The organism is Pseudochrobactrum albidum, from assembly GCF_051851455.1.
In the GTDB taxonomy this organism is placed as follows: Bacteria; Pseudomonadota; Alphaproteobacteria; order Rhizobiales; family Rhizobiaceae; genus Pseudochrobactrum.
In genome coordinates this window covers 57,672-173,014 of the sequence record NZ_JBPVTR010000021.1, presented here as the reverse complement: position 1 = coordinate 173,014, position 115,343 = coordinate 57,672, and the positions used below count along the sequence as shown (strand labels likewise).

The 115,343-nt window shown below is 49.8% G+C and carries 97 protein-coding genes, 3 tRNA genes, 1 pseudogene and 1 riboswitch (2 of these 102 cut by a window edge); of the genes and pseudogenes, 52 read left to right on the top strand and 49 right to left on the bottom strand.

The genetic code is table 11. The features are described from left to right. The 5 genes from ACSTTO_RS06570 to ACSTTO_RS06550 form a co-directional block, all read right to left on the bottom strand. Positions 1-630: the 5' portion of an isoaspartyl peptidase/L-asparaginase family protein gene (locus tag ACSTTO_RS06570; RefSeq protein WP_439272357.1), read on the bottom strand. It extends 315 nt beyond the left edge of the window; only the first 630 of its 945 coding nucleotides appear in the window; the start codon lies at positions 628-630; its stop codon lies off the left edge, out of view. A gap of 358 nt (positions 631-988) precedes the next feature. Then, positions 989-1,840 (bottom strand): mechanosensitive ion channel family protein, encoded by an 852-nt coding sequence (locus tag ACSTTO_RS06565; RefSeq protein ID WP_439272356.1) that lies wholly within the window; start codon positions 1,838-1,840, stop codon positions 989-991. 234 nt (positions 1,841-2,074) lie between these two features. Continuing rightward, positions 2,075-4,303, bottom strand: coding sequence for a glycosyltransferase (locus ACSTTO_RS06560; protein ID WP_439272355.1), 2,229 nt, complete (start codon positions 4,301-4,303; stop codon positions 2,075-2,077). Positions 4,304-4,808: 505 nt separating this feature from the next. Further along, on the bottom strand, positions 4,809-5,483 hold the full coding sequence (locus ACSTTO_RS06555; protein WP_439272354.1) for a DsbA family oxidoreductase: 675 nt from the start codon (positions 5,481-5,483) through the stop codon (positions 4,809-4,811). 11 nt (positions 5,484-5,494) lie between these two features. Further along, positions 5,495-7,330, bottom strand: a complete 1,836-nt coding sequence (locus ACSTTO_RS06550; protein WP_439272496.1) for an extracellular solute-binding protein — start codon at positions 7,328-7,330, stop codon at positions 5,495-5,497. Positions 7,331-7,850: 520 nt separating this feature from the next. Here ACSTTO_RS06550 and ACSTTO_RS06545 point away from each other — a divergent pair. Then, positions 7,851-8,468, top strand: a complete 618-nt coding sequence (locus ACSTTO_RS06545; RefSeq protein WP_439272353.1) for an invasion associated locus B family protein — start codon at positions 7,851-7,853, stop codon at positions 8,466-8,468. Between the two features lie 146 nt (positions 8,469-8,614). On the opposite strand, the gene ACSTTO_RS06540 is transcribed toward ACSTTO_RS06545, so the two are convergent. Together ACSTTO_RS06540 and ACSTTO_RS06535 are read right to left on the bottom strand one after the other, a co-directional pair. Next, positions 8,615-9,826 carry a YbfB/YjiJ family MFS transporter gene (locus tag ACSTTO_RS06540; protein ID WP_439272352.1) on the bottom strand — a complete coding sequence of 404 codons (1,212 nt, stop codon included), beginning with the start codon at positions 9,824-9,826 and terminating at the stop codon, positions 8,615-8,617. 165 nt (positions 9,827-9,991) lie between these two features. Beyond that, on the bottom strand, positions 9,992-11,206 hold the full coding sequence (locus tag ACSTTO_RS06535; protein WP_439272351.1) for an NADP-dependent isocitrate dehydrogenase: 1,215 nt from the start codon (positions 11,204-11,206) through the stop codon (positions 9,992-9,994). Positions 11,207-11,520: 314 nt separating this feature from the next. Here ACSTTO_RS06535 and ACSTTO_RS06530 point away from each other — a divergent pair, with 314 nt between their 5' ends. Both ACSTTO_RS06530 and murI read left to right on the top strand, forming a co-directional pair. After that, positions 11,521-12,477, top strand: a complete 957-nt coding sequence (locus ACSTTO_RS06530; protein WP_439272350.1) for an RNA methyltransferase — start codon at positions 11,521-11,523, stop codon at positions 12,475-12,477. A gap of 11 nt (positions 12,478-12,488) precedes the next feature. Further along, a complete protein-coding gene (gene murI, locus ACSTTO_RS06525) occupies positions 12,489-13,316 on the top strand; it encodes a glutamate racemase (protein ID WP_439272349.1) in 828 nt (275 codons plus the stop codon). Positions 13,317-13,421: 105 nt separating this feature from the next. Here the strand turns inward: murI and ACSTTO_RS06520 are convergent, their stop codons facing one another. The 3 genes from ACSTTO_RS06520 to ACSTTO_RS06510 all read right to left on the bottom strand — a co-directional run bounded on the left by ACSTTO_RS06520 (position 13,422) and on the right by ACSTTO_RS06510 (position 17,522). Next, positions 13,422-15,635 carry an esterase-like activity of phytase family protein gene (locus tag ACSTTO_RS06520; RefSeq protein ID WP_439272348.1) on the bottom strand — a complete coding sequence of 738 codons (2,214 nt, stop codon included), beginning with the start codon at positions 15,633-15,635 and terminating at the stop codon, positions 13,422-13,424. Between the two features lie 129 nt (positions 15,636-15,764). After that, the gene (locus ACSTTO_RS06515) at positions 15,765-17,108 is read right to left on the bottom strand and encodes a DNA polymerase IV (protein WP_439272495.1); all 1,344 of its coding nucleotides are present in this window, start codon (positions 17,106-17,108) and stop codon (positions 15,765-15,767) included. A gap of 108 nt (positions 17,109-17,216) precedes the next feature. Next, positions 17,217-17,522: a DUF3572 domain-containing protein gene (locus ACSTTO_RS06510; protein ID WP_439272347.1), complete on the bottom strand. Its 306-nt coding sequence runs from the start codon at positions 17,520-17,522 to the stop codon at positions 17,217-17,219. A gap of 260 nt (positions 17,523-17,782) precedes the next feature. Here ACSTTO_RS06510 and ACSTTO_RS06505 point away from each other — a divergent pair, with 260 nt between their 5' ends. Beyond that, positions 17,783-18,154, top strand: coding sequence for a response regulator (locus ACSTTO_RS06505; protein ID WP_113943017.1), 372 nt, complete (start codon positions 17,783-17,785; stop codon positions 18,152-18,154). A 137-nt stretch (positions 18,155-18,291) separates the two neighbouring features. On the opposite strand, the gene rpmG is transcribed toward ACSTTO_RS06505, so the two are convergent. The 6 genes from rpmG to topA all read right to left on the bottom strand — a co-directional run bounded on the left by rpmG (position 18,292) and on the right by topA (position 26,330). Then, on the bottom strand, positions 18,292-18,459 hold the full coding sequence (rpmG, locus tag ACSTTO_RS06500) for a 50S ribosomal protein L33 (RefSeq protein WP_439272346.1): 168 nt from the start codon (positions 18,457-18,459) through the stop codon (positions 18,292-18,294). A gap of 101 nt (positions 18,460-18,560) precedes the next feature. Next, a complete protein-coding gene (locus ACSTTO_RS06495; RefSeq protein ID WP_439272494.1) occupies positions 18,561-19,715 on the bottom strand; it encodes an MFS transporter in 1,155 nt (384 codons plus the stop codon). Positions 19,716-19,763: 48 nt separating this feature from the next. Then, positions 19,764-20,567, bottom strand: a complete 804-nt coding sequence (locus tag ACSTTO_RS06490; protein ID WP_439272345.1) for an NUDIX hydrolase — start codon at positions 20,565-20,567, stop codon at positions 19,764-19,766. Positions 20,568-20,595: 28 nt separating this feature from the next. Next, positions 20,596-21,048, bottom strand: coding sequence for a DUF983 domain-containing protein (locus ACSTTO_RS06485; protein ID WP_439272344.1), 453 nt, complete (start codon positions 21,046-21,048; stop codon positions 20,596-20,598). Positions 21,049-21,104: 56 nt separating this feature from the next. Then, on the bottom strand, positions 21,105-23,420 hold the full coding sequence (gene rnr / locus ACSTTO_RS06480; RefSeq protein ID WP_439272493.1) for a ribonuclease R: 2,316 nt from the start codon (positions 23,418-23,420) through the stop codon (positions 21,105-21,107). A gap of 291 nt (positions 23,421-23,711) precedes the next feature. Continuing rightward, on the bottom strand, positions 23,712-26,330 hold the full coding sequence (topA, locus tag ACSTTO_RS06475) for a type I DNA topoisomerase (protein ID WP_439272343.1): 2,619 nt from the start codon (positions 26,328-26,330) through the stop codon (positions 23,712-23,714). 287 nt (positions 26,331-26,617) lie between these two features. On the opposite strand from topA, the gene ACSTTO_RS06470 reads away from it, so the two are divergent. Then, a complete protein-coding gene (locus ACSTTO_RS06470; protein WP_439272342.1) occupies positions 26,618-26,797 on the top strand; it encodes a hypothetical protein in 180 nt (59 codons plus the stop codon). 7 nt (positions 26,798-26,804) lie between these two features. Here ACSTTO_RS06470 and dprA read toward each other — a convergent pair whose 3' ends face one another. The 4 genes from dprA to ACSTTO_RS06450 form a co-directional block, all read right to left on the bottom strand. Beyond that, complete coding sequence (gene dprA, locus ACSTTO_RS06465) at positions 26,805-28,034, bottom strand: DNA-processing protein DprA (RefSeq protein WP_439272341.1); 1,230 nt, start codon at positions 28,032-28,034, stop codon at positions 26,805-26,807. Next, positions 28,035-28,646 (bottom strand): glycerol-3-phosphate 1-O-acyltransferase PlsY, encoded by a 612-nt coding sequence (plsY, locus tag ACSTTO_RS06460; RefSeq protein ID WP_439272340.1) that lies wholly within the window; start codon positions 28,644-28,646, stop codon positions 28,035-28,037. A gap of 84 nt (positions 28,647-28,730) precedes the next feature. Beyond that, positions 28,731-30,014 carry a dihydroorotase gene (locus ACSTTO_RS06455; RefSeq protein ID WP_439272338.1) on the bottom strand — a complete coding sequence of 428 codons (1,284 nt, stop codon included), beginning with the start codon at positions 30,012-30,014 and terminating at the stop codon, positions 28,731-28,733. A gap of 4 nt (positions 30,015-30,018) precedes the next feature. Next, positions 30,019-30,993, bottom strand: a complete 975-nt coding sequence (locus tag ACSTTO_RS06450; RefSeq protein WP_439272336.1) for an aspartate carbamoyltransferase catalytic subunit — start codon at positions 30,991-30,993, stop codon at positions 30,019-30,021. A 259-nt stretch (positions 30,994-31,252) separates the two neighbouring features. Here ACSTTO_RS06450 and ACSTTO_RS06445 point away from each other — a divergent pair, with 259 nt between their 5' ends. After that, positions 31,253-32,995, top strand: a complete 1,743-nt coding sequence (locus tag ACSTTO_RS06445; protein ID WP_439272335.1) for an acyl-CoA dehydrogenase family protein — start codon at positions 31,253-31,255, stop codon at positions 32,993-32,995. An 82-nt stretch (positions 32,996-33,077) separates the two neighbouring features. Here the strand turns inward: ACSTTO_RS06445 and ruvX are convergent, their stop codons facing one another. Continuing rightward, a complete protein-coding gene (gene ruvX, locus ACSTTO_RS06440; RefSeq protein ID WP_439272333.1) occupies positions 33,078-33,557 on the bottom strand; it encodes a Holliday junction resolvase RuvX in 480 nt (159 codons plus the stop codon). Between the two features lie 203 nt (positions 33,558-33,760). Here ruvX and ACSTTO_RS06435 point away from each other — a divergent pair, with 203 nt between their 5' ends. Next, a complete protein-coding gene (locus tag ACSTTO_RS06435; protein WP_439272332.1) occupies positions 33,761-34,474 on the top strand; it encodes a metal-dependent hydrolase in 714 nt (237 codons plus the stop codon). A gap of 82 nt (positions 34,475-34,556) precedes the next feature. Here ACSTTO_RS06435 and ACSTTO_RS06430 read toward each other — a convergent pair whose 3' ends face one another. Next, on the bottom strand, positions 34,557-34,793 hold the full coding sequence (locus ACSTTO_RS06430; RefSeq protein WP_439272330.1) for a hypothetical protein: 237 nt from the start codon (positions 34,791-34,793) through the stop codon (positions 34,557-34,559). A gap of 331 nt (positions 34,794-35,124) precedes the next feature. Between ACSTTO_RS06430 and gatC the strand changes: the two genes are divergently transcribed. The 4 genes from gatC to ACSTTO_RS06410 all read left to right on the top strand — a co-directional run bounded on the left by gatC (position 35,125) and on the right by ACSTTO_RS06410 (position 38,817). Beyond that, entirely contained in the window at positions 35,125-35,412 is a 288-nt protein-coding gene (gatC, locus tag ACSTTO_RS06425; RefSeq protein WP_439272328.1) for an Asp-tRNA(Asn)/Glu-tRNA(Gln) amidotransferase subunit GatC, read from the top strand. A 115-nt stretch (positions 35,413-35,527) separates the two neighbouring features. Further along, the gene (gene gatA / locus ACSTTO_RS06420; protein ID WP_439272327.1) at positions 35,528-37,009 is read left to right on the top strand and encodes an Asp-tRNA(Asn)/Glu-tRNA(Gln) amidotransferase subunit GatA; all 1,482 of its coding nucleotides are present in this window, start codon (positions 35,528-35,530) and stop codon (positions 37,007-37,009) included. A gap of 6 nt (positions 37,010-37,015) precedes the next feature. Further along, positions 37,016-37,489 carry a GNAT family N-acetyltransferase gene (locus ACSTTO_RS06415; RefSeq protein ID WP_439272326.1) on the top strand — a complete coding sequence of 158 codons (474 nt, stop codon included), beginning with the start codon at positions 37,016-37,018 and terminating at the stop codon, positions 37,487-37,489. Between the two features lie 62 nt (positions 37,490-37,551). Next, a complete protein-coding gene (locus ACSTTO_RS06410; protein ID WP_439272324.1) occupies positions 37,552-38,817 on the top strand; it encodes a Y-family DNA polymerase in 1,266 nt (421 codons plus the stop codon). Between the two features lie 155 nt (positions 38,818-38,972). Here ACSTTO_RS06410 and parE read toward each other — a convergent pair whose 3' ends face one another. Next, the gene (gene parE, locus ACSTTO_RS06405; RefSeq protein WP_439272492.1) at positions 38,973-40,955 is read right to left on the bottom strand and encodes a DNA topoisomerase IV subunit B; all 1,983 of its coding nucleotides are present in this window, start codon (positions 40,953-40,955) and stop codon (positions 38,973-38,975) included. A 603-nt stretch (positions 40,956-41,558) separates the two neighbouring features. Here parE and ACSTTO_RS06400 point away from each other — a divergent pair. After that, positions 41,559-42,500 carry a DMT family transporter gene (locus ACSTTO_RS06400; protein WP_439272323.1) on the top strand — a complete coding sequence of 314 codons (942 nt, stop codon included), beginning with the start codon at positions 41,559-41,561 and terminating at the stop codon, positions 42,498-42,500. Between the two features lie 67 nt (positions 42,501-42,567). Here the strand turns inward: ACSTTO_RS06400 and lipB are convergent, their stop codons facing one another. From lipB to ACSTTO_RS06385, 3 genes and pseudogenes are all read right to left on the bottom strand, one after another. Further along, the gene (gene lipB, locus ACSTTO_RS06395; RefSeq protein WP_439272322.1) at positions 42,568-43,308 is read right to left on the bottom strand and encodes a lipoyl(octanoyl) transferase LipB; all 741 of its coding nucleotides are present in this window, start codon (positions 43,306-43,308) and stop codon (positions 42,568-42,570) included. Positions 43,309-43,681: 373 nt separating this feature from the next. Continuing rightward, positions 43,682-43,766: transfer RNA gene (locus tag ACSTTO_RS06390), tRNA-Leu, on the bottom strand. Positions 43,767-44,323: 557 nt separating this feature from the next. After that, positions 44,324-44,986: pseudogene (locus ACSTTO_RS06385) on the bottom strand (patatin-like phospholipase family protein); the annotation flags it as partial. A 333-nt stretch (positions 44,987-45,319) separates the two neighbouring features. On the opposite strand from ACSTTO_RS06385, the gene ACSTTO_RS06380 reads away from it, so the two are divergent. Next, a complete protein-coding gene (locus ACSTTO_RS06380) occupies positions 45,320-45,991 on the top strand; it encodes an outer membrane protein (RefSeq protein WP_439272320.1) in 672 nt (223 codons plus the stop codon). 173 nt (positions 45,992-46,164) lie between these two features. On the opposite strand, the gene hisI is transcribed toward ACSTTO_RS06380, so the two are convergent. Both hisI and folE read right to left on the bottom strand, forming a co-directional pair. Continuing rightward, the gene (gene hisI, locus ACSTTO_RS06375; protein ID WP_439272318.1) at positions 46,165-46,575 is read right to left on the bottom strand and encodes a phosphoribosyl-AMP cyclohydrolase; all 411 of its coding nucleotides are present in this window, start codon (positions 46,573-46,575) and stop codon (positions 46,165-46,167) included. Continuing rightward, the gene (folE, locus tag ACSTTO_RS06370; protein WP_439272317.1) at positions 46,572-47,189 is read right to left on the bottom strand and encodes a GTP cyclohydrolase I FolE; all 618 of its coding nucleotides are present in this window, start codon (positions 47,187-47,189) and stop codon (positions 46,572-46,574) included. Before folE ends, hisI begins: the two co-directional genes overlap by 4 nt. Before the next feature lie 394 nt (positions 47,190-47,583). Between folE and ACSTTO_RS06365 the strand changes: the two genes are divergently transcribed. The 3 genes from ACSTTO_RS06365 to thrS all read left to right on the top strand — a co-directional run bounded on the left by ACSTTO_RS06365 (position 47,584) and on the right by thrS (position 50,615). Next, positions 47,584-48,033 (top strand): iron-sulfur cluster assembly scaffold protein, encoded by a 450-nt coding sequence (locus ACSTTO_RS06365; RefSeq protein ID WP_439272316.1) that lies wholly within the window; start codon positions 47,584-47,586, stop codon positions 48,031-48,033. A gap of 2 nt (positions 48,034-48,035) precedes the next feature. After that, positions 48,036-48,404, top strand: a complete 369-nt coding sequence (gene yidD, locus ACSTTO_RS06360; protein ID WP_439272314.1) for a membrane protein insertion efficiency factor YidD — start codon at positions 48,036-48,038, stop codon at positions 48,402-48,404. 243 nt (positions 48,405-48,647) lie between these two features. Next, positions 48,648-50,615 (top strand): threonine--tRNA ligase, encoded by a 1,968-nt coding sequence (thrS, locus tag ACSTTO_RS06355; protein WP_439272312.1) that lies wholly within the window; start codon positions 48,648-48,650, stop codon positions 50,613-50,615. 54 nt (positions 50,616-50,669) lie between these two features. Here the strand turns inward: thrS and ACSTTO_RS06350 are convergent, their stop codons facing one another. Beyond that, positions 50,670-51,950 (bottom strand): UbiH/UbiF family hydroxylase, encoded by a 1,281-nt coding sequence (locus ACSTTO_RS06350; RefSeq protein WP_439272311.1) that lies wholly within the window; start codon positions 51,948-51,950, stop codon positions 50,670-50,672. A 277-nt stretch (positions 51,951-52,227) separates the two neighbouring features. On the opposite strand from ACSTTO_RS06350, the gene pcsA reads away from it, so the two are divergent. The 6 genes from pcsA to ACSTTO_RS06320 all read left to right on the top strand — a co-directional run bounded on the left by pcsA (position 52,228) and on the right by ACSTTO_RS06320 (position 58,884). Continuing rightward, entirely contained in the window at positions 52,228-52,980 is a 753-nt protein-coding gene (gene pcsA, locus ACSTTO_RS06345; protein ID WP_439272310.1) for a phosphatidylcholine synthase, read from the top strand. A 16-nt stretch (positions 52,981-52,996) separates the two neighbouring features. Next, positions 52,997-53,971, top strand: a complete 975-nt coding sequence (locus tag ACSTTO_RS06340) for a quinone oxidoreductase family protein (protein ID WP_439272309.1) — start codon at positions 52,997-52,999, stop codon at positions 53,969-53,971. A 187-nt stretch (positions 53,972-54,158) separates the two neighbouring features. After that, positions 54,159-55,712 (top strand): ABC transporter ATP-binding protein, encoded by a 1,554-nt coding sequence (locus ACSTTO_RS06335; protein ID WP_439272308.1) that lies wholly within the window; start codon positions 54,159-54,161, stop codon positions 55,710-55,712. Beyond that, on the top strand, positions 55,712-56,800 hold the full coding sequence (locus tag ACSTTO_RS06330) for an ABC transporter permease (RefSeq protein ID WP_439272491.1): 1,089 nt from the start codon (positions 55,712-55,714) through the stop codon (positions 56,798-56,800). The genes ACSTTO_RS06335 and ACSTTO_RS06330 overlap by 1 nt, the downstream gene beginning before the upstream one ends. Before the next feature lie 3 nt (positions 56,801-56,803). Further along, the gene (locus ACSTTO_RS06325) at positions 56,804-57,724 is read left to right on the top strand and encodes an ABC transporter permease (RefSeq protein WP_439272307.1); all 921 of its coding nucleotides are present in this window, start codon (positions 56,804-56,806) and stop codon (positions 57,722-57,724) included. Positions 57,725-57,816: 92 nt separating this feature from the next. Further along, positions 57,817-58,884: a BMP family ABC transporter substrate-binding protein gene (locus ACSTTO_RS06320; protein ID WP_439272306.1), complete on the top strand. Its 1,068-nt coding sequence runs from the start codon at positions 57,817-57,819 to the stop codon at positions 58,882-58,884. A gap of 72 nt (positions 58,885-58,956) precedes the next feature. Here ACSTTO_RS06320 and bfr read toward each other — a convergent pair whose 3' ends face one another. The 3 genes from bfr to ACSTTO_RS06305 all read right to left on the bottom strand — a co-directional run bounded on the left by bfr (position 58,957) and on the right by ACSTTO_RS06305 (position 62,224). Then, on the bottom strand, positions 58,957-59,442 hold the full coding sequence (gene bfr, locus ACSTTO_RS06315; protein ID WP_439272304.1) for a bacterioferritin: 486 nt from the start codon (positions 59,440-59,442) through the stop codon (positions 58,957-58,959). Continuing rightward, on the bottom strand, positions 59,408-59,719 hold the full coding sequence (locus tag ACSTTO_RS06310; RefSeq protein WP_439272303.1) for a (2Fe-2S)-binding protein: 312 nt from the start codon (positions 59,717-59,719) through the stop codon (positions 59,408-59,410). The genes bfr and ACSTTO_RS06310 overlap by 35 nt, the downstream gene beginning before the upstream one ends. A gap of 489 nt (positions 59,720-60,208) precedes the next feature. Continuing rightward, positions 60,209-62,224 carry a TonB-dependent receptor domain-containing protein gene (locus ACSTTO_RS06305; protein WP_439272302.1) on the bottom strand — a complete coding sequence of 672 codons (2,016 nt, stop codon included), beginning with the start codon at positions 62,222-62,224 and terminating at the stop codon, positions 60,209-60,211. 342 nt (positions 62,225-62,566) lie between these two features. Between ACSTTO_RS06305 and ACSTTO_RS06300 the strand changes: the two genes are divergently transcribed. The 4 genes from ACSTTO_RS06300 to ACSTTO_RS06285 all read left to right on the top strand — a co-directional run bounded on the left by ACSTTO_RS06300 (position 62,567) and on the right by ACSTTO_RS06285 (position 66,853). Further along, on the top strand, positions 62,567-63,628 hold the full coding sequence (locus tag ACSTTO_RS06300) for a hemin-degrading factor (protein WP_439272301.1): 1,062 nt from the start codon (positions 62,567-62,569) through the stop codon (positions 63,626-63,628). 181 nt (positions 63,629-63,809) lie between these two features. Next, on the top strand, positions 63,810-64,724 hold the full coding sequence (locus ACSTTO_RS06295; protein WP_439272300.1) for a heme/hemin ABC transporter substrate-binding protein: 915 nt from the start codon (positions 63,810-63,812) through the stop codon (positions 64,722-64,724). 252 nt (positions 64,725-64,976) lie between these two features. Continuing rightward, entirely contained in the window at positions 64,977-66,062 is a 1,086-nt protein-coding gene (locus ACSTTO_RS06290; RefSeq protein ID WP_439272490.1) for a FecCD family ABC transporter permease, read from the top strand. A gap of 2 nt (positions 66,063-66,064) precedes the next feature. Continuing rightward, positions 66,065-66,853 (top strand): heme ABC transporter ATP-binding protein, encoded by a 789-nt coding sequence (locus ACSTTO_RS06285; RefSeq protein WP_439272298.1) that lies wholly within the window; start codon positions 66,065-66,067, stop codon positions 66,851-66,853. Between the two features lie 111 nt (positions 66,854-66,964). Here the strand turns inward: ACSTTO_RS06285 and rirA are convergent, their stop codons facing one another. Continuing rightward, positions 66,965-67,432, bottom strand: a complete 468-nt coding sequence (gene rirA, locus ACSTTO_RS06280) for an iron-responsive transcriptional regulator RirA (RefSeq protein WP_439272296.1) — start codon at positions 67,430-67,432, stop codon at positions 66,965-66,967. A 249-nt stretch (positions 67,433-67,681) separates the two neighbouring features. Beyond that, positions 67,682-68,140: a YbaK/EbsC family protein gene (locus tag ACSTTO_RS06275; protein WP_439272295.1), complete on the bottom strand. Its 459-nt coding sequence runs from the start codon at positions 68,138-68,140 to the stop codon at positions 67,682-67,684. A gap of 206 nt (positions 68,141-68,346) precedes the next feature. Between ACSTTO_RS06275 and ACSTTO_RS06270 the strand changes: the two genes are divergently transcribed. Then, positions 68,347-68,436 (top strand) — tRNA-Ser (locus ACSTTO_RS06270). Between the two features lie 272 nt (positions 68,437-68,708). Here the strand turns inward: ACSTTO_RS06270 and ACSTTO_RS06265 are convergent. Both ACSTTO_RS06265 and ACSTTO_RS06260 read right to left on the bottom strand, forming a co-directional pair. Next, entirely contained in the window at positions 68,709-68,987 is a 279-nt protein-coding gene (locus tag ACSTTO_RS06265; protein WP_439272294.1) for a DUF4282 domain-containing protein, read from the bottom strand. Between the two features lie 222 nt (positions 68,988-69,209). Further along, positions 69,210-69,295 (bottom strand) — tRNA-Leu (locus ACSTTO_RS06260). A gap of 486 nt (positions 69,296-69,781) precedes the next feature. Between ACSTTO_RS06260 and ade the strand changes: the two genes are divergently transcribed. The 6 genes from ade to ACSTTO_RS06230 all read left to right on the top strand — a co-directional run bounded on the left by ade (position 69,782) and on the right by ACSTTO_RS06230 (position 77,250). Further along, positions 69,782-71,521, top strand: coding sequence for an adenine deaminase (ade, locus tag ACSTTO_RS06255; RefSeq protein ID WP_439272489.1), 1,740 nt, complete (start codon positions 69,782-69,784; stop codon positions 71,519-71,521). Continuing rightward, complete coding sequence (gene ilvA, locus ACSTTO_RS06250) at positions 71,518-72,774, top strand: threonine ammonia-lyase IlvA (protein WP_439272292.1); 1,257 nt, start codon at positions 71,518-71,520, stop codon at positions 72,772-72,774. Before ade ends, ilvA begins: the two co-directional genes overlap by 4 nt. Before the next feature lie 427 nt (positions 72,775-73,201). After that, complete coding sequence (locus tag ACSTTO_RS06245) at positions 73,202-74,632, top strand: DEAD/DEAH box helicase (RefSeq protein ID WP_439272488.1); 1,431 nt, start codon at positions 73,202-73,204, stop codon at positions 74,630-74,632. A gap of 178 nt (positions 74,633-74,810) precedes the next feature. Beyond that, positions 74,811-75,857: a cysteine synthase A gene (locus ACSTTO_RS06240; RefSeq protein WP_439272291.1), complete on the top strand. Its 1,047-nt coding sequence runs from the start codon at positions 74,811-74,813 to the stop codon at positions 75,855-75,857. A gap of 31 nt (positions 75,858-75,888) precedes the next feature. Then, a complete protein-coding gene (locus ACSTTO_RS06235) occupies positions 75,889-76,635 on the top strand; it encodes an alanyl-tRNA editing protein (protein ID WP_439272290.1) in 747 nt (248 codons plus the stop codon). A gap of 63 nt (positions 76,636-76,698) precedes the next feature. Continuing rightward, positions 76,699-77,250, top strand: coding sequence for a GNAT family N-acetyltransferase (locus ACSTTO_RS06230; RefSeq protein ID WP_439272289.1), 552 nt, complete (start codon positions 76,699-76,701; stop codon positions 77,248-77,250). 33 nt (positions 77,251-77,283) lie between these two features. Here ACSTTO_RS06230 and ACSTTO_RS06225 read toward each other — a convergent pair whose 3' ends face one another. Together ACSTTO_RS06225 and ACSTTO_RS06220 are read right to left on the bottom strand one after the other, a co-directional pair. Then, positions 77,284-78,084 carry a GGDEF domain-containing protein gene (locus ACSTTO_RS06225; RefSeq protein ID WP_439272287.1) on the bottom strand — a complete coding sequence of 267 codons (801 nt, stop codon included), beginning with the start codon at positions 78,082-78,084 and terminating at the stop codon, positions 77,284-77,286. 190 nt (positions 78,085-78,274) lie between these two features. Next, complete coding sequence (locus ACSTTO_RS06220) at positions 78,275-78,670, bottom strand: MAPEG family protein (RefSeq protein WP_439272285.1); 396 nt, start codon at positions 78,668-78,670, stop codon at positions 78,275-78,277. Between the two features lie 677 nt (positions 78,671-79,347). Here ACSTTO_RS06220 and ACSTTO_RS06215 point away from each other — a divergent pair. The 8 genes from ACSTTO_RS06215 (at position 79,348) to ACSTTO_RS06180 (ending at position 88,422) form a co-directional block, all read left to right on the top strand. Further along, the gene (locus ACSTTO_RS06215) at positions 79,348-80,517 is read left to right on the top strand and encodes a septal ring lytic transglycosylase RlpA family protein (protein ID WP_439272487.1); all 1,170 of its coding nucleotides are present in this window, start codon (positions 79,348-79,350) and stop codon (positions 80,515-80,517) included. A 182-nt stretch (positions 80,518-80,699) separates the two neighbouring features. After that, the gene (locus ACSTTO_RS06210; protein ID WP_439272283.1) at positions 80,700-81,911 is read left to right on the top strand and encodes a D-alanyl-D-alanine carboxypeptidase family protein; all 1,212 of its coding nucleotides are present in this window, start codon (positions 80,700-80,702) and stop codon (positions 81,909-81,911) included. A gap of 125 nt (positions 81,912-82,036) precedes the next feature. Further along, a complete protein-coding gene (tmk, locus tag ACSTTO_RS06205) occupies positions 82,037-82,690 on the top strand; it encodes a dTMP kinase (RefSeq protein ID WP_439272281.1) in 654 nt (217 codons plus the stop codon). Next, positions 82,683-83,774 carry a DNA polymerase III subunit delta' gene (locus ACSTTO_RS06200; protein WP_439272280.1) on the top strand — a complete coding sequence of 364 codons (1,092 nt, stop codon included), beginning with the start codon at positions 82,683-82,685 and terminating at the stop codon, positions 83,772-83,774. The genes tmk and ACSTTO_RS06200 overlap by 8 nt, the downstream gene beginning before the upstream one ends. Positions 83,775-83,971: 197 nt before the next feature. Beyond that, the gene (gene metG / locus ACSTTO_RS06195) at positions 83,972-85,510 is read left to right on the top strand and encodes a methionine--tRNA ligase (RefSeq protein ID WP_439272278.1); all 1,539 of its coding nucleotides are present in this window, start codon (positions 83,972-83,974) and stop codon (positions 85,508-85,510) included. Between the two features lie 81 nt (positions 85,511-85,591). Further along, on the top strand, positions 85,592-86,368 hold the full coding sequence (locus ACSTTO_RS06190) for a TatD family hydrolase (RefSeq protein ID WP_439272277.1): 777 nt from the start codon (positions 85,592-85,594) through the stop codon (positions 86,366-86,368). Between the two features lie 92 nt (positions 86,369-86,460). Further along, positions 86,461-87,288 carry an MBL fold metallo-hydrolase gene (locus tag ACSTTO_RS06185; RefSeq protein ID WP_439272276.1) on the top strand — a complete coding sequence of 276 codons (828 nt, stop codon included), beginning with the start codon at positions 86,461-86,463 and terminating at the stop codon, positions 87,286-87,288. A 114-nt stretch (positions 87,289-87,402) separates the two neighbouring features. Further along, positions 87,403-88,422: a histone deacetylase family protein gene (locus tag ACSTTO_RS06180; protein ID WP_439272275.1), complete on the top strand. Its 1,020-nt coding sequence runs from the start codon at positions 87,403-87,405 to the stop codon at positions 88,420-88,422. Between the two features lie 98 nt (positions 88,423-88,520). Here ACSTTO_RS06180 and ACSTTO_RS06175 read toward each other — a convergent pair whose 3' ends face one another. The 4 genes from ACSTTO_RS06175 to cckA form a co-directional block, all read right to left on the bottom strand. Then, positions 88,521-88,865 (bottom strand): hypothetical protein, encoded by a 345-nt coding sequence (locus ACSTTO_RS06175; RefSeq protein ID WP_439272273.1) that lies wholly within the window; start codon positions 88,863-88,865, stop codon positions 88,521-88,523. A 144-nt stretch (positions 88,866-89,009) separates the two neighbouring features. Next, the gene (locus ACSTTO_RS06170) at positions 89,010-89,225 is read right to left on the bottom strand and encodes a hypothetical protein (RefSeq protein WP_439272271.1); all 216 of its coding nucleotides are present in this window, start codon (positions 89,223-89,225) and stop codon (positions 89,010-89,012) included. A 466-nt stretch (positions 89,226-89,691) separates the two neighbouring features. Next, entirely contained in the window at positions 89,692-90,795 is a 1,104-nt protein-coding gene (locus tag ACSTTO_RS06165) for a branched-chain amino acid ABC transporter substrate-binding protein (RefSeq protein WP_439272269.1), read from the bottom strand. A gap of 114 nt (positions 90,796-90,909) precedes the next feature. Continuing rightward, entirely contained in the window at positions 90,910-93,534 is a 2,625-nt protein-coding gene (cckA, locus tag ACSTTO_RS06160) for a cell cycle histidine kinase CckA (RefSeq protein WP_439272267.1), read from the bottom strand. A gap of 811 nt (positions 93,535-94,345) precedes the next feature. Here cckA and ACSTTO_RS06155 point away from each other — a divergent pair. Continuing rightward, entirely contained in the window at positions 94,346-95,509 is a 1,164-nt protein-coding gene (locus ACSTTO_RS06155; protein ID WP_439272266.1) for a hypothetical protein, read from the top strand. A gap of 353 nt (positions 95,510-95,862) precedes the next feature. Here the strand turns inward: ACSTTO_RS06155 and ACSTTO_RS06150 are convergent, their stop codons facing one another. Together ACSTTO_RS06150 and ACSTTO_RS06145 are read right to left on the bottom strand one after the other, a co-directional pair. After that, on the bottom strand, positions 95,863-97,101 hold the full coding sequence (locus tag ACSTTO_RS06150; protein WP_439272264.1) for an MFS transporter: 1,239 nt from the start codon (positions 97,099-97,101) through the stop codon (positions 95,863-95,865). Between the two features lie 267 nt (positions 97,102-97,368). Continuing rightward, on the bottom strand, positions 97,369-98,217 hold the full coding sequence (locus ACSTTO_RS06145) for a MurR/RpiR family transcriptional regulator (RefSeq protein WP_439272263.1): 849 nt from the start codon (positions 98,215-98,217) through the stop codon (positions 97,369-97,371). Between the two features lie 183 nt (positions 98,218-98,400). On the opposite strand from ACSTTO_RS06145, the gene ACSTTO_RS06140 reads away from it, so the two are divergent. The 7 genes from ACSTTO_RS06140 (at position 98,401) to ACSTTO_RS06110 (ending at position 106,413) form a co-directional block, all read left to right on the top strand. After that, positions 98,401-99,216 carry an N-formylglutamate amidohydrolase gene (locus ACSTTO_RS06140; RefSeq protein ID WP_439272261.1) on the top strand — a complete coding sequence of 272 codons (816 nt, stop codon included), beginning with the start codon at positions 98,401-98,403 and terminating at the stop codon, positions 99,214-99,216. 106 nt (positions 99,217-99,322) lie between these two features. Continuing rightward, a complete protein-coding gene (locus tag ACSTTO_RS06135) occupies positions 99,323-99,883 on the top strand; it encodes a TRAP transporter small permease subunit (RefSeq protein WP_439272260.1) in 561 nt (186 codons plus the stop codon). Continuing rightward, the gene (locus ACSTTO_RS06130) at positions 99,880-101,205 is read left to right on the top strand and encodes a TRAP transporter large permease (RefSeq protein WP_439272259.1); all 1,326 of its coding nucleotides are present in this window, start codon (positions 99,880-99,882) and stop codon (positions 101,203-101,205) included. The genes ACSTTO_RS06135 and ACSTTO_RS06130 overlap by 4 nt, the downstream gene beginning before the upstream one ends. A gap of 85 nt (positions 101,206-101,290) precedes the next feature. Then, positions 101,291-102,358, top strand: a complete 1,068-nt coding sequence (locus tag ACSTTO_RS06125) for a TRAP transporter substrate-binding protein (RefSeq protein ID WP_439272258.1) — start codon at positions 101,291-101,293, stop codon at positions 102,356-102,358. An 85-nt stretch (positions 102,359-102,443) separates the two neighbouring features. Further along, positions 102,444-103,814 (top strand): glutamine synthetase family protein, encoded by a 1,371-nt coding sequence (locus ACSTTO_RS06120; RefSeq protein WP_439272257.1) that lies wholly within the window; start codon positions 102,444-102,446, stop codon positions 103,812-103,814. Positions 103,815-103,837: 23 nt separating this feature from the next. Beyond that, positions 103,838-105,223, top strand: coding sequence for an aldehyde dehydrogenase family protein (locus ACSTTO_RS06115; RefSeq protein ID WP_439272256.1), 1,386 nt, complete (start codon positions 103,838-103,840; stop codon positions 105,221-105,223). Positions 105,224-105,240: 17 nt separating this feature from the next. Then, entirely contained in the window at positions 105,241-106,413 is a 1,173-nt protein-coding gene (locus ACSTTO_RS06110; protein WP_439272255.1) for an iron-containing alcohol dehydrogenase, read from the top strand. Between the two features lie 85 nt (positions 106,414-106,498). Here ACSTTO_RS06110 and ACSTTO_RS06105 read toward each other — a convergent pair whose 3' ends face one another. Together ACSTTO_RS06105 and metE are read right to left on the bottom strand one after the other, a co-directional pair. Then, on the bottom strand, positions 106,499-107,353 hold the full coding sequence (locus ACSTTO_RS06105; protein WP_439272254.1) for an acyl-CoA thioesterase: 855 nt from the start codon (positions 107,351-107,353) through the stop codon (positions 106,499-106,501). Between the two features lie 268 nt (positions 107,354-107,621). After that, a complete protein-coding gene (gene metE, locus ACSTTO_RS06100; protein ID WP_439272253.1) occupies positions 107,622-109,952 on the bottom strand; it encodes a 5-methyltetrahydropteroyltriglutamate--homocysteine S-methyltransferase in 2,331 nt (776 codons plus the stop codon). A 64-nt stretch (positions 109,953-110,016) separates the two neighbouring features. Then, positions 110,017-110,305, bottom strand: a riboswitch (cobalamin riboswitch). Between the two features lie 497 nt (positions 110,306-110,802). Between metE and ACSTTO_RS06095 the strand changes: the two genes are divergently transcribed. Beyond that, the gene (locus tag ACSTTO_RS06095; protein WP_439272252.1) at positions 110,803-112,068 is read left to right on the top strand and encodes a Glu/Leu/Phe/Val family dehydrogenase; all 1,266 of its coding nucleotides are present in this window, start codon (positions 110,803-110,805) and stop codon (positions 112,066-112,068) included. A 113-nt stretch (positions 112,069-112,181) separates the two neighbouring features. On the opposite strand, the gene ACSTTO_RS06090 is transcribed toward ACSTTO_RS06095, so the two are convergent. The 3 genes from ACSTTO_RS06090 to ACSTTO_RS06080 are packed head-to-tail and all read right to left on the bottom strand — an operon-like array spanning position 112,182 to position 113,262. Continuing rightward, entirely contained in the window at positions 112,182-112,529 is a 348-nt protein-coding gene (locus ACSTTO_RS06090) for a VanZ family protein (RefSeq protein ID WP_439272251.1), read from the bottom strand. Continuing rightward, complete coding sequence (locus tag ACSTTO_RS06085; RefSeq protein ID WP_439272250.1) at positions 112,529-112,903, bottom strand: hypothetical protein; 375 nt, start codon at positions 112,901-112,903, stop codon at positions 112,529-112,531. Before ACSTTO_RS06085 ends, ACSTTO_RS06090 begins: the two co-directional genes overlap by 1 nt. Continuing rightward, a complete protein-coding gene (locus ACSTTO_RS06080) occupies positions 112,900-113,262 on the bottom strand; it encodes a hypothetical protein (protein WP_439272249.1) in 363 nt (120 codons plus the stop codon). Before ACSTTO_RS06080 ends, ACSTTO_RS06085 begins: the two co-directional genes overlap by 4 nt. On the opposite strand from ACSTTO_RS06080, the gene mgtE reads away from it, so the two are divergent. Beyond that, positions 113,257-114,678 (top strand): magnesium transporter, encoded by a 1,422-nt coding sequence (gene mgtE, locus ACSTTO_RS06075; RefSeq protein ID WP_439272248.1) that lies wholly within the window; start codon positions 113,257-113,259, stop codon positions 114,676-114,678. The two genes, ACSTTO_RS06080 and mgtE, sit on opposite strands and share 6 nt — an antisense overlap. 330 nt (positions 114,679-115,008) lie before the next feature. After that, positions 115,009-115,343, top strand: partial view of a MerR family transcriptional regulator gene (locus ACSTTO_RS06070; protein WP_439272247.1) — the 5' portion only. 52 nt of this gene lie beyond the right edge of the window; 335 of the gene's 387 nt are visible here — the first part of the coding sequence; its start codon is at positions 115,009-115,011; the stop codon falls past the right edge of the window.

Below are 115,343 nucleotides of genomic sequence, written 5' to 3'. Positions count from 1 at the left end.
GCTGTCACCAACGCGGCCGGGTGTTTTGGCGGTCATGCCGCCTGTGGAGGTGGCGGCTGCAATATGGCCGTGGCAGTCCAGTGCAACAGCACCGACCGTGCCGTGTTTGCGTGCCGGATCACCATCATCGGCAAGGCCAAGGCGGCGGCGCTCCATTTCAGCTTTCAAGGCATTAAGACGCGCATCGGTGGAAAACCATTCCGGCGGCATTATTTCCAGATCCGCATTTTCACAAAAGCGGCGGGCGCCATCGCCGGCAAGAAAAACATGCTCTGTCTTTTCCATAACCGCCCGTGCAGCAAGAATGGGGTGACGAGGCCCGCAAATGCCTGAAATTGCACCACATCTACGCGTTGCACCATCCATGACAGCGGCATCCATCTCATGGGTTGCATCTGTGGTGAATACTGCGCCACGGCCTGCGTTAAATAGCGGATTATCTTCCAGAGCCATTACGGAAGCCGTTACGGCTTCAATTGCATTACCGCCTTGACGCAGGATTTTAAGCCCGGCTTCAAGGCAGGCGCGTAAACCGGCATGATATTCCGCTTCCCGCTCAGGGGTCATATTGGATTTAAGGATTGTGCCGGCGCCGCCATGAAGCGCAATGACAGGTGTGGAGACAGACATTTTATTCCTCAATTTCTCATATTATGCGATGCGGCCTCAGAACAGTCAGATCCTTCTGCGGATTAAAGCATTCTTTCGGAATATTTAGCTCATCGCATTGTCATTTTGCTCAGTCTGATTCAACAAGGCATACACGGCCTCCGGCAAAAGAGGGACTTGCCGGCGGCAGCGCGTGCCGAACCAAATTGCAATATGTGTTTTATAATGTTTTTCACGTGTTGCACGAAATTCCTGCATCGAGACTGCAGAATAATGTGTATGACTGGTCTTGATATGATTATGTCAGGTATTTGGCCGGATTTTTGATTGAAAACGGAGCCGGCAGGAGGGTTGCCGGCTTGAAGCGATATTTTAAAAATCAGATTTTATCTGTTTTATTAATATGTGTTGTAACCTGCGGGTAAGGAATATTAATACCAGCTTTATCAAAGGCTGTTTTGGCCTGTGCGGTTGTATGGCGAACCACAGACCAGTAATCATCAATTCCGATCCAGTAGCGGCAGCAGATGATAACGGCACTTTCTGCCAGTTCTGCTACAAATAAGACCGGTTCCGGCTCGCTTAGCACTTCTTTTTGTTCGGTTACAATAGTTTTCAGAATGCGCATTGCCTCCTGAATATTGTCTTCATAACCAATACCGATTTTAAAATCATGCATGCGCATTTTAAGGCGGCTGAAATTTATAACAGGCGTATTCCAGAGAGAGGAATTGGGTGCCATAATATAGAGACCATCATAGGTTTTCATTTCTGTGGCGAAGAGGCCAATCTCTTCAATTGTGCCGGTTATGCTGCCGGCGGTGATAAATTCGCCAACCTTAAATGGTCGTAACAGCAGTAACATAATACCTGCTGCAATATTTTGCAGTGTACCCTGCAGGGCCAGACCGATTGCCAGACCAATAGCACCAAGTGCGGCCAGTATGGAGGCGGTTTGAATGCCGAATTGACCAAGCACCATGACGAGTACAATGATCAGGATAGCATAACGCACAGCTGCGCTTAAAAAGCCGATAAGTGTTTTATCGAAGCGTTTAAAACTGGTAAGGGAGCGGCGCGTCCATCTATATGCAATACCGGCAATGAGCCAGCCAATACATAAAATGATAATTGCACCGATGGTTGATATAGCATAGCTGACAATCAAATTAGAGATTTGAAGGGCAAATTTATGAGAGTTGGCAATTAATTCTGCAGTTTGTGCTTGCATCGTTTAACTTCTTTTTTTGTTAAAATTATAATTGCAATTTTTTTCTATGCTAAAAATAAAAACATTGCAGATTGTAAAAGGATTTCAGAGTAAAATAAATTTAAGTTATCGAGGGTCGATAGATATCTTTAAAATTATCTATCAACTCCCGATATTTAAATAAGAAAAAAGTTATGCTTATTTTATTATTGTAATTATTTTTGTCTTACTTTCAAGTGTGTAACTTAATAGTATTTATTGGAGTATTCTTTTTCCAAATTTTGCTATCATAAATAGTGTTTGAGCTGTAAAGTTTATAATAAAATTGCCGTGTTTGCGCAGCTTTTTGCCGAAAGGGTGATGCAAGACAAATTGATAATATCCGCGTGTCATCTTATCAAGGCGGCCTCCAAAGCCGATAGGCGGGGCTATATGCGGCTGTTCAGAGGCAGAGGGAAATGTCGGATTGCTGTACATTTTATTGGAGCCATTTGCGTTAAGAAAGGCGATAATTTCCCGACTGTATTTCTCAAATGTTTTGTGATGTTTATTAATTATGAAGTTATAGTTTTTTTCCCACAAGTGAGCTTTATCCTGAAAAAGAGAGCCTGGCCGAACGCGATAATTAAATAAAGCATGTGGTATCATGACGCCGCGTATACCTGCGCAAACAAGGCCAATTGTACTATCCCAGTCATCAAGAAACATGCCCAGCTCAGGGTCATGTTGCGCATGCGCTAGATATGCCTCTTTCCGAACAATTATTCCGGCGCAATTGGTTGAGTTGAAAATTAATTGTCTTGGCATCTCAGGGTTAAACGTCGTCCAGATTTTTAAGGTACCTGTATCGTCAAAATCATTATTCCAGCATCCGACAAATCCAACATTGTTGTAATGTTCAAGGATGCTGACTGCTCGCTCGTAATAAGTTGGTTCAATTGTGTCATCAGCATCAAGTAGAGCGATATATTTTGCTCGTGCAGCAGCAACACCTATATTTCTTGTATCAGCAACACCTGAATTTTTCTTTTTGATCAGCTTTATTCGTTGATCAAGTGATGGAAGTTCTTCTATAATTTTTTTGCTTTTTTCATCAGTAGAACCGTCATCAACAATAATTATTTCTATATTGGTTAGAGTAGAAATGATGACAGATCTGACTGTTTCTTTGACAAGATCCCCAAGGTTATAATGTGGTATAACGACACTTAATATAGGGTCTTTAATATTCGTATATGAATTTTCGAATACTCTTTGTTCTCCGGTCACAAACGGGAATATTTTAGGGTGTTTGGGGGGTAAAGAAAGTACTTTTTCTCTTTTAGTCATATAGATTTGGTAATTGCAAATATTTTTGACTTTTTCAGCTGCTAACCTGCCCATATGCTTGACTTGCTTGATTGAAAGATCATCAATGCGATGTATAATTTGTTCAGTTTCTATTGGGTTTTCGGCATCAAATATGAAGCCTGTTACCTCATGCTCCAATATTTCTGCGTGTCCGCCGTTCTGAGAGGCGGCGACAAGCCCGTTGTCTGCCATATGTTCAATGACAGAATAGGCAAAGGTCTCGTATTTCGAAGGATGAAAAAGTGCTTTTATCTGGCGCAATTCTTTTCGAAGACTTGCATGGTCAATGTTACCCCTAAAAATCAGTTTTTCATTAATAATCCATTTTTGATACTTTGTTTTTAAAAACTCAATATTCGATTGGCCGTTATTAATTGTTACATCCGCGCCAAATATATGTAGTGGTGACTGTCCTCCGTTTTGCCAATAATTATCAAATACCGCGATTAGTTGCGGTATTCCTTTTTGAGGTGATACCCTTGAAACGGTCGCATATCCCTGAAGTGATACCTTTTCGTTTGGTGGCAGATCGGATAGTGGCTCGTATAAATTGTGAATAACGGTAATCTTTCCGTAATCTATTCCCCAATTTTTTATTAAAAAATCAGCATGAAATTGACTGGGTGATATAATTGCGTCAGCTCCGAGTAAGCAAAATTTTTCCATTTCTTTTATAAAGTATTTTTGAATTTGGAAAAGATTTTTACCTTCCAACTCTTCGATATATGAGACAGGGCAGTGACTTGTTACTAAGATTTTTAGATCTTTAAAATTTTTTTCAAGCGTCAGTTTTCTTTGAATAGTAAAATATCCAATACCAAAACCATCCGGAAATTCTATCCAGTCAGCACTATATCCGCTTTCCATTAAGGATTTTATTTTGTTTGAAATTGCGTAGCTAATTGATGGCCAATATCCCATCCATTTAAATATAGTATCGTATGACGGGTTCCATTCAATAATATTGACGACCCCGTCAATATATTTACGCTCATTTTTTAAGTCATGATTGATTGCAAGAACAGTGGCTCGTTTTCCAACAGCGTTATGTGCACGGATTAGGTTTCTGATATAAGTGGATAATCCGCCACCACTGGAACGAATTGGTTCAAATGTTACAATCATGTCAACCATGTCTACTCCTGGGATAAGCTGGCAAATAATTGCTATATGATTCTTATTTTCTAATTTAGTTATATAGTATATAAATATAAGAATGTATGCTGCACATAGCCTGTGCCATAGAGATGATCCGTTATGGAATTCTCTTTAATCCCGCAAAGAAATTTAAATTGTTTTTTGGCGAAATAAATTATCAGGATAATGAGGGAAGATGCGGGTAGTCAGGCATCTGAGACTTGTCGCAAGCGCGATGTTAAAAATGCCGCAATTACTAGTAGAAAGCCAGATTGGTTGATACTAAAGTGTTTTGCGGTCTTCCCGTTTTTGCAAATGACGAGTAATGCAAGATAGTTACATAATCTTGTGTTGCAAAATATATTTTAATATTTGTATGGAATATTCAGAATATGATTTTTGGCGTTTCGTGTCCGCGTGATATTAGTCTTCGTCGTTTCTGAATTCTGAAAATACCGATAAATGAAAACGCCCTGCAATACAGGGCGTTTTTGTTGGCTAATTACCGGTCTTCGCTCAGGCCCGGTTCATAGCCTTGCGCAATCTGGCGGATTGCATCGGCCAGAGCCTGCGGGGTTTGTGCGCCCATAACCGCATATTTTTGATCAAGAATGAAGCAAGGCACACCGGTTACGCCCATTTGGCCGGCAATGGCAATTTCCCCGCGCACATTGTCTTTGTCCGTATCTTCTTCCAGCAGGGTTTGCACAATAGTATATTCCATGCCGGCATCTTCTGCCGCCTCGGTCAGAATTTCATGATTGCCGATATTTTCGCCTTGCTCAAAATAAAGGGAGAATAATTCACCAACAACACGATCCTGCATCTCTGCACTCACTTCCCCCGCCCAGCGGATCAGGCGGTGTGCGTCCAGCGTATTGGGTGATACTTCAATCGCTTCAAAGTCAAACTCAATGCCTTCTTCCTTGCCAAGGTTTGTCAACTGATCGTGCATTTCATTAATCCGGCTTTGCGAGCCAAATTTTTCAATCAGATAGCGTTTGCGCTCTTTGCCTTGTTGGGGAATGGCCGGATCAAGCTGAAAGGGACGCCAGCGCACCTCAATATTCAGATCAGGAAGCATTTTGATTGCTGCTTTCAGGCGTTGACGGCCAAGAAAACACCACGGGCAGACGACATCGGAAATGACATCGATTGTGATTTGTTTATTTGTCATGAATTTACCGGTCATCCTTTGTTGTTAGGGGTGGTCTCAGCCCACCATGTAGGGAACTGATAGCCATAAAGCGAGGTTGTTTGCGGAATTTTTATATGTGACCACCGCGCAACCTGTTGTTTGGGCAAATAATATAGCGGCAGATAATAACTGCCGGAGATCAAAAGCCTGTCAAAAGCCCGCACCGCATCGGTAAAGTTTGCACGATCCCTTGCCGCCAGCATTGCCTCAATCATAGCATCGAGAGCCTGGTCCTGTGCGCCTGGATAGTTGAAACTGCCCTGTGCATCACGTGAGGCTGAGCCCCAGCGCATCCATTGCTCATTGCCGGGGGAGAGTGAGGCAGAAAGGGCGCCAATAATCATATCATAATCAAAGTTTTGCAGCCGCTGCTGATATTGCGCATCATCGGCGCTGCGAATTTCGGCAATAATGCCAAGGCGCGCAAGATTGCGCTTATAGGCCAAGGCAAGCTTTTCCTCATCAACCGAACGGGTCATAATTTCAAAGCTCAGACGCGTGCCTTCCGGTGTGAGCGCCACACCGTTTTCAAACTGAAACCCTGCTTCAACTAGCAAATTATAGGCTTTTTTGGCAGGCCTGCGATCATGGCCGCTGCCATCGGTTGTGGCGGGTTGCCAAGTGCCGTCCATCACTTCCGGCAACAGCCTGTCCTGATAGGCTGCAAGGAGCTGTTTTTCGCCCTCACTTGCCGGCCGGCCGGCCGATGACAGAACCGAGCCCTGCCAGAAGCTGGTTATACGCTCATACTGATCAGAAAACAGCGAGCGGTTTGCCCATTCAAAATCAAATAATTCCGAGAGGGCACGGCGCACTTTAACATTGGCAAATTTCTCGCGCCTTGTATTGAAAACAAAACCAAGCATATTGGCCGGCGTGCCTTTGGTGAAGGTCTCTTTAATGACTTTTCCCTGCGAGTGCGCCGGAAAATCATAGGCCTTGTTCCAGTGATTGGGCGAACCATCCACATAAACATCAACGATGCCTTTTTTAAAAGCCTCAAAATAGGCAGTTTCATTGCGAAAATATTCAATAATAACAGTGTCGAAATTGCTAAAACCCCGCCGGCTTGGCAGGTTTTTACCCCAATAATCAGGGTTGCGCCGATAGGTGATGCGCTCGCCCGGTTTGACATTTTCTACCAGATAGGGCCCGCTTGCCACCGGCGGCCTGAGTGAAGCCTTGCCAAAACTTTCCCGATCAACGGCATGTCGGGGCAGAACCGGCATGGTGGCTGCCAGCAAAAGCGGAAATTCCCTGTCAGCCTTATCATTGAAGGTAAAACGAATGCCGCGTTCTCCGGTTTTTTCTATTTTTGCAATACGGCTCATGCGGGCATTATAGGGCGGGCGGCCTTTTTGGGTTAAAATATCATAGGTGAAAATCACATCTTCAGGTGTTACCGGCAGCCCGTCAGACCATTTGGCTGCAGGATTCAGGCTGAATTCAATGAAGCTGCGCGCATCATCAGTTTTAACACTTTCAGCCAGAAGACCATATAATGTGAAAGGCTCATCGGCAGAACGCTGCATCAGTGTTTCATAGACCAGATTGCCGAAATCCCCGTCATTGAACATGCCCCGCGCTGTGGTGCGCATGCTTTGCAGCACAAATGGATTGAGACTGTCAAAAGTACCGACCACGCCATAGGTAATAGTGCCGCCCTTGGGCGCATCTGCATTGGCATAGGGAAAATGCGTAAAATCTGCTTTCAGGGCAATATCGCCATGCATGGAGAGGGCATAAGCCGGCTGATCGTGCGGGGCGGTCTTTTCCTGTGCCTGTGCTTTTGCGGAAGCTATAAAAGATGCAGGCACAGCTGCCATCAACGCCGATGTTCCCAGCATTGCAAGTGCATGGCGCCGGTTGATGATGAGCGGGAAGGGCGATGGCTTTTTGAGCATAGGTAAACCAAAAGTCTGACAGGGCGATATTTTTCGTTTGCGGCAAAATTGATTCGCACTATAAGCCGATAATGGCGCATTGTTTTAGCGCAAATGTGCCGGATTTTTCCGGATTATTGTTTTGTAATTGGTTGTAACTGTTTGATTGTCCGGTAATTCTGCTGTGATTTTCCTGAGTTTTATAGCGCAATATGACGTTAAAAAACTATGGTTAACAAAACTGCACTGGATAAAGCATCTCAGGCAGTGTAACACCACAAATAAAGCAGGATCATGCTCTTGCCGCATTTTATGCGCAGTCATGGTGCGGAATGCGGTTTATCACTGATCCGCAGAGGAAGACGATCCGCAAGATAATTATGGCGCTTTTGCCTGACACCGCTGATCAGGCACGGCCACAAGATTGATTAGAGATCAGAGTGTTGAAAGGAACCTGTTGATCATGACCAGCACGAAGACATTCGCTGCCGCATCCGCATTTGCCGGCGCTGTTGCCCTTATTGCAACCGCGACCCTTCCGACCACAGCTCAACAGCTGCCGCCGCAGGGATGGTTCAAGGTCTGCTCAAAGCAGGAAGATAACGATATCTGCAACACACAGAATATTGTTACGGCAGATTCCGGCCAGCTTTTAACAGCGATCAATCTTATCGAGATCAAAGGCAAGATTAACCGCAAAATTTTTCAGGTTTCTGTTCCAACCGGCCGTCTTATTCCGGCAGGTATCGGTATGCAGATTGATTCCAACAAAACCACCAAGATTGAATATGGCATCTGCTTTCCAGATCGCTGCATTGCAGAGGCGCCATTGACCGATGAAATGATCAATGGCCTGAAAAAGGGCGGCAAGCTGACCCTTACTTCTGTGAATTTCCAGAACAAGCCGAATCCGATCACAGTTGCGCTGACCGGTTTCTCCGATGCGCTGAATGGCAAGGGCTTGCAGCAGAATGAACTTGAACAGCGCCAGAAAGAACTTCAGGAAGCTGTTCAGAAGCGTCAGAAAGAATTTGAAGCCAAGATGAAGGCAGAACAGGAAAAGGCAAAAGCCGGTAACTGATCCTGATTATCAGGCAAAAAATTTTAAAGGGCGCCTCCGGCGTCCTTTTTTATTGGAGAAATGATGAAAATGCAGCTTGCCCCAATGGCGACAACGCCGGAATATATGGCGGTGACCTATTACATTCCTGCATGAAGATTAGTGCATTAAATGATAGCCGGATTGCGGGGGAGATCCCGTTGCAGGGCTGCACAAATCACCGCCAGCAATAACAAGGCGGCAGATGCCCATAAGCCGCTGGAGAGATTATGGGTAAGGTCATTAATCAGGCCGATCAGCACCGGGCCTGCAATCTGGCCGGCAGAAAACATCACCGTCATCATGCCAATAGCTGCCGCCCAGCCCTGTGGCGGAAAATTGCGGCGCACAAAAACCGTGGTTGAGGCAACAACCGCAAAAAACGCACAGCCAAAACAGGCAGCAGAGATCATCAGTATTATCGGAGCGGAAGACAGGATCGGCAAAAGAGAGGCGATCATGGTGATCAGCGATAACAGCGCAAATGCATAGCCATGCAGCAGTTGTTTCTGAATAGCCGCGCACACCCATGGCGAGCAAATGGCGCCAAGGCCAATCACAAACCAGAAGGCCGATTGCAGCAAGGCTGTGCCGCCGGAATTCTGCACCCATGCAATCATAAAGGTCATATAGGCAATATAACCGGCGCCGACAAACAGATAGCCGGCAAGGATTCCGCTCATTTTGCGATAATTAACCTGATAAAGGGCGGATTTTTGCGCAGGTTTATGAATATGCACATTTTGCCCGCGGGCACCATATAGCAGCAGGGCAAGCGGTGTTGCCAAGGCGGCCAGTGCTGCCCAGGCCAAAGGCCACGAGCCTGCACCGCGCCAAGCAATCAAAAAAGGCAGCAGCAGGCCGGATAGCAAAATGCCGATACCAGGGCCTGCCGCATAGAAAATGCCGAGAATGACAGAACTTTGCTGCGGATGGCGCTGGGCAAGTGCTGTGGTCAGCAAGCCGCCGGCAACAAAAGCCAGCCCCGCGCTGAAACCTGCCAGAAAACGCGCCAGATTAAGCAGGATTATATTGCGGAAAATCGCACAAAGTGCCAGTGAAACGACAATGAGACAGATATTGATGACCATCATCTTATAGGCGCTTATCATGCGCAAAAGCCGCGCTGCCAGCATGGCGCCAAACAGATAGCCAATGCCGTTGCTGGTGTTCATCCATCCGGCATCCGCATAAGACCAATGCAGATCAGCACGCATATCCGGCAAAACCAGCGCATAGGCAAAACGGGCAAAGCCAAGCCCTAAAGCCGGCACCATGGCAAGCGACAGCACAATGGCAAGGGCATTTTCGTGGCTGTGTGGATGGAGCTGGTCTGTCATCAGTTCATTCCGGTCTGGCGTTTATTCCGTTTTGGCCAAAATAGTCTGTACACTCAATATTCGTGTTTATACAAGCAAGTAGCCTTGCTGCATCTGCGATCTGTTATTTGCGATAAAAAAATCCCCGTCTGAAGATCAGACGGGGATTTTATAAGCCTTGAATATTCAGGCGGCCATTGCTTTTTTCAGGTTCTCATCGATCTTGTCGAGGAAACCAGTGGTGGAAAGCCAAGGCTGATCCGGACCGATCAGCAAAGCCAGATCCTTGGTCATGAAGCCTGATTCAACAGTGTCGATGCACACTTTTTCCAGCGTATCGGCAAAGCGTTTCAGCTCGGCATTATTATCGAGCTTGGCGCGATGGGCGAGGCCGCGTGTCCATGCAAAGATCGAAGCGATCGAGTTGGTTGAGGTTTCCTCACCTTTCTGGTGCTGGCGATAATGGCGGGTAACGGTGCCGTGAGCAGCTTCAGCTTCCACAGTCTTGCCATCCGGTGTCATCAGCACCGAGGTCATCAGGCCGAGCGAGCCAAAGCCCTGTGCAACGATATCCGACTGCACATCGCCGTCATAGTTCTTACATGCCCAGACATAACCGCCAGACCATTTGAGGGCAGAGGCCACCATATCGTCGATCAGGCGGTGCTCATACCAGATTTTGGCTTGCTTGAACTGATCGGCAAATTCAGCGTCGAACACTTCCTGGAAAATATCTTTGAAACGGCCATCATAGGCCTTGAGGATGGTGTTCTTGGTGGACAGATAAACCGGATAGCCGCGCTGCAAACCATAATTGAACGAGGCGCGGGCGAATTCACGGATTGATTCGTCAAGATTGTACATAGCCATGGCCACACCGGAGGATGGTGCGTCATAGACTTCATGTTCAATCACTTCACCGTCTTCACCAACGAATTTGATCGACAATTTACCCTTGCCGGGGAATTTGAAATCGGTTGCGCGATACTGGTCACCGAAAGCATGACGGCCAACGATGATTGGCTGGGTCCAGCCCGGCACCAGACGCGGCACGTTTTTGCAGATGATTGGTTCGCGGAAAATCACGCCGCCGAGAATGTTGCGGATGGTGCCGTTTGGCGATTTCCACATTTTCTTGAGCTTGAATTCTTCCACGCGGGCTTCATCAGGGGTGATGGTTGCGCATTTTACACCAACACCATGTTCTTTAATGGCATTAGCGGCATCAATGGTCACCTGATCATTGGTCGCATCGCGGTTTTCTACCGACAGATCATAATATTTCAGATCAATATCGAGATAGGGATGGATAAGTTTGTCTTTGATAAATTGCCAGATGATGCGGGTCATCTCGTCGCCGTCAAGCTCAACGACGGGATTTGCAACTTTGATCTTTGCCATAAAAACCTCTCCTTCATGAAGTTGTGTCCCTATAGCATTGCTTGTTACGCTCGCAAAGTCCTAACGGGCTTGTACGGGCAGGAATGATGAAATTCTCAAATAAATATGATTTTTTCAGATGCCGGATAACAATTTCTGTTTTTCTGTAAGAGCTCTGTCACGCGATTTTTTATCAAAGGGGCTGTGGATTTTTTAAAACCGCGCTTTTGTGCCAATTGCGGATTTGAATTTGCATCCGCCAATCTGTAAGGAAACACGCAGCAAGCGTGCAGCGCCGGTGAGATGTTGCGCGCAAAAAATTTTTTGAGAAAAATATGGCCGGTACAGACAAACAGCGCCTGATGATTTCAGAAGGCCCAGCAATCATTCTTGTAGAACCGCAATTGCCGGAAAATATCGGCATGGTGGCGCGCGCTATGGCCAATTTCGGCTTAAGCGAATTGCGCCTTGTTAATCCGCGGGAAGAATTTCCTAATGACAAAGCACGCTCTGCCGCCAGCAAGGCTGATCATATTATTGATGGTGCGGTGCTTTATGATGATTTACCGTCAGCACTGGCTGATCTTAATTTTGTTTATGCCACAACAGCACGGGAGCGAGATGGCTTCAAGGCTGTGCGGGGGCCGGTGGAAGCCGGTAAAATCCTGCGTCAAAAATTTCGTGATGGTGAAAAGATCGGCATCATGTTTGGCCGTGAGCGCGTGGGGCTGAAAAATGACGAAGTGAGCCTGGCCGATGAGTTGGTGACATTTCCGGTTAATCCGGCTTTTGCCTCGCTCAATATTGCGCAAGCCGTGTTGCTGATGTCTTATGAGTGGATGAAATCCGGCCTTGAACAAGAGACGGATACCGTATTTCGCGCTCCCGAGCTGAAGCCGGCAACAAAGGAATATTTACACGGTTTCTTTAAACATTTGGAGGATGCTTTGGAGGCGAGGGGCTATTTTCGCCCTGAAGAGCGCAAGGAAATTATGGTGAATAATCTGCGTGGGGTGCTGACACGTCCTGCTTTTGCAGAATCTGAAATCCGGCTGTTGCGCGGAGTGTTGACTTCACTGGATTATTTTTCGCCGAAAAGCCCGCGGGGTTCCGGCGCGCCTGAAGGGCGCGCCAGAAAATCAGGTAATGATGCGCCTGAAGGGCGCGCCAGAAAATCAGGTAATGCTGCGCCTGAAGGGTGCGCCAGAAAATCAGGCAGTGCTGCGCCTGAAGGGCTGCTTGATAACACTATACAGACCAAAAATACCGGTGATAAGCCACGGCAAAACTGAAAGCTGGCACCATGCACACGATTGAACATTATACGGATAGTCGTCTTTTCAGCCAACTTGACGCACCGGTCATTGTGTTTGATAGCGGTATTGGCGGGCTGACAGTGCTGCGCGAGGCGCGGGTGCTGATGCCTGACCGGCATTTTATATATGTGGCGGATGATGCGGGCTTTCCCTATGGTTCATGGGAAGAGGCCGCCTTGCGGGAGCACATTATTGGTCTGTTTGCCGGATTGATCGGGCGTTTTCATCCGCAGCTTTGTGTCATTGCCTGCAACACAGCATCCACGCTTGTTCTGGATGATTTGCGGCAGGCTTTCCCCGATACGCCTTTTGTCGGCACGGTTCCGGCCATCAAGCCGGCGGCAGAGCGCACGCGCTCCGGCCTTGTTTCGGTGCTGGCAACGCCGGGCACGGTTAAGCGTGCCTATACACGTGATCTTATCCAGTCTTTTGCCACGCAATGCCATGTGCGCCTTGTTGGCGCAGAGCGGCTTGCAACATTGGCTGAAGCGCATATTCGCGGCGAAAAAATTGATGAAGAGCAGGTGCTGGAGCAGATTATGCCCTGCTTTATTGAGCAGGATGGCAGGCGCACGGATATTGTGGTGCTGGCCTGCACACATTATCCGTTTCTTGTTAATGTATTTCGCCGTTTGGCACCCTGGCCGGTAGACTGGCTTGATCCGGCAGAGGCCATAGCGCGGCGGATGCTCTCATTGTTACCTGAAAATAAAGACAAGACCTTGCATTATCATGCTGATCTGGCTGTCTTTACCTCTGCCAAACCGGATTACGCGATCCGCCGGCTTTTACAAGGGTTTGGGCTGCATATCTAGCGCGGTTCAGATCAGGCAACAATGCGCAAACTGCACTAAAACAGCAAGGCCGCGTATCAAACGCGGCCTTGTCTGCGCCTTGGGAGGGCGGTTTAAGATTTCAGTTCACTTGATCTTGCCGATGCTGAAGAACTGGGTTTCACCGGTGGAATCATCCATGCCGTCATTATCGGTCACAGCATAGCCAATGCCGTTTTTATCAATGGCAAAGCCTTCAATCTTATCGGGCACAATGCCATTAAGCTTTTTGAGATCCGGAATAAAATCATGCGCCAGTGTTTTTTCAACAAGCGGCAGCTTTTCGCCGATTTTAACCGGTTTCAGCCCCTCAAGTGCCACTTTATAAAGGCGCTTGATCGCAGCATTTTCGCCAATCTGATTATCACGCTCGATAATATAAAGCGCGCCATTATGGGCGGTAATCTCTGAAAGGCCGACCCAGCCTTTTTCTGCTTTATCAAGCGGATAGGCAATGGCAGTCCATTCATCATTTTTAATATTGTAGTGCAGCAGTTTAACCTGCCCCTTTTCATCATCTGCCCATTCACGCTGCATGGCAATCCACAGCGCCTCATCATCCCCTTCACCGGTGCGGGTAATGCCTTCAGCTCCGAAACGGATCTGGCCTTTAAGCAGCTCTTCCGGCAGGGCGATTTCTTTCTTGATCTCGCCTTTTTCATTCACATGGAGAATGGCATGCGGCACCAGTTTTTTCTGGTTGCCCTCATTGGCCAGCCAGAAACCGCCTTTGCCATCGGTGGCAATCCCTTCCAGATCAAGTTTTTGGGCTGCATCCGCACCGCGCTTTACCAATAAGGCAGAGGTGATTTTTGCCGGTTTTTGCGAAGCATCAATTGTGTAAATGGTTGGCGCTGCATAATAGAATGAGTCCGACACCGCATAAAAAATGTCGTCTTTATTATCATCAGCCACAAGGCCGGATAATGCGCCCCAGCCGATTGGCGTGCCATCTTCATTCATGGCTGAAACCAGTTGCGGATAGGCGGCCGGCTTATCCTGCAATTCATAAATCATCACATGGGAGCGTGCGCCACCTTCCTTGCCAAAATCTTTTTCATTGGCAGTGATCAGCAAATTGCGGGACGGGATAGCCAAGACACCTTCAGGCGCAATGCCCGATGGCAGCAATTGCACAAATTCCGGCTCCTTGCCGGTATCTTTATAAACGCCGACCATTGAGCCGCGCTCACTGGCAATGAACAAATAATCTGTTTGCCCAAAACGCGCTGTTTCCGCGCCTTCCAGCTCTACGCCCTTTTTGTTACGTTTTTCAGGATAATGGCCGTGGGCTGCAATTTTATATTCCAGACTATTGCCGGATTCATAAAGAACCCTGCCGGTTTTGTCGAAAATGCTGAAACCACGTGAGCCGCCTTTATAGTCGCCCTCATTGGCGGTGAGCAGGCGATCATCGCCAATCCATTTAATCGTATCAGGCTCACGCGCAACATTTTTCATGGCACCGTCAAAGCTGATCCTGCCGTCTTTTTTAGTGTCAATCTTGTCGAGATCAACCGTACCGGCAGAAAAATGCCCGCTGATCTTGCCGCTTGCCGCATCAACAATGACAATATGGTTATTTTCCTGCAAGGTAAGGGCAATTTCATTCTTACTGTTAATGCTTACAAATTCCGGTTCCGGATCTTCAGGAGCAATTTCCGCAAGGCCGGTCACATCAACCACTTTCATGGTTTTGCAATCCGGTTTACCGTCTTTCAAATCAAGAATAACCAGATTTCCGGCTGGCATTTGCGGCAGTTCGCCATCATTGAGCTCTTCATCGCGTTCATTTTCAATGGCTATAGCGAGAAATTTCTTATCCGGTGAAACAGCAACAGAATCCGGCTGGCCACCAAGATCACAGCTCATTTCAACCTTGCGCGCGGCAATATCAACCACATCAAGACGGCCTGAAGGCTTGGTATAGCTTTCTGATGTGTTGACGCCGGCCAGCACATATTTGCCGGCAACGGCAACGGATGTCGGTTCGCCTTCAACTTTGAGATAACCGCCGGCCTGCGGGGCGGATGGATTGGTAATATCCACAAAGCCAAGGCCGCCAAAAGGGCTGTCGGAATAAATCAGCATATTGCCATCTTCAGAAACGGTAATGATTTCAGAAGAGGTTTCCGACAAGGCATCAGCGCCCTCAGGCAGGTTTTTGCTGACAGCAAAGCTGGCAATCCGGTTGTAAACCGGTTCAGCAGAGGCTGAAATTGCAGCCGAACAGGCCAGCACAGAAGCAAAAGCCGTGATGAGTGAGCGTTGCAGCGGTTTGCTCAAAAGACGACGCGTCATAAATATCCCCAGATAATGCGTGAAATCTGAGCGAGGTTTCACCTTTGTCTGTTACATCGGAATGTCGATTTTATGAATAAATGATGACAGTAAACTTATTTCTGTCTGACGCTGTAAAAGTAAAAACAATTATTTATCTGATGGTGTCTGCGGGCGGGCGAGGTTGCCCTTGCCGAATGTATAGCCGGTTTCAACAGTTCCGGAGCCGAATTTTGAGCGCAGCTTATCCATGGCATTTTCAGCCGCGGCACGTTTTGCGGCCAGTTCATCCACCAGATCAGGCGGGTCGGCTTTTACCGCATCGGTCAGATCGCTCACGCCAATGCCAAGCAGCCGGTATTTGGTGCCGTTTATTTCTTTTTGCAGCATATATAATCCGGTGCGAAAAATCCGATCAGCAAGCTGTGTCGGATCACCAAGGCGATGATTGCGCGTACGGCTTTGAAAATCATGGGTCTTGAGCTTGAGCACCACAGTGTGGCCGGCTATGCCGCGTTGTTTAAGCCGCGCTGCCACTTTTTCTGATAAGGCACGCAAGACGGGCACCAGTTCTTCTGCTTTGGCAATATCAATATCAAATGTGGTTTCATTGGAGATGCTCTTCATCTCGCTTTCCGGCTGCACTGTGCGCGTATCCTGCCCGCGCGCCAGCCGGAACAGGCGCTGCCCCATAACGCCATAGGCCTTCATCAGCGCGGCTTCTTCCATTTTTTGTAACTGGCCTATTGTGTGCAGGCCATCGGCATTGAGGCGGGCATTCAGCGCCTTACCCACGCCCCAGATCATGGCAACCGGCTTATCTTCAAGAAAGCTCACCGCTTCTCTTTCACCAATCACTGAAAATCCGCGCGGCTTTTCCATGTCGGATGCAAGCTTTGCAAGAAATTTGCAATAAGACAGGCCGACAGAAACAGTAATGCCAATCTCTTGCTCCACGCGGCGGGCAAAATCTGCCAGCACAAGGGCAGGAGGGGCGCCATGCAGACGCGCCGTGCCACGCAGATCAAGAAAAGCCTCATCAATGGAAAGCGGCTCAACCAAAGGTGTGAGATCGCCCATCATCTTGCGAATCTGCTGCCCGACAATGCGGTATTTTTCCATATCCGGCTTGATAAAAACAGCTTGCGGGCACAGCTCAATTGCCTTGAAGGCAGGCATGGCAGAGCGCACGCCGTAAATACGGGCAATATAACAACAGGTAGAAACAACACCGCGCTTGCCGCCACCCACAATAACCGGCTTGTCACGCAATTGCGGATTGTCCCGCTTTTCAATGGAGGCATAGAAGGCATCACAATCAATGTGAGCAAAGCTTAAATCATAAAGCTCTTCATGGCGGATCACGCGCGGGCTGCCACAATGGCTGCAGCGTGGGCGCGGTTGCGTGCTGCGTTTTTTTTGCACTGTCAGGCAATCGCGGCAAAAACCTGCCAGCGGATCTGCTTCAGCAAAATAACCCGATACACCCTGCATCATCTTTAGCTCTGTATTGGCGATGAACATAAGCGGAACATTTGCACAATACAATCAGATGGTTGCAAGCGCCAGCAGTTTTTATCTTCTCTCTTCTGCCGGCTGTGATTATGTGGATTGTTCGTAAAAATTGTTGCCGCCGGGCAAGAAGTGCAGTGCCTTGCCAAGGCTTTCCGGTTTGTGCCCGCTGGCTTTGCTGAATTGCATCAGCGTTGGCTCATGTGCCAGATAGAATTGCAGCACACCGGTAAGAAAAGCCGGCTCCTGCGCAGCTTCACGGATGGAGGAGGCCTCAATACCTGTGAGTGATAAAAAACGGCTCAGCAAATCGGGTTGCTGTGCCAGAAATACCAGCGCCTCAATTGCCAGATTTTCAGCATCATTTTGATTGAGGATTGTTTGGGAACTTTGCATATCCGGAGCCGCTTTTACAATTTGGCAACTTTAATCACATTTTTTGCTTTACAGCAGCTGTTTAAAACCAATTTATCCGCAGTTCAATGTTATGCTGGATAAAGGCTGTGCAAGCTGGCTTCTTGCAGTTCGTACAGACAGCCTGTATGGCCGTTTGATAATGGATGCCGGTGATTGACGTAAACAAAAAACTGCGAAATGCTGCAGTTGAAAAGAGCGGATTTGTTCAAACCGGGGTTTGAATTACAAGGTAATTTTTCATGACCAAAAAAGTAATGATCGTTGAAGACAATGAGCTAAATATGAAGCTGTTCCGCGATCTGATTGAAGCCAGCGGTTATGAAACCATCCGTACGCGCAATGGTCTGGAAGCTATGGATCTGGCGCGCATTCACCATCCGGATCTGATTCTGATGGATATTCAACTGCCGGAAGTCTCCGGCCTTGAAGTGACCAAATGGCTGAAGGAAGATGATGAGCTGAAAGCCATTCCGGTGATTGCGGTGACAGCTTTTGCGATGAAAGGCGATGAGGAGCGCATCCGTCAGGGTGGTTGCGAGGCCTATATTTCCAAGCCCATCTCGGTGCCGCGTTTTATCGAGACGATTAAATCCTATCTCGGTGATTTATAAGCTATTTGACCGGATATTAAATGCGCTCTGGCAGACAGGGCACATTTTTATTTATCTGCCTGCAGCGGATAAACATGCAAAGGGCAATAAAAAACGCCGTTCCGGACGACGTTTTTTAAAAGCCAATAAAACCAGAATTATTTAATTTTGGTTTCTTTGAATTCAACATGCGCTTTAGCGATAGGATCGTATTTACGCTTTGTCATTTTCTCAGTCATTGTACGGCTGTTCTTCTTGGTTACGTAGAAGAAACCGGTGTCTGCGGTCGACAACAGCTTGATTTTGATTGTTGTAGCCTTAGCCATAACGTTATACCTGCTTTTTGAAATAATAAAACCGCCAGCTCGCCGGCGATTTCATCCGGGTGCGGGAATTTGGCGCGACACTACGGATACTCACCAAAAAGTCAAGCCCGCTCTTTACGAACAACCAGCCTGATCAGCACAATTATGATAAAAGCTGCAAAAAATAGCGATAATGTAACCGGAAAACCCGATGCGCCGAGCAGATCCATGCCGATGCCGGCAGCCTGCGGACCGGCCAGCATGCCGATACCGTAGCAGAAAATAAATGCCGCATTGGCCGAAGCAAGCTCACGCCCTTGTAATTGTGAACCAAGATGCGCAAGGCCAACCGTATAAAGACCAGCCACAACACCACCCCAGATCAGAAGCAGCGAGGCCATCAAATACCATCGGGTTATCACATAGGGCAGGGCAACCATGCCGGCAAAGCCGATAAGCGCGCAGACCAGAAGCAGGATGCGCCGGTCACCGATGCGGTCGGAAATCAGCCCCAGAGGAATTTGCAGCAGCACATTGCCAAGCCCCACCATAGTGAGCAGCAATGCGGCATCCCCCTCATTAAGGCCGGCGCGGGTGCCAAAAACCGGAAATAAAGCAAAGCCGCCGGTTTCTACCGCGCCATAAACAAAAACCGCCATTGTCGCGGCAGGCACCACAAAAATATATGGCAGGAAAGGCACATGCTCGCCTTCCTCAAATTCAGGGCTGTCCTTGCTGGCAAGAGCCACAGGAATAAAGGCCAGCAAAATTATGGCACAGCCCATGGCAAAAGGCATAAATCCGGCGCTGCCAATGCGTGAGAACAACCACGGCCCCACAGCAAAGCCCAATGAGAGACAGGTAGCATAAATACCAAGAACAAACCCGCGTCTGGCCGGTGGCGCAGAGGTGTTGACCCAGTATTCTGACAGCACAAACAGCACGGTCAGCGCAAAATGCAGGCTGACACGCAGGGCAAACCATGCCCAGATCTGCGGAAACAGATAAAAACCCAGAAAGGACAAACAGCTGATCAGCAGCATAAGCAGCATGGAGCGGGCAACGCCGAGATAAGAACCGATCCGTGCTGAAAGAGCTGCACCAAACAGCGAGGCAAGGCCGGCCACCGCCGTATTAGCGCCGATGATACTGGCAGAATAGCCGCGGCTTTCCAAAAGCACGCTCAGCAGCGGTATGCCAAGGCCGATTGCTGCCCCCACCGCACTGATTGTGGCAATGGCTGCGGCAAGGGAGCGCCCTGCAGCCCGCGATTGCATGGGGTTTTCAGGAGCGGTGTTGGTGGAAAGATCTGGCTGCATAGAGTTTTAAATGACCTCACGGACATGACGGCCATGCCGCATATGATAAAAGGGAACCGGATATATAGAGGATAAACTCATATCTTCGAGCAGAAGTTTTTCAATATCCTTCAGAATAATACGGGTTATACCGGCAAGATTTAGCTCTGAAGCTTCTGAAAAGCTCACAAAGCGCAGGTCAGACAATTCCGGTTCGCTATAGGCAGATGATTCTCCCCGTATTATGTCTGCAATATTTTTGCCGGAATCATCCTTGCATGGGCTGATCTCGTCCAAAAAACTGGCAAAAAAACGCGTATCATAGCGGCGGTTATGGCCGGGCGGTGTGATGGCGCGCGCCACATAGCGCAAACGCGATAAATCCGGCAGGCGCTTGCTGCGGGCAAAACCGCGCCATGGGTGATTTTGCGCATTTTCATGCGGTGTGCCAAGCAAAAGCCCGGTTTCCTCATAGGTCTCCCGTATGGCTGTCATTGCCAGAGCGCGTGCGCGCCTTGCACTGGCGCGGCTGCCCATGCCGGCAATAAGTTTGGCCTTATCCTGCTGGCGCAGATGATTGGCCGCGTTTATTCTGCCGTCTTGCGGATCGGTGCCGCCGCCGGGAAACACAAATTTATCCGGCAAAAAATCCATCGCGCGCGCCCGCCTGCCCATGAGGATGCGCGGTTCGCGGCGGCTGCGGTCGATGATGATGAGGGAGGCTGCATCGCGCGGGCGAATAAGCGGTGGCCGCGGGGTCTCTGCGCCCATATGTCGGTTATGTGGTTTACATTCCTGATGCAAGGCATCCTCCGCACCGGTGCACGACATTGGCAAATCAGGTAAAAATCGTGGCAAATCAGGTAAAATCGTCAGAGTTTTCCTTGTCAAAGCCATGCATATAGAGTGCCCATTGCAGCCCGATTGTTGCCCCCTTGATCGGTTGCAGCAAAATGAGCGATAGCAGGATTGTAACGGGTGTCCAGATAGCCAGATGCCCCAGAAGCGATAAACCGCCCATATTTTCCACCATCATAAACAGTGCGACAACCACATGGCCGACAATAAGAACAGTGAGATAAGCGGGCAGGTCATCGGCGCGCTGCGGCGTATAATCTTCATGGCACACAGAGCAATTTGGCACAGGACGCAGAAAAGTGCGGAACAATTTGCCTTCACCGCAATGCGGGCAGCGGCACATAAAACCGCGCTTCATGGCTTGTCCGAGCGGGCGGGCAGCGCGTAATGGTTTGGAGCTTTCTCCGCCAAAAACCTGGCTGTCAGTTCCGATAAAACCCTGTTCTGTGCTCATGATCGTCTCCTGTGCGCTTATTGTGATGCGCTTTTGTGAAACAAAAAGGCTTGCTGTTATCTTCTCCTTGCGCCGCCAATGCGGGGTTTTCCGACCCTGCGGCTGAATTTGGCGGTTTTGTGATGCGATTGCAAGGAAGCAGGCAGCAAACGCGGTTCAGTCAGCATTTCAAAACGCAACGCTCCGGCTACAGGCTGTGCCTCAACCAGCCTTACCTCCACACTGTCACCAAGGCGATAGCCTTTGCCTGAACGTTCACCGGAAACCGAATGGGCGGCCTCATCATAGTGATAATATTCCCGCCCCAGAGTTGAAATGGGAATAAAGCCATCGGCGCCATATGTCGCAAGGGTAACAAACAGGCCGGCTTTGGTGACACCCTGAATCCGCCCGTGAAATTCATTGCCCACCTGTTCGGCCAGATAATGAGCAATCAGGCGGTCAATGGTTTCACGCTCGGCCAGCATGGCGCGGCGCTCGGTCTGGGAGATGTTCAGGGCGATTGCCGGCAATTGGGCGATCTCATCATTGCTCAGCCCGTCCGGCCCCAAATTGAGCGCGCGGATTAATGCGCGATGTACGATAAGATCGGCATAACGGCGGATTGGCGAGGTGAAATGTGCATAATTGCGCAAATTGAGCCCGAAATGGCCGATATTCTCGGTGCTGTATTCTGCCTGACTTTGTGAGCGCAACACAACCTGATTGACCAGCTCCTCATGATCTGTGCCCTTTACCCGCGAGAGAATGGCATTGAACTGGCTCGGGCGCAGCTGGGCACCGCGGGCAAGGCTGATCTCCAGTGTTTTGAGAAAATCGCGCAAAGCTTCCTGTTTTGTTAAGGACGGCAGATCATGGATGCGGTAAATCAGCGGCTGGTTTCTGGCTTCCAGTGTTTCTGCAGCGGCAACATTGGCCTGGATCATAAATTCTTCAATGAGTTTATGCGCATCCAGCCGTTCCGGCACAATCACTTTGAGAACCTGCCCCTGATCATCAAGGATCAGTTTTTTCTCCGGCAGATCAAGGTCGAGCGGGGCGCGTTTATCGCGTGCTTTTCTCAGCGCCGCGTAAGCCTGCCAGAGCGGTTTGAGGCTGCTGTCAATAATGGGGGAGGTTTTCGCGTCCAAAGCGCCGTCAATGGCAGCCTGCGCCTGCGCATAGGCAAGGCGGGCAACCGAGCGCATCATAATACGGTGAAAACTGTGTGAACGTTTGCGCCCGTCTGCGCCGATAACAATGCGCACCGCCATGGCAGGCCGATCCACACCTTCCCGAAGCGAGCAAAGATCATTGGATATGCGCTCTGGCAGCATCGGCACCACACGATCGGGAAAATAAACCGAATTGCCCCGTTTCTGCGCTTCATGATCAAGGGCAGAGCCGTGGGAAACATAAAAGCTCACATCGGCAATGGCGACAATAATGATATAGCCGCCGGGATTGTCAGGATCGGTATCAGCTTCGGCAAAAACCGCATCATCATAATCTTTGGCATCTTGCGGGTCGATGGTAACCAGCGGCAATGCGCGCCAGTCCTCACGGTGGCGCATTGTGGCAGGTTTGGCATTTTCTGCCTGTTCAATAGCTTTTTCCGGAAAAATATGCGGAATTTCATATTCATGAATGGCTATCATTGACAGGGCTTTTTCACTGCCGATGGAGCCGATAACCTGCTCAACTTTGCCGCGCGCCAAACCAAAACGGCTTTTTTGATGCGGAATAACCTCCACCAGATCACCGGGTTCCGCGCCGTTGAGATGAGCGGCATCAATACAAATCTCATCCTGTTTGCGATTGACCGGCTCCAGCCGGTATTCACCGCTTTGCAGCTGGCGCACCACGCCAAGAACCGCATTATTGTGCTTTTCCAGCTTTTTGATCACGCGGCCGGTATAGGGCGCGGCAGTTTTATCAGCACCGGCAAAAATCTTTGCCATGATCTGATCTCCCACGCCAACTGCCGGGCCTTTATCCTTATGGGTGCGGCGTAGCAGGATCAGCGGGGCAGGGGTGGCGCCGTTCCATTCTATCGGGCGGGCAATCAGGCCGCCATCGCTATCACGGCCGGTAATGGTAAGCGCTGCAATCGGCGGCAGGCTGTCCGGACGCGCCAATCTTTTGGCGCGCTTTTCCACCAAACCATCATCAGCCAGCTCACGCAGAATATCTTTCAGATAAATGCGGGCATCACCTTTGAGGTTGAATGCCTTGGCAATATCACGTTTGGCAGCACGATCAGGGTTTTCAGTAATAAATGTGAGAATATCCTCCTTGGTCGGAAGATAGCTCTGTGGCAGCGGCTTTACCTTGGATTTGCCGGAAAGTGCTTTGTTGTTTTTCTCACCCTTCCGGTTTTTCAATTTTTCCATGCCGCTCATGAGGGCGGCGGAAGGGTTTATTCTGCGAGCCAATCCGGTGATCCTTGATATTTATTTTCAATAAGTCCTGAAAACTCTTTAAAGCATTTCGCTGTTAAAGGGAAACATTTGCTGTGCAAATTGCAGCCTATCCCGAAACTGTGAACTTTATATAAGTGCAAAAAGCAGCAGGCTGAAATATGCCCAGCCCATTGCGTTCGCACATGCAATAAGCAAAAACAGCTATAAAAAAGGCGCTATATTGCTATAGCGCCCTTTAAATCCCTGAAGCCTGCAGCTAGTTTATTCTTCGCTTTCTGCCTTTTTGCTTTTGGCAGATGTTTTGCTTTTGGCAGTTTTCTTTTCTGTTGTTGTTTTGGCTGCCGCTTTTTTAGGTGCTGCCTTTTTGCTGGTTTTCTTGGAAGAGGCTTTGGCGCTGATCAGCTCAAGAGCCTCTTCCATTGTTACTGTTGCCGGATCCTTGCCCTTTGGCAATGTGGCATTGATTTTGCCCCAATTAACATAAGGGCCGTAGCGCCCGTCACGCACAGTGATTGCACCGCCATCGGGGTGATCGCCAAGTGTAGCAAGGGCAGCGGGGGTGGCGCGGCTGCGCCCGCCTTTGGCAGCTTTTTCTGCCAGCACAGTCACAGCGCGGTTGATACCGATGGTAAACACATCCTCAATACTATCCACATTGGCAAAAGCACCGTCATGAGCAACATAGGGGCCATAGCGGCCAAGGCTTGCGGTAATCATTTTGCCGGTTTCCGGATGAGTGCCCACTTCACGCGGCAGGTTGATCAGCTGCAGCGCTTTTTCCAGATCAAGCTCGCTCAGGCTCCAGCCTTTCGGCAGGCTGGAACGTTTGGCTTCCTTACCTTCGCCGCGCTGAATATAAGGGCCAAAGCGGCCGGTACGGGCGGTAATATCCTCACCCGTAACAGGGTCTTGCCCAAGCACGCGCGGCTCATCGGAGGCTTGCGTCTCGCTTTCACCTTCACCGCCCAGCTGACGGGTGAATTTGCATTCCGGATAATTGGAGCAACCGACAAAAGCACCATATTTGCCAAGTTTCAGCGACAGGCTGCCGGTGCCGCAGGTCGGGCAGATGCGCGGATCCGTTCCGTCACCACGATCAGGAAAAACGAGGGCGGAAAGCTGCTCATTCAGCGCATCCAGCACATTGGTAACGCGCAGTTCCTTTGTGCTATCCACATTGCCGGTAAAATCTGTCCAGAATTCACGCAGCACATCTTTCCAGGCCAGCTTGCCGTCAGAGATCAGGTCAAGCTTTTCTTCCAGCTCCGCTGTGAAATCATATTCCACCAAGCGTTCAAAAAAGCTTTCAAGAAAAGCGGTTACCAGACGGCCTTTGGCCTGCGGTATGAGCTTGCGCTTGTCAATTGTCACATAATCACGGTCGCTCAGGGTTTTGAGTGTTGCCGCATAGGTTGAGGGGCGGCCGATGCCAAGTTCTTCCATGCGCTTGATCAGCGCAGCTTCTGAATAACGTGCCGGCGGCTCGGTCGAGTGCTGTGTGGCATCAATTTTTTCTTGCCTGAGTGCCTCACCGGCATTGATCTGCGGCAGGCGTGCACTGTCCTCGTCTTCCTCTTCATCCTCACGGTGATCTGTATAGGCTGCAAGAAAACCGTTGAAGCGGATAACCGAGCCATTGGCGCGCAAAAGTGCCGAGCGCGAACCGTTGCGCGCTTCAATATCAACCGCTGTGCGCTCAATATCGGCAGGCTGCATCTGGCTGGCAATGGCGCGTTTCCAGATCAGTTCATAAAGCTTTGCCTGATCATCATCGAGATATTTGCGCACATCCCTGGGGTGACGGCTGAAATCGGTCGGGCGTACGGCCTCATGCGCCTCCTGAGCGTTTTTAGCTTTGGTGGAATAATAGCGCGGTTTTTCCGGCACATAATTATCGCCAAAAGTCTGGCCGATTGCCTTGCGCGCGGCTGAAATTGCCTCAGGCGCCATTTGCACGCCATCGGTACGCATATAGGTGATAAGACCGGTGGTTTCTCCGCCCAGATCAACACCTTCATAAAGGCGCTGCGCCACCTGCATGGTGCGCGATGCAGAAAAACCAAGCTGGCCGCTGGCTGCCTGCTGCAAGGTGGAGGTGGTGAAAGGCGGCCCCGGATTACGCTTGGTCGGTTTGGCATCAACACTGATTACATTGAAGGCCGCGCCCTCCAGCATGGTGCGGATGGCCGTTGCCTGTTCTGCATTTTTAATATCGAGCTTGCCAAGTTTTTTGCCGTCCAGAGCAGTCAGCCGCGCGGTGAAATGATCATTGCGCGGTGTCTGGAGCAGGGCGGCAATATTCCAGTATTCCTCGCGGATAAAACGTTCAATCTCGGTCTCGCGGTCGCAAACAAGGCGCAGCGCCACAGATTGCACACGGCCAGCCGAGCGGGAACCCGGCAATTTGCGCCACAAAACCGGTGACAGTGTAAAGCCCACCAGATAATCCAGCGCGCGGCGTGCCAGATAGGCATCCACCAATGGCACATCAATCTCACGCGGATTAGCCATAGCCTCCAGCACCGCATTTTTGGTGATGGCGTTAAATACCACGCGTTTGACTGGTTTGGAGCCGAGCACTTTTTTAGCGCGCAACACATCCAGCACATGCCAGGAAATGGCTTCCCCCTCGCGATCAGGGTCAGTTGCCAGAATCAGTTCGTCACTTTCCTTAACTGCCTTGGCAATCTCGGACAGGCGCTTGGAAGAGGCGCTGTCCACTTCCCAGCTCATGGCAAAATCTTCATCCGGGCGCACAGAGCCATCTTTTGCCGGCAAATCACGCACATGACCAAAAGAGGCCAGAACTTTGTAATCTGCCCCTAAATATTTATTGATTGTCTTGGCCTTGGCAGGCGATTCAACGATTACAACATTCATAGTGCGGATCCAGATCAAGATTCACAGCCGGTTTTACCCGGATTAAGCCGGCTTTGCAGGAGATATGCAGACAGCCGGCAGATATTTGTCATTCAAATGAACAGCCAAAACTGATTGGTCAAGTGCCGGAGGCTGTTTTTTCCTTAAAACAACGACAGGTTGACATTATTTTCAATAGCACCTTAGGTTGATTTTGTATTTTATTGGCAGGATCTCCTGATGCAAGCCTGCCGTGGATTGGCACCTTATTTAACTCATTATTTTATTAATTACCCGAAGGCAGGCTCATGAAGGAAGACAAAGAAAAATCCTATCATGAAATCATGAAGGTTCATGATAAATTGCTGGAATTGCGTCATATTGCTCAAAAAAATAATTACCCGATGCTGGCATATTTTATAGAAATGGCATGGGTGGAGGCTTCTGATATTTTGCGCAACCAATCCGGCCATACATCACGCAATTAAACCGGCTTTAATCCGGCCAGCGGGCGGGATTGCAATTATGCGACAAGGCAACAAGCCCGTTATCACTGCGTTGCAATTGGCCGGCCAGATCCAGTTCCAGCAATGCCAGATGCACGGCAGAAGCACTAAGGCCGGTATGCCGGATCAGCATATCTGTGCTCACCGGTGTGTGGCTCAATGCTGCGCGGATACGCACAGCATGACTTTCATCATGGCCGGTACCGGTTGCTGCACTGCCACTGTTTTCCCCGGTTATGGCGGCGCGTTGTGCCAGAATTTGCGCCGGATCCCGATCAAACAATGTTTGCGCCGTAACAGGCCTGTGCCCGGGGGGCGGGGCTGGCAGCATCGGGGTTATGGTATCAATTATATCTTGCGCCTGCGTGAGCATGATCGCGCCGTTTTTGAGCAGGGAATTGGTGCCGTTTGCCCGTGGATCAAGCGGTGATCCCGGAACGGCAAAAACCAGCCTGCCCATTTCTGCTGCCAGTCTGGCGCTGATCAGCGAACCGGAGCGTTGCGCAGCCTCAATAACGGCAAGGCCCAGTGACAGGCCGGCAATGATGCGGTTACGGCGGGGAAAATCCTGTGCCCGCGGTGCCCAGCCTATTGGCATTTCAGTGATAATAATGCCGCCATTTTCGGCAATTTCATCCAGCATCGGCACATTTTCCGGCGGGTAAGGGCGGTTCAGACCGCCGGCCAGCACCGCAATTGTACCTGTTTTAATGCTTGCGCGGTGTGCTGCCGCATCAATACCACGGGCAAAGCCTGAAACGATTGCAAAACCCGCCTGCGCCAGATCGCGTGTTAATTGTGTGGTGAAAGCGCAGGCGGTGGCAGAAGCATTGCGCGCACCGACAATGGCTACAGGCGGCTTGCTGAACAGCGCAGTATTGCCTTTTATCGTTACCAGCGGCGGCGGATTGGGCATTTGCCGCAGATAGCGCGGATAATCCCGCTCGCCCACGGCGATCAGCCTCGCGCCTGCGCGCTCAATTGCCTCCATCTCCTGTTCGGCTTCTTGCTGGCTATGGATACGCAGCGGGCGTTTGACGGTGGAGCGTACCAGTTGCGGCAGGCGCTCCAGTGCGGCAGAGGCGCTGCCGCAATAGGCTATCAGTTCTCTAAAACTGGCAGGCCCCACATTATCGCTGCGGATTAGCCGCAGCCAGTTCAGCCTTTGCTGATCGGAGAGCTGAATTCCCTGTAATTGTGAACCCGCCTCCTTATTCATTTATTTTGCCCCGATCTTGCTTTCTGTGCCGCTGAGCAGCCGCTCAATATTCTCGCGGTGTTTGATAAAAACAATCACAGTGAGAATGGCAAACAGCAATGCGGTTTTTGTCTGCCCCAGATAAAGGATAGAAACCGGCGCCAGAATACTGGCAACAAGCGCGGAAAGCGAGGAATAGCGGGTAAGAAGCGCGCAGATAATCCACCCCGCGGCAAAGACCAGTGCCCCCGGCCATGCCAGCCCCAGCAAAATGCCAAGATAGGTGGCAACACCCTTGCCGCCTTTAAAACCAAGCCAGACCGGAAATAAATGACCAAGAAAGGCGCCGGTTCCGGCTGCAAGAGCATAATCACGGCCGAAATAAGCTGCAATCAGCACGGCAAATGTGCCCTTGAGCATATCGCAGAGCAGGGTTGCCGCGGCAATTTTTTTATTTCCGGTGCGCAGCACATTGGTGGCGCCGATATTGCCCGAGCCAATGGAGCGCACATCGCCAAGGCCGGCCATGCGCGTTAAAAGCAGGCCAAAGGGGACAGAACCAAGCAGATAGCCAAAAATCAGTGTCGCAAAAATGCCTGCCGCGCTGCCGGTTATAATCAGTGGTTCAAGCATAGAATCCCCTTAAAACAATCTGCCTTGATAAAAGACATCAGAAATTAGGCACAAAATCCGCCTCAAAACAATATTATTCCGGATTTATAATGCAAAGACAGTCTTGCCGCCCACCACGGTGCGGATTGCGCGACCTTGAAATTTTGCATCCTCAAAAGCACTGTTTTTTGAACGGGAACGCAATTCTTCAGCCCTGACAATCCATGGCTCATAAAGATCGACCACGGTAAAATCAGCCTTGGCACCGGCCTGCAATGTGCCTGCTTCCAGCCCGTAGAGGCGGGCAGGCGCTGTGGAGAGCACCTCAACCAGACGCATCAGGCTTAAATAATCATTATGATAGAGGCGCAATGCTGCACCAAGCAGGGTCTCAAGGCCGATTGCACCGGCCTCGGCATCAGCAAAAGGCAGGCGCTTGGTGTCCACATCCTGCGGGTTATGAGCAGAAACAATCACATCCACAGTGCCGTTGCGCACGGCCTCAATCATTGCCAGCCGGTCATCTTCATTGCGCAGCGGCGGCGAGAGGCGGAAGAAAGTGCGATATTCGCCAATATCATTTTCATTGAGCGAAAGATGGTTGATTGAAACAGCCGCACTGACACGGGTGCCCTGATCTTTGGCGCGGCGCAAGGCCTGTACGGACATATCGCAGGAGATCTGCGCGGCGTGATAATTGCCGCCGGTCATGGCAGCCAGCCGCAAATCCCGCTCCAGCGGAATAACCTCTGCCTCACGCGGGCTGCCGGACAGACCGAGCCAGCTGGCATAAAGCCCGCTATTCATGGCACCCGTGCCCAGATAAGGGTCGATCGTTTCATGGGCGATCATGGCGCCAAAATCTTTTGCATAGGTCAGCGCACGGCGCAGCAACAGCGTATTGGCAAGCGATTTGCGCCCCTCGGTAAAGGCAACGGCGCCGGCCTCCCGCAGGAGCCCCATCTCAGTCATTTCCTGCCCTTGCAGTCCACGGGTAACGGCCGCGGCAGGATGCACATTGACAATGGCCGTATCACGCGCTGTCCGCTTGACAAATTCCACCAGTGCCACATTGTCAATCACCGGATCGGTATCCGGCATCATGATCATTGAAGTTACACCGCCTGCGGCAGCTGCCTGACTTGCGGATGCAATTGTCTCGCGGTGTTCTGCGCCCGGCTCGCCGATAAAGACACGGCTGTCAACAAGCCCCGGCATGAGTACATGACCGCCAAGATCAATAATCTCGGCACCTTCAGGTGTGCCCTGATTATTGGCATCGGCACCGCTAGCAAGAATAATGCCATCTGCAACAATCAGCGTGCCGTTTTCATCAAGATTGCGGGACGGATCAATGATGCGGGCATTGGTGTAAACTGTGGTGCTCATGGGTTTACGCTCCGAGGCCGTTGAAGTTTTCAGGTTTTCGTCGCGGATCAAGCAGGGCTTCCATCACGGCCATGCGCACGGCAACGCCCATTTCCACCTGATTCTGGATCACGCTTTGCGGGCCGTCTGCAATATCCGAGGCAATTTCAACACCGCGGTTCATTGGCCCCGGATGCATTACCAAAGCATCCGGTCCGGCAAATTTCAATTTTTCCTTATCAAGGCCGTAAAAGTGGAAATATTCACGCACGGACGGCACAAAAGAGCCGCTCATGCGCTCGCGCTGCAGGCGCAGCATCATCACCACATCAGCATCTTTCAGGCCGTCTTTCATGGAGGTGAACACTTCCGCGCCCATATCTTCAATACCGGATGGCAGCAGGGTGGAGGGGGCAATCACCCGCACCCGCGCGCCCAGTGCATTGAGCAGCAAAATATTGGAACGCGCCACGCGCGAATGCAGCACATCGCCGCAAATGGCTACGATCAGGCCGCCTATTTTGCCTTTGGCGCGGCGGATTGTCAGCGCATCAAGCAGCGCCTGTGTCGGATGTTCATGGGCGCCGTCACCGGCATTGACCACCGAGCAGCCAACTTTTTGTGCCAGCAATGCCGCAGCGCCGGCTGAAGCATGGCGGATGACCAGAATATCCGGCTGCATGGCATTGAGGGTCATTGCCGTATCAATCAGTGTTTCACCCTTTTTGACCGAGGATGTGCTGACAGACATATTCATCACATCTGCGCCAAGGCGCTTGCCTGCCAGCTCAAAGGAAGATTGCGTGCGGGTGGAATTTTCAAAAAACAGATTGATCTGTGTGCGACCGCTTAAAACAGATTTCTTTTTTTCCGGCTGGCGGGATACAGCCACTTCACTGTCTGCCAGATCAAGCAGGGTGGTAATATCGAGAGGAGAAAGCCCTTTAATCCCGAGCAAATGGCGGTGGGGAAAGAGAGGCGCGGGAGATTGTTCTGTCATCACAGCTATTCCCAGTTTGTTTTCAGAGAAACTTGTCAGCGGCCTTATATATGCTTTTGCACTTTTGTCGAATAAACACTGCACCGCTTTGCGCAAAAAAGCACATTATTGAGAGGATATTTATAATTTGGCCGCAAAGAATATCCTTGCGCGATGATCAGGATTCGCAAAAATCATGTATAAACCAGAAATGGCGGCTTAAATCGCCGGAGCATATCCGGTAAATAAACCGGCTCAGTTCTTTAAAATTGGATGGGATATGTCGGCTAAAACACCCGCAGATGTTTCTGAAGTCACCAATCAGGTTCCGTTGCGCATCAATTATGCGCCGGATTCGCTGCCATATTCTGTTGCCAGAAATCTGGCAGGCCGGCCCGCACCGCAATATAATGCCTATTTAAGTGATCCGTTGCTTTTGCAATGTGCGGCACGTTTTTCCGAGAGCCTGCAAAAAGAGCTCGAACAAACCGGCCGCTTTGTGCTTTCCGGCGATGCACAGGAAATGGCGCGGCTTGCCAATTCTGAAATACCGCGCCTGCAAACCCATGACCGGCAGGGGCACAGGATTGATCAGGTGGAATATCATCCGGCCTATCATGCGTTGATGCGCCGTTCGGTTGCCCATGGCCTGCATTCCTCTATCTGGGAAAACAGCCCGCAGCAATCACCCGAAGCCAGCCGCCGGCATCAGGTGCGCGCAATACGTTTTTATCTGACGGCGCAACTGGAATGCGGCCATCTGTGTCCGCTGACCATGACCAGTGCCTCGCTGGCTGTGCTGATGACATCGCCTGCGCTTTATAATGAATGGGCGCCGCGTATTCTCACCCGTAAATATGACCCTTCCCACAAGCCGCCGGTCAGAAAGGCCGGCCTCACGCTTGGCATGGGCATGACAGAAAAACAGGGCGGCACGGATGTGCGCGCCAATACAACCCGTGCGGATCATGCGGGCAATGATGTGTATCGTCTCAACGGGCATAAATGGTTTATGTCCGCGCCGATGTCTGATGCATTTATGGTGCTGGCGCAGGTCAATGGCAGGGAAAATAGCGATAATAAATCGGGCTTGTCCTGTTTTTTGGTGCCGCGTCTGTTGCCTGATGGCAGCGGGAATGGTTTCCGCTTTCAGCGGTTGAAAGACAAGCTCGGCAATCGTTCCAATGCCTCTTCCGAGGTGGAGTTTGAAAATGCGCTTGGCCAGATGGTTGGCGAGCCGGGGCAGGGTGTTAAGACCATTATTGATATGGTAACACTCACCCGCCTTGATTGTGCCGTGGCTTCAAGCGGGTTGATGCGTGCCGGCTTGAGCGAAGCGGTGCACCATGCCCGCCACCGCCATGTGGGTGGTGTGCCACTGATCAGCCAGCCGCTGATGAGCCGTGTGCTGGCAGATATGGCACTGGATGTGGCTGCGGCAACGGCCTTGTCGCTGCGCCTTGCCCGCGCCTTTGATATGGCGGCCAATGACCGGACAGAGGCTGCTTTTGCCCGCGTTATGACACCTGTGGTTAAATATTGGGTGGCAAAAATTGCACCGGCACTGCTCTATGAGGCGATGGAATGCCTTGGCGGTAATGGCTATGTTGAGGAAGGATTGCTGGCGCGGCTTTATCGTGAGGCGCCGGTCAATGCGATCTGGGAAGGTTCCGGCAATGTGATGGCGCTGGATATTGTGCGTGTTTTGCATCGTGCACCGCGCCTGTTTGATGATGTGCTGGAATGGATCGGCACCCAGCTTGGCCGCCGCGGCCAGGGCACGGTGGATGTGTTGCGCGCTGCCATGCAGGTGACCATGACAGATGAGGGCGCATCACGCCTGCTGACAGAGCAAATGGCGCTGGCTGCCAGCGCCGCCTGCCTGAAGGAGCTTGGCGCAGATCATATTGCCGATGCTTTTATTGAAACACGGCTTGGCGGCCAGTGGCGCACTACCTATGGCATGATTGATGCCCGCCATGATGCGCAGGGCATTATTAATGCGCTTTATCCGCAGGAATGATCAGGGCAGCAACAGTTCTGCCCGTTATCATGCTGTTTTGCGCAAAATGCGCATTATATATTTATTTTGCGCAAAATGCTCATTATATACTTATTTTGCGCAAAATGCGCAGGCGGTCGAGCGCGCCTTGAAGGATAAATGCGGCAGCCGCGGAATCAATGCGCTGCGCACGTTTGGCGCGGGAAACATCCATGCCGATCAGCGCCCGTTCGGCGGCAACGGTTGAAAGCCGCTCATCCCAGTAGATAAACGGAAGATCGGTCAGCTTTTCCATATTGCGCACAAATGCACGGGTAGCCTGAACACGCGGGCCATGGCTGCCGTCCATATTCACCGGCAGGCCAATCACTATGGCGGAGATATTCTCTTTGGCCAGCAATTCCAGCAATTCTTGTGCATCCTGTGTAAATTTACGCCGCTTCAGTACAGGGCGCGGATGGGCAAAGGATAATCCGTAATCCGACACGGCAATGCCGATGGTTTTGGTTCCCAGATCAAGACCGGCAATAAGCTGGCCATCAGCCGGTTTTGCAGCAAGCTCCTCAATTGTTGATACTGTCATGGTTTATTTTCCGGTTTGTTATATCTGGTGATTGGCTATTGTTGCATGCCGCACTAAAATAATAGCCTGCAGGGCGGGGTTTGGCTGTAAAATGCTCTCACTTTTTATTGAGCTGCCTGATGATATGTCGTGTATATCTTGCAATCATTGTGCGCTGCGTCATATCTGTGGCTATATCAACAGGAAGCGATAAAGGGAATATCATGAAAATAACCTGGCTTGGCCATTCTGCTTTTCGTATTGAAATCCGGCAGGCAACAATCCTGATTGATCCTTTTATCAGCCAGAGCCCGACCGGCTCGGCACTGGATTTTGCTGAGGCAATCAAAGATGTGACACATATTGCACTCACGCATGGCCATAGTGACCATGTAGGCGACACAATACGCATTGCCAAAACAACCGGCGCAACGGTGATTGCCAATGCCGATCTTGCCGGCTGGCTTGCACATCAGGGTGTGGAAAAGGTGGATCCCGGCAATACCGGTGGCACAGTGTTTCATGACGGGTTTTCGGTTACATTCGTCAATGCGCTGCACTCTTCTGCCACGTTAACAGAAGACGGGGTTTCCCATTCTCTGGGTAATCCCAATGGCTTGGTCTTTCATTTTAATGATGATGACGAGCCGGTTTTGTATCATATGGGGGATACAGATATTTTTTCGGATATGGCGCTGATCAATGAGCTGCATATTCCGGAAGTTGCGCTGGTGCCGGTTGGTGATCGCTTTACCATGGGCGGCGCCATTGCGGCTTTGGCCTGCCAGCGTTATTTTCCGCAGCTGAAACTTGCCATTCCCTGCCATTACGGCACATTTGGCTTGCTGGATCAAACAGCGGATGATTTTGTGCGCGGTATGGAAAAAACAAATACAGAGGTCAAAGTGCCTGAAATAGGCGGCAGCCTGGTAATTTAGACAGGCTGCACCTGAACGCTGTTTAAGATGCAAAATGATTAAATTTATTTTGCATCTTAAGTTTTTCTGTTTTGGTAAAATATTACAAACAAAGAAACAGATAATCGACGAAATGTTTTTTATTTTCAAAAGTCGATGCATATTCAGCGCGTTTTTGTGTGGTACTGCATATTCTTTGCGCTTCTGCGTAGTCTTGCGGACGCGGGCTTGTGCCGGCAAAGGCTTTGGGTACGCTTATTTTAATTGATGCGCCATTATATTCTGTAATTACAGGGCGGGGAGCAGCACAACCACCTGACGCAAGCAGGACAATTGTCATCAGGGCTCGATAAATCATTAAAAAATTCCTGATTATTAAAAATTTTTAAATTCATTATGTGGGGTAGCCTGCGTATTTTCTCTTGTAAATCCCAATTTTTTTGCCGTGTATTTGTAAACGTGTATTTGTAAATCAGTCAGGCGTAATAAGGTTTGGCCTTTGCTGTTTTTTCAGGTTTAAATTCAATGCCAATATTGCACTTGAGCGGGTGCGGGGTTATAGCCGGTTTAAGGAAAAATTATCGCGGCCAGAAATGGCTATGCATTATGGTTTATATCATGGTTTGCATGTGCAGCCTGTCTGCCGCGGTTCGCATTAATCGGAGAGCGACATGTCCGTCGATTTAGCTACAGTTAAACGCGTTGCGCATCTTGCGCGTATCGCGGTTACTGAGGAACAGGCCGAGAAAATGACCGGCGAACTCAATGTTATTCTGGGGTTTGTGCAATCACTTGACAGCGTGAATGTGGATGGTGTGGAGCCGATGACCTCAGTTATTCCGACTGCAATGCGCTTGCGTGAGGATAAGGTGTCCGACGGTAATATTGCTGCGGAAATTGTTGCCAATGCGCCTGTCTCTGAAGAAAACTTCTTTATGGTGCCCAAAGTTATTGAATAAGCTACCGATCAGTTTTTTGCCTGCCACTTTTGAAAAGAGAGTTTTCTCCCGGTTTTAAACACCGGTTTTATCAGTGGCGGGCTTGCCCTGAAAAGCCCGAACAGGATTTTATATAATGACAGATTTAACCGCACTCACCATTGCCGAGGCGCGTGACAAGCTGAAGGCCAAAACCTTTACCGCGAGCGAATTGACAGAAGCCTATCTGAGCGCAATTGACAGCGCCAATGGTGAAATCAACGCCTATGTCAGCGTAACTCATGATAAAGCGCGGGCAATGGCCAAGGCATCGGATGAGCGCCTTGCAAAAGGCGAGGCCGGCGCGCTGGAAGGTATCCCGCTTGGGGTGAAAGATCTGTTTGCCACCAAGGGCGACCATACACAGGCCTGTTCGCATATTCTTGATGGTTTCAAGCCGGAATATGAATCAACCGTCACCGCCAATCTCTGGGCAGACGGGGCGGTTATGCTGGGCAAGCTGAATATGGATGAGTTTGCCATGGGCTCCTCCAATGAAACATCTTATTACGGCCCTGTTGTCAGCCCGTGGCGCGCCAATAATTCGGATGACAAGCTGGTCCCCGGCGGTTCTTCCGGCGGTTCTGCTGCCGCAGTTGCCGCGCGCCTTTGTGCCGGCGCAACTGCCACCGATACCGGCGGCTCCATCCGCCAGCCGGCGGCTTTTACCGGCACTGTGGGCATCAAGCCGACTTATGGCCGTGTCTCCCGCTGGGGTACGATTGCCTTTGCATCCTCGCTTGATCAGGCAGGGCCGATTGCCCGCGATGTGCGCGACAGCGCCATTTTGCTCAAATCCATGGCTTCTGTTGATCTGAAGGATACAACCTCTGTGGATTTGCCGGTGCCGGATTATGAAGCTGCGCTTGGCAAATCTGTTAAGGGTATGAAAATCGGTATCCCGCGTGAATATCGCGTGGCAGGCATGCCGGAAGAAATTGAAAAATTATGGGCGCAGGGCGTGCAGTGGCTGAAAGATGCCGGTGCGGAAATTGTTGATATTTCGTTGCCGCATACAGAGCAGGCACTGGCTGTTTATTACATTGTTGCGCCGGCTGAGGCATCATCCAATCTGGCGCGTTATGATGGCGTGCGCTATGGTTTGCGGGTGCCGGGCAAAGATATTGTTGAAATGTATGAAAACACCCGCGCCAAAGGTTTCGGCGCGGAAGTGAAGCGCCGCATCATGATCGGCACTTATGTGTTGTCTGCCGGTTATTACGATGCCTATTATGTCAAGGCGCAGAAAATTCGCACCCTGATCAAAAAAGATTTTGAGGATGTGTTTGCTGCCGGCGTTGATGCAATCCTGACACCGGCAACACCATCAGCAGCTTTTAAGCTGGGTGATAAGGAACTGGCAGCTGATCCGGTGAAAATGTATCTCAATGATATTTTTACCGTTACTGTGAATATGGCCGGTTTGCCGGGCATTTCGGTTCCTGCCGGTCTGTCTGAAAATGGTCTGCCGCTCGGCCTGCAGCTGATTGGCCGCCCGTTTGAGGAAGAGGTGCTGTTTCAGGCCGCTCATGTGATTGAGCAGGCAGCCGGACATTTTGCACCAAAACGCTGGTGGTAAAATCCTGTGCGGCTCCGGCAGGCCGTTGATGCTGATTGCGCGGTGATTGCCCGCATCGGCGCTGATGCCTGGAGCTCTTATATTTTTACATATGAAACAGAAAAGCCGGGGCAGCGCAAACGCGTTGAACTGGCTTTTCTGCAATTTGCGCAGGCGTGTCCGGCGCAAATTCTGGTCGCGGAGCAGGGTGGCAGAATATGCGGCTGGGGCGCGCGCGACACTAACCAGAATTATATTTCCGATATCTGGGTTGATCCCGCTCATCACGGGCAGGGAATTGGCACAATGCTGGTTGATGCGCTGCTGGCACAAATTGTCATGCTTGGTTTTAATACGGCTGAAATTGGCACGCATGCACGTAATCTTCCGGCGATAAGGCTTTATGAAAAATGCGGCTTTTATATTGTGCAGCATTTTGATGAATGGTCGGACAGCCTGTTGCGGATTGTGGAAAAAGTGAAAATGCAGGTGAAATTGTAATTTCACTTGCATAACCATTCCAATGTTCCTATTTTGTTCTGCAATTATTGCGGAGCAAAACCATGCGTAAACCAGATTTGCCGGAGCGGCTCTATCTTGATTTTGACAGTTTTTTTGCCAGCGCCGAGCAGCAGATGCATCCGGAGCTGCAAGGCCGGCCTGTTGGTATTGTGCCCCATAACAGTGAATTTACCTCGCTGATTGCTGCCAGCAAGGAGGCAAAAATACTGGGGCTGAAAACCGGCACATCAGTGCGTGAGGCGCGGCAACGCTGCCCTGATATGGTGATTATTGAGGCGCGGCCGGATCAATATGTAAAATTGCATCATAAGATACTGGATGTGATTGATACGGTGCTGCCGATTGGTAATGTGCGCTCGATTGATGAACTGGTCTGTCGTTTGCTGCCTTCAGAGGCGCGGCAGGCAGAAGCTTTGGGGCAGGCGATCAAACAAAGATTGCGGGAAAAAATTGGCCCGGCTCTGACCTGTTCGATCGGCATTGCCCCCAATGAATTGCTGGCCAAGATCGCTGCGGAGATTGAAAAGCCGGATGGTTTGGTGATTGTGCGTCCGGAAGATATTCCGCATCGGTTTTTGCAATTGCAATTGCAATTGCGTGATTTGCCGGGCATTGCCGCCGGTGTTGAGGCGCGGCTGCATCGCTGCGGTATCACAATGGTTGAACAGCTTTGGCAAATCAGCCCGAAGCAGGGGCGTGCTGTCTGGGGCAGTGTTGAGGGAGAGCGGTTTATTGCCAGCCTGCACGGCTATGCGGTAGAAAAACAGGAAACACAGCGCCGCATGTTCGGCCATGGCCGCGTTTTACCGCGCGACTGGCGGCAACCGGATAAAATTCTGCAATGTGCACGTCTTTTATGTATGAGTGCCGCGCGGCGCCTGCGCAAGGAGCATTATCGCGCCGGAGCGCTTGTTTATGGCTGGCGGGTCAAAGGGCATGATGCTGTTTCTGTAGAAGGGGTATTTCCGCCCTCGCGCGATGATCATTGTTTTCTTTCCTGTCTCGCGCAGTTGCATCGCAGATTGCTGCTGCATAGGGAATTTCGCGCAATTGATTTCCGGCGCGTTAAAAATGTGCATATTTATCTGCATAATCTTACCGGCGAAGTGGTGGAGAGCCATGATCTGTTTGATGAGCCGCAGCAAATACAATGCCGGCAACGCTGGGAACAGGTATCGGATACGCTTGATCATGTGCGCAGACAATTTGGCGCAAATGCACTGAGCCTTGGCCCTTCTCTTGCGCCGGGGGCTTATATTGGCGGCAAAATTGCTTTTGGCCGCATCCCTGATCCGGATGATTATTGAACAGCCGCGGGCAGGATAAAAGCACTTTCAGTTTTTTTATAAAAACACTGAAGTGCTCTCAGTTTCACATATTATGTGTTTTATATGGTTTGTATATTTTGCGCGCAAAGCCTATGCGCGCAAAATTGCTTTGCATCTTTGGCAATGTAAATGGTTTAAATATCCAGTTCCTGCACAAATTCAGCATTTTCCTGAATAAAACGGAACCGAGCCTCAGGCTTGGTGCCCATCAGGTCATCCACTGTATTTTTGGTGGAGCCGTGTTCATCTTCTGCCAGATCCACACGCAGCAAGGTGCGTTTGGCCGGATCCATCGTGGTTTCCTTGAGCTGGTCTGCGCGCATTTCACCTAAGCCTTTAAAACGGCCGATTTCCAGTTTGCCCTTACCGTTAAACATAGTGCGGATCAGTTCATCCTTATGGGCATCATCCCGTGCATAGGCAACCTTGCCGCCCTGACTAAGACGATAAAGCGGCGGCACAGCAAGGAAAAGATGCCCGCCGGTAATCAGTTGCGGCATTTCCTGATAGAAAAAAGTAATCAGCAGCGATGCAATATGCGCACCATCCACGTCAGCATCCGTCATAATGATGATGCGGTCATAGCGCAGATCATCCTCACGGTAATTTTTGCGGGTGCCGCAGCCCAGTGCCTGCACCAAATCTCCGATTTGCTGATTGGCTGTCAGCTTGTCGCGTCCGGCGCTGGCAACATTGAGAATTTTACCTCGCAATGGCAAAATTGCCTGATTGGTGCGGTTGCGCGCCTGTTTGGCAGAGCCGCCGGCCGAATCCCCCTCAACAATGAATAATTCTGCCCCTGCCGCTGAATTTTGTGTGCAATCGGCCAATTTGCCCGGCAAGCGCAATTTGCGCGTGGCGCTTTTACGGCTGGTTTCCTTCTCCTGACGGCGGCGCAAACGCTCTTCCGCACGTTCAATCACCCAATCCAGTAATTTGGATGCCTCCTGCGGAGAGGCTGCAAGCCAATGATCAAACGGATCGCGGATGGCATTTTCAACAATGCGCTGCGCCTCAACCGTAGCCAGCTTATCTTTGGTTTGGCCGACAAATTCCGGCTCACGAATAAAGACCGACATCATCGCCGCGCATGAAATCATAACGTCATCCGTGGTGATTACTGAAGCGCGCTTGTTATTTGTCAGTTCTGCATAGGCTTTCAGGCCGCGGGTGAGGGCAAGGCGCAAGCCCGCCTCATGGGTGCCGCCTTCACCGGTGGGAATTGTATTACAATAGGAATGAACAAAATTATCGCCGCCATACCAGGCCACAGCCCATTCAACCGCGCCATGGCCGCCTTGTTTTTCCGTTTTTCCGGCGAATATCTCCCGCGTAACCATAAATTCCTTGCCGAGAGAAACCGCAAGAAAATCTTTAAGCCCGCCGGGAAAATGAAATACTGCTTTTTCAGGAATACCTTTTTTGGGGTCGAGCAATGAAGGGTCGCATGACCAGCGAATTTCCACACCGCCAAACAAATAGGCTTTTGAACGCGCCATGCGATAAAGGCGTTCAGGATCAAATCTGGCATTCTTGCCAAAAATATCCGGATCCGGATGAAAACGCACCCGCGTACCGCGGCGGTTGTGAACCTCTCCCAGCTCTTCCAGATCCCCCAATGGCAAACCGCGTGAAAAGCGCAGGCGATAAAGCCGGCGGGCACGCGCCACTTCCACTTCCAGCAAATCAGACAGCGCATTGACAACAGAAACCCCCACGCCATGCAGACCACCGGAGGTTTCATAGGCCTTGCCGTCAAATTTACCACCCGCGTGCAGCTTGGTCATAATCACTTCAAGAGTGGATTTTCCCGGCACTTGCGGGTGAATTTCCACCGGAATACCACGCCCGTTATCGCTGACAGTCAGAAAACCTTCCGCATCCAGATTAACTTCAATAAAATTGGCGTGGCCGGCAACTGCCTCGTCCATGGCATTGTCAATCACCTCAGCAAACAGATGATGCAGTGCTTTTTCATCCGTGCCGCCAATATACATGCCAGGGCGCAGACGCACAGGCTCCAGCCCCTCAAGCACACGAATGGCCGAGGCATTATAATCACTGCCGTCAGAGCCGGACGGGGCAGGGCGCAAGGCAGCGGCGGCGGGTGTTAACACGGCCTGAGTTGCAGATTGTGCCCTGGGCGGCGATTTGGCATCTGGTGACGCGTTCGCGGCAATATTCACGGAAGTTTCCGGCTGGCTTGCCTGCCTTTCGCGCGCATTGCTGAGAATATTCGAAAAAAGATCGTTGCTGTCATCCATGTGAAATGGCCGGCCTGTTCGTTTATTAAAACTGGTTTACATATTGTGCAGCCAGCTCAGCTTTGCCCGCTGGTGCAGCAATATAAAAATAAGATACGGAAATCGAATCATTACGAGTTTGGCATGTTTAAACATTTAAAGCGACAAAAGTTCGCTTTACGTTCTGTTTCAGGTGTTGTTTATGCCGACTTTTCCGCAGTTTTCTTTGTTTGGACAATTCTCTGCGGCTTGTCAAATCGTGGCTGGCAGATTTTGAAAAAGAGATGAAGGCAATTGCTGTGGCCTTAAAGTGACGACAGCGTATAAAGTGCTGTGCCTATTGCAGTTGCAAGATAAGAAATATTGCCTAAACAAGCCGGCCATGATGAAAAGTGACAACCGCATTGCAGTGGTAACCGGATAATGCCTGCCGGTAAAAATCGGCTGAATGAATTATGCAGCAAAGCTGCAGGAGTGATGACAGAAATGCAGAACCGGTTACAGCCGCATATTCGCGGCATGATCACAATGATCTGCGCTATGCTCATTGTGCCCTTGATGGATGCAACCGGCAAATGGCTGGCCATGGAACATTATATTCCGCCGGCAACCATCAGTTTTATGCGGTTTTTTGTGCAAGCTATTATCAGCCTTGCGGCATTGCTCGTTTTAAGCGGCGGGCAGGGGCTTAGAACGCAGCATTTCTGGGGCAATATTTTGCGTGGTTGTCTGCTTGCGCTTGGCAGTCTGTGCTTTTTTATTGCAATAAAATATATGCCTCTGGCTGATGCTTTGGCGGTGTTTTTTGTGGAGCCGCTTATTCTCACCGTGCTTTCAATGATATTTCTCAATGAAAAGGTTGGCTGGCGGCGTTTGACAGCGGTACTGGTGGGGCTTCTTGGTACCGTTATTGTTATTCAGCCAAGCTGGACTGTGTTTGGCTGGCTTTCGGTTCTACCGCTTATTTCTGCCTTGCTGTTTGCGATTTATCTGGTGCTCAACCGCAAGTTTGGCCTTCATGAGCAACCTGTCGTCATGCAGTTTTATGCCGGTATTGGCGGCAGTATTATGGGGGCTCTGGTAATGGTTTATGGTGATATATCTGCCATTTCAGATCTGCAATTTGCACTGCCTCACGGGCTCTTTCCGTGGTTTATGCTGATTATGGTTGGTGTTTTTGCAGCAATTGGCCATCTTTTGGTGGTGCAGGCATTTCAATTGGCGCCGGCATCCATTCTGGCACCATTTCAATATGTTGAAATTGTCATGGCGGTAACTGTTGGCCTGCTGTTTTTTGGCGATTTTCCGAGCCTGTCAAAATGGTGTGGCATTGCGATTATCATTGGCTCGGGTATTTATGTCTTTATCCGGGAGCGCAAGCGCAGTGCCGAGGTGGAAAATGCCTTGCTGACAGCTTGAAATACAAAAAGAAGGCAGCTTTGCGCTGCCTTTGTTTTATAATTCAATATGTTATTAAATATTTCTATTATTTTACATCACCAAAAATATCTTTGAAACTCTGCTTAAGAGCCAGATCAAGGTCATCCATCGTAACCGGCAGCCCCAGATCAACCAGACTGGTAACACCATGATCAGCGATGCCGCAGGGAACAATGCCGCCAAAATTTTCAAGCTGCGGCTCTACATTGATGGAAATACCATGAAAACTGACCCAGCGGCGCAGGCGAATACCAATTGCAGCGATTTTATCTTCCGCCGCGGAACCATCAGCAAGGCGTGGTTTTTCAGGGCGCACAACCCACACACCAACGCGGTCTTCACGACGCTCACCCTTCACATTAAAGCTGTCTAATGTGCGGATAATCCATTCCTCGAGGGCAGAAACAAAAGCGCGGATGTCCTCACGCCGCCGCTTGAGATCAAGCATGACATAGGCAACCCGCTGCCCGGGACCATGATAGGTAAATTCCCCGCCGCGGCCGGTTTTATAAACCGGAAAGCGATCCGGTGCGAGAAGATCTTCCTGTTTGGCACTGGTGCCCGCTGTATAAAGCGGCGGATGCTCCACCAGCCAGACCAGCTCATTGGCGCTGCCATCGCGTATTGCTGCCACGCGGGCTTCCATAAAGGCTTCGGCATCAGGGTAGGAGGTGAGGCCGTCGGCAATGCGCCATTCAACGGGCGGCGCACCTTCTGCCGCATGAAAACAGGTAAAAATATCATCACGATGGATGAGTTGATTCTTTGCAGGGGTGTTTTTTGTCATGATGACTATCAGGTAGAGATTTGTTGTATCAAAATCCAGATGTCAAATTGACTATATGCGGGAAGAGCTTTTTATAATCCGGCTACGATGAAAGCACCTTGTGCATAGCTCAATGTTATTCATTGTCCATTGCCGCCGGATGATGACCACACATCATAAGTTCTGTCGCTGTGTGTGTCTGCTTGGCGTGTATGGGTTATGGGATGTGATTTAATTTACTCATTATCAGCAGAAAAACACATGAACGATGGTGAGGCTATTGTTCCGAGCCTTTTAATGAAGGAAAATGGGGGACTTGGGAGCTGATAAATGAAGTTTTTATGATAGATCTTTAAATTGAGTATTTTAAATCTCAATCATCATAATGATATAATGGTGCGGTCGAGAAGACTCGAACTTCCACGGGTTGCCCCACAGCGACCTCAACGCTGCGCGTCTACCAATTCCGCCACGACCGCACTAGTGTGGTAGAAACCGAACTGCTTCGGTGGGGGCGATGTAGCAAATCACTATTGCAGTGACAAGCCAAATTATTCGTTTCATTGCATTTTTTTAAAAATAATTCACAGATAGCGTTTTTCGCCTGTAAAATAAGGTATTTATTGTTGGTGTAACGGGTTGGAGCAAGTGGTATTCATGCGCCAAAAGGCTGTGTGCAGCAAGGCAACGATTTAAAACTGCCGCGGGAACGGGAGATTCGTATTCGTGACAGAGGTCAGAATGCTACGTGCTGCAGCCTTTTGATATTTTCAATCTGTTTCATGGTTTCCTGATAACCGATATCAATCGTCTCTGCCGCGCGATGAAACTCCGTGAGCCCGATATGTCCGATACTTGGCATTAAAGCGATATCCGGCGGATCGCCGGCCATGCGTGCACGGGAAATCCTGTCTTGTATTATATTGAAGGCATCCATCATCACATTGGTAATGCCAAGGCGGGATTCGCGGCTGATAATGCCGGCATCAGCCGCATTTATAATATCGTCATGGCCGGCGCGCGCCGGACTGGAATATTTGACAACGGCCGCACGGCCGAACTGATCATAATTAAGGTTGATTGCAAGCACCAGCGGCTGTTCATAGGCGCGGCATACGGAAACCGGCACCGGATTGACCAGTGCGCCATCAACCAGCAGGCGATGATCGTAGCGAATTGGCTCAAAAATACCGGGCAGGGCATAAGATGCTCGCATAGCCAATATAAGGGAGCCGGTGGAAAGCCATACTTCATGACCTGTGCGCAATTCTGTGGCTACAGCGACATAGGGGCAGGGCAGCTCATCTATATTCAGCCCGCCAAGATGCTGCTGCAATTTGCGATCAAGGCGCATGCCGCCAAATAAGCCGCTGCCGCGCAATGTAATATCCATAAGGCTGAACATACGCCTGCGCGTGAGGCCGCGGGCGAATGCTTCAAGCTCATCAAGCTTGCCTGCCAGATAACAACCGCCAACCAAAGCGCCAATCGATGTGCCGGCAATCATGGAGATTCGGATTTTGGCCTCATCAAGCGCGCGTAACACGCCAATATGCGCCCATCCGCGGGCAGAACCGCCGCCAAGGGCAAGCGCAATAGGCTGCGGAGTTTTAATAATTGCAGGTTTTTCCGGTTCAGCTGGTAAATTGTCGTCCTTGTCAATCGTGGCGGAACGGAGGCGGTGGATCCATGGTATCATACATTAGCTCCTGATAAGGTAAGTAGATGCGTAATAATAAGATTATACATTAAGGCATAATTGTGTCTATAATGTAATTAATAGTAATTAATAAATCTTTATATTAAAACTATAATAAAAAATATTAATATGAAAAATATGTTACCAATATAAATTAGTTTATATCAATAATATTTTTATATATTTCTTGTGTTTTCTGGATTGAATTTCAAGATATGTTTTTTAATAAAAAAATAACCATGTGTTTTACTGCAGACTGGTGTTGCAAACTTGTTACAGCATTTTTTTCCGAAAGGTGTAAAACACACTCAAACAAACTTGTTGAGGTATATTATGTTTAACAAAGTTCTTCTCGCAACTTCTGCAGCCGTTCTGATCTCCGGTTCCGCTATGGCTGCTGATGCTATTGTTTACAATGAACCGGCACCTGTTGCTGTTGTGAACACATTCAGCTGGGAAGGTGCATATATCGGTGCGAATGCCGGTTACGGCTTCGGCAAGATGAAAGCCTATGATGAAAGCATCAAGCCACGTGGTTTCGTTGGCGGTGCTCAGGCTGGTTACAACTGGCAGTTTGACCAGGTTGTTGCAGGTATCGAACTGGACTTCCAGGGCTCTGCAATGAAGAAGACTGTAGACCTCTACGATGCAAGCGGTGCTTATGAGGGTTATGGCAAGGCTAAAATTCAGTGGTTTGGTACTGTTCGCGGCCGTCTGGGTGCAGATATTGCTGAGCGCACCATGCTCTATGGTACAGCTGGTCTTGCATATGGTAAGGTTAAAATTGAAGGCTATGATGCGACCGATGATTCTTACGGTAGCGTTTCCAAAACCCGCGCTGGCTGGACTGTTGGTGCCGGTATTGAGCATGCCTTCACAGACAATGTAACCCTGAAAACAGAATATCTCTATACCGATCTCGGCAAAGTTAAATTCGTTGACGATGCTGAAAAAGTTAAAACCAACTTCCACACTGTGCGTGTTGGTGTAAACTACAAGTTCTAATGAACCTGGCTGAGGCGGAGATGCCTCTCGTTTTCAAGATTTCTTCCGCTGCTCTTTAATAAGTGGCGGAAGGAGCGTCCTCCAGACAAAATAAGCCCTGCACAATTTATCTTTGTGCAGGGCTTTAATTTTATTAAAATCAATTTATTAGCTTATTAGCGTAACATATTGAATTATTTATTTAATGTTATTTTGCCATCTTTAATCGCAATCGTGCGATAAAAACAGGAATGGCGCTCGGTATGGCAGGTTGGTCCGTTGCCGGCCACAGTTACTTTCAGCCATAAGGCGTCCTGATCACAATCGGTGCGTATCTCGGTTACTGTCTGCAAATTGCCGGAAGTCTCTCCCTTCTTCCAGAGGCTTTGGCGTGAACGTGACCAGTAATGGGCAATGCCGGTTTCCAATGTCAGGCGCAGGGCTTGCGCATTCATATGGGCAACCATCAGCAATTCGCCGCTACGGGCATCGGTAACAACGGCGGTGATCAGGCCGGAAGCATCAAAACGCGGTGCAAAAATACTGCCTTCTTCGGTGCTGTGTTTATCCGTCTGGGCGGGAAAATCCTCTGGCAGGGCGATCATGAGCTATTCCTCAGCATTGTCATAAAGCGCATCTGATGTGTTGCATTATTTTCAAATGCACCGGTAAAAGTGGTGGTCAGCGTTGTTGAGCCCTGTTTGCGGATACCGCGCATAGCCATGCACATATGTTCAGCTTCAATCATCACTGCAACGCCGAGCGGCTTGAGAATATCCTGAATACTGTTGGCAATCTGCGCAGTCATGCTTTCCTGTGTCTGCAGGCGATGGGCGAACATATCCACCACGCGGGCAATTTTTGACAAGCCAACAACAGCACCATCAGGCAGATAGCCGACATGCGCCTTGCCGATAATCGGCACCATATGGTGCTCACAATGGGAATAAAAGCTGATATCGCGCACAAGAACCATATCAGAATAGCCGGATACTTCTTCAAAAACAGTTCCCAGCACTTCTTCAGGGGATTGGCGATAACCGGAGAACAGCTCCTTATAGGCTTTGGCCACGCGTTTTGGTGTTTCAATCAAGCCTTCGCGGGAGGCGTCTTCCCCCAGCCATAACAGCAATGTTTTTACCGCAGCTTCAGCTTCTGCCTGTGTTACGCCTGTTGCAGGTTTAGTATTACTGCTGGTATCGGAAATATGCTTGTTCATATCGAGCTCCCGTAGTCTTTCTCTCAAGGAAAGACGAGTTAAACGGACACTGTTACGAAGCTTGCTCAGCTGCTTTTTTATGTGCACTCTATGTACATATAAAATAAAGCCGGTAGCGCTGAAGGCTTGGCAGTTATGTCTGGCATGTGCAGAATGCCGCCAAGGGCTCATCTGCCAATTCATATTTTACCGGTTGAAACGGTTTCAGCCGGCCAGTGCTCAACCTATATAGAGTATGTGAAGGATATTAAAAGGGGAAACACAGTCGTTTTATGTCGCATATAAGTTTGATTATGCGCAATAGAGGCGGATAACGGAATATTTATCTCGGTTTCTTTTAAATATCCCTTTATATAAAAGAAACCGGGTTTGGCTTGCGGCGGGGAGATGCCGGATGATTAATGACATATATAATGCCCGTATCCTTGAATTTGCGGGTAATATTCCGCGTCTGGGCAGGCTTGAAGCGCCGGATGCCACGGCAACGGCGCATTCCAGATTGTGCGGTTCAACCGTTACGGTTGATCTGAAAGTGGAAAACGGCGTGGTGACGGATTTTGCGCATGAGGTGAAGGCCTGTGCGCTGGGGCAGGCCACTTCTGCGGTTATGGCGCGTCATATCATTGGTTGTTCAGCTGCAGAATTGCGCGCCTTGCGTGCGCAGATGATTGCCATGCTGAAAGAAAACGGCGCGCCGCCAACGGGGCGGTTTGAGGAGCTCAGATTTTTTGAACCGGTAAGAGAATATAAAGCCCGCCATGCCTCAACATTGCTGACTTTTGATGCTGTTGTGGATTGTCTTGATCAGATTGAGGGGCAGGCGCTGCGGACGGTTGCCGGATAGCCATGTGTTCATCTTCCCCGCATCAGCGGAAAAAGCGTTACAGCCGTAATTATCAGGGCGTATGGCGCAAAACACCTGATCGTTTGCTTGGCACCGGACTGGTGCGGCTTTATCAGCTTACCCTTTCCGGTTTTATCGGCAATTCGTGCCGTCATATGCCAAGCTGTTCTGAATATGCCTATGAGACTATTGCCCGTTACGGTTTGTGGACAGGCGGCTGGATGGGATTGTTCCGGATTATGCGTTGCGGGCCTTTTGGCACTTGCGGTATTGATCGTGTGCCGGAACAGCTTGATGCGCGATATAAATGGTATCTGCCGTGGCGCTATTGGCACATTTGCGCAGCAAAGCAGCAGAGTGATGCGGAATAAATGTCGCTATTTGTGTGGTTGTGGTTTCTTTCTGTTTTAAGATTGATTATAGGATGCTGGCTCGCATAGCTGCATTTGGTGTTGCAGGGGCGGGCATTTTTATTGGGTGCTTCGGCGTTTTTATAAAGACTGAAACGCTTTCACCATAAACCGGAAGCGTCAGCATTATTACTTGCTGAAAAAGCTTGATTTTTTTACATGCAAACCACCCGCAATCGTTGGCGGGACTGGATGGGGATGACAATGTCTGATCTTATTACTCTCGAATTTCCAGATGGCTCAAAACGCGATTATGATCCGGCTATGACCGGTGCCGCGCTTGCCGAATCCATCTCTAAATCACTGGCAAAAAAATCTGTCGCTTATGCCGTTGACGGATCGGTGCGTGATTTGTCCGAGCCACTGGGCGCATCAGGCAAAGTCGAGATTATTACCCGTGAAGATCCGCGCGCACTGGAATTGATCCGCCATGATTGCGCCCATGTTCTTGCGGAAGCTGTGCAGGAGCTTTTTCCGGGCACACAGGTTACAATCGGACCGGTTATTGAAAACGGTTTCTATTACGATTTTGCGCGCAATGAGCCTTTCACGCCCGATGATCTGCCGGTTATTGAAAAGAAAATGCGTGAGATTATTGCACGCAACAAGCCGTTTACCCGCGAGATCTGGTCACGCGAAAAGGCCAAACAGGTTTTTGCTGATAAAGGCGAGGCCTATAAGGTTGAGCTGATTGATGCGATTCCTGAAGGGCAGGATCTGAAAATCTATTATCAGGGCGACTGGTTTGATTTGTGCCGCGGGCCGCATATGGCTTCCACAGGCCAGATTGGCAGTGCGTTCAAGCTGATGAAGGTTGCAGGCGCTTATTGGCGCGGCGACAGCAATAATCCGATGCTGACACGTATTTACGGCACGGCCTTTGCCAATGATGCCGATCTTCAGGCTTATCTTCTTATGCTGGAAGAGGCTGAAAAGCGTGATCACCGCCGCTTAGGCCGCGAAATGGATCTGTTTCATTTTCAGGAAGAGGGGCCTGGCGTTGTTTTTTGGCATGCCAAGGGCTGGAAAATGTTCCAGAACCTTGTCAGCTATATGCGCCGCCGCCTTGATGCCCATGATTATCAGGAGGTCAATGCACCGCAGGTGCTGGATAAATCCCTTTGGGAAACCTCCGGCCATTGGGGCTGGTATAAGGAAAATATGTTCAAGGTCACCACAGCAGGTGATGATACGGAAGATGACCGCGTTTTTGCATTAAAACCGATGAACTGTCCGGGGCATGTGCAGATTTTCAAACATGGTTTGAAATCTTACCGCGATTTGCCGATCAAGCTGGCGGAATTTGGTAATGTCCACCGCTATGAGCCTTCCGGTGCGCTGCATGGTTTGATGCGTGTTCGCGGTTTTACGCAGGATGATGCGCATATTTTCTGTACGGATGAGCAGATGGCCGATGAGTGCCTGCGCATCAATGATCTTATCCTGTCAACTTATGCCGATTTCGGCTTTGATGAAATTACCGTCAAACTTTCTACCCGCCCTGAAAAGCGCGTGGGCGATGATGCATTGTGGGATCGTGCGGAAAGCGTGATGAGTGAAGTGCTCAAGACGATTGAAGCCAATTCCGGCGGCCGTATTAAAACCGGCATCCTGCCCGGCGAGGGCGCGTTTTACGGGCCTAAATTTGAATATACGCTGAAAGATGCGATCGGCCGTGAATGGCAGTGCGGCACAACACAGGTTGATTTTAACCTGCCGGAGCGTTTCGGTGCTTTCTATATTGATAATAATTCTGAGAAGAAGCAGCCGGTTATGATCCACCGCGCCATTTGTGGTTCGATGGAGCGTTTTCTTGGTATTCTTATCGAGAATTTTGCCGGGCATATGCCGTTATGGTTTGCGCCGGTGCAGGTGGTGGTGGCAACCATTACCTCCGAGGCGGATGATTATGGCCGCGAGGTGACAGGTCTTCTTAAAAAAGCCGGCTTGCAGGTTGTTACCGATTTCCGCAATGAGAAGATCAATTATAAGGTGCGTGAGCACTCTTTGCAGAAAGTGCCGGTTATTCTGGTGCTTGGCAAGCGTGAGGCGGAGGAGCGCACCGTTAATGTGCGCCGTCTTGGCTCACGCGATCAGACGCCGATGGCGCTTGATGCCGTGCTCAATTCTTTACGTGAAGAGGCAACACCGCCGGATCTTCGCCGCGCATAAACAACAAAAGGCCGGAATAATCCGGCCTTTTTTATATCAATCTGTTATTTTCTTTCACAGAGTGCCGTCCTGCCTATGGGCAACGGGCACGGATGCAGATTTGTTTGCAGCTGCAAAAGAGGGCAGCAGCGCTTTGAAACCGGCGCCCGGACGCAGCCCCTCCCGCATGAAGAAAGCGCGCAGCGGCGCAATATTGCGCAAAATTTCCAGCCCTGTGCTGCGGATAATCTGGGCGGGCAGAAAATCAGAAAGCAAGGTGCGGTTCAGCACATCCACCGAGCCGGTGCGCGCCAGAATATCTGGGCGGCGGCCGCTGTCATAAGCGCGGATAACACGCTCGGATCCGGCATCATTTTTATCTTTTTCAAGGGCGGTGATCAGCGTTTCCACATCGCGGGTGCCAAGATTGAGCCCCTGCGCCCCGATAGGGGGAAAAACATGGGCAGCTTCACCAATGAGGATGGTGCGTTTTTCAGCAAATTTAAGCGGCACAAGGCCGGAGAGCGGCCATGCCTGTTGCGGTGTCTCAACTGTAATCTGCCCGAGCATGGATTGCATTTTATTTTCAATCTCACGGGCAAGCTGCTGCCTGGTCAGCGCCATAAGCTGTTTGGCGCGCAGCGGATTAGCCACCCAGACAAGACTGGAGCGGTTGCCGGGCAGGGGCACCTGTGTGAACGGGCCTTCTTCCGTGTGGAATTCAGTGGAAATATTCTGATGCGGCACTTTATGGCTGAAAGAACAGACTATAGCTGTTTGCGGATAATGCCAGCGGCGGGTTTTGATGCCGGCAGCATCTCGCGCCGGGCTGTTGCGCCCGTCGGCGGCCACCACCAGCGGGGTTGTTATTTGCTGCCCGTCGCTGAAAATAGCTGTAATACTGCCGGTATCATGGCTGTATCCGGTTGCATTATGATAATTGCGGGCAATGCGCGGATGGGCGCTTACGGCCTCATGCAAAACGCGATTGAGCACCAGATTGGGAATATTATAGCCAAATGCCTCAGCGCCGATCTCAGAAGAGCGGAACGTGACCGCCGGGCTGCGGATCAGCCTGTTTGTGCCGTCAACAATGCGCATGGAGGAGAGGGCGGCTGTTTGCGGACGAATAGACTGCCATACGCCGAGGCTGTCGAGATATTCAATTGCCGGCATCATCAAGGCTGTGGTGCGCAGGTCATTCTGGTCGCTCATGGGGCCGGCCAGCAAAATATCATAACCGGCCTGCGCCAGTGCCAGCGCCGCAATCATGCCCGCCGGACCGCTACCGCTGATGAGAATACGGTCGCTTTTGAATTCCGGATTGAAATTTGCGCCTTGAGCAGAACCAGACATGACACACCTCTTTATTCTCGGCATTGACAGTGGAAGGGAGGAATTGTGAAAATGCCGAAATTGCCTGCGAATATCCCGTTTAGGCTATAAGTAGCGTTTTTGACACAAAAATCATATGTTTAATCCTGCAATAGCCGCGCAAAACCGGTAACTTCTTTGGATCAGCGACATTTTGCCTGTTTTTTGCGGTTCCTTTTATTGCACTTTTGTTGTTTTTCGACAAAAGCTGTTAACACTGATAAATCATTAATTTTTCGTAACAGAATCGGCAAAGATCTTGAAAGCGAAACTGACAGACAAATTAAAGGCCAAAAAAGTCACCCTGCCTCAGGTCAGAGCCTTTTCTGTTCACCTGTTAACAGCCTCCGGCTCATTTCTGGCTTTTCTCTCACTGGTTGCCGCGAGTGAAAAAAACTGGACGGCAATGTTTCTCTGGCTGGGGCTTGCATTATTTGTTGATGGCATTGACGGGCCGATCGCCCGCAAGCTGGAAGTGAAATATGTATTGCCCAACTGGTCTGGCGAACTTCTTGATAATATTATCGATTATGTCACCTATGTGCTGATACCGGCCTATGCGCTCTATCAAAGTGGTTTTATGGGGCACGGGCTGTCATTCCTCTCCGGCGCCATAATTGTTATCAGCAGTGCAATTTACTATGCCGATACGGGCATGAAGACCAAGGAAAACTTTTTCAAAGGTTTTCCTGTTGTGTGGAATATGGTGGTTTTCACACTGTTTATTGTGGGGCCTGGTGAGTGGATGGCCTTCGCAATTGTTGTGATCTCGGCAATTTTATCTTTCATGCCGCTCAATTTCCTGCATCCGGTGCGGGTTGTGCGTCTGCGTCCGCTTAACCTTGGTATTTTCCTTGGCTGGTGTGCTTTTGGCATTGTCGGCATTCTCTATCAAATGGAAGCGCCTTTATGGGTGCGTATCGGCATATCTGTCACAGGTATCTATCTTTATTGTATCGGTATCGTCATGCAATTTCTGCCAAAACTGGGGCTAAAGACAGCCACAAGATAACGGGAGAGCTATCGGAATGGTCAATGCAATTCTTATCCGTGAAACCGGCGGTGCCGATGTTCTGAATTATGAACAGATAGAACTGGGCAAACCGCGAGCCGGTGAGGTGCATATCCGGCATGAAGCGGTGGGATTGAATTTTATTGATATTTATTTTCGCACCGGTCTTTATAAAGCTCCGCAACTGCCCTTTATTCCCGGGCAGGAGGGGGCGGGCATTGTGCTGGCCGTGGGTGAAGGGGTTACCAATGTCAGGGTTGGCGATCGTGTTGCCTATACCGGAGCCATGGGCGCCTATGCTGATGAGCGGCTGATTGGCGCTCAGCATCTGGTCAAGGTGCCGGATAATATGGATATGCGCCTTGCCGCCTCGATGATGCTCAAGGGCATGACAGCCTATTATCTTATTAATCAGACCTATAAGGTGCAAAAGGGCGATACTGTTCTTATTCATGCTGCTGCAGGCGGCGTTGGCCAGATTGCCGGCCAATGGGCCAAGCATCTTGGCGCAACAGTTATCGGCACCGCCGGCTCACAGGAAAAGGTCGATCTGGCCTTGTCGCTCGGTTATGATCATGTGATCAATTACCGTGAAGAGAATTTTGTTGAAAAGGTCAAAGAGATTACCGGCGGCAAAGGGCTGCCCGTGGTTTATGACAGTGTGGGCAAGGATACTTTCCCTGCTTCGCTTGATGTGTTGCGTCCGCGTGGCCTGTTTGTGAGCTTTGGCAATGCTTCAGGGCCGGTGCCGCCGTTTGAACTGGCGCAGCTGAGCCAGCGCGGATCGCTTTATGCCACACGGCCTTCGCTTGCAGCTTACATTGCCACACGTGCGGAGCTGGAGCAGGCCGCACAGGCATTGTTTGATGTGGTTGCAAGCGGCGTGGTTAAGGTTAATATCGGCCAGACCTATGCCTTGCGGGATGCAGCTGAAGCACAGCGCAATCTGGAAACACGCAAAACAACCGGCACAACTGTGCTGATTCCATAAAACTTCTTGAGATTTAAAGATATGATACCGGCGAATTTGGATTTTCGCCGGTATTGCTTCAGGTTTTGCGCCACTGCTTTGTGTTTTATTATAAAAATTGTTTATAGAATTGTTATAAAGTAGTTTTGGGCTTCCTTATTTTTTCGGCTATGGCATAAAATTGGCGGAAGAAATGTCGCGGGGGTACATGGCACAATCTTCCCTAAAGATACAGCGCAATACGCCGCTGCTGGAAGTTCAGCATATAACCAAAAATTTTGGTGCGCTGAAGGCGTGCGACCGGATTGATTTGACCATTGAGCACGGGGAAATACACGCACTTCTCGGCGAGAATGGTGCCGGAAAATCCACTTTGGTAAAAATGCTCTTTGGCTCTTTGCAGCCATTGGAAGGACGGATTTTCTGGAAAGGGCGCAAGGTGCAGATGACAAGCCCTGCCTGTGCACGCAAGCTTGGCATTGGCATGGTGTTTCAGCATTTTTCCCTGTTTGACAGCCTCACTGCCGCAGAAAATATCGCGCTTTCGCTTGATGCGCGCCTGTCTTTGAATGAAGTGGCTCAAAAGGCCGCACAGGTTGGAGAAACCTATGGCTTGCCGGTGGATACAGAGGCGCTTGTTGGTGATCTTTCCGTGGGGGAGCGCCAGCGTATTGAGATTATCCGCTGCCTGTTGCAGGAGCCGGAACTGATTATTCTGGATGAGCCAACTTCTGTTTTAACCCCGCAAGAGGCGGATAAGCTTTTTGTAACACTCAAACGCCTGAAGAATGAGGGCAAATCCATTCTCTATATCAGCCACAGGCTGGAGGAAGTGAAGCAGATTTGCGACCGCGCAACGGTGCTGCGTCATGGCAGGGTTGTTTCACATTGCACGCCTTCACAGGAGACTGCTGCATCCCTTGCCCGTATGATGGTGGGGGAGGATGTGGCTGTTGTTGAGCGGCCAAAAGCGGAAATTCAGGCCGGCAATCCGGAGAATTTGCTGGCGATCAGCGGGCTTTCGCAAGCGCCGCGCGGGCCGTTCTCAACGGCTTTGTGCAATATTTGCTTAAATGTGCAGGCGGGGGAGGTTGTGGGCATTGCCGGTGTTGCCGGTAACGGCCAGAGTGAGTTTTTTGAGGCGGTATCGGGCGAGATATTGCAGGAGCAGGCGGCAACGGTCTGTATTCGCGGGCAGGCGGCAGGCCATGCGGGCATTACAGGCCGGCGCATGCTCGGCGCGGGATTTGTGCCGGAAGAACGGCTCGGTCACGGGGCGGTGCCGGAACTGCCATTGACCGATAATCTTTTTTTATCGCGCTATCAGACAGATGCAAAAATGTTTTTGCAGGGCGGTTTTTTGAAAATTCTCTCACAAGGGGCGTTGTCGCACGCTGCCAAACGCATCAATGCCATGATGGATGTGCGAAAAAATGCAGAAAATCCGCCTGCCGGCGCCTTATCCGGCGGCAATTTGCAAAAATTTATTATCGGGCGTGAGCTTGATCGCAATCCGGCGGTTTTGGTGGTCAATCAGCCAACATGGGGTGTTGATGCCGGTGCGGCTATGCGTATCCGGCAGGCTTTGGTGGATTTGTCGCGTCAGGGCTCGGCCGTGCTTGTTATCAGCCAGGATCTTGATGAATTGTTTGAAATTTGCGACCGCATTGCGGTTATGCATCACGGCCGGCTTTCTGAAGCGCTGCCGCGCGATTGTGTGAATGCCGAGAAAATCGGCCTGATGATGGGCGGGGCGCTATGATGCGGATTGAGCTGATCAAAAGAGACCGGCCTTCGCGCTGGTTCAGTGCTCTGTCACCATTGCTGGCGCTTGTTCTTGCCATGGTTTGCGGGGCGGTGCTGTTTGCGGTGATGGGCAAGGATCCTTTTGCGGCATTGCATGCTTTTTTCATTGAGCCGTTGCTTGATATGTGGTCGATCCATGAATTGCTGGTCAAGGCCGCACCGCTTATCCTTATCGCCGTTGGCCTTTCTGTGTGTTATTTGTCGAATAACTGGAATATCGGCGCTGAAGGTCAGTTGACTATGGGGGCTATTGCCGGCTCTGTCCTGCCGATTATGTTCCCGCAGGTGCAGGGCTGGTATGTGCTGCCGCTGATGCTCATAACGGGCATGGCCGGCGGGGCGCTTTATGGTGCAATTCCGGCCTTGTTGCGTGTGCGTTTTAACGCCAATACAATTCTCACCAGCCTGATGCTGGTTTATGTGGCACAGTTTTTTCTTGACTGGCTGGTGCGCGGCCCGTGGCGCAATCCTGAGGGCAATAATTTTCCCGAGAGCCGCCAGTTTCATGATTATGCGGTGCTGCCGGAAATATGGCCGGCGGCAGGGCGTGCCCATTGGGGCTTTATCTTTGCCATTATAGCGGCAATCCTGCTGTGGTTTATGTTGCGCAGCACTTTGAAGGGGTTTCAAATCAAGGTGGTTGGCCAAAGCCCGCGTGCGGCACATTTTGCCGGTTTCAGCACCGTAAAAACCACGTTTTTTGTTTTTTTATTATCCGGGGCGCTGGCCGGCCTTGCCGGTATCAGTGAAGTATCGGGTGCTATCGGCCAATTGCGTACCACCATTACGCCGGGTTATGGTTTTACTGCGATTATTGTTGCTTTTCTCGGCCGGCTTAATCCGCTTGGCATCGTTGCCGCCGGTCTGGTACTGGCCTTATCCTATCTTGGCGGGGAGGCGGCGCAGCTTTCCATCGGTATATCTGAAAAATCGGCACGGGTTTTTCAGGGGATGATCCTGTTTTTTGTGCTGGCCTGCGATACTTTTATTCATTACCGCATTCGCATTACCGGCAAGCATCATAATATGCAGGGGGAGGCCTGAGCCATGGATATGACGCAGGCAATTATGCTGACCATTGCAACGGCTGCCACGCCCTTGCTGATTGCCGCCATTGGTGAACTGGTGGTGGAGCGTGCCGGTGTGCTCAATCTTGGTGTGGAAGGCATGATGCTGATGGGGGCTGTTACCGGTTTTGGGATTGCCCATCTCACCGGTAATCCGTGGGCGGGCATGATTGCAGCAATTGCGGCAGGTGCGGCCTGTGCCTTGCTGTTTGGTTTTCTCACACTCACATTGGTAACCAATCAGGTGGCCACGGGTCTGGCGCTCACCATTCTGGGGCTTGGGGCTTCTGCGGTTATCGGAGAGGGCTTTGTCGGCCTGCCGGGGGTGCGGCTTGGCGCAATCAATATTCCTTATCTGAGTGATATTCCGCTGATTGGTAAATTGCTGTTCGGGCAGGATCCGATCTTTTATATTGGGCTTATTTTGGCAGGCGGGGTCAGCTGGTTTTTGTTTCGCACAAGAGCCGGGCTTAAATTGCGCTCTATTGGCGATAATCACAGCTCTGCTCATGCGCTGGGCATCAATGTGGTGCGCACACGCTATTTTGCTGTGCTGTTTGGCGGTGCCTGTGCCGGCCTTGCCGGTGCGCAGCTTTCGCTGGTTTATGTGCCGCAATGGGTTGAGAATATGACCGCCGGCCGCGGCTGGATTGCACTGGCTTTGGTGGTCTTTGCCTCATGGCGGCCCTGGCGTGTTCTGATCGGAGCCTATTTGTTTGGCGCGGTAACGATCGGCCAGCTTCATGCGCAGGCTTTTGGCATCGGGCTGCCGCCGCAGCTGTTATCGGCCTTGCCATATCTGGCCACCATTATTGTTCTGGTGCTTATCTCACGCAATCGCCGCCTGACCATGATGAACACGCCTGCATCGCTTGGTAAGCCTTTTGTGCCCGATCGTTGAGGCGTGAATTGGGAATATGCCCGCTAAAGCGGTGATATTATGTGTTTTATGCAATATTATTGGTATCAACCATTAACAGGAGAACGGGGACAATGAAAAAGACACTCGCATTGCTTGCCACAGCGGCAGCATTTGCCATTGCAGGTGCCGCACAGGCTGAGGAGAAACTGAAAGTCGGCTTTATTTATATCGGCCCTCCGGGGGATTTCGGCTGGACTTATCAGCATGATGAGGCCCGCAAGGAGCTTGAGAAGGAACTTGGTGACAAGATCACCACCAGCTATCTGGAAAGCGTGCCGGAAGGTGCTGATGCTGAACGCTCAATTGAGCGTTTGGCGCGTGCGGGGAATAAGCTGATTTTTACGACTTCTTTCGGCTATATGGATCCGACAATCAAGGTTGCCAAGAAATTTCCGGATGTGAAATTTGAACATGCAACCGGTTACAAGACTGCGGAAAATGTATCGGCCTATAATGCGCGTTTTTATGAAGGCCGCTATGTGCAGGGGCAGATTGCCGCCAAATTGTCAAAAAATGGCATGGCCGGTTTTATCGGCTCTGTGCCGGTGCCGGAAGTTGTGCAGGCAATCAATGCTTTTATGATCGGCGCGCAATCGGTCAATCCTGATTTCAAGGTCAAGATTATCTGGGCAAATTCATGGTTTGATCCGGGCAAGGAGGCTGATGCTGCCAAGGCTCTGATTGATCAGGGGGTTGATATTCTTACCCAGCACACAGATTCCACCGCGCCCATTCAGGTTGCCGCAGAGCGCGGCATCAAGGCATTCGGGCAGGCCTCCGATATGATCAAGTTTGGCCCTGAAACCCAGCTGACGGCAACGATTGATCATTGGTCGCCTTATTATATCGAGCGCACCAAAGCTGTTCTGGATGGCACATGGAAGTCGCAAAACACATTTAACGGGATGAATACCGGCCTTGTGGCTATGGCACCGCTGACCAATATGCCTGATGATGTGAAGGCAATGGCTGAAGAAACCATCAAGAAGCTGACATCGGGTGAATTGAAGCCATTTACCGGACCGCTGAAAAAACAGGATGGTTCTGTCTGGCTGAAGGAAGGTGAAACAGCTGATGATGACGCGATTATCAGCATGAATTTCTATGTTCAGGGTATTGATGACAAGCTGCCGCAATAAAGGTAGCCGCATCACAATATTTGTGAAAGGCTCCGCATTGCGGAGCCTTTCAGCTATTTGTTTTATATTTGCTTATTCAGCTTCATCAGCGGGAGCGGCATTGAGCATGCCATAACGCTCTTCACCAATCTTGCCGAGCAGTTCAAGCTGGGTTTCAAGGAAGTCGATATGGCCTTCTTCATCCTTGAGAAGATCATCAAAAAGCTGACGGCTTACATAGTCACCGGCTTCATCGCAGATTTCACGCGATTTCTTGTAAGATGTGCGGGCCTCATATTCACCGGCAAGATCAGCCTCCAGAACTTCTTTCACATTCTGGCCGATACGCAGCGGCGCAACGGTTTGCAGATTTGGATGGCCTTCAAGAAAAATGATGCGGTCGATGAGGCGGTCTGCGTGATGCATTTCTTCAATCGACTCTTCGCGCTCTTTTTTTGCCAGACGGGTATAGCCCCAATCAGACAACAGACGGTAATGCAGCCAATATTGATTTACAGCACCGAGTTCAAGGAAAAGAGCCTCATTAAGCCGCTCGATGACTTTTTTGTCGCCTTTCATTCCATTTGCTCCCGAATTGTTCACGCAATGCACGGACGCGATCAATATAGACGATAAATTCAGAATCATCATGTTCGCGCCGAAGATGATATTCTTCGGTGACTTTTATGATCGTTTCAACAACATTTGGAAAGCAGCCGCAGCACCGGCCGCGTTTTTTCATTGCATGATAGACCTTGGCGGGAACAATCAACTGCCAGCAATCCTCATCCAGCATCTGAATGATCGTATCTTCAATCTCTTTGGCAGTAATAATATTGCAGTGACAAACTAACATGCCGCACCTGCAGAGATAAGATCATGCTGATTTGCCGGAAATACAAAATCAGAACTGTAAGCGCATTCTATAAAAAAAGAAGGGCTAAGCTGTTTTACTTGGCTGACCTGCATATTGAAGCGGGTAGTTTTGCTGATAGCAAAAATATGTCTGAACATTCTTCCTCCAAATGAATGGGTCAAGGCCAAACATTTAAAGTTGCACTGTAACTGTTTGATTTTCTAATGCTTGAGGACGCAGGGCTTGTCAAATGCCCCAGTTTAAAACCGTTACAAAAAACAATAATTTAGAACCATTTTAAACTTGAGTTAAACACCCATATTAATTGTATTATTTATGCTGAAAACAAGCGGATATGATTGTTTTTAAGGTATTTTGCTACCTGTGCGACTTGTTGACGCATATCGGGTATGATTGTGATTTCAACAGAAAATTTTGGCCACACCGCGCTCTTATAAGGCTTGATGTGGCCTGTATCATCAGGCTTGATCAGAACTGGAACTGTGTGGCCACAACAAATGTGCGCCCCTGACCGGAACCATAAGTGCTGAGCGCGGGCGTATATTTTTCGTTTAACAGATTGGTGACCTTGAAGGACAGATCAACATTTTGGTTGAATTTGTAAGTCGCAAAAATATCCACGAGATTATAGGATGGCGATGTGAATGCGCCGCTATAGCTGCTGCCTAAGCCGGAAGAAACATATTGATAATGCATTCCGGCTTCCAGTTTGCGCTCAAGGAAGCGGGCGCCGGCCATAAGAGAGACGATATTATCCGGCAGATACTGCCCTGTGCCAAGTCCGGCCTGCTGTTGCGGCAGTTCAGATTTACTGTATGTATAGCCGATGCTGCCAAAGACAAAACCAGCATCATAATTGGCCTCAAGCTCAAAGCCGCGCACTGTTGATGTGCCGTCAATATTGACGAATTGATTGCGACTAAAAGATGCCGTGATGTAATCTTCAACACGCATTGTGAAGTAGTTGGCCTTGAAGCGCAGCCTGTCTTCAGCAGTAAACAGGTTATCCTGTGCAATATTCAGCCCGAATTCCCAGCCGCGTTGTTTTTCCGGCAGAAGATCAGGGTTGCCTTTCATGCCGCCGGCATGGGCAATGCCGCCCAGCATGGTTTCCTGCAGGGTTGGCGCACGCATGGAATGGGCATAGGTAACATATGGCTGCAACCAGTCCGTTACATTATAGGCAAGTGTAACTTTAGGGCTGAGACGACCATCGCTGTTTTTGATCGTGCCGTCCTTATTCTCAAGCCTGAAATGATCGTAACGCAAACCGGTCAGAAGTTGGAAATTCTCATAAGTCCATTCAGCTTCAGTAAATATCGCGCTGCGATTGGCTGTGGAATCACCCGGATTAACGCCCGTTTTTACACCACCAGTGTTATCGTGATTATATTCAAAGCCGTATTTCCAATCGATATAAAGATCATTGAATGTAAAATGTGAAGTATTGGCAGCATTGAGGCCGATCGATTCATTTTTGATCTCACGGCCTGTGTAAGAACCGGTACCGCTGGTATAATTGAGTTTTGTGCTGTTGAAATAGCTGTTAACACTCAGATCAACCAGATTATTATCGGCAGGCCTGTATTGATAATTTGCTGTAAAGGTGCGGTTTTGCAGCAGCATATCATAAATAATCGGCTTGCCGCCGGGGCGGAAACTTGGCTGCCATGAGCCATATTTATTATTATAAATTATGCCGCCGAGTGTCAGCTTGTGATCTTCAGCAAAATTGAACTCGGTCTTGAACAGGCCGGAGGTCAGCTCCTGACCGGTTTTTTCAACAATATCACCGGCACCGTTTTTATAATCTTTGGAATCACGGCGGCTGATGGCTGCAAGAATGCCAACTTCATTGACACGGGCGGCACCTGCCAGCATTTCTGAAAAGCCGACACCATTGCTGCCCCAAGAAGCACGGCCGAGAACACCTTTATCCCTCCCATTGAGCAACACATCATCAACGCCAAGTGTGCGGAAATTAACACTGCCGGCCAGCCCGGTGCCGCCTTGGGTTGTTATGGCGCCGCGGGTGATATCGACTGATGACAGAAGATTGGGGTCAATATAAGCATAGCCCTGTGCATCATGGCCGGTGGTGCGGAATGTTTGCGGTGCGCCGTCAATCATCATACTCACGCGTCCGGAGCCTTCAAAACCGCGAATATTAACAGCAACACCGGGATTGGAACCGTTAATTGTAGTGAAAACCCCGGGGGTGGTGCGTAAAACCGTGTCCAGTTTTTCGCGACCATTCAGTTTGATGCGGGTTTTGGAAATCGTGCTCACAGGGGCAGGGCGTGCGGTGATATCCTGCGGATTTACGGTTTTGATATTGATTGTATCAAGCTGGAGATTGCCGGTTTTTTCTGCTGCCGGCTTGCCCTCTTGCGCCTGTGCCGCGCCTGCCAAGATGATTAATGTGATCGCGCTGCTGCCAAGACCTGCTTTAAGAAATCTGGCTATATTGGAACTTTGCTGCATGTTTTGTCTCCGCATCGTCGCTGCTTTCAGGCGTGGCAAGCAAGGCATTTGCAAATTGAAAATATTGATGAATCAATCCGTTATGAATGTTTTTTAAACGGATAAGATTGTGGATATTCACGAAAATTTAATATGACTCGAATTATCCACTATTGCCTCCATTAAATAATATGATATTTTGAGTCAAGAATTATACCGGCGATTAACAGGTAAAAATTGCAGCGATGCAGACAAAGCCGGAAAGCACAATTCAACCGGTCTGATGGTTTTGAAAATTATCAGGCCACATCAAGGCTCATAATCAACCGCATTTGCACAGGCGGTCAAAGACAGGCTCATAAAATGATTGCACAGCACACTCTTTCACCACACGATATTCTGCGCTTGCGCAGAGAAGATCCTAATTCCCGTGAAAGGGACTTTGCCAAGGCAAATGGTATTACCGAGGCAGATCTTGTTGCCGCCCATGTGGGCATTTGCGCGACCCGTCTGAATGTGGATATTGCCGCTATTCTCAATGGCGCGGCCACCCTTGGCGAGGTTATGGCGCTGACACGCAATGAAAGCGTTGTGCATGAAAAGATCGGACCTTATGAAAAGGTGTCTGTTGGTGCGCATGCATCGCTCGTGCTTGGCAGGCAGATTGATTTGCGTATTTTCCCCAAAGCCTGGGCTTATGGTTTTGCCGTTGAAAAAGCCGGTTCTGAAGGCAATATCCGCCGTTCATTGCAATTTTTTAATCATCAGGGTGATGCGGTTCATAAAATTCATTTACGTGAAAAATCTGATCTTGCGGCCTATCAAACCCTTGTTGCCCGTTTGCGCTGTGAAGAGCAAAGCCGGACTGTGGCGCTTAGCCCAGCAAAGGCCAAGGAAGTGCAAAAAGACATTGCTGCCATTGATATAGATGGTCTTCGTGAACGCTGGACAAATATGACCGATGTTCATCAGTTTGTGACGATCCTGCGGGATTATGCGGTGACGCGTAAACAGGCTGTTGAGCTTGCCGGTGCGCAATTTGCATGGGAATTGCAGGCCGGCAGTGTGGAAATGATGATGAACACTGCTGCCGTATCCGGCCAGCCGATTATGGTTTTTGCCGGCAATAATGGTTGCATTCAAATTCATACCGGTCCGGTCAAAGAGATTAAAATGATGGGGCCGTGGCTTAATATTATGGATCCCGCATTTCATATGCATTTGCGTACTGATCATATTCATACGGTCTGGGTGGTGCGCAAACCAACCAAAGACGGACATGTCACATCGCTTGAGGCTTATGATGTGCAGGGAGAAATGATTGTTCAGTTTTTTGGTGCGCGTCAGGAAGGCGAGGCTGAACGCACCGACTGGCGTGAACTGGTGGAATCTCTCCCGCGTCTTTCAAACTCTGCCGCAGCCTGATTATTGCCGCTATATATGCAGGGCAGGGTTTTACTGCCTTGCATATTTGCGTTGTTTTTGCAGGTATTTTTTCCTGATCAGGCAGTCTTCCATATTTTAAATATCCGGCCGCCGGCATTTGCCTGTGGTTTGAAAAGCCTTCAGGTGGCTCATGTTTTTTGCTCGCACGAAACACCAATTTTTGTCCTTTTTTCAATCTTCCTGTTTTGTGGCCTGTTTTTCTGCCGGCCTGTCTGTCTGCCTTTATACTGTGCCGGCTACAGTGCCGATATGCGGTTTGATTGCCGCGGCGCAGGCTGCTGAAGTTGAAAAATTTGCTGATACATCGCGGTTGGTGAGCATTGGCGGTGCGCTGACCGAGATTATCTATGCCTTGGGCGAGGATGGCAAATTGATTGCCCGTGACCGCACCAGCACCTATCCGCAAGCTGTTCAGAAATTGCCGGATATTGGCTATATGCGCCAGCTTTCGCCGGAAGGTGTATTGTCTGTAATGCCAACGGCAGTGTTGCTTGTTGAGGGCAGCGGCCCTGCAGAAACACTGGATGTGCTCAAGCGCGCCTCTGTGCCAATTCTTATCGTGCCGGAAGAATTCAGTGCGGATGGCATTGCAAACAAGATTAATATTATTGGCGAGGCGCTTGGCGTTAAAGACAAGGCCGCGGCACTTGCTGCCAAAGTAAGCGCGGATTTGAAAGCAATCGAGCAAAAAACCGCATCAATTAAACAGAAAAAACGTGTGCTTTTTATTCTGTCCCGTCAGGGCGGTCGTATCATGGCATCGGGGCAGGGAACAGCGGCTGATATGATGATCAGGCTGGCTGGCGGTGTTAACGCTGTTACTGAATATAAAGGCTACAAACAGCTCACTGATGAGGCGCTGGATAAAGCCGCTCCTGATCTCATCTTGTTGATGAAAACAGATGCACATGATGGTCATGCTGATTTGCTGGACAACCCCGCGCTTGCTGCAACGCCTGCCGGCAGAAACAAGGCAATTATTGCAATGGACGGGCTTTATCTGTTGGGTTTCGGGCCGCGTACAGCGCAGGCCGCACAGCAATTGTCTGAAGCCCTTTATGCTGAAAAGAACTGATCGGGTTGCAACAATGGTTTGGCCTGTATGCATTGATAACCGGCTCTGTGCAGGCTTCGGGTTGCATGGAACTGATATAGGAAGCATAAGACTTTGATTGATAATATCGGGATAGATAAGGCTGGAATTGATGCTGCCGGGGCTGATACCGTTGGCGCTATGCCCGCATCCCGCCTGATCAGGCGCAAGGCGGCTGCGGTATCGCATCATGTAAGTGTGCAATCGCTGCAAACAGGCGTGGCACCTCAGGCTATGCAGGCTAATCGGGAGGGGCCGGCTAATCAGGATGGAGACCGCTCCTGCAAGGCGCGGCGCACAATTCTTTTTCTCTCTGTGTTGCTGGTGTCTTCTGCCTTGTTCAGCCTCACACTCGGGGCATCACAAGCCTCTGGCTGGCCGGTGCTGAAATCCCTGTTCAGCGCGCAGGCCAGTTTTTCCGATATCGCTGCACAACGCGATCATATTATTATTATGGATATTCGCTTGCCGCGGATTATATTGGGCATGATGATCGGGGCATCTCTTGCGGTATCGGGCGCTGTCATGCAGGGGCTGTTTCGCAATCCTTTGGCAGATCCGGGAATTGTGGGGGTTTCTGCCGGCGCAAGCCTTGGCGCTATTATAGTGATTGTGCTGGGCGGCAGCTTTCTGGCGCCTGTCTTAAAGATTTTCGGGATTTATCTGCTGCCTTTGGCCGCCTTTACCGGCGGGCTTATCACAACACTTATCCTTTATCGCATAGCCACACGCCGCGGCAGAACCTCTGTCGCCACCATGTTGCTTGCAGGTATTGCACTTGGTGCAATGTCCGGCGCATTCAGCGGTATTCTGGTTTATATTGCTGATGACCGGCAATTGCGGGATCTTACTTTTTGGGGCATGGGCTCGCTTGCAGGTGCAACATGGGTTAAAATTTTTACTGCAGGTCCTGTTATTGCGCTCACATTGTTTGCAGCACCTTTTCTGGCGCGCGGCCTGAATGCTTTGTCGCTGGGTGAGGCGGCGGCCAATCATCTCGGTATGCCCGTCCAGCGGATAAAAAATACGGCAATTGTGCTGGTTGCGGCTGCAACCGGTGCATCGGTAGCGGTCAGCGGCGGTATTGGTTTTGTCGGCATTGTGGTGCCGCATTTGCTGCGCCTTTTTATCGGTCCGGATCATCGCTATCTGCTGCCGGCATGCGGCTTGCTTGGTGCATGTATGTTGCTTTTGGCTGATGCTGCAAGCCGCACGATTGTTGCGCCTGCAGAAATTCCGATCGGCATTGTTACGGCATTTGCCGGTGCGCCGTTCTTCCTCTGGATTTTATTGCGCCGCCGTTCTGTGCTGGATCTGTAAATATGATTGAAACACAAGATTTTTCTGTGCATCTTGGTGCAAAAACCATTCTTGAAAATGTGAATATCTGCGCCAAAGCCGGAGCAATAACGGCAATTGTCGGCCCGAATGGTTCCGGAAAAACCACCTTGATCCGCGCTTTATCCGGTGATCTGCCTTACAAGGGCAGGGCGCTGCTGGATGGTGCCGGTTTTGAAACCTATAAGCCATGGCAGATGGCAGAGCGCCGCGCCGTGCTGCCGCAGGCAAGCGCATTATCCTTTCCGTTTACTGTGCGTGAAATTGTAAGCCTTGGTCTTACCGGCGGATGTTCCGGTGTGCGCAGATGTGAGGAAGTGTATTTGCCGGATAAGGCGCTGGAGCTTGTTGATCTTGCAGGCTTTGGCGGGCGCTATTATCAGGAATTATCCGGCGGCGAGCAGCAGCGCGCACAACTTGCCCGTGTTTTATGCCAGGTGTGGAAGCCGGTTTTGGAGGGCAGGCCGCGTTTTTTGTTGCTGGATGAACCTGTATCAAGTCTTGATATCCGCCATCAGATTCTTGTTATGGATATTGCCCGCAATTTTGCCGCCAAAGGCGGCGGGGTTATCACGGTTTTACATGATCTCAATCTGACCGCTCTTTATGCCGATCATGTTATTATGGTGCATAAGGGCAGAGTTGAAGCCTGCGGCAGCGTGAGAGAAACTTTTACTGATGAGCGATTGTTGCGGGTTTATCAATGCCCGTTGCAGGTTGGTGTTGCGCCTGCTGCCGGCAGGCCGTTTATTCTGCCGCATTCTGTTTTTTAAATCTTTTCAACAAAACAAAGAAATACCCACATAAAAAGCCCTGACATATGTTGCAGGGCTTTTTATTCATTCAATCAGTTGGCTGTTTGCTAAATCAGATAACCAGTTCAATCAGTTAACCGAAGCGGCTACAGGCCGGTTTTCCAGTTCATCAATACCGAGCAATGCCCGCACATTGGGGCGCGCATCAATCAGATCCTGAATACTGTATTTGGCCAATACGCCAAAAAACGCATTCAATGCCTCGCGCAGGGCAGAATTTAATGCGCAACTATCAATCAACGGGCATTCGCTGTCGCTGTCGAAACATTCAGCCATTGCAAAACTGTCTTCAGTCACCCGCACAACGTCAAACAGGGATATATCGGCGGCAGGGCGCGCCAGCCTTACTCCACCATTACGCCCGCGCACAGTGGCAACAATATTATTCTCAACAAGAGGCTGGAGAATTTTAAACAGAAATAATTCCGATACTGTATAGGCTTTGGCAATTTCCGCGATGCGGCTGAGACTGCCTTCATTGGCTGCACAATACATCAGCATACGAATGGCATAATTGGTTTGTCTGGTAAGACGCATTTCAGGTCCTTTCCCGCAGCATAAACCGGTGCTGCAAAAATATGGGCGCAGTTTAGAACCATTCTGAAAAAATATGAAGTCCTGTTTTGCTAAAACTTACTTTTTTAATCATATTTTAGTGAAAATACACATGCAAGATTATTATATTGGGAGAAATATTTAACTTCGAAATTTAAAAAAGACGGCCTTCAGGCCGCCTTTATGTGAGAAATTTATGATAAATCACATAGTTGCTGGCAATTACATTATTTATTGGCAAACATCAATCCATTGCGCATTGGTCAGTTCAGCAAGGCGCAATGGGTTGATGCGCACCGCGCTGTTAATAGCGCCGGCAGCGGGTAGCACTTCATCAAAGGCCTTCAGGGAGATATCGCAATAGATTTTCAGGTGATCGGCCACGCCAAAGGGGCATACGCCGCCCACAGGATGCCCTGTTTTTTCAAGCACAGAATCAAGATCCAGCATACGTGGTTTGTTTTGAAACTGATCCTTGAATTTACGATTATCAAGGCGCGCATCGCCACGTGCCACAAGCAGAATAACCTCATCGCCAAGTTTGAGTGACAAGGTTTTGGCAATTTGTGCCGGCTCCACTTTATGCGCGGCCGCAGCTTCAGCCACGGTTGCGGTGCTGGTTTCCAGTTCAATAACCTTGATATCCGGTGCTTTTTCAGCAAAAAAAGCTTTGACAGATTCAATACCCATGAGTTTTCCCGTATTTTGTCAGCGGCATTTTCTGAATGAAAAGGGCTGAAAATGCGTTTTTGCAGGCATGATGGGACAGAACAGCCGGTGCGCTCAAGAATTAATTGCAAACAAACACAATAATTTGAGCGCAGGTGATTGACGAAACTGCAAGCATGGCTGTATGTAGCCATTATATGCGTTGCAGGCTGATTTGCCTGTTGCAAGGAGGGGTGGCCGAGTGGTTTAAGGCACCGGTCTTGAAAACCGGCGTGCGGGTGACCGTACCGTGGGTTCGAATCCCACCCCCTCCGCCATTTCTCTGTTTTCTCTGTATTTTTCCAGTTTAATTGCAGCCGCTGATCCTTGCATTTGCGCGCTTTTTTACTCTTATTTGTTTTTATCCTGCGTTTTTGTGCTCTTTCTCGCCCTTCTTTGCGCGTACCGGTAATGTGGAAGGGAATTAGGGATAAATGAAAGAGGGAAAATGTAGCGCGCTGCGTAAACCGGTTATCGGCCGGAAAAGGCAACAGAAGCAGAAAATATCAGAAACAGGCGGCTTTGCCGGTGCACATGCCGCCTTTTGGAATCATTTTTGAGATAAATTATCCCTGATTTCAGTGAGCCGGTCATAAATCTTGAAGGACAACATAATTCCCTCGCAGATTACGCGCCAGAAAATGAGCCCGGCAACCAGCATGACAAGGCCGGCGATAAATTGCGCAAAACCATTGCCATAAGCAGTAAAAGCGCCAAGAATTGTTGCTATAGATGAGAAAATAACAAAAATAATGCCGATCCAGTAAACAATTTTGATTAATGACGGCGTTAGAAACTTTTCAAATCCTGTAAAATCTTTTGCATTCATTGTGATCTCCCTCAATTTTATTTTTATCGGAATGCAGGATTATAATAACGGATGATGAAATTCCGTTGACATATTAATATTAGTAAAAACCTAGCATATAAAAATATTATTGCAAATTATCGGGGGAGCTAAATGGCAAGAGTGTTGTTTTTAAATCCGCACGGCATTTGCCGTTTATTTTAATAAAGCAGCAATCACAAAAAAACAATTGATTGGAATAAATGGTGCGGACGGCGGGACTTGAACCCGCAAGCTCTAAGAGCGGCAGATTTTAAGTCTGCTGAGTTTACCGATTTCTCCACGTCCGCGGCGCAATAAGATGCAGCCTTAAACCTGATCTTTTGATCAGTGATTTGTCCGTATAAGTCAAGACGATCTTTGCATGTAAAAAGGATTATCGGCATAAAATACACGATTTTTATGGTATTCTGTTAAAATCAATATTCATTGAAAACAGATATTTAAATTGTCTTTTATGCAATATATGAGCCATAACGGATAAAAATTTTTATGATTTTTATGATGTCTGTCTGAATTTGGAAATATGCTGTACCGGTTTAAATCCTATGGCTGAGCACTTGATATTTGCCTGAAACAGCAAAACAAACTGGTAATTTTTCGCCAAACTTGGCAAAACTGATTTTTGCCTGCGCCGGAGAGCTGCCTGTTATCATTGTGATAGCAAATTATCCGGTAATTTTATGGAGGCTGCCTTGTCGTCGTCTGATCTTAAAAAATCCGGAACTGAAATTAAAACATGGGCAGAATCCGCCCCCGTGCTGGTTGATGTTGCCATGGGGCGCAGGCCGGCGGATCTGGTGGTGCGTAACGGGCGTCTGGTCAGCGTTTATTCCGGCGAAATTGTTGCCGGTATTGATATAGCCATTGCTGAAGGGCGCTTTGCCTATATTGGCCACAATGCAGCACATTGCATTGGCGCAAATACCAAAGTGGTGGATGCTGAAGGGCGTTATCTGGTGCCGGGGCTGTGTGATGCGCATATGCATGTTGAAAGCGGCATGGTGACGGTAACAGAATTTACCCGTGCTGTTATTCCGCATGGCACAACCTCCATGTTTATTGATCCGCATGAGATTGCCAATGTGCTGGGGCTTGAGGGCGTGCGGCTGATGCATGATGAAGCTATGGCCATGCCGGTTAATGTCTATGTGCAGATGCCAAGCTGTGTGCCTTCTGCGCCGGGGCTTGAAAATGGCGGGGCGGAAATTGGCGCGGCAGAAGTGCTGGAGGCCATGAGCTGGCCGAATATTGTCGGCCTTGGCGAGGTGATGAATTTTCCCGGTGTTGCCAATAATAATGCCACAATGCGCGGCGTGATTGATGCCACCATGAATGCAGGAAAAACGGTTGGCGGGCATTATGCCTCGCCGGATCTTGGCAGGGCTTTTCATGCTTATGTAGCCGGCGGCCCTGAAGATGACCATGAGGGCACGCGCGCTGAGGATGCTATTGCCCGTGTGCGTCAGGGTATGCGCGCCATGCTGCGTCTTGGTTCTGCATGGTATGATGTGGCTGCACAGGTAAAAGCAATTACCGAACAGGGGCTGGATTCGCGCAATTTTGTGCTCTGCACTGATGACAGCCATTCCGGCACTCTCGTGCATGAGGGCCATATGGACCGCGTGGTGCGCCATGCTATTGCACAGGGGCTTAATCCGGTTACTGCCATTCAAATGGCAACGCTTAATACTGCCCAGCATTTTCGGCTGGAACGGGAAGTCGGTTCGATCACACCGGGGAGACGGGCGGATTTTCTGATTGTTTCCGATCTTGCGGCTTTGACAATCGAGCGCGTTTATGGCCGCGGTATTTTGCTGGCGGAACAGGGCAGGCTGGTTGCTGATATTGCGCCTTATCAATATCCGGAAAGTGCCAAAAACACGGTAAAGCTTAAAGGTAAGTTTTCCGCCCAAGATTTTGATATTAAATCACCAAAGCCTGTTAAAAATATAACGGCACGCGTTATAGGCGTGATTGAAAATCAGGCACCCACCCGCGCAATGGAGGCAGAACTTGCCGTGCGTGACGGCATAGTGCAGATGGACCGGCACAATGATATTTGCCAGATTGCTCTGGTGGAGCGCCATCGTGGTTCGGGGCAGGTTACCAATGCCTTTGTTTCCGGCTTTGGTTATATGCTGGATTGTGCGCTGGCTTCAACGGTTGCTCATGACAGCCATCATATCATTGCCGTTGGTACTAATAAGGATGATATGGCCAAAGCCGTTAACCGGCTGGGTGAAATCGGCGGCGGCGTGGTGCTTTATTCTAAGGGCAGGGAACTGGCCTGTGTGGAAAAGCCAATTGCTGGTTTGATGTCTGACGAGCGTGCTGAAATTGTTGCCGGCAAGGCTGACAAGCTGGTAAAAGCTATGGCCGCCATGGGGTGCACACTTAATAATGCCTATATGCAGCATTCGCTGCTGGCGCTTGTTGTGATACCGGAACTGCGTATTTCCGATATCGGCCTTGTGGATGTACGATGTTTCGAGAAAGTTGATTTGTTTCTATGAGTGATTTTATCCAGTCTGTCGCCGAGGCCACACAGCATATGCGTGCGCTGTTTGGTGAAACACCTTTGCAGCGTAATGATTATCTGTCGCGTAAATATGGCGCCGATATCTGGTTGAAGCGGGAAGATCTCACGCCTGTGCGTTCCTACAAGATTCGCGGTGCGTTCAATTTTATTTCCGCTGCCATCAAAAAGGTTGATAAAACAGCAGTTTTTGTCTGCGCCTCTGCGGGCAATCATGCGCAGGGCTTTGCCTATGTTTGCCGTCATTTTGGCCGCAAGGGCGTGGTATTCATGCCGGTGACCACCCCGCAACAGAAGATTGATAAAACCCGTGCCTTTGGCGGGGAATTTATTGAAATTCGCCTTGTCGGCGATATTTTTGACCAGTGCTATGCTGCCTCGCAGGACTATGCCAAGGCGCAGGGCGGTGTGATGGTACCGCCTTTCGATCATATGGGAATTATTACCGGCCAGGCTTCTGTAGCGCAGGAAATTGCGCGGCAATTGCCGCAAGGTCTGGTGCCGGAACTGATGCTGCTGCCGGTTGGCGGCGGTGGCCTTGCTGCCGGAGTTACGCTTTATGTGCAGGCGCTTGGCTGGCCAACAGAGTTTCGTTTTATCGAGCCGCAAGGCGCGCCAAGCCTTAAACGCAGCCTTGAGGCGGGCAAACGTATCAGGCTGGAGAGTGTGGATAATTTTGTTGATGGCGCGGCTGTCGGCGAATTGGGGGCGGAGAATTTTAAAATACTCAAAGCCTATCCTGAAACATGGGTAATCAATGTGCCGGAAAACCGCCTCTGCGGCACCATGACCGAGATGCTCAATGTGGAGGGCGTGGTGCTGGAGCCTGCCGGCGCGCTGGCAATTGATGCGCTGAAAGATCTGCCGAAAGAGGAAATTGCAGGCAAGACCATTGTGCTGGTGGTATCGGGCGGGAATTTTGATTTTGAACGCCTGCCGGATGTGAAAGAACGCGCATTGCGCTATGAAGGCCTGAAGAAATATTTTGTCTTCCGGTTTCCGCAGCGTCCGGGCGCGCTGCGCATGTTTCTTGATCTTCTCGGGCCGGATGATGATATTGCGCGTTTTGAATATTTAAAAAAATCAGCACGCAATTTCGGCTCTGTTCTGATTGGTATTGAAACCAAGGATGCCAGAAATTTTGCTGTTCTTGATAAGAAGTTTAAGGAAGCAGGCTGGTCTTATCAGGATATTACCGATAATCAGGTTTTGGCTGATTTCATCATTTGATGAAATTCAAAAATAGCGCCCTATGCATTTATGCATAGGGCCATATTGTTTATTTCATTTGCTTTTTAAGAGGAAAGCGTTCATATGCAGGGCAGGCGCTTGGGCTTCCTGCTATAGTGTATGAGGGCTTTCCATGCCGGACTTCGTTGCGTCTTTAAACTTTGCCCTGAAAAACGGGTAAAAACATCCGGACATTCATGTGCCGGATACGGCAGCGCAAGTCGCGTGAGAACATAATTGTTCCGGCGCTTCGTCGTTTAAATATCAGTTTCCGGATTGCCTGCTTGCGCGAGGTGATCTGAAGATGCGTATGTCCGCTCTTTGGGTGGTGCGCATATTGAAAGTTTATATTTTGAAAAATCAGAATGATAACAACCCGACCGCTATTGCAGAGCCGCAGGGAGATTCCGGTTTTGCTGCTTTGGGCATGACGGGGCTGCTGCTTAAAAATTTGTCCCTTGCGGGAATGGTTTCGCCAAAGCCAATTCAGGAGCAGTCGCTGCCTGCACAAATGCAAGGCAGGGATATTCTGGGCATTGCACAGACAGGCTCCGGCAAGACGGCCGCCTTTTCGCTGCCAATTTTGGCGCAGATTATGGCGCTTGGTGATAAGCGCAAGCCAAAAACCTGCCGTGCGCTGATTCTTGCGCCCACCCGTGAGCTTGCGGTGCAGATTGAAGAAACCATCCGCATCTTGTCAAAAGGGGCGCATATTTCAACCGCCTTGATTTTGGGCGGCGTATCGCGCGGCACACAGGTGCGCAAAATGCAACCTGGTGTGGATGTTCTGGTGGCAACACCGGGGCGCCTGACCGATCTTGTGCGTGAAAATTGCGTTGATCTTTCTGCCACAAAATGGCTGGTGCTGGATGAGGCTGACCGTATGCTGGATATGGGCTTTATCAATGATGTAAAGCGCATTGCCAAAGCCACATGTTCTGACAGGCAAACGGCGCTGTTTTCAGCCACAATGCCAAAAGAAATTGTGGCGCTGGCTGAAGGCTTGCTGCGCGATCCTGTGCGTGTTGAGGTATCCCCTGCGGGCACAACCGCAAAAGAGATTACACAGGTCTTGCATCCTGTTGTAACCAAAGAGAAGAAAAAGGCATTATCAAGCCTGCTGACCGATCCGAAGCTGGAAACCGTTATTGTTTTCACACGGACCAAGCATGGCGCGGATGGTGTGGCGCGGCATCTGGAACGGGATGGTTATTCTGTTGCTGCTATTCACGGCAATAAATCGCAAAATGCCCGCCAGCGTGCGCTAAACGGCTTTAAAGACCGCTCTGTGCGTGTGCTGATTGCCACAGATATTGCCGCGCGCGGCATTGATGTGCCGGGCATCAGCCATGTGATCAATTATGATTTGCCGGATGAGCCGGAAAGCTATGTGCACCGTATCGGCCGCACAGGCCGCAACGGAGCCTCAGGTGCTGCCATTACGCTTTATGACCCCGGCACAGAACATCCAAAACTCAAGGCGGTTGAAAAAGTTATTCGCAACAAACTGCCGCAGAAAGATTTGCCGCCGCAATTCGGCCCCTTGCCGGAGCGCCCTGCAAAGCCTGAAAAGGCTGAGCCTGCCAAAAAGACATTGCCTGCGGGCAGGCGCAAATCTTCACGCCCTTATAAAAAGCTGGATAGTGCAGCGCAAAAAACTGCCGGTTTTGCTGATATTATAGAGTTCTGTGATCATGCAAATGCCGAACGCCCTGCATCAATTGCGCGCAAACGCAAGAATGGCAGCCATAACGGGCGCGGCAGTGGCGCAAATACCAATGCAAACAGCACCAGGGCGGCCAGAAAAAAGACTTTTCATCGTCATAAAAATCAGGCTGCCCGAAGCCGTAATGGCTGAGCGGACGGCTTTTTTGTCTTTTCCTGTTTTTTGAAACAAGACTATCGTCGGAAGCAATTCCGGCGATATTTTTATTTTAACGACAAATTTTACGGAAAAGCTTTACCTTGCACTGTTTGTTTTGCAGCAATAGTTTCAACAGATAACACCGCGGCAAAACATTAAAAGGATAAATATCATGGCGCAGTCCGGCGTTAAAAATTCTGTGGTTGAGGCCATCGGCAACACACCGCTCATCCGCCTGAAAAGGGCATCGGAAATGACCGGATGTGAAATTTTCGGCAAGGCTGAATTTGCAAATCCCGGACAATCTGTCAAAGATCGTGCGGCCTTATATATTATTCGCGATGCGGAAAAGCGCGGCCTATTGCGCAAAGGCGGTGTGATTGTGGAGGGTACTGCCGGCAATACCGGTATCGGGCTGACAATGGTGGCCAGAGCACTTGGCTATCGCACGGTTATTGTTATTCCGGAGACGCAAAGCCAGGAGAAGAAGGATGCCCTGCGCCTGCTTGGCGCGCAACTGGTTGAAATTCCGGCTGTGCCTTATAAAAATCCGAATAATTATGTGCGTTTATCCGGCCGGCTTGCGCAGCAACTGGCAAAGAGTGAGCCAAATGGGGTCATCTGGGCAAACCAGTTTGATAATCTTGCAAACCGGCAATCGCATATTGAAACCACCGCACCGGAAATCTGGCAGCAGATGCAGGGCAGGATTGATGGTTTTATCTGTGCAGTTGGCTCGGGCGGCACGCTTGCCGGTGTTGGTGCAGGGTTGCGCGGTTTTGACAAAAATATCAGGATCGGCCTTGCTGATCCGGAAGGCGCGGCGCTTTATTCCTATTACACAACAGGAGCGTTAAAGGCTGAAGGATCATCCATTACGGAAGGGATCGGGCAGGGGCGCATTACTGGTAATCTGGAGGGTTTTAAGCCGGATTTTACCTGTCAGGTCCCTGATAAAGAGGCGCTGGAACTGGCCTTTGATCTGGTAATGCAGGAAGGCTTGTGCCTTGGCGGCTCTTCCGCCATCAATATTGCCGGTGCTATCCGCATGGCACAAAAACTTGGCAAAGGTGCGCGGATTGTGACTATTCTTGCTGATTACGGTAACCGTTATCAATCTAAAATGTATAATCCGGCTTTTCTTGCCGAACGCGGCCTGCCGGTGCCGCAATGGCTTGTTGCAAAGTCTGATATTGCAGTCCCTTTTGAGGCGGTTTAAACCCTGTATAAAAGATTTTTTGGAGGGAATAATGACACAGTTTCCGGTTACCGAACCGCTTTTTCGTGAGGATGCCTATCTTAAAGCAACACCGGCCAGTGTGATTGGCATAACACAAGAAGGCGGCATTATTCTCGACCGGACAGTGTTTTATGCCACATCCGGCGGACAGCCCGGCGATAGCGGCGTGTTGCGCCGGGCTGACGGTTCTGAAATTAAAATTGCCACCACCATCCATGGTGCAACTAAGAATGATTTCATCCACATGCCGGATGAGGGGCAAAACCTGCCGCAAGCGGGTGAAGAGCTGATTGCAGAAATTGACTGGGAGCGCCGGTTTAAACTGATGCGCATGCATACGGCCTGTCATTTGCTTTCTGTCATTTGTCCGTTTCCGGTAACCGGCGCTGCCGTCAATATTGATGACAGCCGCATTGATTTTGACATGCAGGGCAATGATTTGACCAAGGATGAGGTGAGTGAGAGGCTGATGGCAATGGTTAACGCTGCCTCACCCGTCACCGCCAGCTGGATCAGTGATGAAGAGCTGGCAGCCAATCCGGATCTCGTGAAATCGAAGAATGTGCGTCCTCCAACGGGGCAAGGGCGCATTCGTCTGGTGCTTATCGGTGATCAGGGCAGTGTTGATTCCCAGCCCTGCGGTGGCACCCATGTGGCCAATACCGCAGAAATTGGCGAAATTCATATTGGCAAGATTGAGAAAAAGGGCAAGGAAAACCGCCGTTTCCGCATTCGTTTTGGCAAGGCGCCGGCATAAAATGGCTGCTTTTGGCAGTCATACTGCAAAAAGTTTTTAAAAAAAATATAAGATCGATATGCGATGAGTAATTCTGCGGATGAGAAGGATATAACGCCTGCTGAAGAAGTGAGCGTCAATATCACGCGATTGGAAATGACGGCACAATCAAACATTGCCGTGCCCTTGCCGGCCGGCCTGCGGCTGGCAATCATGTTGGCAGAAAATATGCCGGTGCATTTCTACCGCTATCTTTATGAAAAAATTGGCAAGCCGCATCACTGGATGTTGCGGCGCATGCAAAGTGATGAGCAGGTTTCCTCCGTCATACAGGCTGAAGAAACCCGTATTCTCCTGCTCTATGCAGATGGTTGCCCGGCAGGTTTTGCCGAAATGCAACTGAACCTGCCGGAGGCTGTGGATCTGCTCTATTTCGGACTGGTGCCGGATTATCAGGGGCGGGGGCTGGCAAAATTCTTTTTTGCGGAGGTTCTGGCGGCTGCATGGGCGCATAATCCGCAAAAATTGCGTCTGGAAACCAACACACTTGATAGTCCGCGCGCTTTGCAGCTTTATCAGCGCATGGGCTTTTCGCCGGTTTCAACCGCAGAGGAAAAAATCATTTTATGGACATGACGGCGGGGCGTGACAGCGGCAAATGCTGTTTTATCAGCGCCGCCGCTCTATCGTATCTTGCGGCATTTTTTCTTCGGCAATATGCGGGTTAATTGAAGCGCTCACCGCATCTTCCTTTTCAAAAACCATGCAATTGCGCCCGTGATTTTTTGCCTCATAAAGGCAATGATCCGCGCGGCTGAAAATCTGCGAATTGCTGTCGCTTTTTCTGGCAACAGCACCGCCAATGCTGATGGTGAGCGGTTCACACTGATGTTGTGAAATATAAAAGGGCGTGTTTTCAATTTCGATACGGATACGCTCGCCGACGTTGATTGCCGCTTTTCTGCTGGCATTGGGCAGATATACACAAAACTCCTCGCCGCCCACGCGTCCGACCAGATCACCCTTGCGGGTCACATTTTGCAGGGCATAGGCAATCAGCTTCAGTGCGCGGTCGCCCACAGTATGGCCGTGCTGGTCGTTAATGCTTTTGAAATGATCCGCATCAATCAGCAACAGGGCGCCTGTATCAATCCGTGAGCGCACGGCGCGCATCATATCAAAAAAAGCCTCCCGGTTATAAAGGCCGGTCATATAATCAATCTTGGAGCGCGCCTGTAATTCCTGATGCGCTTTCTCAAGGTCATTAAAGGCTTTTTTTAGCTGGGCTGTACGGCGAAAAACCACTGTGAGCGTGGGAAAAGCTGTAACCAGCGGCAGGATAAGGCTGAGGCTTATACCAATAAGGCCGGCCGGATCGCCACGGATAATGCCAACCATTACGCTAACAAATACACAAAACAGTGCTGCTCCGAGAGAAATGAAAAATGCTTTTAAAAGGGCCTGTTTCATGACTGCTTGATATCCTCAGGCCGGCAAAGCCAGTTGCTGGCAATGCCGGCCGCTGAATTTCGGGGGCAATGATATGTGTTTGCCGCATATCAAGGCATCTTTAAACTAATATTTTTAATGCGACTATAAAAAAAAGAAATTCATGTAAATTCCAAATAAATAAGAACTTATTTATTTAGTGAAATTATATTTACAGGCCAAGTAAAGCCAGCACGATCATGGTCAGACCAATCATGGAAATAAACCAGATCAGGCTGCGGATATATGGAATGCCAAAGGCATAGGCAGGCACATATAAAATCCGCGCGATAAAATAGACCCATGCTCCGTAATAAGTGAGATTGCCCGTCACGCCAGCAATATGGGCAATGATGACGGCTGCAAAAAACAAGGGCAGGGTTTCAAAAAGGTTTTTCTGTGCACGTTGTAACCTGCCGGTGATTATGCCGGTTGGCGGGCCGGCTTGATCTCTTGCGCCTGCATTATATTCCAGCCCTGTTTCGCGATTGCGAAAACCTGCCGGTAATAAAATCTGAATAACGGCAAGAATAATCATCCATACGGCAATTGTTAATTCTGCGCTCATGGTTATGCTTTCTGTCGTTGGGCAGCGCTCCTTGAAATGAGATACTGCCTCGTGCAATTTTACTTTTCTGTAAGGCAGATATTATCTTATCCTCAATGAAATTGCGACATGGTTAACGCGCATCACAATAGTGAATATGGCAGCAATAATCAGCTTCAAACAGTGTTTGCAGCCATTTATTTTTCTGTATCTCTTTGTAATATTTTATAAATCAAAAATCTCTTATTTAGGGTTCCATGCATAATATGCATTTTTGTTCTTGGATGTGCACAGGCAGATTGCCGGACAGGGGCGGAACATTTCATGAATTGTTTTTTAAGGCTTGCAGTGGCGGCAATTCCCGTTAATCTCGCGTTAAATAATTGTTGCCAAATGTCAGCTGCAAAAGTGCATTTTAAAGACGGATGAATAAGCAACCGTCAAAATATGCAGCTAACAAAACGAAAATTGTACCGGAATAATATTGTTATCGGGTTTGAACAGCGTAATGAGTTTTTTTATAAAACAGCCATGCAGGTTGATTACCGCAAATACCGGTACGCACGGATTGGGTATAAAGCCAATATCTGCTGTCAGGCCTATATCGGCAAAACAAGATCTCCGATACAAAACAAGATGAGGTTGGCGGGAGCCTTATGCGAAATTCTTCCAATGTAAAACGCGCTTTTTATCTTGGTATGGTTGGCTTGCTGGTAACAGCTTGTGCCTCGCCGCAGCCGGAAGCTAAAAAGAAAAAACGTTCCAAGGAATATTTTGCTGAATCCGTTTATGGTGTCAAAGCCAGCCCGCGCGTGGCAAATGGCAAGAAAATGCCACGCGGGGGCGGCCGCAACCAGATAGGCAAGCCCTATAAGGTGAAAAACAAGTGGTATAAGCCGAAGGAAGAGCCAAATTATGTGAAAGTCGGCCGCGCTTCTTGGTATGGCTCTGCGTTCCACGGGCGGCTCACCGCCAATGGTGAGGTTTATGATATGACGCACCTCACCGCAGCGCATCCGACAATGCCGCTACCAAGCTATGCCCGTGTAACCAATACGGCCAATGGCAGTTCTGTGATTGTGCGCGTTAATGACCGCGGCCCGTATTCCAATGATCGCATTATTGATATGTCGGAAAAGGCGGCGGAACTGCTGGATTATAAGCACCATGGCACCGCCAAGGTAAAGGTTGAGTATATCGGCCGTGCACCGTTGCACGGGCAGGATGATGCATTTTTGCTGGCATCCTATCGCCCTGGCGGCAATAATGACGGCATTGGCCAGCCTGCAAGCGGCGTGATGATGGCCATGAACGGGCCGACGCCAACTGCTGTGCCAAATCAGTCAGTGCCGCATGGTGTTTCTGCATTTGATCAGATCGCCGCGCAGCCGCCTGTGCCTTTTGGCTATGCGCAAGATGCGGCACCAATGCTGCCTGCTATTGTGCCTGTGCCGCTTGATAAGCCTGCTTATCTTTATAATGTGGCCTCTGCGCAGCAGGGCGATATTCTTCTTGCTGCCTATGCGGGCGACCGCATGATGCAGGAAAGGGAGGATGTTTATTCCAAAGTTTTGCTGCCGCAGGCAGCCTCTGCTGAATGGCGGCAGGCACAGGCAGAAAAATTGCAGCGCAATGATCCTGAGCAAGGCGAATATGTCGATCTTGGCACATTCTCCGGCAAGGAGGAGGCCGAGCATATTGCAAGGGCGCTTGGCCATTCAGCCTTTGTCAGCCGCACTATAACCCCGCAGCCGCAAGGTGCGCTTTATAGCCTGACTGCAAAAGCAAGAAACGGCGATAATGATGCCTTGTTGCGGGCAGCATGGGCAGCCGGAGCAGAAGATGCATTTGTGGTGCGGGCTGAATAAATTTTGCCCTGCGGATTTAAACAGGGTTTGCAGCGTCCGGTTTTACCGGACGTTTTGTTTTTTATACCAACTGTTGCAGCAATAATATATCTGCAACAATGATGCTGTCGCTTCACAGATCGTCAATGATGATGATTTATTTTTAAAGCCTGAAAATGATTGCAAGATAACCGGAGATGAAGGTGACTGGTTTCAGCGGCACATATTGCCTGGCAAAATTTGCACGAAATCTGTGCCTTGCTGCTATATTGCTTGCCGGCGGATCGGCATTTTCCGCGGCTTATGGTGCCGAGCTGCCCTTTAATGTCAATTCAACGCAAGTATTGTTATATGATTCTGATACCGGCAGTGTTTTATTCTCCCGTCAGGCCGATGCGCCTTTTGCACCCGCTTCGCTTGCCAAGCTGATGACGGCTGAGATTGTTTTCAATGCATTGAAAAACGGGAAATTGCAGCCGGATAAAGCTTTTACGGTGAGTGAACATGCATGGCGCACCGGCGGCGCGCCTTCCGGAACGGCCACGATGTTTGCCAAACTCAATTCACAAATAACCGTTTATGATTTGTTGCAAGGCATCATTGTGCAATCAGCCAATGACGGCGCTATCATTCTGGCAGAAGGCATGAGCGGCAGTGAACAGAATTTTGCCAAAGATATGAATCGCAGGGCAAGTGAGCTTGGTTTGAAAAACTCGGTTTTTGCCAATGCCACCGGCCTGCCTTCGGCAGAGGCAAAACAGCAGGTTACATTGAGTGATATGGTGCGGCTTGCACAGCATATTCAGCAAGATTATCCGCAATATTATCCGCTTTATGCGCAGGAAAGCTTTAGCTGGAATAAAATCTTTCAGCGGAACCGTAATCCATTATTGCGGCTTGATATCGGCGCTGACGGGCTGGCTATGGGCGGCACAAAGGAAACAGGCATGTCTTTTATTGCCTCGGCACAGGCACACGGGCGGCGAATTTTTCTGGGGCTTAATGGTGCGAAAACCGCACAGGACAGAAGCGCGGATGCGGAAAAGCTGATTAATTGGGCAATGAATGATTTTATCCGTTTTCCGGTATTTGAAAAAGAAACGGAAGTGGCACAAGCTGCACTTTATGGCGGCACGCAGGGCTCTGTTGGGCTGATTGTGAGGGATCGGGTTTCTGTGCTTGTACCCGCGGCAGAAAGGGGCAAACTGCATGCGCAGGTGATTTATCAGGGGCCGGTTGCGGCACCAGTTAAAAAAGGGCAGGAAATTGGCCGGTTGCAGGTGCTGCGGGATAAGGAAATCTTGCTGGAACGGCCGGTTTTTGCCGCGCAGGATGTGGTGGAAGGCACTTTGCGCAATAAAAGCCTTGATGCACTTTATGAACTGGCAACGGGCTGGATGCGCCGGTTGTGGTGACGGGTTTTATTTGACAAATGTGCCTTCATCCTGAATAAGCTGTGATCGCTTTTTATAATTTCCGGCCGGTTGCTCCGTGGTTTGGCCGGTTATTTTCTTTTGTACAATACAGGAAAATCAGAACCTTGTCAGGATTATTGATCACATTTGAAGGCGGAGAGGGCGCTGGCAAGTCCACGCAGATTCCCCTTCTGGCTGATCATCTGAAAAAGTGTGGTTTTGAGGTTGTGGTCACCCGTGAGCCGGGCGGCTCTCCGGGGGCGGAGGCTGTGCGCCATGTGATTTTAAGCGGCGCGGCTGAGACCTATGGTCCGGCAATGGAAGCGCTGTTATTTGCCGCAGCGCGCAGTGATCATATTGATCAAAAAATCCGTCCGGCGCTGGATGCCGGCCAGATTGTGTTATGTGACCGTTTTATTGATTCCAGCCGTGTTTATCAGGGGATCAGCGGCAATCTTGATCAGCAATTTATGCAATCAGTTGAGCGCATCACTGTGGCGGGAACCTTGCCGGATCTGACATTTATTCTTGATATTCCGGCAGAAAAAGGTTTGGCGCGGGCAGGTTTGCGCCGCGGGGATGAGGCTGCAGATCGCTTTGAAAAAGAAACCATAGCCACACATGAAGCAAGACGGCAGGCTTTTCTGGCTATTGCGCGGGCAGAGCCGCAACGCTGCAAGGTGATTGATGCCGATCGTCCGGTGGAAATGATCAGTGCAGAAATTGCTGCACTTACAGATGCACTTTTGCAATCTTGTGAGGTGACCGCTAATGGCTAATCCGGCACCTAATACCGCTTATGATGAAATTTATGGCGTAGCAGCGCCAAATGCATCGGTATTTTTAACCGGCCATGAGGAAATCCGCCATTTTCTGGCGCAAGCCTATAAGCAAAGCCAGATGCATCATGCGCTGTTGTTTGAAGGTATGCAGGGAATTGGTAAGGCAACAACGGGTTTTCATCTGGCCGGCCATATGCTGCAATATCCCGATCACGCACAGGCACCTGAACATCTGGCTGTACCTGATCCCGATAAAGCGCCATATCGCCAGATATCGCAAGGCATGCATCCGGCGCTTTTGCATATTACCCGGCCATATGATGCTAAAACCGGTAAATTCCGCACGGCGATTACGGTGGAAGAAATTCGCCGGATCACGCATTTTCTAAGCCGCACTTCCGGTGACGGTTCATGGCGCATTGTCATGATTGATCCGGCTGATGATATGAACCGCAATGCTGCCAATGCGCTTTTAAAAACGCTGGAAGAGCCGCCCGCGCGGGCGCTGTTCATTCTTGTTTCGCATTCCTCAGGCCGTTTATTGCCAACCATCCGCTCACGCTGCCAGTCGCTTGTTTTCAAGCCGCTTGATGATGCAACACTGAAGCGCGCACTGGATGTTGCGGGCAGGGGCATTGGCGTGAATGTGCAGGATCAGGATTATTTTGCGGCCTTGTCAGCGCGTGCCGAGGGCTCTGTGCGCAAGGCGCTGCTTCTGGTGGCGCATGGCGGGCTGGAAATTACCGATACGGTGGACAATGTGCTGAATAAGGCACAGTTTGACCTGTCAGCTGCGCAGGCATTGGCTGCGGTGCTGGGCGGGCGCGATGCAGATGTGCAAAACCAGCTTTTTGTTGAGTATATGCTGGAAAAAGCAGCGGCACAGGCGCTTGATCTTGCGCAGCAAGGTGAGCTTCATCAGGCAAGTCAGTGGTCGCAATTCTGGGGTGAGCTGCGCCGCGAGGCGGCAGAGACTGCAAGCTACAATCTTGACCGCAAACAGGCGGCATTGATCATGCTGGAAAAAATGCATCGCGCTATGCGCAGCGGCATGCCGGTCCTGAGGCTTGAGACCGGCTGATGCCGCCGACAGAGCCGGTCGCTGCATCTAGTCCTGATAATTTGCAGGGATCATGTAATCTGCATAAACAGAGCATGAAGTTTTCTATTTTTTCCCTTTGAGGGCTGACTTAGAGCCTGACATGGGATATGCCGGTTACATCAGTTATCATCATATTGACTTCATGAGATAAATTATCTCAACAAGACGGATCCGACATGAGCCGCGAAAAATTCTATATTACCACTCCGATTTTCTACCCCAATGGCACACCGCATATCGGCCATGCCTATACCGCGATTGCCACCGATGCGATGGCGCGTTTTCAGCGTCTTGACGGCAAGGATGTGCTGTTTTTGACAGGTACGGACGAACACGGCCTGAAAATGCAGCAAACCGCTGAAAAGGAAGGCATTACCCCGCTGGAGCTTGCCGATAAGAATTCCGCCGTGTTCCGTGAAATGCTGGAAAAAATCGGCTCAAGCCATGATCAGTTCATCCGCACCACCGAACAGCGCCATTACAAGGCCTGTCAGGAGATCTGGCAGCGCATGGTTGATAATGGCGATATTTATCTCGACAGCTATGCCGGCTGGTATTCGGTGCGTCAGGAAGCCTATTTTGACGAGAGTGAAACGACTGTCGGTGAAGACGGGGTGCGCCGCGAGCCGATCGGCTCGCCGGTGGAATGGCATGAGGAGGAGAGCTATTTTTTCCGTCTGTCTAAATATCAGCAGCCACTGATTGATTATTTTGAAAAACATCCGGAATTTGTCGGCCCTTCCGAGCGCCGTAATGAGGTTTTGAGCTTTATCAAATCGGGCTTGCGCGATTTGTCTGTTTCCCGCACCACATTTAAATGGGGTGTGCCTGTGCCGGGTAATGACAAACATGTCATGTATGTGTGGGTTGATGCGCTGACCAATTATCTCACAGCCATCGGCTATCCGGATATGGATACGGAAAAAGCGCAGTTCTGGCCTGCCAATGCGCATATTCTGGGCAAGGATATTGTGCGTTTTCACGCTGTTTACTGGCCGGCTTTTCTGATGTCTGCCGGCCTGCCATTGCCGGAGCGTGTTTTTGCTCATGGCTTCCTGTTTAACCGCGGGGAGAAAATGTCAAAATCGGTCGGCAATGTGATTGATCCTTTTGCTTTTATCGACCGCTATGGCCTGGATCAGGTGCGCTATTTCTTCCTGCGTGAAGTGCCTTTTGGCCAGGATGGCAGTTATAATCATGAGGCCATTGTTAACCGTACCAATGCGGATCTTGCCAATGATCTGGGCAATCTGGCACAGCGTTCGCTGTCAATGATTGCCAAGAACTGCGAGGGCAAAGTGCCGGAAAAAGCCAATTTCCATGAGGAAGATACGGCTATTTTGAAACTGGCTGAAGAGGCGCTGGATATTGCCCGTAATGCAATGAAGGTTCAGGCTATTCATCAGGCGCTTGCTGCTATTTTCAATGTGGTATCAGAGGCCAACCGCTATTTTGCCGCTCAGGAACCGTGGAGCTTGCGCAAGACTGACCCTGTGCGCATGGGCACTGTGCTTTATGTGACGGCTGAGGTGCTGCGCCGTGTTGGTATTATGACGCAGGCCTATATTCCGGCATCTTCTGCCAAGCTGCTTGATATTCTCGGAGTTGCTGAAGATAAACGCAGCTTTGCTGATCTTGGCGATATGCTGGTAAGCGGTGCGCCATTGCCGGTACCACAGCCGATTTTCCCGCGCTATGTGGAAGTTCAGGAATAACAACTTAAATATAAGGATGCGGGGTGTTGATTTTCCCCGCATCAATTTTTCCCGCGTCAATATGCGGGCAGGACTTTTATTATGCTTGTAGATAGCCATTGCCATCTTGATTTTGATGATTTTGCGCAGGAGCGCGATGCCATTATTCAGCGCGCGCTGGATGCGGACGTGGAGAAGATGATCACCATCTGCACCCGTGTCAAAAAATTTGACCGGATCCTTGCTGTTGCGGAAAATTATGAGCAGGTTTATTGCTCCGTTGGCACTCATCCCAATAATGCCCATGAAGAGCTTGATGTAACAGCTGATGAACTGGTGCGTCTGGCGCAACATCCCAAAGTTGTGGCCATCGGGGAGTCGGGGCTGGATTATCATTATGATTATTCAACGCCGCAAGCACAACGCCAGGGCTTGCTGACACATATTGAGGCCGCGCGCCGCACGCAATTGCCTTTGGTGATTCATGCGCGCAGTGCCGATACGGATATGGCGGCCTTGCTGCGGGAAGAGACAGCCAAAGGCGCATTTCCGTTTATCCTGCATTGTTTTTCATCCGGTATTGATCTGGCACGCACCGGCATTGAACTTGGCGGTTATATATCTTTTTCGGGTATTATCACTTTCAAAAACTCGGCAGAAATCCGCGAGGCAGCAAAAATTGTGCCGCATGACCGGTTGCTGGTGGAAACCGATGCGCCATATCTGGCGCCGATCCCCCATCGCGGTAAGCGCAATGAGCCTTCATTTGTTGCACATACAGCTGCGGTACTGGCAGAGGTGATGGGCGTGAGTGATGCAGATATCCGCCGGATTACCGGAGAAAATGTGTTGCGGCTGTTCACCAAAATTTCAGGTTGAAAGAAAGAACAGTCTTCATTCAAACTCATAGAAAAATGATATAACCTTTTGATATTTATTTATTAAAAGAGAAATATATAGCGGATTGATAAATGTCTGATTTCTATCGCTTTACAGTTCTTGGTTGTGGTTCTTCTCCTGGTGTGCCGCGGCCGAATGGCGATTGGGGAAAGTGTAATCCGCTTAATTCAAAAAACCGCCGACGCCGGGCATCCATGATGGTTGAGCGTGTGAGCAGCACCGGCACAACGCGGGTGGTTATTGATACAGGGCCGGATTTTCGTTCGCAGATTATTGACGGGCTGGAAGGCAAGCCTGAGCGCCATCTTGATGGCGTGGTCTATACCCACCCTCATGCGGATCATATTCACGGTATTGATGATCTGCGCAGTTTTGTGCTTGATAGTAAAAAACTGATGCCTGTCTATGCCAACCGGTTGACACTCAACCGGCTTTATGAGGCTTTTGGCTATTGCTTTGCCACGCCTTTCGGCTCCAGCTATCCGCCGATTTTAAAAGCGCATGAGATTGGTAATACCGGGCATTTTACCATAAACGGGGCAGGCGGCGCTATCTGTTTTCAGGCCATGCCAATGGTGCATGGCGATATTACCAGCCTTGGTTTTCGTATTGGCAATGTTGCCTATTGCTCTGATGTCAATGCTTTTCCGCCGGAAACTGCGGCACGTTTGCAAGGTTTGGACGTGTTGCTGATTGATGCGCTGCAATACAAGCCGCATCCGAGCCATTTCAGCCTTGATGAGGCGCTGGAATGGATAAGGCGCTTGCAGCCGCGCCGCGCCATTCTCACCCATATGCATGTGCCGCTTGATTATGAAACGGTACGCAATGCCATGCCGGATCATATTGAGCCGGCTTATGACGGGCTTGTTTTTGAACTTGCGGCACAGAATATCTGACCGCTTGTGTGAAAAGCGGAAAATGCCGTGACGTAACAGTGATTTGTTTTTATTTGCAATTCAGCAAAGCTGTCCGTAGTTTCCTCATTCGTAATATGTGGAGGAGACTGTTTTATGAAATTTACCTTTGCCGAGCCGCAAACCGCCCATGATCCGGCGATGTTTTTATCGGCAGGCGCACGCAAGCCCAATCCTGAAGTTCCGGAGCGTGTCCGGCGGCTGTTGACAGGCGCAAAAGATGCAGGCTTGCAGCTGGTTGGCAGCCGTGATCATGGGCTGGCAGCTATCAGTGCGGTTCACAGCCCGGAATATCTGGAGTTTTTGCAGGTTATTTACGGGCAATGGCAGCAAATCAGCGGTGCATCGCAGGAAGTTATTCCGAATATTCACCCTAACCGGCGAGATTTTTCCTATCCAGCATCACCCGTTGGCCGTGCGGGTTATCATATGGCTGATACAGCATGCCCGATTGCTGCCGATACATGGAACTCTGCCTATTGGAGTGCGCAAACGGCCATCGAAGCTACACGGCTGGTGCAGAATGGCGCGCCTGCGGCCTATGCATTATGCCGCCCGCCGGGGCATCATGCTTATGCGGATATGGCCGGCGGTTTTTGTTTTCTCAACAATTCAGCCATTGCGGCGCAATTGCTGCGTGAGAGCCATGACCGTGTGGTTATTCTCGATGTTGATCTGCATCACGGCAACGGCACACAGGGTATTTTTTATCACCGCGCCGATGTTATGACGGTTTCCATCCATGTTGATCCGTCTGTGTTTTATCCGTTTTTCTGGGGATATGCGTCTGAACGCGGCGAGGGGGCAGGCCTTGGCTATAATTACAATCTGCCGCTGGCGCGTGGTTCGGGCAATGCTGAATTTCTGGCTGCTCTTGATATGGCGCTGGATCGCATCCGCGCTTATCGCCCCGGTGCACTTGTGCTGGCATTGGGGCTTGATGCTTCAGAGCATGATCCCTTTGGCGGTTTTAAGGTTAATGAAGAGGGGTTCACACGGATTGCACAAAAATGCTCCGGCTTGAAACTGCCAACCGTTATTGTGCAGGAAGGTGGTTATATTTGCGATCAGCTTGGCGGTAATCTGACAGCTTTTATGCGCGGCGTTGAACTTTGAATAAAAATATTTGAATATGGTTCTAAGAGGGGAAGGCAAAATGCCTTCCCTTGTTCAATCTTATGGCAAGCTATGCGACTATTCATGCAATTTTTCTGTTATTCGCCATCATCCATATGTAATTTATGCAGGATGCGGTGGGTGATCGGCGCAAATATTATACTGAAGCCTGCAAGAAAAAAGATATTGGCATAAAAGCCATAAATACCGGCAAACATTTTTCCGCCGGTTGTGGCCGGCACGCTGACAAGTCCGAACCCGCTGAGAATAAAGGCCGAGTGCAGTATTGCATCCTCAAGCCCGAAATCCTCAAACAGGATAAATCCGATCGCCCCCAAAAGAATAGAAACAGCCATAAGGGCAAACACATAAAACAAATGCTGTGCCATGCGCTGTAAAAATTTCATGCGGCTAATGAGCGGATCAGTGCGTTTTTCATACATAATAAAACCCGGATAGAGTTTTCCAGCATAAGTGTGATGCCGTTTTGCATGGCTTTAATGGGCAATGGCTATAAGCGAAAAGACAACATCAAAAACCCATGTTGCCATAGTGGCTATATAAGTGCAGCCTGTATGTTTGAGCGGTCAAAAATAGCCGGCAAACAGGTTGAGCAAGATCACAATTGCACTCAAAATTACAATTAATGAAACCACCCACACGCCAAAAGCCTTAAGCTCGGCATAATGCGCACCGGATTTTGATTCCAGATATTTGCGTTCGGCAAAAGCCGCCAGAAATACAGAGAGCGGCACACAGAGAAACAATACGCAGACCAGAAGAGTCGTTGCCTTGAAAATCATGCTGCACTCCGAAGTTGAATCGCTGTTCTGTCTTTTCCATTCTAGCCGATATGACGCAAGTTGTTGAGAAATATTATTGCGTCATAAAGTCTTTTATCAGCGGTATAAGACATAAAAAGAAGTGCAATCTCATAAATATTTTTAAATAATAATAATTTTATTATTTTACGTTAAATACAACAAAAAATACGAAAATTTTTACAGAAAAGATATTATGTTTATTCGTTAAATAAGTTTCGAAGGATAGAAGGAAGATTTAAAAAATAGGTTTAAAATATAGCTTTATAAGGCTGCATTGCTATAATTGGTATAAATTTATGCACGTATTAAATAATTTTTAAGCACAAGACAGATCGTAAAAGTGCATAAATTTCCTGATGAGCACTCTGTAAAAAGCTATATTATTTTTAAATAAAAATACCGGCGGGATGAAAATCCCGCCGGTCTTATAAACAAACAACTGCAATCAGTTGGCGACGATCTTGCCGTCTTCCCATTTGTAAATCACAAAGGTCGGCGAGGTAAGATCGCCATTTTTATCATAGGTAAGATTGCCAATAATCGTCTTGGCTTCAAGGCCGTTATGCAAGGCTTCAGCCACAGCTGCCGGATCATCAGCCTTGCCCACTTTTTCAATGCCGTCTTTCAGCACCTGCACAGCCGCATAGCCATTCAGTGTAAAGACTTCCGGTGCAATATTCTTGGCCTTCAGTGCCTCAACTGCCTCGGCAGCGGCAGGGTTCTGGGTTGAATCGACAGCATTGGTAAACAATGTGCCGGCGCCCGTATCTCCGGCAATCGCCCAATATTCAGTGTTGGAAAGACCTTCACCACCGATCAGCAGCAGTTTTACGCCCTGATCAGCAAGCTGGCGCGACAAAAGACCAGCCTCCGGATGGTAACCGCCAAAATACAACACTTCCACGCCGCTATTTTTGATCTTGCTCACAAGAGCGCTCAGATCTTTTTCACCAGGTGTCAGGGATTCATAAAGAACCTCTTTCACACCTGCTTTATTGAGGCTGTCTTTAAAGCTGTCTGCAAGACCCTGACCATATGGCGCCTTGTCATGCAGAACGCCGACTTTTTTGTCGCTCAGATTTTTGGCCACATATTCAGCGGCAACCACAGCCTGCTGATCATCACGGCCACAGGTACGGAATACATTTTCCAATCCGCGATTGGTCAGGCTTGGCGCTGTTGCAGTTGGCGTTACCATAACAACACCGGCCTCTGCCAATGCATCAGAAACCGCCATTGCGGAACCCGATGTTACCGGCCCCACGACAAATTTAACACCATCACCAATCAGCTGATTGGCAGCGGAAACACCCTGTTTTGGATCAGCAGCGTCGTCCACAAGTTTCAAAACAACTTTTTCACCCAGAATACCGCCATTTTTATTGATATTTTCAACAGCAGTCTCGGCACCGTTCTTTACCTGAATACCATAGGCAGCCACGCTGCCGGTTACCGGTGCAATCAAACCGATGGTAATATCGGCCTGAGCCTGGGAAGCAAATGCAAGTGTTGCAGCAATAGCGACCCCGGATAATAAAGACAGACGCATTTCTTCCTCCAATACTGTCCCGCAACGGAACATCTTTAAACAATATCAAGCCCCCGCACGCATTATTGCGCGGCAGTTTTCCGGTATCCAAACAGCCAATGGCTGCTCAGAAACTCAGTTTTCTTTTTCCAGCATCTCTTTAACAGCTGTTGCCAGCTGCTTGAGCGAAAATGGCTTTGGCAAGAAACCGAATTGTGCATCTTCCGGCAGATTCTTTGCAAAAGCATCTTCAGCATAGCCTGAAACGAAAATAAACTTAATATTTGGATAGGATTTACGCAACTCTCTTAACAGTGTCGGGCCATCCATTTCCGGCATAACCACATCCGAGACAATAATATCAACCTTGCCTTCGAGTTCCTCCAGCACTTCCAGCGCCTCAATGCCGGACGAAGCCTCATGCACCGTATAGCCGCGGGTCTGCAAGGCGCGCACGCCCCCCATACGTACCGCATCTTCATCCTCAACCAGCAAAACCGTGGCAGAACCGGAAAGATCAAGCTGTTTTTCTGTTTTCTTTTCAACAATAGCAGGTTTGGGCGCAGCCGCATGTCCGCTGCCTGCCTCCTCAACCTGTGCAGCAATTGTCTGCTGTGCCTTCTCTTCTACAAAGCGCGGCAGGAAAATGCGGAATATTGTGCCTTTACCCAACACAGAATCACAAAAAATGAAACCACCTGTCTGCTTGATAATGCCATAGACCATAGACAGGCCAAGACCTGTGCCTTTGCCTACTTCTTTTGTTGTAAAGAAAGGCTCAAAGATTTTGGCAAGAATATCCGCAGGAATACCGGTACCTGTATCCTCCACCTTATAAAGCACATAATCAGCTTCCGGCAATTCGCGATAGGCAAGACCGGATATTTCTTTGGCAGCCACATTGCGGGTGCGGATGGTGATTGTGCCGCCATCAGGCATTGCATCACGGGCATTGACCACCAGATTAACCGCAACCTGCTCAAACTGGCCAAGATCTGCCTTCACCGGCCACAAATCGCGGCCATGCTCAATTTTCAATGCAATATCAGTGCCCACCAGACGCGCCAGCAACATGCGCAGATCAGCCAATACATCGGTGAGATCCAGCACTTCCGGACGCAATGTCTGGCGGCGCGAGAAGGCCAGCAACTGGCGCACCAGTGATGCGGCGCGATTGGCATTTTGCTTAATATTCATAATATCCGGAAAAGACGGATCAGACGCGCGGTGATTGCTCAAAAGCAAATCTGAAGACATGATAATTGCCGTCAGCACATTGTTGAAGTCATGGGCAATACCACCGGCAAGCTGCCCCACAGCCTGCATTTTCTGGCTTTGTGCCATCTGCCCTTCCAGTGCCTTCTGCTCTGTGGTTTCAACCGCAGAAACAATGGCGGCTTCCTCCGCGGCCTCACCGCCGACATCTGAAACCGGGCTCACATAAAAGCGGATATGGCGCTCCTCATTGCCCGGCAGCACCGTATCCACCGGAGAAATCCGCGCCTGTCCGTCAAAAGCCGAGGCCAGAGCATGGGAGATTGCCTCCCGATCACGCGGATGCACCACACTTTCCAGCGAAACCTGCTGATCAAGCGTATCGCGCTCTGCATCAGGGCCAAAAATATCCAGAAAGCGCGCATTGGTTGCAAGAATACGGCCATTCACATCCACCGAGGCAATAGCCATTGGCGCAGAATTAAAGAAACGCGTGAAGCGCACTTCAGCCGAACGCTGTGCAGCCGATGAATCATTACCCTCGGCGCGGTTCAATACAATGGTGCGGCTGGTGCCGCGTGAGCCGTCACGCGGCTGCTGCACACGGTGATAAAAGCGCACTGCCAGGCTCTGGCCGTTGCTTTTGGTCAGATCAAGATCAATAACCGTATTGCGGCTGGAGCCCGGATCAGCACGCACGGCATTGATCAGCGACATGCCATTGCCTGCCACAATATCCTGCATGGTCAGAGAGCCTGCGGTAAATTTTGTCAGGTCAATGCCAAGCCATTCCGCTAATGTTGCATTAATATAAATAATGCGGCCATGCATATCGGCAGAGAAGAAACCGGCAGGGGCATGGTCAAGATGATCAATGGCTTCCTGCAAATCCTGAAAAAACCGTTCCTGTTCAGCGCGCTCTTCAGAAATATCGGTAATCTGCCATGCAAAAAGCGGGCCTGCCGCCTCATCAAGCGGATTGGTCTGCGGCGCAATCACCGGCCGCGCCTTGACACGGTACCAAGCGGCGCTTTCCATGCCCTTAGCCGCAGGGCTGATCAGGCGGATCTCTTCTTGCGCCGCAAGGCCATCGCGCACGGCATTGTTCAGCCGGTACACGGCTTCCAGCGCAGAAGGCTCACCCGCCAGCACCGCATCCAATGTCTGCAATTCTGCCGGGCTTTGCGCGCCCATCATCTGTGCATAAGCCCGGTTGGCATAAACAATGCGCCCTTTGGCATCAGTAATCACAGTGCCCTCCGGCATGGAATCCAGAAGGCTGTCCACCACATCGTCATGCTCTTCACGCGGGCTGAACTGCAACAAGCCCGTTGCCCAGCCAATAAGACAAAACACACCAGTGACAGATAAAATCCCCAGCAAAATCAGCAGGAAAGCATCACCAAGCTGCTCACGAAACGCAAAATAAAAACCGGCAACCGCAATTAATAAAATGCCCAGTGTCAGCAATCTGAAAGCAGCGGGATTTTTTCTGGCAGGCGCTGAGGTTTTTTGAAAAAATTTAGTCCGTGCTGGCTGAGACATAAGCCCCAATATCCCTTTTTCTGCGCCGAAAACCGGCAGTTTAACAGATTGCACCGCAGATCTTGCCCTTATGCAGCTTCCAGGCATTGCGGTTTAATGGCCGATATATGGCCGATAATGACAGGATGAATAAATGCAGTTACCTTTTTCAACCGTAAATATTCTGCCTTTTGGTTTTAGACGCCATATTCCGTTCCAAAAACAGTTACACATTCTTCAGATATAATTTTAAAGCAATCCCTTATCAGCATATCTGATAAGATTTTGCGGATTATGCTTCCGGCTATCTTGCAGTCAAACAGAATTATCCCTCAACGGGCGCTTTTGCCATATGTAATGCCATTTTTCCTGTTAGCTGCACCTGTAACCTGCAATTGCCTGCGGTGTTTTTCTCAAGAGCTTTCTTCAAAAGCAGTGAAAATGCTGAAAAGACATTATCAATCATTCAGCTTCACAAGAGCTTAATTTTACAATGAAATTGATAAAAAACCGATCTTTTCAGCCATTAAAGAGGATTTGCAAAGCGTCAATTATGTTTTAGACTTTAATCTGTTATAAATTTTTATATTTATTGTAGATAGCAATCATTTTTCCGGCGCATCAATATGCTCTGAACAGATTTTAAAACAGATCTCTGCATTTCCTGATATAAAATCCCTGCAGATTTTTGCAGGAATGCTCGCATAATATACCCTGTCCGGCAGCATTGTCTGATACGGAGCATTTAAACCTGCAAATTCTATAATTATTCGCATGAACCGATTATGAGACAGTGCGGATATTTATATGATTCTTATAAGGACGATTGGATATGACAGACTGGCTGAGCGGGCTTGTTGGTGAAAATGCAGCTCATATAATCAGCTTTATCGGGCTTTTCGTAATTTTTCTGGTGGCTGTCTTGTTTATTTTTTCTGCCATCAAACGCATGACAGCAAGCACCGATATTAACAAGACTTACGATACAGCGCCACGTTTAACCGTTACCGATGCCGCGGCTATTGATGGTCAGCGTCGGCTGGTTCTGGTGCGTCGTGATGATGTGGAACATCTGATTCTGATCGGCGGCCCATCTGATATTGTTATTGAAACCAATATTGGCAATCATCAAGAACCCCATCACGATGCACAGGCTTTCCGCGGCCGGCAGGGTGATTTCTCCGCTCCCGATATGATAGCCCCGCAGCCACAAAATCCGGCTCCGGCGATTAGCCCTGCCGCAATGCCTGCCGCTGATATTATTGCTGCCGTGCCGCCCTATCAGCCAGTGGCTGAAAATCCGGGAGCTGCAATTCATAATCCTGCACCTGCAGTGCAAATGCACCCGGCGCAAGCTCAGGCTCAACCGCAGGTTCAGGCACAAAATCAGTCTCAGCTTCAAAGCCAGAACCAGCCATTGCAAACCCATACACAACAAATGGCAGCCGCACGCCAGCAACAGGCGCAAGCACCGCGCAAAACTGAAACAACAGCTCCCAAACTGCATCCGGCCTATCCGCTTGGTCAGGTATCACGCGGCGTTGTTGCTGCCACATCCGGCCTTGCCGCCGCTAATAATGCAGCCCAGCAAGAGCTGATTGCCGCAGCAAAACTCAATAATAATCGCAGCGCTAGTTCCTCGCTTGACAATGTGCGCCCGGGCTCAGCGCAAGCCGAAAATAAGCCGCTCGCCTTGCAGCGCGCCACACCGGTTGCCCGTACCGCCCAGAAAGAACCGGCATTTGAAACACCCATGGCTCCCGCTCAGGGCAAAGCATCTCCGGCTGCTCCGCAGGCGGATTTTGAACTTGATCTGGAAAATGCTGTTGCTGAAGCCCTTTCAACCAAAGATCTTAGCGCGGATAATGGTCTTTCGTTTGAAGAATTACTTTCTTCAGAAATGGATCAGCATTTTTCCAACAATGAAAAACCGTCACCACAGGTTCAAAAACCGCAAGGCAGCGCAGCACTTAATATCTCTGCCCGTGATGAATAAGCACGCGATGTGAGTTGCTAGAGGTTGCTTCCGGTAAGAATGAGGTTGCTGACGCCTTCGGTCGGAGGGGGATGTACGCCAATTTGTGCGTGGTGTTAAGCTGATAATTTTGTGGCACGAATGGTTTGAGATCAGATAAGGCCATTCGTGCGTCGCATCTGAATAAGATCATTATCCTGCATTTAGGCCATTGCAGCAGGTAAGTGTTATTCTGAATAAGAGGGTTTGTGGCGCATCATCAGCGTTAAGATAAATGAACTGTCAGTATATAATGTATCTCCGGACTGACAGTTCGGTTTCTGGTAATCTATTTTGAATGGCCTCAACGTCTTTCACTTAAGATAATCAGCAGTTCAGATGCCGTTGCGCTTGGCATCGCGCAAGGCAACAGCCCAGATGAACAGGCCGCCCAGTGCCAGCGCACAGCCAACAAAGCCCGATGATGCAAAGCCATAACCTGCCGCAATGGAAAGCCCTGCAAGCCAGGGGCCCAAGGCATTGGCCACATTGAAAGCACTGTGATTGAGTGCTGCGGCAAGCGTTTGCGCATCTTTTGCCACATCCATCAGGCGGGTCTGCAGCACCGTGCCAAGGCCGCCGGTGCAGCCGACCAGAAAAACAAGGCCGGTAAGAATAAAAACATTATGAACAACGAAGGGAAAAATTGCCAGAAAAACGGCATTGAACAGCAAGAGAAGGCCGGCAGTCGGCATGAGCGCGCGATCAGCGCCCCATGAGCCGATCAGCGTGCCGCAGGTCATGCCGATGCCAAAAATGGTCAGCACCACCGGCACCCAGTAAGGTGGTACGCCTGTGACTTCCAGAAGTGTTGATGCAAGATAGGAATAAACCGCAAACATGCCGCCAAAGCCGATAGCGCCAATGCCGAGGGTGAGCCAGACCTGACGGTTTTTCAATGCTGATAATTCACGCAGCGGCGTTGCGCCCGGATGAGGCGGATCCTTGGGTGCAAAGGCCAGAATCATGAGAAATGTCAGCGTTGCGAGAAAGCCGGTTACAGCAAAGCCCCAGCGCCAGCCAAGGTGCTGCCCGAGCCATGTGGCAAAAGGCACCCCGATGACCGTGGCAATGGAGAGGCCGAGCATAACGCGACCTACCGCCCAGGCGCGGCGGTTAACCGGCACGAGAGATGCGGCCATCAATGCGGCAACTCCAAAATAGGCGCCATGAGGCAAGCCGCTGATAAAGCGGAATAACAGCATCCAGTAATAGCTGGGTGATAATGCACTGAGAATATTGGCGAGTGCAAAAACCGCCATTAACCCCACAGCCAGTGTGCGGCGCGACATGCGGGCAAAAAACACTGCAAGAACCGGCGCCCCCACAACAACACCAAGCGCATAGGCGCTGATGACATGGCCTGCGGTAGGCTCATCAATGCCAAGCCCTGCAGAAAAATAGGGCAGAAGGCTCATGGCGGCAAATTCTGTTGTGCCGATGGCAAAGCCCCCCATGGCCAGAGCTAGCAGAACCAGTTTGAAATTGGTTGTCGCCGAAGTTTTATCAGAGGAAGGCTTTTCAGCGATTGCGGATACAGGGGCATCCAGCACGCCGGTGGAGGAATCTGTCATTTTCAATTTCCTGAAGCAAAATGCTTGTGCTCTGTGCCATCAGGCCGGAGCAGCGCCACAGGCATATCATGCCGTGCCTCCCCCATTGCATGATATGCCTGATTAAAGTTAATCCAGCCAATACATTGAAATATCAATGGTTGAAAGAGAAGAATTCCGTATCGCAATTATGTGTGAGGAATATGACCGGAGACACTTTGCATAACCGGATGATTTTTATAATATATTGGTAAATCAACCTGTTTTGCCGGATAATATATTGGTAAATCAACCTGTTTTGCCGGAGCGCAGGCTTTCCAGCTCCCTGATACGGGCGGCACTGTCTTGTTCCAGCTGCTTTGTCAATTCGCGGATGATGCTTTCAGCCAGCACAAACAGCGCGGCAGAGGAATCCCATGCAGAGGGCACCTCTGTGCGTCCTGCCAGCACATGGCGGGCAAAACGGGCAATGGGCGAGAGCCATTGATCTGTGATCAGAAGAATTTCCACGCCACGGTTTTTGGCGGTTTCTGCCAGATGTAAAAGGCTTTCCTGATAACGGCGGATGTCAAAAACAATCAGCACATCTTTTTTTCCCATATCAAGAAGCCGGTCGCGCCATGCGCTTTCCTGTCCGGAAATATGAAAAACATGCGGACGGATGACTGTCATATGAGCAGCCATATATTGAGCGACAGGGTCTGTAAAACGACCGCCGATAAGATAAATATTGCCACGTGATTTTGCCAGTGAGCTGACAATATCGCCAAGCTGTTTTTCACTGATATGGCGAAATGTTTCACGGATATTTTTCAGGCTGTGCTCAACTGCGGGATAGGCGGAAGCCGGCTGGCTTTGCCGGTTCTCATTGCGATTATGCGGAGATTGCAGCTGTGCTGCCAGTTCATTTTGCAGTTTTGCCTGAAAATCCGGATAGTTCTGGAAACCAAGCCGATTGATAAAACGCAGGATTGTCGGTGAGCTGACACCGGCTTGTGCTGAAAATTCGGCAACGGTTTTCAAGCCAAGAAGCGGATAATTGGCAATCAGTGTTTGGGCGGCATGGCGCTCACCCGGCGGCATCATATCAATACGCTCGGTGATAAGTTCGGCGATGCTGGCGGTGATATTTATCATTCATTGTTCCGTTTGCGGCATGCGGATTTGAGATTTGCGCCGGTTTTAAACCATTCAAAAATACTATTTGACAAAAGATAATATTATGTATGAAATAATCCGCAATAGCGCAAAATAACAAATAATGTAACATAAGTTACATACGTAAAGTATTAAAATTTACGATTGCGTGAGGGGAACGGAATGATGGGGGAGCAGGATTCCCGCGGCGATGCCGCTTGTGCGCAGATTGGCGGGCAGGATGAGGTTATATCACCTGTCTTTGTTGTAAACGGGCAGGGAACAAGCCCCTATTTGCTGATTTGTGAACATGCCACCAATTTTATACCGCAGAAATTTGCGCGTCTCGGTTTGGGGGAGGCTGATCTTGCGGCGCATATTGCGTGGGATCCGGGGGCTGCGGAAGTGGCGCGGCATATGAGCCGTTTGCTGGATGCCACTTTGATTGAGGCCGGTTTTTCACGTTTATTGATTGATTGCAACAGGCCGCTTGGCGCCCCTGATCTTATTCCGGAAATAAGTGAGTATACAGTCATTCCGGGTAATCACAATTTATCTGAGGCTGAACGTGAGGAGCGCATTGCGCTGTCGTACCGGCCTTTTCATGACAGGATTGAAGCGGAGATTGAGGCGCGAAAAATACGCGGACAGGAAAGCCGGATGATAACCATTCACTCTTATACGCCGGTTTATAAAGGTGTGGGGCGGCCGTGGGAAATAGGCATTATTCATGATGCGGATGACCGGCTGGGCGCCGCGATGATTGCCGCTTTGCGCAAGCAATGTGAAGGATCAAAAATCAATATTGGTGTGAACCAGCCTTATTCTCCTGCCGATCGTGTTTATTTTACGCCGGAGCATCATGCCCGTAAGCGGGGTGATCTTTGTGCCATGGTTGAAATTCGTAACAATGAAATTGCTGATCGGGCAGGGCAATTGCGCTGGGCAGAATGTCTGGCAGCAATTTTAAAAACCATAGAAGCAGAACGGGGAGAATGAACAGGCCTGCCGGCTGAGAAGGGCAGGCTGAATGTGAATGCAAAACAGGACAGGCATAAGAGCCGGAACAGCGGCCGCAAAAGCCTGCAGAGACGGGAACAAAAAAGTGCCGAAAATACTCAGACTCTTCGTAAAATATGTTGATGCGCTGAATTATCGGGTCGGGCGCTGTGCGATGTATCTCATATTTGTTATGGCGGCCTGCCTGCTTTATTCCACTTTTTCACGGATTGTGCTCGGTGTGCCGGTAAACTGGGTTCTGGAGATGACACAGTTTACGCTGTCGGTCTATTATCTGCTGGGCGGTGCCTATGCGATGCAGCAGGGCGCGCATGTGCGGATGGATTTGTTTTATGACCGGTTTTCGCCAAAGAAAAAGGCGCTGACTGATGTTATTACCATTCTCTTTGTAATTTTTTATCTCGGTGTAATGGTGGCAGGAGGAATTTCCAGCACCAATTATGCCTATGTTTATAACCAGAAAAATTATACCGCATGGGCACCGGTGCTCTGGCCGGTTAAAACGCTGATGACGATCGGTATTTTTTTGCTTTTGTTGCAGTGCATTTCCAATCTGATCAAGGATTTTGCCATCTGGCGCGGCAGGCCGATCAGGCCGGCGGCCTATATTCCTGATGCGGCACCGCAGGAAGGGCAGGCGCTATGAGCTCGGAATTTATTACGCTTTTTATGTTTGCCACAATGATGGTGCTGCTGATGACGGGGCAGCGCGTTTTTGGGGTGATTGGTTTTGTAGGCTCGCTGGCGGCATTGCTGTTATGGGGTAACGGGGCATTTGAAATGCCGTTTAATGCCACATTCGCGGTGCTGAACTGGTATCCGTTGATTACTGTGCCGTTTTTTGTGTTCATGGGTTGTATGCTCTCGGAATCCGGTATTGCCAGCAATTTATACCGTATGTTCCATGTCTGGTTTGGCGCAATGCGCGGCGGGCTGGCACTTGGCACAATCGGGTTGATGGTGCTCATTTCCTGTATGAACGGGCTTAGCGTGGCCGGTATGGCCATTGGTGCGACCGTGGCGCTGCCCGAGCTTTTGAAGCGCGGTTATAATAAAGTGATGGTAACCGGTGTTATTCAGGCCGGCAGTTCGCTTGGAATTTTGATCCCGCCGAGCGTCGTTCTGGTGCTTTATGCGATGATTGCCCGCCAGCCTGTGTTGCAATTATGGCTGGCAGGTGTTGGCCCCGGTTTGCTGATGGCAGGCCTGTTTGCGCTTTATATTTATGTGCGCTGCCGCATCAGCCCGCAGCTTGGCCCTGCTTTGCCAAAGGAGGAGCTGGAGCAGATAAGCCGGGCGGAAAAAATCTCTTTATTGCGCGCCGGTTTGCTGCCCCTGATTATTTTCGGCACGATGATGGGGCTGTTTTTGACAGGCGTAACCAGTTTGGTGGAAAGTTCGGCTGTCGGCGCTTTGCTTGCCACATTGGCGGCCTTGTTCACCGGGCGGCTCAACAGGCAGATATGGGAAACCACGACACGCAATTCATTGATGATTTCCTGTATGTTTCTCTGGGTTATTCTGGCGGCCTTGTGCTTCTCATCGGTTTATGACGGGCTCGGAGCCGTAAAGGCGATTGAGAAATTACTGATTGGCACATTTGACCTGTCGCCCTGGACAATTTTGATATTGATGCTGTTGTCCTTTGTTGTGCTTGGCATGTTTCTGGATGATACCGCCATGCTTGTTATTGTGGCGCCGCTCTATATTCCGCTGGTTAAAAGCCTTGGCTTTAATGCGATCTGGTTTGGCATTCTCTACACGATAACCTGCCAGATTGCCTATATAACCCCGCCCTTTGGTTATAATCTGTTCATGATGCGCGCCTTGGCACCATCAACAGTGACCATGGTCGATATTTATAAATCTATCATTCCTTTTTTCTGCCTGATGGTGCTGACAGTCATCATTCTGATGATGTTTCCGCAAATCGCACTATGGCTGCCCAATTGGTATTCAGGCAGGTAAGGGAGTGAATGATACCGCAAAAAACATATAAAAACTGCGGAAAACGGGAACTTTAACCTGATTTAAGATAATGGGAGACACGTAAATGAGTGACCAAAAGTTTCTGAATAAGCGTGATTTTCTTAAAAAATCCGTCTTGACCACTGCAGGCGCTGTAGGGGCTGCAACATTGGCCACCCCTTATGTCAGGGCACAAAGCCCGATCAAATGGCGTTTGCAGACCTATGCCGGTCCGGCATTGGCTGAACATGTGATCAAACCTTCGATTGATGCCTTCAACAAGGCAGCCAATGGCGAGATGGTGATTGAACTTTACACTTCCGATCAGCTGGTGCCGCAGGGCGAGCTTTTTCGTGCGGTGCAGGCCGGCACAATTGATGCCGCACAATCGGATGATGATTCAATGGCTTCACCGGTGGATGTGGCGGTGTTTGGCGCCTATTTTCCGTTTGCCTCGCGCTATAGCCTTGATGTGCCAGCCTTGTTTAACTGGTATGGGCTCAATGAAATATGGGAGGAGGCCTATAAGGAAATTCCGGGGGTAACATGGCTGAGCGCCGGCTCATGGGATCCGTGTAATTTTGCCACCACCAAGCCGATCCGCTCACTGGATGATCTTAAAGGTTTGCGTGTGTTTACCTTCCCGACAGGCGGGCAGTTTCTCACCCGTTTTGGCGTGGTGCCGGTTACCCTGCCATGGGAGGATATTGAGGTGGCCATTCAAACCGGCGAGTTGGATGGCGTGTGCTGGTCGGGCGCAACTGAGGTTTATACGGTGGGCTGGGCTGATATTAATAAATATTATCTCACCAATAATATCAGCGGTGCTTGGGCAGGCTCCTATTTTGCCAATACAGAAAAATGGAACGCCGTGCCTGCGCATTTGCAGCAATTGTTCAAACTGGCAATGGACAGCTCGCATTATTACCGCCAGCACTGGTACTGGTGGGGCGAGGCGCATTACCGCACAACGGGCGGAAAACTTGAACTGACAACAATTCCTGAAGCGGAATGGCAGAAGGTTGAAGATGAAGCCATGAAGTTCTGGGATGAGATTGCAGCCAAAAGCCCGCGCAATGCCAAAGTGGTGGAAATTTTGAAAAAATATCAGGAAACCATGCGCAAAGCCGGTGCGCCTTATCGTTACGCATAACAAAGCAGTTTTACAAAAAACAATACCGCCTGAGGGGGCGGCATTGCTCCAGTTGAATAAATGCCGATGAAGCACGGAGTTGTAAATGACCGGAAAACTGACATTTGACATGCTGAAACAGGCAGTCGCCAATGATGAAATTGATACCGTGCTTGTCTGCCTGACAGATATGCAGGGGCGGCTGGCCGGAAAACGGTTCTATGCGCCGTTTTTTGTAGAATCTGCCCATGATGAAACACATGGCTGCAGCTATTTGCTGGCTGATGATATTGATATGGAACCGGTAGCCGGTTATGAGGCGGCAAGCTGGGATAAAGGCTATGGTGATTTTGTTATCAAGCCCGATTTATCAACTTTGCGGCTTGCGCCATGGCTGGAAAAAACCGCTATGGTGTTGTGCGATGTTCTTGATCATCACGATCATCAGGATCTGGCGCATTCGCCCCGTGCTATATTGAAAAAACAGCTGGCACGGCTTGAGGAGCGGGGCTACCGTGCCTATTTTGCCTCGGAGCTGGAATTCTATCTCTTTGATGAAACCTATAAATCCGCACGTGAAAAACACTGGAAACATATGGAGACATCGTCTCCCTATATTCAGGATTATATGATCCACCTCACGAGTAAAGAAGAAGCCGTTTTGCGTGCAATGCGCAATCATCTGGCCAAAGCGGGTATTCCTGTCGAGAATTCTAAAGGTGAAGCAGGCCCCGGGCAGCAGGAAATGAATGTGCGCTATGCAGAAGCACTGGAAATGGCAGACCGCCATGTCATCATGAAAAACGCGATGAAGGAAATTGCCGAAGCGCATGGCAAATGCATCACCTTTATGGCCAAATATGATTATTGCAAGGCCGGAAGTTCCAGCCATGTGCATAATTCCCTGTGGAGTCTGGATGGCAGCACGCCGCTGTTTTATGAGCCCGATGCGCCTTATACCATGTCGCCGCTGATGCGCTCATGGGTGGCGGGACAGCTTAAATATGCCGCCGATTATACGTATTTCCTCGCGCCTTATGTCAATTCCTATAAGCGGTTTCAGGCGGGCACTTTTGCACCAACCAAAATCACCTGGAGTCAGGATAACCGCACAGCAGGATTTCGCCTGTGCGGCGAGGGCACCAAGGCTATCCGTATTGAATGCCGTATCGGTGGCGCAGATCTTAACCCTTATCTGGCTTTTGCTGCGCTGATTGCCGCTGGTCTGCAGGGGATTGATGAAAAACTGGAGCTGGAAGAACCTTTCATCGGCGATGCTTATGCAGCCGTGAAGCTGAAGGAAATTCCTTATACATTACGTGACGCAATTTCAATGTTGCGCAATTCCGGCTTTTTAAGAGAGGCCTTTGGGGAAAATGTGCTCAATCATTATGTGCATACCGCTGATTGGGAACAGGTTGAATATGACCGCCGCGTCACCGACTGGGAGCTGCATCGTGGTTTTGAGCGTTATTAAATATAGCATAAAGGAATGAAGCCATGAGCGAAATGGCGAGACTGATTTCTCCGGTTGACGGCAGAATATATGCCGAGCGTGCCTGTCTTGATCTTGCGCAAGCGCAGGCGGTGGTCTCTGCCGCCAGAAAAGCGCAACAGGACTGGGCGGCGCTGACAATTGCCGAGCGGGCAAATTATTGCAGGGCGGCTCTTGCTGCCCTTGCCGCCATGAATGATGAGATTGTGCCGGAAATTGCCTGGCAGATGGGGCGACCGATACGCTATGGCGGTGAAAATGGCGGCGTGCAGGAACGCGGCCAATATATGATTGATATAGCGGAAAAGGCCTTGCAGCCTTATGTGCCGGAGGAGAGGGATGGTTTCCGCCGCTATGTGAAACATGTACCGCTTGGCGTGGTGATGGTGATTGCCCCATGGAATTATCCTTATCTCACCGCGGTAAACACGATTATTCCGGCATTGATGGCCGGCAATGCGGTGATCCTCAAACATGCCACACAGACATTGCTGGCAGGGGAGCGTTTTGCCAGGGCTTTTGAAATTGCCGGATTGCCCAAGGGCGTGTTCAGCAATGTGGTGTTGGGGCATGCCACCACGGAAGCCTTGCTTGCCTCGGGCACGATTGATCATGTCAATTTTACCGGTTCTGTGGGGGGCGGACGCGCCATTGAAAAAGCCGCTGCCGGTACTTTTATGAGTATTGGTCTTGAGCTTGGCGGCAAGGATCCTGCCTATGTGCTGCCCGATGCTGATCTTGATCATGCGGTTGCCAATCTTGCGGATGGTGCATTTTTCAATTCCGGCCAGTGCTGCTGCGGTATTGAGCGCATCTATGTGCATGAGGCGGTGTATGACAGGTTTGTTGATGGTTTTGTCAGCCTGACCAGCCAATATGTGGTGGGCAATCCGCTGGATGCCGCTTCAACATTGGGGCCGATGGCGCAGGCACGTTTTGCCGATCTTATCCGTGAACAGAAGGCAGAAGCGCTACGCAAAGGCGCAAAAGCCCATGTGAATATGCAGATTGAGAATGATCAGGCCGGTTCGCCTTATATTGCGCCTGAGGTGCTGACCAATGTTGATCATCAGATGAGCGTTATGCGTGAGGAAAGTTTTGGCCCGATTGTTGGCATTATGAAAGTGCGCAGTGATGAAGAGGCCATTGCCCTGATGAATGACAGCAGTTTTGGGCTCACGGCATCATTATGGACGCCGGACAGCGCAAGGGCTGCCACTCTTGCCGATAAGATTGAAACCGGAACTGTGTTTATGAACCGCTGCGATTATCTTGATCCGGCGCTGGTCTGGACAGGCGTCAAGGATACAGGCAAGGGCGCTTCGCTCTCGGCTCTCGGTTATGGCAATCTCACCCGTCCGAAATCCTATCACCTGCGTGAAAAGCTCTGAAATTTTAAGGTAAGAAAATGAGCAGTATGATATCGAAATGGAATTTTCCGACCACTGTGCTGTTCGGCGCAGGCCGCATCAAAGAACTGCCTGCGGTTCTGGCCGGTGCGGGCATTAAAAATCCGCTCTTTGTGACCGATCCGGGGCTGGCAAAATTGCCGGTGGTGGCCACAACATTGGCCGTGTTGGATCAGGCCGGTGTGCAATACGGCATATTTACGGATGTAAAACCCAATCCGGTTGAGAACAATCTTAATGCCGGGGTTAAGGTTTTTAATGACGGTAATCATGATGGTGTGATTGCCTTTGGCGGGGGCTCGGCGCTGGATCTTGGTAAGCTGATCGCGTTTCAGGCGAAACAGACACGTCCGGTCTGGGATTTTGAAGATATTGGTGATTGGTGGGCACGGGCAGACAGCAATGTGATTGCGCCGGTTATTGCCGTGCCGACAACGGCCGGTACCGGCTCGGAGGTTGGCCGTGCCGGTGTGCTCACCAATGAGGCGACACATACCAAAAAAGTGATTTTTCATCCCAAAATGCTGCCGGTGACTGTGATTGCTGATCCGGAACTGTCTGTTGGCATGCCGCCTTTTATCACAGCGGGTACGGGGCTGGATGCATTGGCGCATTGTCTGGAGGCCTATTGTGCGCCCGGTTATCACCCTATGGCTGATGGTATTGCGCTGGAGGGGATACGGCTGGTGTTTGAAAATCTGCCCAAAGCTTATCATAACGGGCAGGATATCACGGCGCGCGCCAATATGATGGCGGCGGCGGCGATGGGCGCAACAGCCTTTCAGAAAGGGCTGGGGGCTATTCATTCCCTGTCACATCCGATCGGCGCATTATATGATACCCATCATGGTATGACCAATGCGGTGTTTATGCCTTATGTGCTGCATTATAACCGTCCGGCCATTGAAAACCGGATTGCGCGTCTTGCGGATTATCTTGGTATACAGGGAGGCTTTGACGGTTTTGTTGCTGCGGTTATGAAATTGCGCAAAGAACTGAATGTGCCGGACAGCCTGCCGGATTTTATCAAAGGGCTGGAAATGGATGAGGCGCGCAAGACCATGATTGCTGAAATGGCTATTGTTGACCCGACAGCAGGCGGCAATCCGGTGGAACTGACCAGGGAAGGTGCCCTGAAACTGCTTGATCAGGCTCTTGAAGGCACTCTCTGAAGGAAAAGTCTGAAGGAAAAGTGTGAAGGATTTGCGAGCCAAAATCGTTTCATAATTTTGGCCCGCAAATATTCTCAAAGCGTTTTTATGCTCCCGCCCCGTCTTCCGCAAGCACCGGAACCGGCTGGCCGTTTTCATCCACCGCCACCATGGTGAACTCCCCTTTGGCGGTCATCAGGCGTTCACCGCTCATCAGGTCTTCAGACCAAAGCTCGGTCGAAACCACAACAGAACTGCGCCCTGAATGAATAATTCTGGAGACCAGTTCAAGAATGGAGCCGACTTTGATCGGATATTTAAAATCCATTTTGCGTGATGAGGCCATAACGGTTGGCAGCCGGCAAAAGCGTGTGGCGGCAATGAAGGCACTTTTGCTCATGGCGGCAATGGCCTCGCCACCAAACATGGAGCCATAGGCATTGGCCTGATCGGCAAAAACCACATCAGACATGCGCAAAAGCTCCGGAAACTCCTCGGATGTTTCGTTCTCATTTGCCGCCGGCAAGGGCGGCAGACTCCATGATTTGTCTTTTGCAAGCTCTGTTTTTGCAACCATGTGGAACAGGCCGCGTGTGCAGAGAATGCGCTCACCGCCGATCATATTTTCCGCAACCATTTCCACCTCAACAGACAAAGAGGTGCGCCCGACGCGGATGACTTTTGCGGTAAGGTCTACAATCTGCCCAAGTTTGACCGGTGCAGTATAATCAATACGCTCGCATGAAGCCGTGACAAAAGGAACGCGGCCGTGGCGCGTGGCGGCAATAAAAGCCACACGATCCATCAGCGCAAAACCCGCGCCGCCAAATAATGTGCCGTGGTGATTAGTATCACCGGGAAAAACCACCGTAACCAGACGTGAAATCAGGGGGACATCCTGACCATAAATAATATCATCGGCGGATTGTTCATTCCGTCCGGCATCGGGGTGCGTTGTCATTGTCGTTTCCTTAAGTTACCAGCTTTGCTGGTGCATTATCCGATAGTATCTGTTTTATCCGGTACGGACTCTTTGCCAGATCTTTTATGCGGTTTTTTTAAACGTCACATCCCGATTATACAAGTTTTGCCTGAATTGGTGATTTTATAGCTTATTTATTATGTGAATATTTTTATATAAATTATTGATATTTATATAAAATTTAATGGTTAGAATCCTGTGGCAGCTTTGCCCGCCACAGGTTTTTGATAAAATGTTTATGTATTAATCAGACGGCGGCGCGTAACCGGCGCGCCGCCTCAACCATATTGATTAATGCCGGTCTGGTTTCTGCCCAGCCCCGTGTTTTCAAACCGCAATCGGGGTTAACCCAGATTTGCCGGGGGTTGAGTTTTTGCGATGCCTTTTCAAGCAGATCAACCATTTCTTCCACATCCGGAATGCGTGGTGAATGAATATCATAAACACCAGGGCCGATTTCATTCGGATAACCCTGATCCGAAAAGGCACTGAGCAGTTCCATTTTGGAGCGGGAAGTTTCAATTGAAATCACATCGGCATCAAGCGCAGCAATTGCAGGCATGATATCATTGAATTCCGAATAGCACATATGGGTATGAATCTGGGTTTCGTCTCTCACGCCTGCCGCACTGAGGCGGAAGGCTGTAACTGCCCAGTCCAGATAATTTGCCCAGTCACTTTTGCGTAGTGGCAGGCCTTCACGCAAAGCCGGTTCATCAATCTGGATAACACTGATGCCGGCAGCTTCAAGGTCTGTTACTTCATCCCGTAATGCCAGGGCAATCTGGCGGCAAACCTCGGAGCGGGGCAGGTCATCCCGCACGAATGACCATTGCAGCATGGTAACAGGGCCGGTGAGCATGCCTTTCATTGGCTTTTTTGTTTTGCTGCCGGCAAATTTTGCCCATTCCACAGTCATGGCCTTGGGGCGGGAGACATCACCGTAAATTACAGGCGGGCGCACATAGCGCGAGCCGTAGCTCTGCACCCATCCGGATTGGGTGAAGGCGTAGCCATCGAGCTGTTCGCCGAAATATTGCACCATGTCATTGCGTTCAAATTCACCGTGAACCAGAACATCAATGCCGATCTCTTCCTGCCAACGGATGGTTTTTTCCGTCTCCTGTTCAAGGAAAGCCTGATATTCGGTTGCGGATAAATCGCCTTTGGAAAAGCGAGAACGCGCCTGACGCACTTCACCGGTTTGCGGAAATGAGCCAATTGTGGTGGTTGGATAGAGCGGCAGTTTAAGATGAGCGTTTTGCAGTTTAATCCGCACATCAAACGGGCTTTGGCGACGGGTCTGGGCATCGGTAATGGCTGCAACGCGCGCCTGAACCGCCGGATTATTCACCTTGGCTGAAGCCTTGCGGGCGGCAATAGCATCATCTGATCTTTTCAGGGCAGCTTCCGCAGTTTGCGGATTTGCACCAAGCGCAGTGCCGAGAATTGCCAGCTCCTCAAGTTTCTGCACGGCAAAAGCCAGAGATTGGCGAATTTCCGTATCCAGCTTTTTTTCAAGCTCCAGATCAATAGGCACATGAAGCAGGGAGCAGGAAGGCGCTATTTGCACTGTTTTTGCTCCGCGCTGTGCAATAACGGTTTTAACACGCTCTGCTATGCTGCGCAGATCAGCGCGCCAGATATTGCGGCCATCAATCACGCCAAGCGAGAGAACAAGATCCGGGCGGGCGATTTTCAGAGCGGCATCCAGATCCTGTGGCGCGCGTACCAGATCCAGATGCAATCCGGCTACAGGCAGGGTGATGGCTGTGAGAAGATTATCGCCATAGGTGCCAAAGTAATTGGTGAGAAGAATTTTCAATTCCGGCACTTTTGCCGTCAGATATTCATAAGCATTGCGCACAGCTTCATGATCTTTGGTATCAAGATCAAGGCTCAGCACCGGTTCATCAATCTGCACCCAGTCAGCACCGGCTGTGTGAAGCTGCGCAAGAAGCTGCGCATAGACCGGTAACAGGGCATTCAGTGTTTTGCCGATATCAAAACCCGCGTCTTTTGATTTGCCAAGCCTGAGAAAGGAAACAGGCCCCAAAATCACAGGACGGGTGTGTATGCCTAAGGCTTTTGCTTCGTTGAATTCGTTAAGCGGTTTATTATCCGTCAGGGTAAATTTTTGACCGGTGCTGAATTCCGGAACCATATAATGGTAGTTGGTATCAAACCATTTGGTCATTTCCAGTGCGGGCACGCCATTTTCATTTGATGTGCTGTTGCAGCCGCAATTTATAGCATGTGTGCCGGTTTTGCCGCCACGGGCAAGGGCAAAATAGGTATCAAGGCTTACCTTGCCACCATTCCAGCCATAAATTTCCGGAACTACGCCAAGAGTTACAGCCAGATCAAGAACGTGATCATAAAGGGAAAAATCATTGGAGGGGATGATTTTTATGCCTTTTTCCTGTTGCAGTTTCCAGTTTTGTGCACGCAGTGATGCGGCGGTGGCAAGAAGATCATCCTGAGTGCTTTTTCCGGCCCAGTAGGATTCCAGCGCGAATTTGAGTTCACGTTGTTTTCCGATGCGCGGAAAGCCTAAATTTGCAGTAATAACGGTCATTTCAAAACCCCGACGAATAGGAACAGAAGGAAATCTGCACGCCGCATGCGTACAGAACCCGCTGTTTGCTGATATATATCGGGCAGGTCTCCTGGCTCACGGGTCAACATTTTGTTCCGGCCTTCCCGAAATATTGTTATTTCAGTGGCCGCCCAGATTTTGAGCAAATATGCGTAACTTGCAGGATGCAGGCCGCATAAGCGGAAGAAAACTCGCCGTTCACAGTTGCGGGGGCAGCTGCGGATTTGGTGCCAGACCTGTTCTTGCAAGCCTGATGCGCCGCACCGCATTCCCTCTTAGCTTATTCACAATTTTGCAGCGCTTTGGCATACGCCGGAGAATTGCAGATAAGAACCACGATGGCTGAAATCTGCCTTATCAGCGAAAAGATGTCAATATAAATATAAAGATTTGTTTATATGGATATATTGCTATTAATTTATGGAAACTTAGAAAATATCCTGATATGTGGCGTGACAGGGCTTTTATGCCGTTATGGGAAGGGTAAATTATCGGGTTTCATAAAACAGATAAAAGCCCCGTCGGTATTGCCAATGGTTAAAAATACCGCCGGTTTTTATGATGACAGCGTCTGAAGCTGCCCATATTTCGAATCATGATGGCTGCCGGTACCTGAAAGGCTCTGCATAGAAGAATGGCATTTTAGAAGTTATTGCTAATATGCAATTGCGCGCCAAAGCGTGTCGCAAGAAGTATCTGTTTTACTTCTCAACTTATGCTGAATTCTCATAATGTCAGTATGGCTGTCATATTTTGTTGCGCAAAAGCCTCGCAAAGGTTATGCAAAACGTAATTTTTCGTCTGTAAATCGCAAGAAAGGCAAATTTCAATGGTACAGGATAATCCCCTCGAAAATGCACTGGTGCGTCTGGATGAGGCTGCAAGCCATCTGGAAATCGATGCGGATGTGATCGAAAAACTGAAATTTGCTCGAGAGACTACCAAGGTTCGTCTGATGATCCGTATGGATGACGGATCACGCAAATCCTTTATTGCTTGGCGCTGCCGCTATGATGATACACGCGGCCCGACAAAGGGCGGCATTCGTTATCATCCGGATGCAACAGCCGAGGAAGTGGAAACGCTGGCTTTCTGGATGACATTCAAATGCGCGGTGATGAACCTGCCTTATGGCGGCGGCAAGGGTGCCATTCAGGTTGATCCGCGTAAATTATCCAAAGCTGAACTGGAGCGCCTGTCCCGTGCCTATATTCAGGCATTTTCCCGTATTCTCGGCCCTGACCGGGATATTCCTGCGCCGGATGTTTATACCAATTCAATGATTATGGGCTGGATGGCCGATGAATATTCTTTGATTGTCGGGCAGTCATCACCGGCGGTTATCACCGGTAAGCCGATTTCTCTCGGCGGCTCACTTGGCCGTGATGATGCCACAGCGCGCGGCGGTTTTTATCTTGTACGCCATTTGGCCGGTGATCTTGGCCTGTCAGAGGAATTGCGCGTAACCATTCAGGGCTTTGGCAATGCCGGCCAGCATATGGCCAGACTGATGGTTGGTGACGGGCATAAAGTGGTTGCTGTTTCAGATTCGGAAGGCGCGGTTTATTGCGCTTCCGGCCTTGATATTGCTGCTTTGATTGCCGCCAAGCAAAGCGGCCAGTCTGTTCTTTCCACTGTTGGGCATGGCGGCCATGAGGCGCTGGAGGCAGAAGCACTTGTGGGTGTTGATTGCGATATATTGGTGCCTGCTGCCATGGAAGATATGATACATGCAGGCAATGCCGGCTCAGTAAAAGCTAAACTGATTGTGGAACTGGCCAATGGCCCCGTAACGCCGGAAGCAGATGCTATTCTGGAAAAAATGGGCGTTACAATTCTGCCGGATATTCTGGCTAATGCCGGAGGTGTGACGGTTTCTTATTTTGAATGGGTGCAGAACCGCCAGTGCTATTATTGGGAGCTGGAGGAGATTCACACACGTCTGCGCATTATTATGGAGCGTGAAGGCCGCGCCATCTGGAATGTGGCCAGAGAAAAAGGCGTAACCATGCGCACCGCCGCCTATGTTCATGCCTTGTTGCGCTTGTCTCAGGCTATTGAAGCTCATGGCACGCAGAGCGATTTTGTGGCCTGAAAAGGTCAGACGGCTTGACGTCAGAGATATCGAACCCTGAGAACAATCATGATAAAGGCCGGCTTGATCCGGCCTTTATTCATTTTGTTAAAATTTAAGATTAATTATTTGATTTATTTTAATGAATTTTTCCAGAACAATATGGTTTTTCCTAAGAGTACACCGGCAATTGCGCCGGCAGATTTAATCACAAAATCTGAAAATTCACCATGCCTGTCGGGGGTCAGGCGCTGCATCAGTTCAAATAATGCTGATACGGCGATAAGCAGAAACAATGTTTTTATCCAATGTTTCGGATAAGCGAGCGAAAACAGCAGCCCAATTATCATAAGCATGGCAAAACGCTCGCCGTTAACAAAGCCTGGAATATGCGGGCGCAATCCGATCGGGCTGATTGTTACAACCAGCAAGGCAAAAAGCATCAGCCATGCCAATATCTGAAAAACGGGAAAAGGGCGCATTATTCTTCATCCATCGGCAGCGCACTGCCATTGCCGGTATCGTCGCCGTTACACGGAATATACAGAATTTCAGTGAACAGGTTTTTTACGGTTTCTCCGAGAAGGAAATCGCGGCGGGAAATCTCATCCACACCGATGCACCACTGCACACCACGTTTTGACAAGCCAAATTCATTGGAGAGGAATGTGCTGGCATAATCCACTCCGTCAGCACAATCTGCCTGTTTGCAAAATCCGCCTTCCTGCGCCAGCTGGTGCAGCGATTGCTTGCCGAGCGCCATTGTATAGACATAGATCATCACGGCGGCAAGAGCTATGATGACGCTAAAACTGATCAGGCTGATGAGTATTTTCCGCTTTAATAAATTTTTCATTTTCGCTGCCGGTCAGAGGAGTGGCTTAATGTATCAGGCATATATAGAATAAAGGCTGTAGCACAGGCTCGGCGCTTTTCCCAGTCAGTCCGGCTTGGCCTGATGGCTGTTGCAGTGCGGTTATGTTGAAAATGAATGATGGCAAACTGTTGCCGCAGCGACATATCCGCAGGAATAAAAGCATTTTGCTCTTGCTGATATCGGAAAAAATTATTGATGATACATAAAATAACTTTTTCCGGGCAGTGCTTTGCGTTACAGCGCGGATACCCTTGTTTGATGTCTGATGACTGGCTTTTTGCATTCATTCCGGTTGTCTTGCGCTTCTTGTTGTTTTTAGCGAAACGGTTCTCATGCAACACACTGATCCGTCCCATAGCCGCGATTTTGAAAAAACAATCCGTGAGGATGTTTATGATGAGGACGGCTCTGTCAGTGAGGCGCTTGTAACGCGGATTGAAGAGGCGCTTCAGGCCAGCAATGCTGAATTGCTGCGTGATGAAGTGCGCGATCTCCACCCCTCTGAACTCGGTCATATTCTGGAAGCACTTGATGCTGATGAGCGTCAGGCATTGGTGGCATTGCTTGGCGATGAGTTTGACTTTGAAGCATTGACCGAGGTGGATGAGGCTATCCGCCTTGAGATCGTGGATGCGCTGCCCAATGAGCAAATTGCGGAAGGCGTGCAGGAGCTCGATTCTGACGATGCTGTTTATATTCTTGAGGATATGGACAGGCAGGATCAGGATGAAATTCTGGCCAAACTGCCTTTTACGGAGCGCATCAGGCTGCGCCGCGCACTGGAATATCCGGAAGAAAGCGCAGGGCGGCGCATGCAGACGGAATTTGTGGCTGTGCCGCCATTCTGGACGATTGGCCAGACTATTGATTATATGCGGGAAGATAATGATTTGCCGGAGCGTTTTTCGCAGGTTTTTGTTATTGATCCGGCCTTCCATTTGCTGGGCACAATCGAGCTTGACCGTTTGCTGCGGGTGCAACGCATAGTGCGGGTGCGTGATATGATGGTGGAGGCGCGCCATGCCATACCAGCCACAATGGATCAGGAGGAGGCGGCGCAGATTTTTGAGCAATATAATCTGCTCTCAACCGCGGTTCTTGATGAGAACGGGCGGCTGGTTGGTGTGCTGACCATTGATGATGTGGTGGATGTAATTCAGGAAGAGGCGGAAGAAGATATCCTGCGTCTTGGCGGCGTGGGGGATGAAGAATTATCAGATAACTTTCTGCGCACAGCACGTTCCCGCTCGCCCTGGTTGCTGGTCAATCTGTTCACCGCGCTGCTATCAGCTTCTGTTATTGGTTTGTTTGACGGCACAATCCAGCAAATGGTGGCGCTGGCAGTCTTGATGCCGATTGTGGCTTCCATGGGCGGCAATGCCGCAACCCAGACCATGACGGTAACCGTACGTGCCATTGCAACGCGTAATATTGATATTCATAATGCCGCGCGTGTTATCCGCCGCGAGGCTCTGATCGGCCTTCTCAATGGCATGATGTTTGCGCTGATGATCGGCGCGGTTGCAGCCTATTGGTTTGATAATGCCCAGCTTGGCGCTATTATTGGCAGCGCGATGATTATCAATATGCTGGCGGCGGCGCTTGGCGGAATTCTTATTCCGCTTCTTTTGCACCGGCTTGGCGCTGATCCTGCCATTGCATCTGCGGTATTTGTGACAACTGTAACGGATGTGATCGGCTTTTTTGCCTTTCTCGGCCTTGCCACATGGTGGTTTGGCTTTTCTTTCAGCTAATCCTTTCCTGTTTCAGTTGAATAAGCACAAAATGCACAGGTTGATTACAACTTGTAATTTCAGGTTGTGTTGCCGGTAGTTGTATAAGCGTTTATTACAGGATTGATTTTATTTTGTATTGAGTCGTGTTTTGGCTGGTTTATACCGTAAAATGTGACATTGCCGCTATGTGGCAAATATATTACAAAAATAGAAGTAACTTCGGGGGCGATCCGGCACAGGACAAAATCTGTAAACTGCTGATTGTGACCATACTGCATGAGTAAAAGCAATGTTGACTTTTACGTAAATGCAATGTCACAAATGAAAGTATGAAAATTGGTGAACTGAATGCGTGAATATTATTCGATTACGGAGCTGACGAGGGAGTTTGGTATTTCCACGCGAACTCTGCGCTTTTATGAGGATGAGGGGTTAATTCATCCTCTGCGTCGTGGTCGGACACGCCTGTTCCGCCCCTCAGACAGACATTTGCTCAAACAGATCTTGCGCGGCAAGCGACTTGGATTTTCAATTGCCGAGATCCATGAGATTATCCAGATGTATCGTGAACCGCCGGGTGAGGCGGGACAATTGCGTTTACTGATCAAGCGTGTGGAAGAAAAGCGCGAGGCATTGCGCCAGAAACGGCGCGATATTGATGACACATTGGGCGAGCTTGATCA

Excerpts from the sequence above, each read along its gene's own strand:
- ACSTTO_RS06565 (WP_439272356.1), bottom strand. The coding sequence starts at position 1,840 with ATGCAAGCACAAACTGCAGAATTAATTGCCAACTCTCATAAATTTGCC.
- plsY (WP_439272340.1), bottom strand. The coding sequence starts at position 28,646 with ATGCTTGAACCACTGATTATAACCGGCAGCGCGGCAGGCATTTTTGCG.
- ACSTTO_RS06145 (WP_439272263.1), bottom strand. The coding sequence starts at position 98,217 with ATGATAAATATCACCGCCAGCATCGCCGAACTTATCACCGAGCGTATT.
- ACSTTO_RS06515 (WP_439272495.1), bottom strand. The coding sequence starts at position 17,108 with ATGCAGGGTGTATCGGGTTATTTTGCTGAAGCAGATCCGCTGGCAGGT.
- ACSTTO_RS06445 (WP_439272335.1), top strand. The coding sequence starts at position 31,253 with ATGTCGGCTAAAACACCCGCAGATGTTTCTGAAGTCACCAATCAGGTT.
- ACSTTO_RS06450 (WP_439272336.1), bottom strand. The coding sequence starts at position 30,993 with ATGACAGAACAATCTCCCGCGCCTCTCTTTCCCCACCGCCATTTGCTC.
- ACSTTO_RS06245 (WP_439272488.1), top strand. The coding sequence starts at position 73,202 with ATGACGGGGCTGCTGCTTAAAAATTTGTCCCTTGCGGGAATGGTTTCG.
- ACSTTO_RS06265 (WP_439272294.1), bottom strand. The coding sequence starts at position 68,987 with ATGAATGCAAAAGATTTTACAGGATTTGAAAAGTTTCTAACGCCGTCA.
- yidD (WP_439272314.1), top strand. The coding sequence starts at position 48,036 with ATGTGTTCATCTTCCCCGCATCAGCGGAAAAAGCGTTACAGCCGTAAT.
- ilvA (WP_439272292.1), top strand. The coding sequence starts at position 71,518 with ATGAGTGATTTTATCCAGTCTGTCGCCGAGGCCACACAGCATATGCGT.
- topA (WP_439272343.1), bottom strand. The coding sequence starts at position 26,330 with ATGAATGTTGTAATCGTTGAATCGCCTGCCAAGGCCAAGACAATCAAT.
- ACSTTO_RS06380 (WP_439272320.1), top strand. The coding sequence starts at position 45,320 with ATGTTTAACAAAGTTCTTCTCGCAACTTCTGCAGCCGTTCTGATCTCC.
- ACSTTO_RS06170 (WP_439272271.1), bottom strand. The coding sequence starts at position 89,225 with ATGATTTTCAAGGCAACGACTCTTCTGGTCTGCGTATTGTTTCTCTGT.
- bfr (WP_439272304.1), bottom strand. The coding sequence starts at position 59,442 with ATGAAAGGCGACAAAAAAGTCATCGAGCGGCTTAATGAGGCTCTTTTC.
- lipB (WP_439272322.1), bottom strand. The coding sequence starts at position 43,308 with ATGACAAAAAACACCCCTGCAAAGAATCAACTCATCCATCGTGATGAT.
- thrS (WP_439272312.1), top strand. The coding sequence starts at position 48,648 with ATGTCTGATCTTATTACTCTCGAATTTCCAGATGGCTCAAAACGCGAT.
- ACSTTO_RS06085 (WP_439272250.1), bottom strand. The coding sequence starts at position 112,903 with ATGAAAAATTTATTAAAGCGGAAAATACTCATCAGCCTGATCAGTTTT.
- rnr (WP_439272493.1), bottom strand. The coding sequence starts at position 23,420 with ATGGAAAAATTGAAAAACCGGAAGGGTGAGAAAAACAACAAAGCACTT.
- ACSTTO_RS06490 (WP_439272345.1), bottom strand. The coding sequence starts at position 20,567 with ATGTCGTGCACCGGTGCGGAGGATGCCTTGCATCAGGAATGTAAACCA.
- ACSTTO_RS06185 (WP_439272276.1), top strand. The coding sequence starts at position 86,461 with ATGTCTGATTTCTATCGCTTTACAGTTCTTGGTTGTGGTTCTTCTCCT.
- ACSTTO_RS06290 (WP_439272490.1), top strand. The coding sequence starts at position 64,977 with ATGCAGGCTAATCGGGAGGGGCCGGCTAATCAGGATGGAGACCGCTCC.
- ACSTTO_RS06560 (WP_439272355.1), bottom strand. The coding sequence starts at position 4,303 with ATGGTTGACATGATTGTAACATTTGAACCAATTCGTTCCAGTGGTGGC.
- ACSTTO_RS06105 (WP_439272254.1), bottom strand. The coding sequence starts at position 107,353 with ATGACAACGCACCCCGATGCCGGACGGAATGAACAATCCGCCGATGAT.
- ACSTTO_RS06230 (WP_439272289.1), top strand. The coding sequence starts at position 76,699 with ATGAGTAATTCTGCGGATGAGAAGGATATAACGCCTGCTGAAGAAGTG.
- ACSTTO_RS06115 (WP_439272256.1), top strand. The coding sequence starts at position 103,838 with ATGAGCGAAATGGCGAGACTGATTTCTCCGGTTGACGGCAGAATATAT.
- rpmG (WP_439272346.1), bottom strand. The coding sequence starts at position 18,459 with ATGGCTAAGGCTACAACAATCAAAATCAAGCTGTTGTCGACCGCAGAC.
- ACSTTO_RS06520 (WP_439272348.1), bottom strand. The coding sequence starts at position 15,635 with ATGACGCGTCGTCTTTTGAGCAAACCGCTGCAACGCTCACTCATCACG.
- cckA (WP_439272267.1), bottom strand. The coding sequence starts at position 93,534 with ATGTCTCAGCCAGCACGGACTAAATTTTTTCAAAAAACCTCAGCGCCT.
- ACSTTO_RS06325 (WP_439272307.1), top strand. The coding sequence starts at position 56,804 with ATGGATATGACGCAGGCAATTATGCTGACCATTGCAACGGCTGCCACG.
- ACSTTO_RS06240 (WP_439272291.1), top strand. The coding sequence starts at position 74,811 with ATGGCGCAGTCCGGCGTTAAAAATTCTGTGGTTGAGGCCATCGGCAAC.
- ACSTTO_RS06555 (WP_439272354.1), bottom strand. The coding sequence starts at position 5,483 with ATGACAAATAAACAAATCACAATCGATGTCATTTCCGATGTCGTCTGC.
- ACSTTO_RS06225 (WP_439272287.1), bottom strand. The coding sequence starts at position 78,084 with ATGAAACAGGCCCTTTTAAAAGCATTTTTCATTTCTCTCGGAGCAGCA.
- ACSTTO_RS06155 (WP_439272266.1), top strand. The coding sequence starts at position 94,346 with ATGACAGACTGGCTGAGCGGGCTTGTTGGTGAAAATGCAGCTCATATA.
- ACSTTO_RS06530 (WP_439272350.1), top strand. The coding sequence starts at position 11,521 with ATGGCCGGTACAGACAAACAGCGCCTGATGATTTCAGAAGGCCCAGCA.
- ACSTTO_RS06485 (WP_439272344.1), bottom strand. The coding sequence starts at position 21,048 with ATGAGCACAGAACAGGGTTTTATCGGAACTGACAGCCAGGTTTTTGGC.
- ACSTTO_RS06335 (WP_439272308.1), top strand. The coding sequence starts at position 54,159 with ATGGCACAATCTTCCCTAAAGATACAGCGCAATACGCCGCTGCTGGAA.
- ACSTTO_RS06400 (WP_439272323.1), top strand. The coding sequence starts at position 41,559 with ATGACAGAAATGCAGAACCGGTTACAGCCGCATATTCGCGGCATGATC.
- ACSTTO_RS06165 (WP_439272269.1), bottom strand. The coding sequence starts at position 90,795 with ATGCGTCTGTCTTTATTATCCGGGGTCGCTATTGCTGCAACACTTGCA.
- ACSTTO_RS06365 (WP_439272316.1), top strand. The coding sequence starts at position 47,584 with ATGATTAATGACATATATAATGCCCGTATCCTTGAATTTGCGGGTAAT.
- ACSTTO_RS06330 (WP_439272491.1), top strand. The coding sequence starts at position 55,712 with ATGCGGATTGAGCTGATCAAAAGAGACCGGCCTTCGCGCTGGTTCAGT.
- ACSTTO_RS06130 (WP_439272259.1), top strand. The coding sequence starts at position 99,880 with ATGAGCTCGGAATTTATTACGCTTTTTATGTTTGCCACAATGATGGTG.
- metG (WP_439272278.1), top strand. The coding sequence starts at position 83,972 with ATGAGCCGCGAAAAATTCTATATTACCACTCCGATTTTCTACCCCAAT.
- ACSTTO_RS06305 (WP_439272302.1), bottom strand. The coding sequence starts at position 62,224 with ATGCAGCAAAGTTCCAATATAGCCAGATTTCTTAAAGCAGGTCTTGGC.
- ACSTTO_RS06435 (WP_439272332.1), top strand. The coding sequence starts at position 33,761 with ATGAAAATAACCTGGCTTGGCCATTCTGCTTTTCGTATTGAAATCCGG.
- mgtE (WP_439272248.1), top strand. The coding sequence starts at position 113,257 with ATGCAACACACTGATCCGTCCCATAGCCGCGATTTTGAAAAAACAATC.
- ACSTTO_RS06545 (WP_439272353.1), top strand. The coding sequence starts at position 7,851 with ATGACCAGCACGAAGACATTCGCTGCCGCATCCGCATTTGCCGGCGCT.
- dprA (WP_439272341.1), bottom strand. The coding sequence starts at position 28,034 with ATGAATAAGGAGGCGGGTTCACAATTACAGGGAATTCAGCTCTCCGAT.
- ACSTTO_RS06110 (WP_439272255.1), top strand. The coding sequence starts at position 105,241 with ATGAGCAGTATGATATCGAAATGGAATTTTCCGACCACTGTGCTGTTC.
- ACSTTO_RS06190 (WP_439272277.1), top strand. The coding sequence starts at position 85,592 with ATGCTTGTAGATAGCCATTGCCATCTTGATTTTGATGATTTTGCGCAG.
- gatA (WP_439272327.1), top strand. The coding sequence starts at position 35,528 with ATGACAGATTTAACCGCACTCACCATTGCCGAGGCGCGTGACAAGCTG.
- ACSTTO_RS06120 (WP_439272257.1), top strand. The coding sequence starts at position 102,444 with ATGACCGGAAAACTGACATTTGACATGCTGAAACAGGCAGTCGCCAAT.
- rirA (WP_439272296.1), bottom strand. The coding sequence starts at position 67,432 with ATGCGTCTTACCAGACAAACCAATTATGCCATTCGTATGCTGATGTAT.
- ACSTTO_RS06310 (WP_439272303.1), bottom strand. The coding sequence starts at position 59,719 with ATGTTAGTTTGTCACTGCAATATTATTACTGCCAAAGAGATTGAAGAT.
- ACSTTO_RS06470 (WP_439272342.1), top strand. The coding sequence starts at position 26,618 with ATGAAGGAAGACAAAGAAAAATCCTATCATGAAATCATGAAGGTTCAT.
- ACSTTO_RS06455 (WP_439272338.1), bottom strand. The coding sequence starts at position 30,014 with ATGAGCACCACAGTTTACACCAATGCCCGCATCATTGATCCGTCCCGC.
- ACSTTO_RS06495 (WP_439272494.1), bottom strand. The coding sequence starts at position 19,715 with ATGCAATCGCGGGCTGCAGGGCGCTCCCTTGCCGCAGCCATTGCCACA.
- folE (WP_439272317.1), bottom strand. The coding sequence starts at position 47,189 with ATGAACAAGCATATTTCCGATACCAGCAGTAATACTAAACCTGCAACA.
- ACSTTO_RS06125 (WP_439272258.1), top strand. The coding sequence starts at position 101,291 with ATGAGTGACCAAAAGTTTCTGAATAAGCGTGATTTTCTTAAAAAATCC.
- hisI (WP_439272318.1), bottom strand. The coding sequence starts at position 46,575 with ATGATCGCCCTGCCAGAGGATTTTCCCGCCCAGACGGATAAACACAGC.
- ACSTTO_RS06150 (WP_439272264.1), bottom strand. The coding sequence starts at position 97,101 with ATGACAGATTCCTCCACCGGCGTGCTGGATGCCCCTGTATCCGCAATC.
- ACSTTO_RS06300 (WP_439272301.1), top strand. The coding sequence starts at position 62,567 with ATGATTGCACAGCACACTCTTTCACCACACGATATTCTGCGCTTGCGC.
- gatC (WP_439272328.1), top strand. The coding sequence starts at position 35,125 with ATGTCCGTCGATTTAGCTACAGTTAAACGCGTTGCGCATCTTGCGCGT.
- ACSTTO_RS06535 (WP_439272351.1), bottom strand. The coding sequence starts at position 11,206 with ATGGCAAAGATCAAAGTTGCAAATCCCGTCGTTGAGCTTGACGGCGAC.
- ACSTTO_RS06505 (WP_113943017.1), top strand. The coding sequence starts at position 17,783 with ATGACCAAAAAAGTAATGATCGTTGAAGACAATGAGCTAAATATGAAG.
- ACSTTO_RS06180 (WP_439272275.1), top strand. The coding sequence starts at position 87,403 with ATGAAATTTACCTTTGCCGAGCCGCAAACCGCCCATGATCCGGCGATG.
- ruvX (WP_439272333.1), bottom strand. The coding sequence starts at position 33,557 with ATGACAGTATCAACAATTGAGGAGCTTGCTGCAAAACCGGCTGATGGC.
- ACSTTO_RS06175 (WP_439272273.1), bottom strand. The coding sequence starts at position 88,865 with ATGTATGAAAAACGCACTGATCCGCTCATTAGCCGCATGAAATTTTTA.
- ACSTTO_RS06320 (WP_439272306.1), top strand. The coding sequence starts at position 57,817 with ATGAAAAAGACACTCGCATTGCTTGCCACAGCGGCAGCATTTGCCATT.
- ACSTTO_RS06510 (WP_439272347.1), bottom strand. The coding sequence starts at position 17,522 with ATGCAAAGTTCCCAAACAATCCTCAATCAAAATGATGCTGAAAATCTG.
- murI (WP_439272349.1), top strand. The coding sequence starts at position 12,489 with ATGCACACGATTGAACATTATACGGATAGTCGTCTTTTCAGCCAACTT.
- ACSTTO_RS06220 (WP_439272285.1), bottom strand. The coding sequence starts at position 78,670 with ATGAGCGCAGAATTAACAATTGCCGTATGGATGATTATTCTTGCCGTT.
- ACSTTO_RS06140 (WP_439272261.1), top strand. The coding sequence starts at position 98,401 with ATGATGGGGGAGCAGGATTCCCGCGGCGATGCCGCTTGTGCGCAGATT.
- ACSTTO_RS06200 (WP_439272280.1), top strand. The coding sequence starts at position 82,683 with ATGGCTAATCCGGCACCTAATACCGCTTATGATGAAATTTATGGCGTA.
- ACSTTO_RS06410 (WP_439272324.1), top strand. The coding sequence starts at position 37,552 with ATGCGTAAACCAGATTTGCCGGAGCGGCTCTATCTTGATTTTGACAGT.
- ACSTTO_RS06215 (WP_439272487.1), top strand. The coding sequence starts at position 79,348 with ATGGTTGGCTTGCTGGTAACAGCTTGTGCCTCGCCGCAGCCGGAAGCT.
- ACSTTO_RS06285 (WP_439272298.1), top strand. The coding sequence starts at position 66,065 with ATGATTGAAACACAAGATTTTTCTGTGCATCTTGGTGCAAAAACCATT.
- ACSTTO_RS06275 (WP_439272295.1), bottom strand. The coding sequence starts at position 68,140 with ATGGGTATTGAATCTGTCAAAGCTTTTTTTGCTGAAAAAGCACCGGAT.
- ACSTTO_RS06095 (WP_439272252.1), top strand. The coding sequence starts at position 110,803 with ATGGTACAGGATAATCCCCTCGAAAATGCACTGGTGCGTCTGGATGAG.
- ACSTTO_RS06540 (WP_439272352.1), bottom strand. The coding sequence starts at position 9,826 with ATGACAGACCAGCTCCATCCACACAGCCACGAAAATGCCCTTGCCATT.
- ACSTTO_RS06340 (WP_439272309.1), top strand. The coding sequence starts at position 52,997 with ATGGTCAATGCAATTCTTATCCGTGAAACCGGCGGTGCCGATGTTCTG.
- ACSTTO_RS06350 (WP_439272311.1), bottom strand. The coding sequence starts at position 51,950 with ATGTCTGGTTCTGCTCAAGGCGCAAATTTCAATCCGGAATTCAAAAGC.
- ACSTTO_RS06430 (WP_439272330.1), bottom strand. The coding sequence starts at position 34,793 with ATGACAATTGTCCTGCTTGCGTCAGGTGGTTGTGCTGCTCCCCGCCCT.
- ade (WP_439272489.1), top strand. The coding sequence starts at position 69,782 with ATGGGGCGCAGGCCGGCGGATCTGGTGGTGCGTAACGGGCGTCTGGTC.
- metE (WP_439272253.1), bottom strand. The coding sequence starts at position 109,952 with ATGACCGTTATTACTGCAAATTTAGGCTTTCCGCGCATCGGAAAACAA.
- ACSTTO_RS06235 (WP_439272290.1), top strand. The coding sequence starts at position 75,889 with ATGACACAGTTTCCGGTTACCGAACCGCTTTTTCGTGAGGATGCCTAT.
- ACSTTO_RS06550 (WP_439272496.1), bottom strand. The coding sequence starts at position 7,330 with ATGGCAGCTGTGCCTGCATCTTTTATAGCTTCCGCAAAAGCACAGGCA.
- ACSTTO_RS06090 (WP_439272251.1), bottom strand. The coding sequence starts at position 112,529 with ATGCGCCCTTTTCCCGTTTTTCAGATATTGGCATGGCTGATGCTTTTT.